At 55.2% G+C, this 81,307-nt stretch carries 76 protein-coding genes and 1 riboswitch; of the genes, 34 read left to right on the forward strand and 42 right to left on the reverse strand.

Annotation, left to right across the window (positions count from 1 at the left end; all coding sequences use genetic code 11):
• Positions 1-243: 243 nt before the first annotated feature.
• Both nadA and pnuC read left to right on the forward strand, forming a co-directional pair.
• Positions 244-1,287 carry a quinolinate synthase NadA gene (nadA, locus tag GKAS_RS04175; protein ID WP_035892194.1) on the forward strand — a complete coding sequence of 348 codons (1,044 nt, stop codon included), beginning with the start codon at positions 244-246 and terminating at the stop codon, positions 1,285-1,287.
• Between the two features lie 23 nt (positions 1,288-1,310).
• Positions 1,311-2,030 (forward strand): nicotinamide riboside transporter PnuC, encoded by a 720-nt coding sequence (gene pnuC / locus GKAS_RS04180; RefSeq protein WP_035892195.1) that lies wholly within the window; start codon positions 1,311-1,313, stop codon positions 2,028-2,030.
• On the opposite strand, the gene zitB is transcribed toward pnuC, so the two are convergent.
• Complete coding sequence (gene zitB, locus GKAS_RS04185) at positions 2,027-2,971, reverse strand: CDF family zinc transporter ZitB (RefSeq protein ID WP_035892197.1); 945 nt, start codon at positions 2,969-2,971, stop codon at positions 2,027-2,029. The genes pnuC and zitB overlap by 4 nt on opposite strands.
• A 333-nt stretch (positions 2,972-3,304) precedes the next feature.
• Here zitB and aroG point away from each other — a divergent pair, with 333 nt between their 5' ends.
• The 3 genes from aroG (at position 3,305) to GKAS_RS04200 (ending at position 7,698) form a co-directional block, all read left to right on the forward strand.
• A complete protein-coding gene (aroG, locus tag GKAS_RS04190; RefSeq protein WP_035892198.1) occupies positions 3,305-4,357 on the forward strand; it encodes a 3-deoxy-7-phosphoheptulonate synthase AroG in 1,053 nt (350 codons plus the stop codon).
• A gap of 174 nt (positions 4,358-4,531) precedes the next feature.
• Complete coding sequence (locus GKAS_RS04195) at positions 4,532-6,700, forward strand: TonB-dependent receptor (protein WP_035892199.1); 2,169 nt, start codon at positions 4,532-4,534, stop codon at positions 6,698-6,700.
• A gap of 11 nt (positions 6,701-6,711) precedes the next feature.
• On the forward strand, positions 6,712-7,698 hold the full coding sequence (locus tag GKAS_RS04200) for an ABC transporter substrate-binding protein (RefSeq protein WP_035892200.1): 987 nt from the start codon (positions 6,712-6,714) through the stop codon (positions 7,696-7,698).
• Between the two features lie 40 nt (positions 7,699-7,738).
• Here GKAS_RS04200 and gpmA read toward each other — a convergent pair whose 3' ends face one another.
• The 7 genes from gpmA to modE form a co-directional block, all read right to left on the reverse strand.
• Positions 7,739-8,491 carry a 2,3-diphosphoglycerate-dependent phosphoglycerate mutase gene (gene gpmA / locus GKAS_RS04205; protein ID WP_035892201.1) on the reverse strand — a complete coding sequence of 251 codons (753 nt, stop codon included), beginning with the start codon at positions 8,489-8,491 and terminating at the stop codon, positions 7,739-7,741.
• Between the two features lie 274 nt (positions 8,492-8,765).
• On the reverse strand, positions 8,766-9,806 hold the full coding sequence (gene galM / locus GKAS_RS04210; RefSeq protein ID WP_035892202.1) for a galactose-1-epimerase: 1,041 nt from the start codon (positions 9,804-9,806) through the stop codon (positions 8,766-8,768).
• Complete coding sequence (gene galK / locus GKAS_RS04215; protein ID WP_035892203.1) at positions 9,800-10,948, reverse strand: galactokinase; 1,149 nt, start codon at positions 10,946-10,948, stop codon at positions 9,800-9,802. Before galK ends, galM begins: the two co-directional genes overlap by 7 nt.
• A gap of 2 nt (positions 10,949-10,950) precedes the next feature.
• Entirely contained in the window at positions 10,951-11,997 is a 1,047-nt protein-coding gene (gene galT / locus GKAS_RS04220; RefSeq protein ID WP_035892205.1) for a galactose-1-phosphate uridylyltransferase, read from the reverse strand.
• 10 nt (positions 11,998-12,007) lie between these two features.
• Positions 12,008-13,024 carry a UDP-glucose 4-epimerase GalE gene (gene galE, locus GKAS_RS04225; RefSeq protein WP_035892206.1) on the reverse strand — a complete coding sequence of 339 codons (1,017 nt, stop codon included), beginning with the start codon at positions 13,022-13,024 and terminating at the stop codon, positions 12,008-12,010.
• Between the two features lie 270 nt (positions 13,025-13,294).
• Positions 13,295-14,764 (reverse strand): molybdate ABC transporter ATP-binding protein ModF, encoded by a 1,470-nt coding sequence (gene modF, locus GKAS_RS04230; RefSeq protein WP_035892207.1) that lies wholly within the window; start codon positions 14,762-14,764, stop codon positions 13,295-13,297.
• Between the two features lie 67 nt (positions 14,765-14,831).
• Positions 14,832-15,620 carry a molybdenum-dependent transcriptional regulator gene (gene modE, locus GKAS_RS04235; RefSeq protein ID WP_035892209.1) on the reverse strand — a complete coding sequence of 263 codons (789 nt, stop codon included), beginning with the start codon at positions 15,618-15,620 and terminating at the stop codon, positions 14,832-14,834.
• 130 nt (positions 15,621-15,750) lie between these two features.
• Between modE and GKAS_RS23635 the strand changes: the two genes are divergently transcribed.
• From GKAS_RS23635 to modC, 4 genes are all read left to right on the forward strand, one after another.
• Positions 15,751-15,900: an AcrZ family multidrug efflux pump-associated protein gene (locus tag GKAS_RS23635; RefSeq protein ID WP_035892210.1), complete on the forward strand. Its 150-nt coding sequence runs from the start codon at positions 15,751-15,753 to the stop codon at positions 15,898-15,900.
• 176 nt (positions 15,901-16,076) lie between these two features.
• Positions 16,077-16,850, forward strand: a complete 774-nt coding sequence (modA, locus tag GKAS_RS04245; protein ID WP_035892211.1) for a molybdate ABC transporter substrate-binding protein — start codon at positions 16,077-16,079, stop codon at positions 16,848-16,850.
• Positions 16,850-17,539 (forward strand): molybdate ABC transporter permease subunit, encoded by a 690-nt coding sequence (modB, locus tag GKAS_RS04250; protein WP_035892212.1) that lies wholly within the window; start codon positions 16,850-16,852, stop codon positions 17,537-17,539. The genes modA and modB overlap by 1 nt, the downstream gene beginning before the upstream one ends.
• Positions 17,540-17,541: 2 nt before the next feature.
• Positions 17,542-18,600, forward strand: coding sequence for a molybdenum ABC transporter ATP-binding protein ModC (modC, locus tag GKAS_RS04255; protein ID WP_035892213.1), 1,059 nt, complete (start codon positions 17,542-17,544; stop codon positions 18,598-18,600).
• Here modC and GKAS_RS04260 read toward each other — a convergent pair whose 3' ends face one another.
• Positions 18,601-19,419: a pyridoxal phosphatase gene (locus GKAS_RS04260; protein WP_035892215.1), complete on the reverse strand. Its 819-nt coding sequence runs from the start codon at positions 19,417-19,419 to the stop codon at positions 18,601-18,603.
• Between the two features lie 129 nt (positions 19,420-19,548).
• Between GKAS_RS04260 and pgl the strand changes: the two genes are divergently transcribed.
• Positions 19,549-20,544 carry a 6-phosphogluconolactonase gene (gene pgl / locus GKAS_RS04265; RefSeq protein WP_035892216.1) on the forward strand — a complete coding sequence of 332 codons (996 nt, stop codon included), beginning with the start codon at positions 19,549-19,551 and terminating at the stop codon, positions 20,542-20,544.
• Positions 20,545-20,640: 96 nt separating this feature from the next.
• Here pgl and GKAS_RS04270 read toward each other — a convergent pair whose 3' ends face one another.
• The 6 genes from GKAS_RS04270 to bioA all read right to left on the reverse strand — a co-directional run bounded on the left by GKAS_RS04270 (position 20,641) and on the right by bioA (position 28,348).
• Positions 20,641-21,924, reverse strand: a complete 1,284-nt coding sequence (locus GKAS_RS04270; protein ID WP_035892217.1) for a putative acyl-CoA thioester hydrolase — start codon at positions 21,922-21,924, stop codon at positions 20,641-20,643.
• Positions 21,925-22,133: 209 nt separating this feature from the next.
• Entirely contained in the window at positions 22,134-22,691 is a 558-nt protein-coding gene (locus GKAS_RS04275; protein ID WP_227675190.1) for an MltR family transcriptional regulator, read from the reverse strand.
• Positions 22,692-22,858: 167 nt separating this feature from the next.
• Entirely contained in the window at positions 22,859-24,013 is a 1,155-nt protein-coding gene (locus tag GKAS_RS04280) for a mannitol-1-phosphate 5-dehydrogenase (RefSeq protein WP_035892220.1), read from the reverse strand.
• A 53-nt stretch (positions 24,014-24,066) separates the two neighbouring features.
• Positions 24,067-26,052, reverse strand: a complete 1,986-nt coding sequence (locus GKAS_RS04285; protein ID WP_035892221.1) for a PTS mannitol transporter subunit IICBA — start codon at positions 26,050-26,052, stop codon at positions 24,067-24,069.
• Positions 26,053-26,511: 459 nt separating this feature from the next.
• Entirely contained in the window at positions 26,512-26,988 is a 477-nt protein-coding gene (locus tag GKAS_RS04290; protein WP_035892224.1) for a kinase inhibitor, read from the reverse strand.
• Positions 26,989-27,058: 70 nt separating this feature from the next.
• Positions 27,059-28,348, reverse strand: a complete 1,290-nt coding sequence (gene bioA / locus GKAS_RS04295) for an adenosylmethionine--8-amino-7-oxononanoate transaminase (protein ID WP_035892225.1) — start codon at positions 28,346-28,348, stop codon at positions 27,059-27,061.
• A gap of 83 nt (positions 28,349-28,431) precedes the next feature.
• Here bioA and bioB point away from each other — a divergent pair, with 83 nt between their 5' ends.
• From bioB to bioD, 4 genes are read left to right on the forward strand one after another with little or no spacing between them, the layout of a single operon-like run.
• Entirely contained in the window at positions 28,432-29,472 is a 1,041-nt protein-coding gene (bioB, locus tag GKAS_RS04300; protein WP_035892226.1) for a biotin synthase BioB, read from the forward strand.
• Positions 29,469-30,626 carry an 8-amino-7-oxononanoate synthase gene (bioF, locus tag GKAS_RS04305; protein ID WP_035892227.1) on the forward strand — a complete coding sequence of 386 codons (1,158 nt, stop codon included), beginning with the start codon at positions 29,469-29,471 and terminating at the stop codon, positions 30,624-30,626. The genes bioB and bioF overlap by 4 nt, the downstream gene beginning before the upstream one ends.
• Entirely contained in the window at positions 30,610-31,365 is a 756-nt protein-coding gene (gene bioC, locus GKAS_RS04310) for a malonyl-ACP O-methyltransferase BioC (RefSeq protein ID WP_035892228.1), read from the forward strand. The genes bioF and bioC overlap by 17 nt, the downstream gene beginning before the upstream one ends.
• A complete protein-coding gene (bioD, locus tag GKAS_RS04315; protein WP_035892230.1) occupies positions 31,358-32,035 on the forward strand; it encodes a dethiobiotin synthase in 678 nt (225 codons plus the stop codon). The genes bioC and bioD overlap by 8 nt, the downstream gene beginning before the upstream one ends.
• Before the next feature lie 252 nt (positions 32,036-32,287).
• Here the strand turns inward: bioD and GKAS_RS24770 are convergent, their stop codons facing one another.
• Entirely contained in the window at positions 32,288-32,425 is a 138-nt protein-coding gene (locus GKAS_RS24770) for a hypothetical protein (RefSeq protein WP_156105143.1), read from the reverse strand.
• A gap of 246 nt (positions 32,426-32,671) precedes the next feature.
• On the opposite strand from GKAS_RS24770, the gene uvrB reads away from it, so the two are divergent.
• Positions 32,672-34,696, forward strand: a complete 2,025-nt coding sequence (uvrB, locus tag GKAS_RS04320) for an excinuclease ABC subunit UvrB (protein WP_035892233.1) — start codon at positions 32,672-32,674, stop codon at positions 34,694-34,696.
• A 286-nt stretch (positions 34,697-34,982) separates the two neighbouring features.
• On the opposite strand, the gene pmrB is transcribed toward uvrB, so the two are convergent.
• Genes pmrB through yvcK form a run of 4 tightly spaced genes read right to left on the reverse strand, consistent with a single transcriptional unit; the run spans position 34,983 to position 39,374 of the window.
• The gene (pmrB, locus tag GKAS_RS04325; protein ID WP_035892236.1) at positions 34,983-36,071 is read right to left on the reverse strand and encodes a two-component system sensor histidine kinase PmrB; all 1,089 of its coding nucleotides are present in this window, start codon (positions 36,069-36,071) and stop codon (positions 34,983-34,985) included.
• A gap of 3 nt (positions 36,072-36,074) precedes the next feature.
• Complete coding sequence (gene pmrA, locus GKAS_RS04330; RefSeq protein ID WP_035892237.1) at positions 36,075-36,749, reverse strand: two-component system response regulator PmrA; 675 nt, start codon at positions 36,747-36,749, stop codon at positions 36,075-36,077.
• 10 nt (positions 36,750-36,759) lie between these two features.
• The gene (eptA, locus tag GKAS_RS04335; protein ID WP_035892238.1) at positions 36,760-38,391 is read right to left on the reverse strand and encodes a phosphoethanolamine transferase EptA; all 1,632 of its coding nucleotides are present in this window, start codon (positions 38,389-38,391) and stop codon (positions 36,760-36,762) included.
• A gap of 59 nt (positions 38,392-38,450) precedes the next feature.
• Positions 38,451-39,374, reverse strand: a complete 924-nt coding sequence (gene yvcK / locus GKAS_RS04340; protein WP_035892239.1) for a uridine diphosphate-N-acetylglucosamine-binding protein YvcK — start codon at positions 39,372-39,374, stop codon at positions 38,451-38,453.
• 240 nt (positions 39,375-39,614) lie between these two features.
• Positions 39,615-39,751, forward strand: a riboswitch (molybdenum cofactor riboswitch).
• On the opposite strand from yvcK, the gene moaA reads away from it, so the two are divergent.
• From moaA to GKAS_RS04375, 7 genes are all read left to right on the forward strand, one after another.
• Positions 39,739-40,728, forward strand: coding sequence for a GTP 3',8-cyclase MoaA (gene moaA / locus GKAS_RS04345; RefSeq protein ID WP_035892240.1), 990 nt, complete (start codon positions 39,739-39,741; stop codon positions 40,726-40,728). It overlaps the preceding riboswitch by 13 nt.
• A gap of 22 nt (positions 40,729-40,750) precedes the next feature.
• Positions 40,751-41,263: a molybdenum cofactor biosynthesis protein B gene (gene moaB / locus GKAS_RS04350; RefSeq protein ID WP_035892242.1), complete on the forward strand. Its 513-nt coding sequence runs from the start codon at positions 40,751-40,753 to the stop codon at positions 41,261-41,263.
• Positions 41,264-41,266: 3 nt separating this feature from the next.
• A complete protein-coding gene (moaC, locus tag GKAS_RS04355; RefSeq protein ID WP_035892244.1) occupies positions 41,267-41,752 on the forward strand; it encodes a cyclic pyranopterin monophosphate synthase MoaC in 486 nt (161 codons plus the stop codon).
• Positions 41,745-41,990 carry a molybdopterin synthase sulfur carrier subunit gene (gene moaD / locus GKAS_RS04360; protein WP_035892245.1) on the forward strand — a complete coding sequence of 82 codons (246 nt, stop codon included), beginning with the start codon at positions 41,745-41,747 and terminating at the stop codon, positions 41,988-41,990. The genes moaC and moaD overlap by 8 nt, the downstream gene beginning before the upstream one ends.
• Position 41,991: 1 nt before the next feature.
• Positions 41,992-42,444, forward strand: a complete 453-nt coding sequence (moaE, locus tag GKAS_RS04365) for a molybdopterin synthase catalytic subunit MoaE (protein WP_035892247.1) — start codon at positions 41,992-41,994, stop codon at positions 42,442-42,444.
• A 53-nt stretch (positions 42,445-42,497) separates the two neighbouring features.
• Positions 42,498-43,202 carry a Bax inhibitor-1/YccA family protein gene (locus GKAS_RS04370; protein WP_035892249.1) on the forward strand — a complete coding sequence of 235 codons (705 nt, stop codon included), beginning with the start codon at positions 42,498-42,500 and terminating at the stop codon, positions 43,200-43,202.
• Positions 43,203-43,408: 206 nt separating this feature from the next.
• Positions 43,409-43,819: a YbhQ family protein gene (locus GKAS_RS04375; RefSeq protein ID WP_035892252.1), complete on the forward strand. Its 411-nt coding sequence runs from the start codon at positions 43,409-43,411 to the stop codon at positions 43,817-43,819.
• Here the strand turns inward: GKAS_RS04375 and GKAS_RS04380 are convergent.
• The 5 genes from GKAS_RS04380 to cecR are packed head-to-tail and all read right to left on the reverse strand — an operon-like array spanning position 43,781 to position 49,461.
• Positions 43,781-44,887 (reverse strand): ABC transporter permease, encoded by a 1,107-nt coding sequence (locus tag GKAS_RS04380; RefSeq protein WP_035892254.1) that lies wholly within the window; start codon positions 44,885-44,887, stop codon positions 43,781-43,783. The genes GKAS_RS04375 and GKAS_RS04380 overlap by 39 nt on opposite strands.
• Positions 44,888-44,936: 49 nt before the next feature.
• Positions 44,937-46,070 (reverse strand): ABC transporter permease, encoded by a 1,134-nt coding sequence (locus GKAS_RS04385; protein WP_035892255.1) that lies wholly within the window; start codon positions 46,068-46,070, stop codon positions 44,937-44,939.
• Positions 46,060-47,799, reverse strand: coding sequence for an ATP-binding cassette domain-containing protein (locus GKAS_RS04390; protein ID WP_035892257.1), 1,740 nt, complete (start codon positions 47,797-47,799; stop codon positions 46,060-46,062). Before GKAS_RS04390 ends, GKAS_RS04385 begins: the two co-directional genes overlap by 11 nt.
• Entirely contained in the window at positions 47,792-48,787 is a 996-nt protein-coding gene (hlyD, locus tag GKAS_RS04395) for a secretion protein HlyD (protein WP_035892258.1), read from the reverse strand. Before hlyD ends, GKAS_RS04390 begins: the two co-directional genes overlap by 8 nt.
• Positions 48,784-49,461, reverse strand: coding sequence for a transcriptional regulator CecR (gene cecR, locus GKAS_RS04400; protein ID WP_035892260.1), 678 nt, complete (start codon positions 49,459-49,461; stop codon positions 48,784-48,786). The genes hlyD and cecR overlap by 4 nt, the downstream gene beginning before the upstream one ends.
• Before the next feature lie 229 nt (positions 49,462-49,690).
• Between cecR and rhlE the strand changes: the two genes are divergently transcribed.
• From rhlE to ybiB, 3 genes are all read left to right on the forward strand, one after another.
• The gene (rhlE, locus tag GKAS_RS04405) at positions 49,691-51,067 is read left to right on the forward strand and encodes an ATP-dependent RNA helicase RhlE (RefSeq protein ID WP_035892261.1); all 1,377 of its coding nucleotides are present in this window, start codon (positions 49,691-49,693) and stop codon (positions 51,065-51,067) included.
• Positions 51,068-51,163: 96 nt separating this feature from the next.
• The gene (dinG, locus tag GKAS_RS04410; RefSeq protein ID WP_035892262.1) at positions 51,164-53,317 is read left to right on the forward strand and encodes an ATP-dependent DNA helicase DinG; all 2,154 of its coding nucleotides are present in this window, start codon (positions 51,164-51,166) and stop codon (positions 53,315-53,317) included.
• 75 nt (positions 53,318-53,392) lie between these two features.
• On the forward strand, positions 53,393-54,361 hold the full coding sequence (gene ybiB, locus GKAS_RS04415) for a DNA-binding protein YbiB (RefSeq protein WP_035892264.1): 969 nt from the start codon (positions 53,393-53,395) through the stop codon (positions 54,359-54,361).
• A gap of 170 nt (positions 54,362-54,531) precedes the next feature.
• Here the strand turns inward: ybiB and ybiJ are convergent, their stop codons facing one another.
• The 4 genes from ybiJ to GKAS_RS04435 all read right to left on the reverse strand — a co-directional run bounded on the left by ybiJ (position 54,532) and on the right by GKAS_RS04435 (position 59,488).
• Positions 54,532-54,792 (reverse strand): DUF1471 family protein YbiJ, encoded by a 261-nt coding sequence (gene ybiJ / locus GKAS_RS04420; RefSeq protein ID WP_035892289.1) that lies wholly within the window; start codon positions 54,790-54,792, stop codon positions 54,532-54,534.
• Between the two features lie 455 nt (positions 54,793-55,247).
• Positions 55,248-55,925, reverse strand: a complete 678-nt coding sequence (gene ybiX, locus GKAS_RS04425; RefSeq protein WP_035892265.1) for a PKHD-type hydroxylase YbiX — start codon at positions 55,923-55,925, stop codon at positions 55,248-55,250.
• 47 nt (positions 55,926-55,972) lie between these two features.
• Positions 55,973-58,255 (reverse strand): catecholate siderophore receptor Fiu, encoded by a 2,283-nt coding sequence (locus tag GKAS_RS04430; RefSeq protein WP_035892266.1) that lies wholly within the window; start codon positions 58,253-58,255, stop codon positions 55,973-55,975.
• Positions 58,256-58,867: 612 nt separating this feature from the next.
• Positions 58,868-59,488, reverse strand: coding sequence for a flavin reductase family protein (locus tag GKAS_RS04435; protein WP_035892267.1), 621 nt, complete (start codon positions 59,486-59,488; stop codon positions 58,868-58,870).
• Between the two features lie 96 nt (positions 59,489-59,584).
• On the opposite strand from GKAS_RS04435, the gene rlmF reads away from it, so the two are divergent.
• Positions 59,585-60,511, forward strand: coding sequence for a 23S rRNA (adenine(1618)-N(6))-methyltransferase RlmF (gene rlmF / locus GKAS_RS04440; RefSeq protein ID WP_035892268.1), 927 nt, complete (start codon positions 59,585-59,587; stop codon positions 60,509-60,511).
• 42 nt (positions 60,512-60,553) lie between these two features.
• Here the strand turns inward: rlmF and glnQ are convergent, their stop codons facing one another.
• The 5 genes from glnQ to rhtA form a co-directional block, all read right to left on the reverse strand.
• Positions 60,554-61,276 (reverse strand): glutamine ABC transporter ATP-binding protein GlnQ, encoded by a 723-nt coding sequence (glnQ, locus tag GKAS_RS04445; protein ID WP_035892269.1) that lies wholly within the window; start codon positions 61,274-61,276, stop codon positions 60,554-60,556.
• Positions 61,273-61,932, reverse strand: coding sequence for a glutamine ABC transporter permease GlnP (glnP, locus tag GKAS_RS04450; protein ID WP_035892271.1), 660 nt, complete (start codon positions 61,930-61,932; stop codon positions 61,273-61,275). The genes glnQ and glnP overlap by 4 nt, the downstream gene beginning before the upstream one ends.
• A gap of 122 nt (positions 61,933-62,054) precedes the next feature.
• A complete protein-coding gene (glnH, locus tag GKAS_RS04455) occupies positions 62,055-62,801 on the reverse strand; it encodes a glutamine ABC transporter substrate-binding protein GlnH (RefSeq protein WP_035892272.1) in 747 nt (248 codons plus the stop codon).
• Positions 62,802-63,163: 362 nt separating this feature from the next.
• Positions 63,164-63,667: a DNA starvation/stationary phase protection protein Dps gene (gene dps, locus GKAS_RS04460; protein WP_035892273.1), complete on the reverse strand. Its 504-nt coding sequence runs from the start codon at positions 63,665-63,667 to the stop codon at positions 63,164-63,166.
• 290 nt (positions 63,668-63,957) lie between these two features.
• Positions 63,958-64,845, reverse strand: a complete 888-nt coding sequence (rhtA, locus tag GKAS_RS04465; protein WP_035892274.1) for a threonine/homoserine exporter RhtA — start codon at positions 64,843-64,845, stop codon at positions 63,958-63,960.
• Positions 64,846-65,201: 356 nt separating this feature from the next.
• Between rhtA and ompX the strand changes: the two genes are divergently transcribed.
• On the forward strand, positions 65,202-65,711 hold the full coding sequence (gene ompX, locus GKAS_RS04470; RefSeq protein ID WP_035892275.1) for an outer membrane protein OmpX: 510 nt from the start codon (positions 65,202-65,204) through the stop codon (positions 65,709-65,711).
• A 90-nt stretch (positions 65,712-65,801) separates the two neighbouring features.
• Here the strand turns inward: ompX and GKAS_RS25430 are convergent, their stop codons facing one another.
• From GKAS_RS25430 to mntS, 4 genes are all read right to left on the reverse strand, one after another.
• Entirely contained in the window at positions 65,802-66,275 is a 474-nt protein-coding gene (locus tag GKAS_RS25430; protein WP_281630964.1) for a nickel/cobalt transporter, read from the reverse strand.
• Complete coding sequence (locus tag GKAS_RS25435) at positions 66,275-66,730, reverse strand: HoxN/HupN/NixA family nickel/cobalt transporter (RefSeq protein WP_281630965.1); 456 nt, start codon at positions 66,728-66,730, stop codon at positions 66,275-66,277. Before GKAS_RS25435 ends, GKAS_RS25430 begins: the two co-directional genes overlap by 1 nt.
• A 114-nt stretch (positions 66,731-66,844) precedes the next feature.
• Positions 66,845-68,425, reverse strand: coding sequence for a phosphoethanolamine transferase (locus GKAS_RS04480; protein WP_035892277.1), 1,581 nt, complete (start codon positions 68,423-68,425; stop codon positions 66,845-66,847).
• 256 nt (positions 68,426-68,681) lie between these two features.
• On the reverse strand, positions 68,682-68,807 hold the full coding sequence (gene mntS / locus GKAS_RS04485) for a manganase accumulation protein MntS (protein WP_035892278.1): 126 nt from the start codon (positions 68,805-68,807) through the stop codon (positions 68,682-68,684).
• A 181-nt stretch (positions 68,808-68,988) separates the two neighbouring features.
• Between mntS and mntR the strand changes: the two genes are divergently transcribed.
• The 4 genes from mntR to GKAS_RS04505 all read left to right on the forward strand — a co-directional run bounded on the left by mntR (position 68,989) and on the right by GKAS_RS04505 (position 72,824).
• A complete protein-coding gene (mntR, locus tag GKAS_RS04490) occupies positions 68,989-69,462 on the forward strand; it encodes a manganese-binding transcriptional regulator MntR (RefSeq protein ID WP_035892280.1) in 474 nt (157 codons plus the stop codon).
• On the forward strand, positions 69,459-70,571 hold the full coding sequence (locus tag GKAS_RS04495) for an anion transporter (RefSeq protein ID WP_035892281.1): 1,113 nt from the start codon (positions 69,459-69,461) through the stop codon (positions 70,569-70,571). Before mntR ends, GKAS_RS04495 begins: the two co-directional genes overlap by 4 nt.
• A 144-nt stretch (positions 70,572-70,715) precedes the next feature.
• Positions 70,716-72,092: a glycoside hydrolase family 1 protein gene (locus tag GKAS_RS04500; protein WP_035892282.1), complete on the forward strand. Its 1,377-nt coding sequence runs from the start codon at positions 70,716-70,718 to the stop codon at positions 72,090-72,092.
• Positions 72,093-72,107: 15 nt separating this feature from the next.
• Positions 72,108-72,824: a GntR family transcriptional regulator gene (locus tag GKAS_RS04505; RefSeq protein ID WP_035892283.1), complete on the forward strand. Its 717-nt coding sequence runs from the start codon at positions 72,108-72,110 to the stop codon at positions 72,822-72,824.
• Positions 72,825-72,922: 98 nt separating this feature from the next.
• Here the strand turns inward: GKAS_RS04505 and ldtB are convergent, their stop codons facing one another.
• Entirely contained in the window at positions 72,923-73,843 is a 921-nt protein-coding gene (gene ldtB, locus GKAS_RS04510) for a L,D-transpeptidase (RefSeq protein ID WP_035892291.1), read from the reverse strand.
• A 218-nt stretch (positions 73,844-74,061) separates the two neighbouring features.
• Here ldtB and GKAS_RS04515 point away from each other — a divergent pair, with 218 nt between their 5' ends.
• Both GKAS_RS04515 and GKAS_RS04520 read left to right on the forward strand, forming a co-directional pair.
• Positions 74,062-75,657 carry an ABC-F family ATPase gene (locus GKAS_RS04515; RefSeq protein WP_035892284.1) on the forward strand — a complete coding sequence of 532 codons (1,596 nt, stop codon included), beginning with the start codon at positions 74,062-74,064 and terminating at the stop codon, positions 75,655-75,657.
• A gap of 165 nt (positions 75,658-75,822) precedes the next feature.
• A complete protein-coding gene (locus GKAS_RS04520; RefSeq protein WP_035892285.1) occupies positions 75,823-76,137 on the forward strand; it encodes a hypothetical protein in 315 nt (104 codons plus the stop codon).
• A gap of 180 nt (positions 76,138-76,317) precedes the next feature.
• Here the strand turns inward: GKAS_RS04520 and GKAS_RS04525 are convergent, their stop codons facing one another.
• The 3 genes from GKAS_RS04525 to GKAS_RS04535 all read right to left on the reverse strand — a co-directional run bounded on the left by GKAS_RS04525 (position 76,318) and on the right by GKAS_RS04535 (position 80,353).
• Complete coding sequence (locus tag GKAS_RS04525) at positions 76,318-76,563, reverse strand: hypothetical protein (RefSeq protein WP_035892292.1); 246 nt, start codon at positions 76,561-76,563, stop codon at positions 76,318-76,320.
• 107 nt (positions 76,564-76,670) lie between these two features.
• Positions 76,671-79,037: a glycoside hydrolase family 31 protein gene (locus GKAS_RS04530; protein ID WP_035892286.1), complete on the reverse strand. Its 2,367-nt coding sequence runs from the start codon at positions 79,035-79,037 to the stop codon at positions 76,671-76,673.
• Between the two features lie 14 nt (positions 79,038-79,051).
• A complete protein-coding gene (locus GKAS_RS04535) occupies positions 79,052-80,353 on the reverse strand; it encodes an MFS transporter (protein ID WP_035892287.1) in 1,302 nt (433 codons plus the stop codon).
• Positions 80,354-80,653: 300 nt separating this feature from the next.
• Between GKAS_RS04535 and GKAS_RS04540 the strand changes: the two genes are divergently transcribed.
• The coding region (locus GKAS_RS04540; RefSeq protein WP_035892288.1) for a LacI family DNA-binding transcriptional regulator at positions 80,654-81,307 on the forward strand (654 nt) is incomplete at its 3' end.

Genomic DNA, 81,307 nt, shown 5'->3' on the forward strand with positions numbered 1-81,307 from the left:
ACGATTTGATCCCCATCTTTAGCGTATTCCCGGCGTCGCTGGCGCTTGGCCGGGCTACGTTTGTACTTGCCTGTAGCCCGGACGAGGTGCTACGCACCGACTCCGGGAAGGGCGCAAAATTCACCACGACTTTTTTCATAGAATCGGCTATCTTGTTTAGCATATAAAACATATTGCCGTGGTAACGGCGAATCTTCGCCGAATAACCGTTTATTTCGTTAAGCCAGTAAAACGAGAAGCATGATGAGCGTGATGTTTGATCCAGAAGCCGCAATTTACCCGTTCCCGCCGAAACCTGTCCCGTTGAGTTTCGATGAGAAGCAATTTTACCGCGAGAAAATCAAGCGGTTGCTCAAGGAACGTGATGCCGTCATGGTGGCGCATTATTACACCGATCCTGAAATCCAGCAGCTTGCGGAGGAGACCGGGGGCTGTATTTCTGATTCCCTGGAGATGGCACGTTTCGGAGCGAAGCATTCTGCCTCAACCCTTCTGGTCGCTGGCGTTCGTTTTATGGGTGAAACGGCAAAAATCCTCAGCCCTGAAAAAACGGTTCTGATGCCAACGCTGAATGCCGAATGCTCTTTGGATCTCGGTTGTCCGATTGAGGAGTTTAATGCCTTTTGCGATGCCCATCCAGACCGTACCGTGGTGGTCTATGCCAACACCTCGGCAGCGGTAAAAGCACGCGCCGACTGGGTGGTCACCTCCAGCATCGCTGTCGAGCTGATTGAACACCTCGATAGCCTGGGAGAGAAAATCATCTGGGCACCGGACCGCCACCTTGGTCGCTATGTGCAAAAACAGACCGGTGCCGATGTACTTTGCTGGCAGGGAGCATGTATCGTCCACGACGAATTTAAAACCCAGGCCTTAAGCCGAATGAAATCACTGTACCCGCAGGCAGCGGTGCTGGTGCACCCGGAATCTCCACAGGCGATTGTAGATATGGCCGATGCCGTCGGTTCAACCAGTCAGCTGATTAATGCCGCCAAAACGCTACCGCATCAGCAACTTATCGTGGCAACCGATCGCGGTATTTTCTACAAAATGCAGCAGGCCGTGCCGGATAAAGAGCTGTTCGAAGCGCCGACCGCCGGTGAAGGGGCTACCTGTCGTACCTGCGCGCACTGCCCGTGGATGGCAATGAACGGCCTGAAGGCGATTGCTGAAAGTCTGGAGAACGGCGGGGCTGCCCATGAAATTCACGTTGATGAACAGCTGCGCCAGGGCGCACTCGTTCCGCTGAACCGAATGCTGGATTTTGCGGCTACACTACGAGGATAAACCTCTAACGCGCTGGAGTTAAAATGGATTTCTTTAGTACGCAAAATATTCTGGTTCATATACCGCTGGGTGCGGGAGGGTACGACCTCTCGTGGATAGAAGCAGTTGGGACGGTCGCCGGTCTGCTCTGCATCTGGCTGGCAAGCCTTGAAAAGATCGTGAACTACCTGTTTGGTCTGATAAACGTAACGCTGTTTGCGATTATCTTTTTCCAGATTCAGCTTTACGCTAGCTTGCTGCTTCAGCTGTTTTTCTTTGCCGCCAATCTGTACGGCTGGTACGCGTGGTCGCGGCAAACCAGTCAGAATGAGGCTGAGCTTCAGATTCGCTGGCTGCCGTTGCCAAAGGCGCTGAGCTGGCTGGCGGCATGTGTAGTGGCGATTGCGTTGATGACGCTCTACATCGACCCCGTTTTCGCCGTGCTTACGCGTGTTGCGGTCAACGTGATGCAGGCAATGGGCGTGAACGTGGTGATGCCGACGCTACAGCCGGATGCGTTCCCGTTCTGGGACTCCTGCATGATGGTACTGTCGATTGCGGCGATGGTGTTGATGACACGCAAATATGTCGAGAACTGGCTGCTTTGGGTCATCATCAACGTCATCAGCGTGGCGATTTTTGCCCTGCAGGGCGTTTATGCGATGGCGCTGGAATATCTGATCCTGACCTTCATTGCCCTGAACGGTAGCCGGATGTGGATGAATAGCGCACGTGAACGGGGTTCTCGCGCGCTGTCCCATTAGTGGTGGTGATGATGCCCGTGTTCGGAATGCGCCTCGTTAAGGTGGCATTCCGGGCCGTTACAGGGCTGGTATTCCATCTGCACCGTCGCATGGTCTATCTGATAGTGTTCTTCAAGGAAATGATGAATACGGTCCAGCAGCGCATCGTGATCGTGCGGTGGCACGACCTGAACGTGCAGCGTCATCAAGGGTTTTTCGCCGACTAGCCAGACGTGCACGTGGTGAACATCGCGTACTTCCGGAAGCGAACGGCGCATATTGCGCTTTAACGCGGCAACGTCAACCGACTGCGGTGCACCTTCCAGCAGTTCATTCATACTCTCTTTCAGCAATGACCAGGCGCTGCGCAGCACCAGGCAGGAGACCAGTACCGACAGGATCGGGTCGATAGGCGTCCAGCCGGTAGTCATAATCACTACTGCCGCGATAATCGCGCCGACAGAACCGAGCAAGTCGCCCATGACGTGCAGCGCCGCAGCGCGCACGTTCAGGTTTTTCTCTTCACTGCCGCGATGCAAAATCCAGAAGGCCAGAATATTTGCCAGCAGGCCAGCGACAGCAATGGTCATCATGGTGACGCCAGCGACCGGCTGCGGATGATAGAAGCGCTGCACGGCCTCCCAGACAATCAGGATGATGATAAACAGCAGGGCGATGGCGTTGACGAAGGCGGCGAGAGTGGTCAGGCGCAGCCAGCCAAAGGTATGACGCCCGCTCGGTGGCCGGTTGGCAAAGCGAACAGCCAGCAGCGCAAACAATAACGCGGCTGAATCAGTCAGCATATGCCCGGCATCGGCGAGCAGCGCCAGCGATCCGGAGACAACCCCGCCAATCGCCTCGACGACCATAAAACCAGCGGTGACCCCAAAAGCCAGCAATAATCGACGGGCGTTGCCATCATTCTGCGTGGTGTGCGAGTGTGAATCATGCCTATGCGCCATGACGCTCATCCTTCCCTATTTGAGTGTGACTATCTGACATCATTGCAGATCTTTGCTTTTTCCGCACAGAAATAAGCAACGTAATCCCACGGGTAAAAATAGCGTCTAATGCGATAAGTGATATTGAAATATATTGTTTTTAAATTAATTTGCAGATAATTATGTTTGTCATTACTGCTTAAACTCTAATTAATTGCTATTAAATTCTAGTTTGTAGGGTTTTTTTAGTCATTATCCGGCTAAAGTGTAAAAGCCAGTTTACACTTTTTGGCTGACGATATAGATTGAAGGGATTGCACCCAATTGTATAAGTATGGCAACACTGGAACAGTCATGAATTATCAGAACGACGATTTACGCATTAAAGAGATCAACGAGTTATTACCTCCTGTAGCGCTCCTTGAAAAATTCCCAGCCACCGAGAATGCCGCCAATACGGTGTCTCATGCCCGCAAAGCGATCCATCAGATCCTGAAAGGTGAAGACGATCGTCTGCTGGTAGTGATTGGTCCTTGCTCTATTCACGATCCGGTTGCTGCCAAAGAGTACGCGCAGCGCCTGCTGAAAATTCGCGAAGAGCTGCAGGGTGAGCTGGAAATCGTTATGCGCGTCTACTTTGAAAAGCCGCGTACCACCGTTGGCTGGAAAGGGCTGATTAACGATCCGCATATGGATAACAGCTTCCAGATTAACGATGGCCTGCGTATCGCGCGTAAGCTGCTGCTTGATATTAACGACACTGGTCTGCCAGCAGCGGGCGAGTTCCTGGATATGATCACCCCGCAGTACCTGGCTGACCTGATGAGCTGGGGCGCGATTGGCGCGCGTACCACGGAATCTCAGGTTCACCGTGAGCTGGCTTCCGGCCTCTCTTGCCCGGTCGGTTTCAAAAACGGTACTGATGGCACGATTAAAGTAGCCATTGATGCCATCAATGCTGCCGGTGCGCCGCACTGTTTCCTGTCGGTTACCAAATGGGGTCACTCTGCGATTGTAAACACCAGCGGTAACGGCGATTGCCATATCATCCTGCGCGGTGGTAAAGAGCCAAACTATAGCGCTTCCCATGTGGCGGCGGTGAAAGAGGGTCTGGCGAAAGCAGGCCTCCCGGCACAAATCATGATTGATTTCAGCCACGCTAACTCCAGCAAGCAGTTCAAAAAGCAGATGGAAGTGGGCGCTGACGTTTGCAAACAGATTGCCAACGGCGAGAAAGCGATTATGGGCGTGATGATTGAAAGCCATCTGGTAGAAGGCAATCAGAACCCAGATAGCGGCGAGCCGCTGGTGTATGGCAAAAGCATCACCGATGCGTGCATTAACTGGGAAGATACCGACGTTGTACTGCGCCAACTGGCGAATGCAGTCAAGGCTCGACGCAGCTAATTCCTTACCTCATTTCGTCTTAAAACCGGCTAACCATGCCGGTTTTTTTATATAAAAACCTCGTAATCATAAAGGGTTATCTCAAGCCCTTAAAAGTTTTGAAATGATTGAGATCAAATTTACACATACATATCGATCGTAATATAAATATTTACATAACGATTGATAATACAAATGAATAAACCTACCCAATTGGCAACGCTGTTGCCGCTACTTATCACTCTGGCGCCGCAAAGCGCGCATGCTAAATCTTCTACCGAAGACACCATGGTGGTGACCAGCCAGCCCGAAGCCGATACTACGCACGCGGCTTCCGGCGCGGGATTTAAAACTAACGATATCGATGTGGGCCCGCTCGGCACCAAATCCTGGGTTGATACGCCTTATTCCAGCACCACCGTCACCAAAGAGATGATCGAAAACCAGCAGGCGCAAAGCGTCAGCGAACTTCTCAAATACTCACCCAGTACGCAAATGCAGGCGCGCGGCGGCATGGACGTTGGACGTCCGCAGAGCCGCGGCATGCAAGGCAGCGTGGTGGCGAACAGTCGCCTGGATGGGCTGAACATTGTCTCTACGACGGCATTCCCGGTGGAAATGCTGGAGCGATTGGATGTGCTTAACAGCCTGACAGGTGCGCTTTATGGTCCGGCGAGCCCTGCGGGTCAGTTTAATTTTGTGGCGAAACGCCCAACGGAAGAAACGCTGCGAAAAGTGACCTTAGGTTATCAAAGCCGCAGCGCGTTCACCGGCCACGTTGACCTGGGTGGACACATTGATGATGAGCATCGTTTCGGCTATCGCGTCAACGTGCTGAATCAGGAAGGTGAGGGGAACCTGGATGACAGTACGCTGCGCCGTAAGCTGCTTTCCGTTGCCTTCGACTGGAATATTCAGCCTGGCACGCAGCTACAGCTCGATGCCAGCCACTATGAATTTATCCAGAAAGGTTATCCAGGAAGCTTCAGCTATGGTCCCGGCATTAAACTGCCTTCCGCGCCGAATCCAAAAGATAAGAACCTGGCGTTGCATACCGCCGGTAACGATCTGACGACCGATACCATCAGTACTCGACTCATTCACTATTTCAATGATGACTGGTCTGTGAACGCCGGAGTGGGCTGGCAGCAGGCGGATCGCGCCATGCGCAGCGTGTCGAACAAAATCATCAACAACAACGGCGATATTAGCCGCTCGATGAAAGACTCTACGGCCGCCGGACGTTTTCGCGTGCTGAGTAATACGGTAGCGCTGAACGGGCATGTGGATACCGGTTCTATCGGGCATGATGTTGCGCTCTCGACGACGGGCTACGTATGGTCACTGTACAGCGCAAAAGGCACCGGGTCGTCATACAGTTGGGGAACCACCAACATGTATAACCCTTCCTCAATGGAAGAGCTGGGTGATGGGAAAATTCGTACCAGCGGCGATCGCTATAAATCCAGCGTAAACACGCAGCAGAGCATCACTCTGGGCGATACGGTCACCTTTACGCCGAAGTGGTCTGCGATGTTCTACCTTAGCCAGAGCTGGATTCAGGCGCAGAACTACAATAAAAGCGGTAGCAAAACCAGTCAGGTTGATGAGAATGGCCTGAGCCCTAACGCCGCGATTATGTACAAAATCACGCCGAACGTGATGAGCTACATCAGCTATGCTGAATCGCTGGAACAGGGCGGCACTGCGCCGACGGATAGCGGGGTGAAAAACGCTGGTCAGACGCTCGATCCTTACCGTAGCAAGCAGTACGAAATGGGTCTGAAGGCCGATGTCTCCGGGATGAACCTGGGTGCGGCGCTGTTCCGTCTTGAACGCCCGTTTGCTTATGTTGACCCGACGGAAAATGTCTATAAAGAGCAAGGTAATCAGGTCAATAACGGGCTTGAGCTGACGGCTTCCGGCAACGTTTGGCAGGGGCTGAATATCTACAGCGGTGTGACCTTCCTTAATCCAAAACTGAAAGATACCGTTAGCAGCGCGACCAGTGATAAACAGGTTGTTGGGGTGCCTAAAGTGCAGGCTAACCTGCTGGCAGAGTACAGCCTGCCATCGATGCCTGAATGGGTGTACAGCGCGAACGTGCACTATACCGGTAAGCGCGCCGCCAACGATACCAATACCGCCTGGGCCAGCAGCTATACAACCTGGGATTTAGGCACTCGATATACCACTAAAATCAGCAACGTACCGACCACCTTCCGCGTAGTGGTCAATAACGTGTTTGATAAGCATTATTGGGCGTCTATTTTCCCATCAGGTACCGATGGCGATAACGGTTCCCCAAGCGCCTTTATCGGTAGCGGCCGTGAAGTTCGCGCATCCGTAACGCTGGACTTCTAAAGGAAAATGGCATGACGATAAGTCATCTTATCCCCGCGCTAGCCTGGCTGGTGGCGGGGAGCCTGTTTGCTGCCACGCCGCAAAGTGATGTTCGCATTGTCTCGCCGTGGCCAGCGCAAAACACCATCATCGCCATGTTGGGCTACGGCGATAATATTGTCGGGACCTCCCAGGTTGCCAAACGGATCCCGCTCTTTCGCCAAAGCCTACCGCGGATTGACGATGTACCGGTGGTGAGCGTCAACAATGGGCATGAACTGAATCCTGAACGCATTCTTTCGCTTCGCACTCAGCTCCTGTTCGTGCCGAAATCAATGAGTATTCCTCGCCAATCCCTACTGGAAGGCGCGGGGGTTCGCATATTGGCCTTTGAGGCGAATTCGATGGCGGCGCTCACCGAGAGGGTACAGAAAACGGCAGATGTGCTGGGGCCAGATGCCCAGGAAAAAGCCGCGCGCTATCAGCACTATTTTGACCATAACGTTGCGCTGGTGGCCTCACGACTGAAAGACCTGCCGGATAATGAGCGACGCGCGGTGTATCACAGTATGGGCAACGCGCTGACCACCACCGGTAAACCGTCGTTAAATCAGGACTGGATGGACCTTGCCGGTGCCCGTAACGTGGCTGAAAACTGGTTTGCGGCTAAACCTAATCGTGCCGGTGAAGTCTCACTGGAACAGATTCTGGCGGCTAATCCGGCGGTTATCGTTGCCATGAATAAACGCGATGCCGATGAAATGATGACGTCGCCACAGTGGGCTCAGGTTGATGCGGTGATTCACCATCGGGTGTACGTGAACCCTAAAGGGATGTTCTGGTGGTGTCGGGAGACGAGCGAAGAGGCGTTACAGTTCCTGTGGTTGGCAAAAACGCTTTATCCTCAGCGATTTACCGACGTGGATATGCGCCAGGAAACGCGACGCTTTTATCAGACGTTTTTTGCACTCTCGCTTAGCGACGCGCAGATTGACGAGATACTCAATCCGTCAAAATAGAGGAAATGCCGGATAGCGAAAACTATCCGGCATTGGTGTATTACTTCGCTTTACCCTGGTTCGCTACGGCAGCTGCTTTCGCAGCGATTTCGTCAGCGTTACCCAGATAGTAATGTTTGATTGGCTTGAAGTTCTCGTCGAACTCATACACCAGCGGTACGCCGGTTGGGATGTTCAGTTCGAGGATTTCGTCTTCGCCCATGTTGTCCAGGTATTTCACCAGTGCACGCAGGGAGTTACCGTGAGCGGCGATGATCACGCGCTCACCGCTTTTCAGGCGTGGCAGAATGGTTTCGTTCCAGTAAGGGACGACGCGTTCGATGGTCAGCGCCAGGCTTTCGGTGGTTGGCAGCTCTTTATCGGTCAGCTTCGCGTAACGCGGGTCGTGGCCCGGGTAGCGCTCGTCATCTTTGGTCAGCTCTGGTGGGGTTACCGCGAAGCCACGGCGCCACTGTTTAACCTGCTCGTCACCGTATTTTTCAGCGGTTTCAGCTTTGTTCAGACCCTGCAGCGCACCGTAGTGACGCTCGTTCAGCTTCCAGGATTTCTCAACCGGCAGCCAGGCCTGATCCAGTTCATCCAGCACGTTCCACAGAGTGTGGATGGCACGTTTCAGCACGGAGGTATAAGCAAAATCAAAGCTGAAGCCTTCAGCCTTCAGCAGTTTACCTGCCGCTTTTGCTTCGCTAACGCCTTTCTCAGACAGATCAACGTCGTACCAACCGGTAAAGCGGTTTTCGTTGTTCCACTGACTTTCACCGTGACGAACCAGTACCAGCTTAGTTACAGCCATACTCTCACTCCTCAAGCTTTATTGAATGATAACAATTCTCATTATATTGCCGCGATAGGCTCGACGGCAACGCTTATGCATAACCATAGCGAAAATAGTGCTCCAGTGTAAGGTGCATGTGAATCAGGCGTTATGATTTTGTCTTTGCGTGGCGCAATTTTCAGCGATGTGCCTAAAACTTCGTCGAGAGAGTGGGGAAATACCCAGCGTCGCTTCGCTCGGCCGGGCTACGCGTAGGCCGGATAAGCGAAGCGCCACCCGGCAAAACGTAATATTACAACGCGGTAAACTGATATTCCGTCAGGCTGACATACTCATCGCCTGGGCGCAGCACGCAGTCCGGCTGCGGCCACTCTGGATGGTTCGGGCTATCCGGCAGGAACTCGCTTTCTAGCGCCAGACCTTGCCAGGCGGCGTAAGGCTGCGGGCTACGGGATAACGTGCCGTCCAGATAGTTACCGGAATAGAACTGAATTGCCGGTGCGGAGGTATAAACCGCCATCTGTAGCTTTTCATCTTCAGACCAAACGTTGGCGACCACTTTACTGGCATCGCCTTTTGCCTGAAGCAGGAAAGCATGATCGTAGCCTTTCACTTTCTTCTGGTCATCGTCGCTTAGGAAATCCTGCGCCACGGTTTTCGGTTCACGGAAATCGAAGCTGGTGTTCGCAACATCTTTCAGCCCATCGTGCGGGATCCCACTCTCATCAACCGGCAGATAAGCATCCGCCAGCAGCTGCAGCTTGTGATTACGCACATCGGTCTGATTGCCGTCGAGGTTGAAATAGACGTGGTTTGTCAGGTTCACCGGACAGGCTTTATCGACGCTTGCGCGGTATTCAATCGAAATACGATTATCCTCGGTGAGGCGATAGGTCGCCTTTGCCTGAAGCTCGCCCGGATAGCCCTGGTCGCCGTCAGGTGAGGTGAGGATGAAAACGGCCTCCGTTGGGTTCTGAGAGGCAATCGCCCAGCGGCGCTTGTCAAAGCCTTCAGGACCGCCGTGCAGCTGATGCTGACCCTGGCTTGGCGCAAGCTCGACCGTCTTCCCGTCCAGCGTATAGCGGCTGTTGGCGATACGGTTAGCATAGCGGCCAATAGACGCGCCGAGGAACGCCGCCTGCTCGGTATACTGTTCCGGCGACGCACAGCCCAGCAGCGCTTCGCGCACGCTGCCGTCTTTCATCGGAATGCGCGCAGACAAAAGCGTGGCGCCCCAATCCATTAACGTCACCACCACGCCATTGGCGTTGCGTAACGTAATCACTCGGTACGGCTGGCCATCTGCGGCCAGCGCTGGCGTTTCTCTTAGCACTGTCCTGCTCCTTGTGACGGTTTGCAGACGTAGAACGTCTCTTTAATTCCTGTTTTGGCTTCGTACTGTTCGGCCACGGCCTGTTTCACCGCAGGCACCAGCGTTTCAGGGATCAGCGCCACGATGCAGCCGCCGAATCCGCCGCCGGTCATGCGTACGCCGCCCTGGTCGCCGATGGTTGCTTTCACGATCTCAACCAGCGTATCAATCTGCGGCACGGTGATTTCGAAATCATCACGCATGGAAGCGTGGGACTCAGCCATCAATTGGCCCATACGCAGCAGGTCGCCTTTTTCCAGCGCAGCGGCCGCTTCAACGGTACGCGCGTTTTCAGTCAGCACGTGACGCACGCGCTTAGCCACAATCGGGTCAAGCTCATGGGCAACGGCGTTGAATTCGTTGATGGTCACGTCGCGCAGCGCTGGGCGCTGGAAGAAGCGTGCGCCGGTTTCACACTGCTCGCGACGCGTGTTGTACTCGCTGCCGACCAGAGTGCGTTTGAAGTTACTGTTGATGATGACGACCGCGACGCCTTTCGGCATGGATACCGCTTTGGTGCCAAGCGAACGGCAGTCGATCAACAGCGCGTGGTCTTTTTTGCCGAGTGCCGAGATAAGCTGGTCCATAATGCCGCAGTTACAGCCGACAAACTGGTTTTCTGCTTCCTGGCCGTTCAGCGCAATCTGCGCGCCGTCGAGCGGCAGATGATACAGCTGCTGGAAAACGGTGCCGACCGCTACTTCCAGAGACGCCGATGAGCTCAGGCCCGCGCCCTGCGGCACGTTGCCGCTGATAACGAGGTCTGCGCCGCCAAATGCGTTATTGCGTTTTTGCAGATGCTTCACCACGCCGCGTACGTAGTTTGACCACTGCTGGGTATCGTGGCTAACGATCGGGGCATCGAGAGAGAACTCGTCGCTCTGGTTGTCGTAGTCGGCGGCAATCACGCGTACCAGGCGGTCATCACGCGGCGAGCAGCTGATTACCGTCTGGTAATCAATGGCGCACGGCAGAACAAAGCCGTCGTTGTAGTCGGTGTGTTCACCAATCAGGTTAACGCGGCCCGGAGCCTGAATAATGTGGGTAGCAGGGTAGCCGAATTTCTCAGCGAACAGGGTTTGGGTTTTATCTTTCAGACTCATTGTTATTCTCCGGACTCGCGAAAGTGGATGTCGCTGACCGCACGCAGGCGTTCAGCCGCTTGTTCTGCCGTCAGGTCACGCTGGGTTTCTGCCAGCATTTCATAGCCAACCATAAATTTGCGCACGGTAGCGGAGCGCAGCAGCGGCGGATAGAAATGGGCATGCAGCTGCCAGTGTGCGTTCTCTTCTCCGTTAAACGGTGCGCCGTGCCAGCCCATAGAGTAGGGGAAGGAGCACTGGAACAGGTTGTCATAACGGCTGGTCAGTTTTTTCAGCGCCAGCGCTAAATCGTCACGCTGTGCTTCGGTTAAATCGGTAATACGCAGCACGTGCGCTTTTGGCAGCAGCAACGTTTCGAACGGCCACGCCGCCCAGTACGGCACCACCGCCAGCCAGTGCTCGGTTTCTACGACCGTGCGGCTACCATCGGCCAGCTCGCGGTTAACGTAGTCAACCAGCATTGGCGATTTTTGCTCGGCGTAGTACTCGCGCATCAGGCGGTCTTCACGCTCAATCTCGTTTGGCAGGAAGCTGTTAGCCCAGACCTGTCCGTGCGGGTGCGGGTTGGAGCAGCCCATCGCCGCGCCTTTGTTTTCGAATACCTGTACCCACGGGTACTGCTGGCCAAGCTCTGCGGTCTGCTCCTGCCAGGTTTTCACCACGGCTTTCAGCGCATCGACGCTCAGCTCCGGCAGCGTTTTGCTGTGGTCTGGCGAGAAGCAAATCACCCTGCTGGTGCCGCGTGCGCTCTGGCAGCGCATCAGCGGATCGTTGCTTTCCGGCGCGTCCGGCGTGTCGGTCATCAGCGCAGCAAAGTCATTGGTAAAAACGTATGTGCTGGTGTAGTCGGGGTTTTTATCACCCGTCACCCGGGTATTACCTGGGCATAAAAAACAATCCGGATCGTGCGCGGGCAGCGTTTGTTTTGCTGGTGTCTCTTGCGCTCCTTGCCAGGGGCGCTTTGCACGATGCGGTGATACAAGGATCCACTGGCCGGTTAACGGATTAAAACGGCGGTGTGGATGGTCGACGGGGTTAAATTGCGTCATGACAAAATCCTTAGTCTGGATATCCCTGAGGATGACGGGACTGCCAGTTCCAGGTGTCCTGCGCCATTTCGTCAAGGTTACGGGTTACGCGCCAGTTCAACTCCTGGTCAGCTTTGGTTGCATCGGCCCAGTAAGCGGGGAGATCGCCATCGCGACGTGGAGCAAAATGGTAATTAATCGGTTTGCCACAGGCCTTGCTGAACGCGTTAACCACATCCAGCACGCTGCTGCCAACGCCTGCGCCCAGGTTGTAAATATGTACGCCAGCTTTGTTCGCCAGTTTTTCCATCGCGGCGACGTGGCCGTCGGCGAGATCCATGACGTGAATGTAGTCACGCACGCCGGTACCGTCGGGCGTTGGGTAGTCGTTACCGAAAATGGCCAGCGATTCGCGACGGCCCACGGCGACCTGTGCGATGTACGGCATCAGGTTGTTCGGGATGCCCTGCGGGTCTTCGCCCATATCGCCAGACTGATGAGCGCCCACCGGGTTGAAATAGCGCAGCAGCGCAATGCTCCAGTCCGGCTGCGCTTTTTGCAGGTCGGTCAGGATCTGTTCAACCATCAGTTTGCTCTTACCGTACGGGCTTTGCGGCGTGCCGGTCGGGAAGCTTTCAACGTAAGGAATTTTTGGCTGATCGCCATAGACGGTTGCGGAGGAGCTGAAGATGAAGTTTTTGACGTTGGCGGTACGCATGGCGGCAACCAGACGCAGGGTACCGTTGACGTTGTTGTCATAGTACTCCAGCGGCTTTTGCACGGATTCACCGACGGCTTTCAGGCCCGCGAAGTGAATCACCGCCTCAATGGCGTGATCCTTGAGGATCTCAACCATCAGCGCTTCGTTACGAATATCACCTTCGACGAAGCTCGGCTGCTTGCCGCCCAGGCGGGCGATAACCGGAACGACGCTGTGCTTGCTGTTGCACAGGTTATCGAGGATGACAACATCGTGGCCTTGTTGCAGCAGTTGCACACATGTGTGGCTTCCTATGTAACCGCTACCACCTGTAACCAATACTTTCATTTTTAGCTCCGTTAAGCTTATGGCATGGAATAACCTTAGCATAACAGAGAAGCCAAAAGTGTGACATGGGCTAAATTAGTGGAATCGCTTACACTACTTGAATCAGTGCAACAATCTCAGCAGATTGCATTATAAATCAAAGGGGTTAGCTGGGTGGGGTGAAAAAAGTCTGAAAAAGGTGAGGTGATAATCGGTACGTGTTGTGTAAACCCGGCGGCGCTTCGCTTAGCCGGGCTACAGGCGTAGCGCCATCAGGCAATCGTGGCGGTCTTAAATTGGGCCGACTTCGTAGCGATAGCCGTCGCCGTCGGTGACAAACTCCAGCCGGTGGGTGATGCACTCCGGCGCATCTTCCGCATGGTGCGATACAAACAGCAACTGCGTTTTGCCTTCGCTAATCAGTACGTCCACAAAGCGGCGAACCACCTGACGCTTGAGCGGGTCCAGCCCCTGAAGTGGTTCATCGAGGATCAGCAGCGTAGGGTGTTTCACCAGCGCGCGGACGATGAGCGCCAGCCGCTGTTGCCCCCAGGAAAGGCTGTGGAAAGGTGCGTCGGCGGTGCGCGGGTCCATGCCGAGGATTTGTAGCCACTCATCAACCAGCTTGCGCTGTTTATCCGAAACCGCCTGGTAAATGCCGATAGAGTCGAAATAGCCAGAGAGGATGACATTGCGCAGCGTGGTGCTCACCCGGTAGTCCAGATGCAGGCTGCTGCTGACATAGCCGATATGTTTTTTAATGTCCCAGATGGTTTCACCGCTGCCGCGTCGACGGCCAAACAGCGTCAGATCGTTACTGTAGCCTTGGGGATGATCGCCAGTCACCAGGCTCAGCAGGGTGGATTTACCCGCGCCATTGGGGCCCACAATTTGCCAGTGTTCATCCGGGGCTACCGTCCAGCTTAAATGGTCGATGATCGCGCGATCGTTATAGGAGACTACGCCGTCGTTCAGCACGATGCGCGGCATGTCATCAGCGATAGAGAGCCGGGCTGATGGGGCATCTGGCTCGGGCAAGGTCATGCCGGAAAGTTTCTCACTGTGCGCCAGCTGCGCAATCAGCGTTTGTTCGAGCAGCCCTTTCTTCTCGCCGGTTTCCGTTAGCGTACAGTCGGCCAGTACCCCGGCAAACGGCACGAAATCAGGGATATCGTCAAAGCGGTTAAGCACCAGCACCAGCGTATAACCTTCCTGATGCAGCACCGCCAGATGTTCTGCTAACTGGCGACGAGAGGCCACGTCCAGCCCGTCAAAAGGCTCATCGAGGATTAATAGATCCGGCTGCGCCATCAGCGCCTGACAGAGCAGCGTTTTGCGGGTTTCACCGGTGGAAAGGTATTTAAAGCGGCGTTCCAGCAGATGGCTGATGCCAAACTGTGCGGCAAGCCGGGCGCACAGCGCCTCGTCTTTGACTTCATCCTGGATAATTTGCGCCGTCGTGCGCCCGGTGTCGTCTTCGTCAGGGCTCAGCATGTCGGTGTTGTTGCGCTGCCACTCGTCGCTGACCAGCTTTTGCAACTGTTCGAAGGAGAGACGGGTGATCCGGGTAAACGTGCTGTCGCGGCTGCCGGAGAGTATCGGAAGCTCACCGGCCAGCGCGCGGGCCAGCGCTGATTTGCCGCTACCGTTGCTACCTACAAAGGCCCAGCTCTCACCAGCACGCAGCTTCAGATGCTCAATTTTTAACGTTTTTGTGTCGCTAAGACGAAACGTGCCTTGCGAAATATGCAATGATGACATGATGTATCCCGTTTTTTGCAGCAATATGTATCAGGGATACGTCTTCCTCAGCGCAAAGTCAATGCCATCAGCACAACGTGGCAAGAATGATGCGATCGGCGTTAAAGTATGCTGTCACGTCAGCACCTTCTTCCAGCCCCGCGGCTTCTGCCAGCGGCAGGGTAGCGCATAGCGTCTGTCCATCCGGCAGTGCCATCAACACTTCACACTGTTCTTCGCCGCGCTGAATATGGCTTATCTGGCAAGGTAGTTGGTTGTCTGCCGATGCGGCGACCTGTGGGTCACGGGTGACGCTAACCCACGGTGCTTTCAGCAATACCAGCACTTCTTTGCCTTCATCTAGCCCTAAACGTTCGCCGCTCTGGGCGGTAATGGCGACCTTGAGGCGCGTACTGCCGTCGGCCAGCAGAATATCCACGTGCTGTTGAACCTGCTGGTGGTCACGCTGGGTCACGGTACCAAACCACTGGTTGCGGGCGCTGGTTTGCAATGAGAAGCGCGAAATGGCAGCGAGCAGGCTGTCTAACGGCAGGGCGTCATCATCGCTCAGCACATCAAAGGCTTTCTGCTGGATCTGCGCCAGCAGGTCGTAGAGCTGGATCAGGCGTTGACCGTAGCGGGTAAGCACCGCGCCGCCGCCGCCTTTGCCGCCGGTCGCCCGGTCAACCAGCGATTGCTCGCTTAGCTGGTTCATTTCATTAATTGCATCCCATGCGCTCTTATAACTGATACCCGCATTTTTCGCTCCCTGGCTGATAGAGCCGGTCTGTGCTATCTGTTTGAGGAGTGAAATGCGGCGCGGATCGGCGAACAGGCGCTGCTGAAGCTTGAGGGTAAGAAGGATTTCGGCCTGCATAAGAGTATCCTGGCAATAAAAAGGGTATTCTGACCCAAATGTTAGCAAGCGCAAAGCACACCGCACAAAAGGGAGTGTAATTCTGCGATATCCGGTTACAATAACCGCATCACAATGTCTGGAGTAAACCATGTTAGAGCTGTTGAAAAGTCTGGTTTTTGCCGTAATCATGGTACCCGTAGTGATGGCTATCATCCTGGGGTTAATTTACGGTCTGGGTGAAGTGTTTAACATCTTCTCCGGTGTCGGTCATAAAGACGGCAACCAGCAAAACCACTGATTTCCTCAAAACGCCCGGTCTAACCGGGCGTTTTGCTATGAAGTTCTTCACACTCCTGCCGATAACACCCCGTAAACACAGCAATAATTCATGTATCTGTAATGCATTAATCCAGGAAAGCCCCTATACTCTGCGCTGTATTTTTCGATATACAACGCCACACACAGGAGTTTCAAATGACAGGTTCATGGTTACGTTTGTTTGCAGGGGCGACTTTAACCCTTTCCGTTGCGGGTCACGCGCTGGCTGATGAAAGCAAGATCACCGTATTTGCGGCAGCATCGCTGACTAACGCAATGCAGGATATTGCGAAAGAATATAAAAAAGAGAAGAACGTTGAAGTTGTCTCTTCTTTTGCCTCTTCTTCTACGCTGGCACGCCAGATTGAAGCCGGCGCACCGGCTGACCTGTTTATCTCCGCTGACCAGAAATGGATGGACTATGCGGTTGATAAGAAAGCTATCGACACTGCAACCCGCGAAACCCTGCTGGGTAACAGCCTCGTCGTTGTGGCGCCAAAAGCCAGCGCCCAGGGCGATATCACCATTGATGCGAAAACCAACTGGACCAGCCTGCTGAAAGGCGGCCGTCTGGCGGTAGGCGACCCGGATCACGTACCGGCAGGCATCTACGCGAAAGAAGCGCTGCAGAAGCTGGGCGCATGGGAAACGCTGTCACCAAAACTGGCTCCGGCTGAAGACGTTCGCGGCGCACTGGCATTGGTTGAACGTAACGAAGCCCCTCTGGGTATCGTGTACGGTTCCGATGCAGTCGCCAGTAAAGGCGTCAAAGTGGTCGGCACCTTCCCGGAAGATTCTCACCAGAAAGTGGAATACCCGATTGCCATCATCGATGGCCATAAAAACGCAACCGTCTCGGCGTTCTATGACTACCTGAAAGGGCCGCAGGCATCCGAAATCTTTAAACGTTACGGATTTACGACTCGCTAATGATATTGACCGATCCCGAATGGCAGGCGGTTCTGCTGAGCCTGAAAGTTTCGTCCCTGGCCGTGGTGTTTAGCCTGCCGTTTGGGATCTTTTTCGCCTGGTTGCTGGTTCGTCGCAGCTTCCCGGGTAAAGCGCTGCTCGATGGTCTTATCCATCTGCCGCTGGTGCTGCCACCGGTGGTGGTCGGGTACCTGCTGCTGATTGCGCTAGGACGGCGTGGTTTTATCGGTTCCTGGCTGTATGACTGGTTCGGGCTGACCTTCGCCTTTAGCTGGCGCGGCGCGGTGATTGCCGCGGCGGTGATGTCGTTCCCGCTGATGGTTCGCGCCATTCGTCTGGCGCTGGAAGGGGTAGACGTCAAGCTGGAGCAAGCGGCGCGCACGCTGGGCGCTGGACGCTGGCGGGTGTTCTGCACCATTACGCTGCCGCTGATGCTACCGGGAATTATCGTCGGCACCGTGCTGGCCTTCGCCCGTTCGCTTGGCGAGTTTGGCGCGACCATTACCTTCGTTTCTAACATCCCAGGCGAGACGCGCACCATTCCTTCCGCGATGTATACCTTGATTCAGACCCCCGGCGGCGAAAGCGCGGCGGCGCGTCTGTGTCTGATTTCTATCGTGCTGGCGCTGATTTCCCTGATGATTTCTGAATGGCTGGCAAGCATTAGCCGCCGTCGGATGGGAGCGTAACCATGCTGGAGCTAAACTTTAGCCAGACGCTGGGTACGCACTGTCTGCAAATCGATGAATCCCTACCGGCTTCCGGTATTACCGCCGTGTTTGGCGTTTCCGGAGCGGGTAAAACGTCGCTGATTAACGCCATTAGCGGCCTGACTAAACCGCAGCAGGGGCGAATTGTCCTCAACGGTCGCGTATTAAATGATGTGGAGCAGGGCGTGTGTCTGGCGCCGGAAAAACGCCGTGTCGGCTACGTGTTCCAGGATGCGCGTCTGTTTCCGCACTATAAGGTACGCGGGAATCTGCGCTACGGCATGGCAAAAAGTATGGTCGACCAGTTCGATAAGCTGGTGGCGCTGCTCGGGATCGAACCTCTGCTCGACAGACTGCCTGGCAGCCTCTCCGGCGGCGAAAAACAGCGCGTGGCGATTGGCCGCGCGCTGCTAACCGCACCGGAATTGCTGCTGCTTGATGAACCGCTAGCCTCGCTTGATATTCCGCGTAAACGTGAGCTGCTGCCGTATCTGCAGCGTCTGGCGCGGGAAATCCATATTCCCATGCTCTACGTCAGCCACTCGCTGGATGAGATCCTGCATCTGGCTGATAAAGTGCTGGTGCTGGAAGGCGGAAAGGTGAAAGCCTTTGGCAATCTGGAAGAGGTGTGGGGCAGCAGCGTGATGCATCCGTGGTTGCCGCAGGAGCAGCAGAGCAGCATTTTGCGCGTCACGGTGCTGGAACATCATCCGCATTATTCAATGACCGCACTGGCGCTGGGTGACCAGCATATCTGGGTGAACAAACTTGATAAGCCGCTACAGAGCGCGGTGCGCGTGCGCATTCAGGCCACCGATGTGTCGCTGGTGCTACAACCTTCGTTACACACCAGTATTCGTAACGTCCTGCACGCGAAGGTGGTGCAGTGTTATGACGATAACGGGCAGGTGGAAGTGCAGCTGGACGTCAGCGGGCGCACGCTGTGGGCGCGCATCAGCCCGTGGGCGAGGGATGACCTGGCGGTTAAACCAGGCCAATGGCTCTACGCTCAGGTGAAAAGCGTTTCCATCACTGCCTGATTACAGCAGGTGGTGGTTAATGTAATCGGCGATGGCATCGGTAGTGTTGTCGCCAATTACCACGTTGGCGCGGGCTTTTACCGCGTCATCGGCATTCCCCATCGCCACGCCGGTTCCGGCCGCTTCCAGCATGCTGATGTCATTAAAGTTATCGCCAAATGCGACCACGTCCTGCATCGACCAGCCCTGGGCGGTGATAAACTGCGTCAGGCGTTTGCCCTTGCTGTTTCCCTGGCGGGCAATATCGACCTGATCGTGCCATGACCATTCGCACTCCAGCTGCAGCGTTTTTTCGACGTGGTCGGCGAATTCACGCAGTTTTTGGCCGTTTTCATCGGTCAGCGCGAATTTCCAGACGTTCTCGACTTCGTGAGCGGCCTGCGCCAGTGAATCGACCTGGGTGAACGACGGACGCTGCGCTTCCGGCAGGCTTTGTGCCCAGTTGCTGGTGCGGATAACGTGTCCGGTTGGGTACTGATACATCATGGTATCGTCGACGAACATCAGGCCATGTACCTGATGTTCATCCAGCAGGGTAATCAGTTGCTGGGCTTTTTCGACCGGCATTGGATCGGCATCAAGTACTTTTTTATTTTGATAATCATAAAGATAAGTGCCATTACAACAAATTGCAGGTGTATCTAACGCCAGTGCCTGATAAAAAGGATGAATGGCAACGTGATGTCGACCGGTGACAATCATTAATTGATAGCCCGCCGCACGGGCACGATTCAGTGCTTCCAGTGAAGAAGGGAGAAGGGTTTTCTTAGGCGTCAGGAGCGTTCCGTCCAGATCCAGGGCAATCACACGTGCAGTCATAGTGTTGTCTCGAGTTAAAGAGAAAATTCGCTGTGCAGGATGGTACACCGAGATACCTGTACGGCAAAATTGTGTGGACCAGGCAGCGTGTCGTCGCTGCCAATTCAATGATTTCAGAAAGGAGTAGTCATGAAACAGACCGTTTATACCGCCAGCCCGGAGAGTCAGCAGATCCACGTCTGGACGCTGAACCATGACGGCAGCCTGACGTTGGTTCAGGTGGTGGATGTTCCAGGTCAGGTACAGCCAATGGTCATCAGCCCTGATAAACGTTTTCTGTACGTCGGCGTACGCCCTGAATTCCGCGTGCTGGCCTACCGCATTGCGCCGGACGATGGCGCACTGACCTATGAAGCTGAGGCACCGTTGCCGGGTAGCCCTACCCATATCTCTACCGACCGCAAAGGCAACTTCATCTTTAGCGCCTCCTATAACCAGGCCAACGTCAGCGTTATTCGTCTGGAAGATGGCCTGCCGCGCGATACCGTGACGGTTGTGGAAGGGCTGGATGGCTGTCACTCCGCGAATATTTCCCCGGACAACCGCACCCTGTGGGTTCCGGCGTTGAAGCAGGATCGCATCTGCCTGTTCACCCTGAGTGACGACGGCTTCTTGTCCGCTCAGACCCCGGCGGAAGTGACCACCGTAGAAGGCGCCGGTCCGCGGCACATGGTGTTCCATCCGAACGAACAGTACGCTTACTGCGTCAACGAACTGAACGGCTCTGTAGACGTCTGGGAGCTTAAAGATCCGTACGGCAAAATCGAATGCGTGCAGACGCTGGATATGATGCCTGCTGATTTCACCGATACCCGCTGGGCGGCTGATATTCATATCACTCCAGATGGTCGTCACCTGTACACCTGTGACCGTACTTCCAGCCTGATTACCATCTTCAGCGTATCCGAAGATGGCAGCGTGCTGTCACTGGAAGGCTTCCAGCCGACCGAAACGCAGCCGCGTGGCTTCAACGTCGATCACAGCGGGAAATACCTGATTGCTACCGGACAGAAATCACACCACGTCGCGGTGTATGAGATTGCTGGTGAGCAGGGGTTGCTGCAAGAGAAAGGGCGTTACGCGGTAGGCCAGGGCCCAATGTGGGTAGTCGTTAACGCACATTAAACGGTAACCCGGCCAAGCGAAGCGCCGCCGGGAATCGGCTCTGTGCCACATCCAGGCAACAAAAAAGGGCTCATTCAATGAGCCCTTTTTGCTGGATTACTTCTTAGGTTCAGCCACCACGTGACTTCCCACGCCGCGGTTGTTGTACTCCCACATGCGGTTGAAGTTACGATCGTTCAGATCGCGTTTCAGTTGACCTTTCTCGTCCTGCGCGCCGGTATTGCCGCTGAACGGACGTTTAGAAACGGCAGCGTCAGCCCACGGTTTCGCCGAGTTAAAGCCTTCGTTAATCACGCTATCGCGAATTACAACCTGACCGTTGGTGTTGCCATCCACGTCCAGAGAACGGCCCAACTGCGCCACGCCGTCACCGGCTGCGGTGAAGGTGCTGTTGGTGGCCAGGAAACCGTAATAGACGTTGGACAGCGTTGCTGGTGCGAACACGTAACCTTCCTGCTGGGTACGAGAGTTCACCACGCGGAAGTCGGTTTTATCGAACACCACGGCGCCACGACCGGAAACGATATCCACATCGCCTTCCAGATAGCTGTCGGTGACCAGCGTGCGGGTCTGGCGGTTGTTCTGCAGGCGGTTATCGACGCCGCTGTTGGTCACGAAGAAGGTGTTCTGACGGCCCAGAATGTTCACTTTGTTAATCTGGGTTTTATCGCCATCGGTACGCAGGGCCACCGCCTGATGCGTTCCGGCATCCACGCTGTCGCCGAGGTTGTTTTCGATGGTCAGGTTCTGCAATTGCAGACCGTTGTTTTGCGACCAGACTACCGCGGAGCACATCACGCCCACGGTTGCGGTGCGCTTACTCTGGCAGCTGTCAAACATATACCATGCTGGTTTACCCGGCATGTACTTGCCGCCCGGGTTCACCTGACGACGCCAGGTCGTTGGGTCCATCTCGGAGTCGATCGCCAGACCGATTTTTACGTCGATCGCTTTCTCGCCGGTACCATAAATGGTCACGCTACCCGGTGCTGCTGGAATGTAGACGGTGCCCTGGTATTCACCTGGCAGAACCGCGATGTACAGACGAGAGCTGCTGTGGCGAGCAATCGCGGCATCAACTGCAGCCTGAATGGTGGTGTGAGTCACACCCTGAGTGCCAGCAGGACCTACGACGAAGTCTGCTTTGGCCGGAACGGCGATGGAAGACGGAGACCAGGCGGCAGCGTTAGGGTCAAGAGAAGAGAAATAACGCGCGGCGACAAAGTTCTGCGCTTCATCCGCTGACAGCACCGGGCGAGACGCCGTACCAGGGGCGGCCTGGTCAGAAGGCTGCTGATCCGCAGGGGTTGAGCTGCAAGCCGTCAGTGTCACGCCAAAAGCCAATGCCAGCGCCAGACGAGAAACCGAGAAAGTGTTCATGTTGCTCCAGGCTAGTTTAAGTGAATGTGAATCCCGTAAAAGCAGCCTTTTTATACTAAGTTGAGCGAAACGGGAAGATGTGCTGGCAAAAAAATCACCTGTTTTTTTGCCGACTTACCGTGAAGTACGCAGGAGGGGAAAGCATCTGGCGGAAAAGACCGCCGTGCGAATAGCCTATGCAGAGGGTTGATGTGCAAAAGGCGGGGCGGTCAGAACGCTTTTTTGTGCGACAAACGGGTAATCAAGTCAGTGACGCTCAGTACCAATGCGGAGCGCACCATCTGCTGATAGCGCTGTTCCTGCATGGTCCGCAGCGCGTCATCCACGACATCTTCCGGCATATGCAGCGTCGGCTGAGGCGGCAGCGCCGTCATGCAGTGCAGCATACTAATCGGGCCAAGGATTTCATCGTCGGTGAAGCTGTAAACAATATTCTCTTGTTCCAGCTCGTTGTTCAGGGCAACCAGCAGCTCAACGTCTTCGTATTCGTCGCGGCTAATCACACCGAGGGCGTAAATCAGCTTGAGGCGCACCGACAGGTTAGCCAGCGGGCCGCTGCCTTCGAGCAGTGGCTCAACCGCGTATTTCACCGCGTAGTCATCTTTGCGAAAGGCCTGCAGGATCAACAAGTCTACCGCCTCGGCGAGCAAAATGACCGTTGTCTGAATAAACCCGCTGAGCGTCTGGCGCGCGTTGAGTTTTTCGAGAACCCGATTTTCGGCGGCCTGGTTTTTATAAAGGTCAGATTCGTCCATTGTTGCCATCATGGTGGTTTCATTGACCGAAGCGCGTGACTTTACGGGAGCCTGCTCCTTCGGATGAGGTCCTTTTATCTCTGGTTGCGCGATCACGCGCAGGCGATTTTGTTTCATCTTACCTTCTTATTCCGGAGCTGCTGCCAGCGCAGCAGCTCCAACCCAATGGGCAACAACATTTATTTCCGTTGCATGGCGTTATACACATTCACAATCTGAGCGACAAGGGCTGGCTCGTCCTGCAGGCCGCAGACCTGGGTCACAGTGTGGGTGACGCCATTATCACGCAGCCGGTCCACCATTTCTTGCGCCTGCGGGTCATTGCTGCTGCGATAGCTTAACGCTGCCGCGATGCCCATCACCAGGTTGCTGTAGGGCAGGCCGTACTCCAGCGTGCCGCGCAATGGCTTAATCAGGCGGTCACCTTCACTCAGTTTACGCAGCGGCTGACGGCCAACGCGCTCAACATCGTCATGCAGATACGGGTTTTCAAAACGCGTCAGGATTTTTTCGATGTAAGCGGCATGCTGTACAGGATCAAAGCCATAACGTTTGATCAGCACGTCACCGCTTTCGGTCATTGCGCCTTTTACGACATCGCGAATCGCCGGATCCAGAATGGCATCGCGAATGGTTTTATGTCCGGCCAGCTGTCCAAGATAAGCGGTAATCGCATGACCCGTATTGAGGGTAAACAGCTTACGCTCGATATAGGCCATCAGGTTGCTGGTGGATTCCATCCCCGCAATATCGGGAAGCTGACCTTTAAACTGCGTGCTGTCGACAATCCATTCGCTGAAGGTTTCAACGGTGACATCCAACGGATCGTCGTTCGCCGCGGAGCCCGGCGGCACAATGCGGTCGACGGCAGAATCGACAAAACCGACGTGTTCTTCCACCCAGCCGTGAAGCTCGGTAGGCATCGCCAGCAGTACGTGCTGCTTGAGTTGGCTGGTGCCGCGCACCATATTTTCACAGGCGATAATGTTCATCGGTTGCTGGTTGCCGTTTTGGTGGCGGGCAATCAGCCCTTGCGCCAGCGTGCTGGCGATTTTGCTCAAAACCTGCGGGCCAACGGCAGTGGTGATGATGTCCGCCTCGGCGATTTGTCGGATGGCATCCTGGCTGTTGCTGTGGATGGCGCTCACGCGGTTGACCTGCTCGACGCGGGCGTTTTCGCCCACCACGTTGACCTGATAGTGCTGCTGGTGCGCCAGCTGATCGACCAGCGGCTGATTAACATCGGCAAAGGTTAACTCCGCCTGTGCGTCGGCCAGCAGTTTGCCAATGAAGCCCCGGCCAATATTCCCTGCACCAAAATGAATCGCTTTCATAAATCTGACCTCGAGAAAATCTTTCCATGTCAGGGGCGTCTGCCCCTGAAGCCTTATGCTGCTTGCTCGCCTGACAGAATCTGCAGGATTTCCTGAACGCTGGTGGTCTGCGTCAGACGCTCAATCACGTCTTTATCATCCAGCGCGTTCGCTAAGCGGGCGATAACCTGAACGTGCTCGTTGTTGCGGGCGGCAATGCCAATAACCAGCCGGGCAATATCGTCCGGCTCATCGCCGAATCGAACGCCTTCTGGGTACTGACAAATGACAATCCCGGTGCGCAGCACGCGGTCTTTGGCTTCGACGGTACCGTGCGGCACCGCGATGGATTCTCCAAGATAGGTGGTGGTCAGCGCTTCACGCGCCAGCATGGCGTCAACGTAGTCCGGCTCAACGTAGCCACCGGAAACCAGCATCTCACCGGCAAAGCGGATGGCCTGAGCCTTATTCTCGGCGGTCAGGTTGAGGAAAATGTTGTCTGCGCTGAGCTTAAACAGATTCTCGTCGCGCTCGGTACCGTCGAACGCGTCATCGTTCGCCGCGATAATCGTCTGGTTAATAAGACGGCTGTCGTTGGCGGCGGCAGGCAGTTTAGCTGCCAGCAGACGAGTGGTCAGGTCGGTATACAGGCCGCTATCCAGGAAGTTGGAGAGCGACATATGCATCGCCTGTGGCGCAAAGCGCATGGCACGTTCGGTTAAATCCTGATGGGTAATCACCAGGTCAACATCGTCAGGCAGACTGTTGATGGCGCAGTTGGTGACTGAAATATGGGTCAGACCCGCATCTTTAACCTTCTTGCGCAGCACGCCTGCGCCCAATGCGCTGGAACCCATGCCCGCATCGCACGCCACGATGATTTTACGCACGTGGTGCAAATCTTTAGAGAGGTCGAGCGTTTCGCTACGCATCGCAGGTTGTGGCAGCTCACCGGACGATTTCCCGCCGGATTTAGACTGCTGCTTCAGGCTCTGCATGCGGCGGGTGGCTTCGGCCAGACCGTTACTCTCTTCATCGCCAACGCGAACGCGCTTCAGCAGCATAGAGGCGGTCAGGAAGGAGACCAGCGTTGAGGCCAGAATCGACAGCACCACGCCAATAATGGAGGCCTTCGGCGTCATCAGCAGTACGGCAAAGATAGAACCTGGAGAAGCCGGGGAGACCAGACCTGCGTTGAACAGGGTCAGGGTAAATACGCCGGTCATGCCGCCCAGAATCACCGCCAGAAGCAGGCGTGGGTTCATCAGCACGTACGGGAAGTAAATTTCGTGGATGCCACCGAAGAAGTGAATGATTGCCGCACCGCCTGCAGACTGTTTGGCGCTACCTTTGCCAAAGAACATGTACGCCAGCAGCACGCCGAGGCCTGGGCCTGGGTTTGCTTCAATCAGGAAGAAGATAGATTTACCGGTTTCGGTGGCCTGCTGAATACCCAGCGGTGAGAAGATACCGTGGTTAATGGCATTGTTGAGGAACAGGATTTTCGCCGGTTCAACAAAGATAGAGGTTAACGGCAGCAGGTTGTTCTGCACCATGACGTTAACGCCCGTTGCCAGTGCTTTAGAGAGCAGCTCAACCATCGGGCCAATGGCCAGGAAGGCGAGCATCGCCAGCAGCATGCCGATAATACCGGCTGAGAAGTTGTTCACCAGCATCTCAAAGCCGCTTTTGATTTTACCGTCAACCCAGCGGTCGAAGCGTTTAATTGCCCAGCCGCCCAGCGGGCCGGCAATCATCGCGCCCATAAACATTGGCATATCGGCGCCAACGATAACGCCCATGGTGGTGATGGCACCGACCACGCCACCGCGTTCGCCGCCGATAAGGCGACCACCGGTGTAGCCGATTAACAGCGGCAGCAGGTAGGTGATCATCGGGCCAACCAGTTTGGCTAACGTCTCGTTAGGGAGCCATCCGGTGGGAATAAATAATGCAGTAATCAAACCCCAGGCAATGAATGCGCCAATATTGGGCATCACCATATTGCTGAGGAAGCGGCCAAAATTCTGTACCTTGACCTTGATATCTGGTGATAACATAAAAACACCCCTCGTGGTGCGCGTCTTAGATGCTGCGCGTCGTCATAGTCGTGATGGTTTCGCCAAAAACCATCCAGTCGTTCTGTATGCAAAATCGACTCTATCACGGCGTTTTCGTCTCGCGTACCCCGAGGGGTGTTTGTGATCTGGATCACCATCTAAACCCTATCAAATGGCTGTTTATAGTGATATTCATCACATAAACAGGCTGTAAGTCGGCAACAAAGCGAAAATCTCACCTTTACCGGACGGTTTTTTGTGATTTAAATCACTTTTTGCATTGGTCTGTTTGTTTTTGAATTGTGATCAAATTCACAAGATATATTTACATTCCTCTGACGCTTCCTTGCTTTCCCTTCACGCTTCGACCTTTACGTTAGAAAATTACAGCGCGGCGCCTCAGGCGCAAAAAAGCCCTGCCAGGTTTCCCGAGCAGGGCTTTAACAGAACATTTTGCGATTAGCTGAACAGGGCGGTGATGGATGCGCTGCCGAGGCTATGGAAGTGCACGTTGAAGCCAACCATCGCGCCGCTGGCGCCTTCATCAACCTCAATGCCCTCAACGTCCATCGCGTGGACGGTGAAGATATAACGGTGGGTTTCACCCTTTGGCGGAGCCGCGCCGCCGTAGCCCGCTTTACCGAAGTCGGTACGCGTTTGCAAAGCGCCTGCCGGTAAGCCGACCAGGCCAGAACCTGCGCCGGCTGGCAGTTCGCGGGTGTCTGCTGGAATATTGGCAACAATCCAGTGCCACCAGCCGGAGCCGGTTGGTGCATCCGGGTCGTAACAGGTTACGACAAAGCTTTTGGTGCCAGCGGGGACATCGTCCCAGGCCAGATGGGGAGAAAGGTTTTCGCCATCGTAGCCCATGCCGTTGAACACCTGGCGATGGGGAAGCTTTTCACCGTCACGCAGGTCGTGGCTGACTAATTTCATCAACTGCCTCCTTTGTTAATCAACTGATTAACAAAGGAGTGTAGCGGCAACGCGGGCGGATTACCGCAGCTTATTGGATAAAAAATGTTTCCTGTTCGACCGCGAGACACACCGCTCGGGTCAAGCGCGTCAGCTGCTGCGGGGAGATCGGATATGGCGGCATCAGATAAATCAGGCGGCCAAACGGACGGATCCACACGCCCTGTTCAACGAAAAAGCGCTGGAGCAGCGCCGGATTCACCGGGTAGCGCGTCTCGACGACGCCAATGGCGCCCAGCACGCGGACATCGGCGACCAGCGGCGCGTCGGCGGCTGGGGCGAGTTCGCGCTTGAGCTGGCGTTCAATTGCCGCCACCTGCATTTGCCACTCTCCACTCTCCAGCAGCGCCAGGCTTTCTGTCGCGACGGCGCAGGCCAGCGGGTTACCCATAAAGGTCGGGCCGTGCATAAAGCAGCCTGCTTCGCCGTTGCTGATGGTCTCGGCAACGTTGCGGGTGGTAATGGTGGCGGAGAGCGTCATGGTGCCGCCGGTCAGCGCTTTGCCGAGACACAGAATGTCGGCGCTAATCCCCGCATGGTCGCAGGCAAACAGCTTGCCGGTACGACCAAAGCCGGTGGCAATCTCATCGGCAATCAGCAGGATCCCTTCGCGATCGCACATCTTGCGGATACGCTTTAGCCACTCAGGATGATACATCCGCATACCGCCCGCGCCCTGAACGACAGGCTCGAGGATAACGGCGGCAATCTCGTGGCGATGCGCGGCCATCAGGCGGGCAAAGGCCACCATATCGTACTCGTCAAACTCTCCGCCAAAACGGCTATGCGGCGCAGGCGCAAACAGGTTTTCCGGCAGGTAGCCTTTCCACAGGCTGTGCATGGAGTTATCTGGGTCGCATACCGACATCGCGCCAAAGGTGTCGCCGTGGTAGCCGTTGCGGAAGGTCAGGAAACGTTGGCGCGACTCGCCTTTGGCCTGCCAATACTGCAACGCCATTTTCATCGCCACTTCCACCGCCACCGAACCCGAGTCGGCAAGGAACACGCACTCCAGCGGCTCCGGTGTCATCGCCACCAGCTTACGGCACAGCGCCACGGCGGAAGGGTGGGTGATTCCACCAAACATCACGTGCGACACCTGGTCGATTTGCGTCTTCATAGCCGCGTTCAGCCGCGGGTGATTGTAGCCGTGAATGGCCGCCCACCACGAAGACATGCCGTCCACCAGATGCTCGCCGTTGGCGAGGTGCAGCTCGCAGCCTTCGGCAGAAACCACCGGATAGACCGGCAGCGGTTTGGTCATTGAGGTGTAGGGATGCCAGATATGGCGGCTATCGAAGGCAAGATCGTCCGTTGTCATAATCGACTTGTAAACCATTTTGAAAAGTTTTAGGTTTACGAGTATAAACCGAACCGAAAATTAACAAAACCCCGGAGAAGCCAATGGCTAACCCTTTACGCTGGACAATGTCGCAGGTCACCGCTCTTTTCGATAAACCGCTGCTGGATTTACTGTTTGAAGCTCAGCAGGTTCACCGTCAGCATTTCGACCCGCGGCAGGTGCAGGTGAGCACGCTGCTGTCGATCAAAACCGGCGCTTGCCCGGAAGACTGCAAATACTGCCCGCAGAGCTCGCGTTACAAAACCGGGCTGGAAACCGAACGCCTGATGGAAGTTGAGCAGGTGCTGGACTCGGCGCGTAAAGCCAAGCTGGCGGGCTCGACCCGTTTCTGCATGGGCGCAGCGTGGAAAAACCCGAACGACCGCGATATGCCGTACCTGGAACAGATGGTTCAGGGCGTGAAAGAGATGGGGCTGGAAGCCTGTATGACGCTGGGCACGCTGTCCGATAGCCAGGCGCACCGTCTGGCGACGGCGGGTCTGGATTACTACAACCACAACCTCGATACCTCACCGGAGTTCTACGGCAACATCATCACCACCCGTAGCTATCAGGAGCGTCTGGATACGCTGGACAAAGTGCGCGATGCCGGAATCAAAGTCTGCTCCGGCGGCATTGTGGGCCTCGGTGAAACCGTTACCGACCGTGCCGGGCTGTTGCTGCAGCTCGCCAACCTGCCAACGCCGCCGGAGAGCGTGCCGATCAACATGCTGGTGAAGGTCAAAGGTACGCCGCTGGCAGATAACGACGATGTCGATGCCTTTGATTTTATTCGTACTATCGCGGTGGCGCGCATCATGATGCCAACCTCCCACGTGCGCCTTTCCGCGGGCCGTGAGCAGATGAACGAGCAGACGCAGGCAATGTGCTTTATGGCCGGTGCCAACTCGATTTTCTATGGCTGCAAGCTGCTGACCACTCCAAACCCGGAAGAGGACAAAGACCTGCAGCTGTTCCGTAAACTGGGGCTCAACCCGCAGCAGACTACGGTGACGGCGGGGGATAACGAACAGCAGCAGCGTCTGGAACAGGTGCTGATGACGCCGGATACCGAGGATTATTACAACGCGGCGGCGGTATGAGCTGGCAGCAGCGCATTGAACAGGCATTAAGCGAACGTCGGGAGGCTCAGGCCTTCCGTTCTCGCCAGCCGCTGGAACAAGGTGCGTGCCGCTGGCTGGTGCGCGGTGAGCGTCGTTACTGCAATTTTTCCAGCAACGACTATCTTGGCCTCAGCCAGCATCCGCAGGTGATCCAAGCCTGGCAGCAGGGCGCAGAGCAGTATGGCGTGGGCAGCGGTGGGTCCGGGCATGTGACCGGCTACCACCACGCGCATCAACGCCTTGAAGAACAGCTGGCCGACTGGCTGGGCTATGACCGCGCGCTGCTGTTTATTTCCGGTTTTGCCGCCAATCAGGCGACGATCGCCGCACTTGCCGGGCGAGAAGACCGGATCGTCGCCGATCGTCTCAGCCACGCTTCGCTGCTCGAAGCCGCCACGCTGAGCCCGGCGCAGCTTCGCCGCTTTCAGCATAACGACAGCCAGCACCTCTCGAGGCTGCTGGCAGCGCCAACCGATGGTCAGCAACTGGTGGTCACGGAAGGGGTGTTTAGCATGGATGGTGACGGTGCGCCGCTGGCGGATATTGCTGCGGCCGCACGCGACGCGAAGGCCTGGCTGATGGTCGATGACGCCCATGGCATTGGCATCAACGGTGCTAGCGGGCGCGGCAGTTGCCATCAGCAGGGCGTTCATCCAGAACTATTGGTGGTGACCTTTGGCAAAGCGTTTGGCCTGAGTGGTGCAGCGGTACTGTGCAGCCAGGACGTGGCGGACTACTTTTTACAGTTTGCCCGACACTTGATTTACAGCACGGCGATGCCGCCCGCCCAGGCTGCGGCGCTACAGGCGGCGCTAGCGGTGATTCGTAGCGATGACGGCCAGCAGCGACGTGAAAAGCTGGCACAGCACGTTGCCGCGTTTCGCCACGGTGCGCAGGGGCTGGATTTTGCGTTGACGGATTCACAAAGTGCGATTCAGCCGCTGATTGTTGGCGATAACCAGCAGACGCTCGTTCTGGCAGAGCAACTGCGCGAGCAGGGCTGCTGGGTGACGGCGATTCGTCCTCCGACGGTGCCGGCGGGAACGGCGCGTTTACGCTTAACGTTGACCGCCGCGCATGAATCGCAGGATATCGACTTATTGCTGGAGATGCTGCATGGCAACCGTCAATAAACAGGCGGTGGCGGCGGCATTTGGCCGCGCGGCAGCGCACTACCATCAGCACGACGAGTTACAGCGCCTGAGCGCCCGGCAACTGCTGTCCCAGTTGCCGGGGCGGGCGTTTGAACGAGTGCTGGATGCAGGTTGTGGCCCGGGGAGCTACAGCCGCTATTGGCGCGATAAAGGCAGCCACGTCACGGCACTGGACCTTTCGGCAGAAATGCTTGAGCAGGCGCAGCGCCAGCAGGCGGCGGACCACTATCTACAGGCCGATATTGAAGCAATTCCGCTGCCAGCGGGCGGTTTTGACCTGGTGTGGAGCAACCTGGCGATTCAATGGTGTAGCGACCTCCGCGTAGCGCTGGACGGGCTCTATCGCCAGCTCAGTCCCGGCGGGACGCTGGCCTTTACCACGCTGACGGCAGGCTCACTGCCGGAGTTGAATCAGGCCTGGTGCGCCATTGACCAACGACTCCACGCGAACCGCTTTCTTCCCGAGGCGACGCTCCAGCAGGCGCTGGCGGGCTATAACAGCCGCAGCGTTTCCACTTCTGTCACGCTGACGTTTCCTGATGCGCTGAGCGCCATGCGCTCGCTGAAGGGCATTGGCGCGACGCATCTTCACGAAGGGCGCAGTCAGCAGCCGCTGACGCGGGGCAGGCTACAACAGCTTCAACTGGCGTGGCCGTCTCAGGCGGGCGCATACCCGCTGACTTACCATCTTTTTACAGGAGTTATCTCGCGTGACTGAACGCTTTTATGTAACCGGCACCGATACCGAAGTTGGTAAAACCGTTGCCAGCACCGCGCTGTTACAGGCGGCACGTCTTCTGGGGCGTCGTACGGCAGGTTATAAGCCCGTGGCCTCCGGCAGTGAAATGACCGACGACGGTTTGCGCAACAGCGACGCGCTGGCGCTGCAACGTAACAGCGTGCTGCCGTTACGCTACGAGCAGGTGAACCCGTATACCTTTGCAGAACCTACGTCTCCGCATATCGTCAGCGCCGACGAACAGCGGCCTATTGAGGCTGACGTCCTGTCTGCCGGTTTACGTGCGCTGGAAGCGGAAGCGGATTGGGTGCTGGTTGAGGGCGCGGGAGGCTGGTTTACGCCGCTCTCCACGACGTTGACGCTGGCAGACTGGGTCAAGATGGAGCAACTGCCGGTGATTCTGGTGGTGGGCGTGAAGCTTGGCTGTATCAACCACGCGGTGCTGACCGCGCAGGCGGTACAGCAAGCGGGGCTGCGGCTGGCAGGCTGGATTGCCAATGATGTGACCCCGCCGGGTTGTCGTCATAGCGAATACCTCAGTACGCTTCAGCGGATGATTCCGGCCCCCATGCTTGGTGAAATTCCGTGGCTCGGTGAGGCCGTGGATTCACCGTTGTTGGGGCAATACCTCGACCTGAGCGCACTTTAAGCCCTTTTCTGGCACGCCCACTGTTTCGTTATCCCTCTTCATTCGTAAGCACTAACCCGCAGATAACGTAAGGAAATCGCCTGTTTTGATGGACAAAATGGGCGTGCTTTTTCGCTGATAAATATCAAAATCGGGGATAAAATATTTTTTTTCATTCACGTTGACACGCCGTTGCGCAAATCGCCGGGTGCCGGGGGATAGGGGCTAGAGGTAGTTATCCACTATTCCTGTGGATAACCCTGTGTATTAGAGTTAGAAAACCTGCGGTAAACGAGAGAACATGCGGCCTGCGCCCGAATTGGTGCGAAACACGGCTTTTAGTACTTTTCTTTTATTATCAATAAGATGAATAAAAGCAATGGCGTAATAAAAAGTGCTGCGGATTGCCATAAAACTTTCATGACGTATATTGACAAATGTTAAAAGAGAAAAAATTCTGGGGATAACCTTATCTGGTTGGTGTTTTATCTTGTCAGAGAATAAATTTCAGCCGCTGGCGCTGGTTATTGCCCCGGATAGACGAAATACGATAAGTGATTACTGTTTTTATATCCAGTATTTTTTATTGGCAATTCGGCAGGTGACGAGTAGAATTAATCTCCAGCCCGGCCCATCCGTCATCAGGTAGCGTTATTCATGAGCAAACCCTTCAAATTGCATTCTGCGTTTAGTCCTTCAGGCGACCAGCCTGCTGCCATTTCACGCCTGAAAGAGGGGCTGGAAGACGGCCTGGCGCACCAGACGCTTCTGGGCGTGACCGGGTCGGGGAAAACCTTTACCGTCGCCAACGTCATTGCTGACCTTCAGCGCCCAACGATGGTGCTGGCACCGAACAAAACGCTGGCCGCACAGCTTTATGGCGAGATGAAGGCGTTCTTTCCGGAGAATGCGGTGGAGTACTTCGTCTCCTACTACGACTATTATCAGCCGGAAGCGTATGTCCCGAGCTCGGATACCTTCATCGAAAAAGATGCCTCGGTGAACGAACATATCGAACAGATGCGCCTGTCCGCCACCAAAGCGCTGCTGGAACGCCGCGATGTCGTGGTCGTGGCCTCGGTATCCGCTATCTACGGTCTGGGTGACCCGGATCTGTACCTCAAAATGATGCTGCACCTGACGGTGGGCATGATTATCGACCAGCGCGCCATTCTGCGTCGTCTGGCCGAGCTGCAATATACTCGTAACGATCAGGCGTTCCAGCGTGCGACGTTCCGCGTGCGCGGCGAAGTTATCGATATCTTCCCGGCGGAATCGGATGACCTGGCGCTGCGCGTCGAGCTGTTTGACGAAGAGGTGGAACGCCTCTCGCTGTTTGACCCGCTGACTGGCCACGTTGATTCAACCATCCAGCGCTTTACCATCTACCCGAAATCGCACTACGTGACGCCGCGTGAGCGCATCGTGCAGGCGATGGAAGAGATCAAAGAAGAGCTGGTAGACCGCCGCAAGGTGCTGCTGGCGAATAATAAACTGCTGGAAGAGCAGCGCCTGAGCCAGCGTACCCAGTTTGACCTCGAAATGATGAACGAGCTGGGCTACTGCTCCGGCATCGAAAACTACTCGCGCTTCCTCTCCGGGCGCGGGCCGGGCGAGCCGCCACCAACGCTGTTTGACTACCTGCCGGCTGATGGCCTGCTGGTGATTGATGAATCCCACGTCACCATTCCGCAGATTGGCGGCATGTACCGTGGCGACCGCGCGCGTAAAGAGACGCTGGTGGAGTATGGCTTCCGCCTGCCGTCGGCGCTCGACAACCGTCCGCTGAAGTTTGAAGAGTTTGAAGCGCTGGCGCCGCAGACGATTTACGTCTCTGCGACGCCGGGCAACTACGAGCTGGAAAAATCCGGCGGTGATGTAATTGACCAGGTGGTGCGCCCAACCGGGCTGCTCGACCCGCTGATTGAGGTTCGTCCTGTCGGGACACAGGTGGACGACCTGCTGTCTGAAATTCGCAAACGTTCGGTGATCAACGAACGCGTGCTGGTAACGACGCTCACCAAGCGTATGGCAGAAGATTTAACGGAATACCTGGAAGAGCACGGTGAACGGGTGCGCTACCTGCACTCCGACATCGATACCGTAGAGCGTATGGAAATCATCCGCGACCTGCGCCTGGGCGAGTTTGACGTGCTGGTGGGGATCAACCTGCTGCGAGAAGGTCTCGATATGCCTGAAGTCTCGCTGGTGGCGATTCTGGATGCCGACAAAGAGGGCTTCCTGCGTTCCGAACGTTCGTTGATTCAGACCATCGGTCGTGCGGCGCGTAACATCAACGGTAAAGCAATTCTCTACGGTGACAAAATTACCCCGTCGATGGCGAAAGCGATAGGCGAAACGGAACGCCGTCGTGAGAAGCAGCAGCGCTATAACGAAGAGCACGGTATTGTGCCGCAGGGGCTGGTGAAAGACGTTGTCGATATTCTGGCGATGGGGGAGGGGCTGGCGAAAACCAGAGCGAAAGGCCGCGGTAAGTCGAAAGGAGCGGCATCAATTGTTGAGCCGGATGTTCAGGCGCTGACGCCAAAAGCGCTGCAGCAGCAGATCACCACGCTGGAAGCGCAGATGCTCAAGCATGCTCAAAATCTGGAATTCGAAGAAGCGGCGGAAATTCGCGACCGGCTGCATCAGCTGCGCGAGCTGTTTATCGCGGCGTCGTGAATGGGGGCCGTCCCGGCGGCGCTTCGCTTGGCCGGGCTACAAACTGCGTAGCCCGGGCGAGGCGTTTATGCCGACCGAATGCCTCGCCCGACACTATTTCTCCGAATTGCGGCAGCCATCACGCGTCAGGAACCCGCCTTAAGGTTCACTTAATATAATCCGCTGATACTATCCGTAAAATCATTGAGGGTAGTGTTATGTCTAATCTGAATGTCCAGCAGCTGTTCACCGTACTTATCTCTGTCGCCATCGTTGCTGGCTTTATTTGCCAATGGATGCTGACCTTCTAAAGCGCTTTCGCGCCAGGTTGTTTAAACTCTACCCAAGCCCGCGTCCCGGTTTCGGTGTCGCGGTTTTGTAAAAAGAACGCCGCCTCATGTAGCTGAGCGATGCGCGTTACAATACTCAAACCAAGACCAATACCGCCGTAACGGCTGTCCATGCGGACAAATGCCTGGCTGAGCTCCCCAACCTTCGACTCATCAATCCCTGGACCCTGGTCTTCCACTATCAGCATAGGCCGTGAACCCTGCGCCAGAGACAGCGTAATGGTTGAGGTTTTTGGACTATAACGATGCGCGTTCTCGACCAGATTACGCAGCAGTAGCCGCAGCAGCGTGGCGTCTCCGGCGACGGTCAGCGTTGGGGTTGGCGCCGTAATCACCAGTTTTTGCGCGCGAGCCTCAAGCATGGTCTCAAGCTCACCCTTCAAGGGCTCTATTACGTCGCTCAACAAATTCACCTGCTGATAGCCGCCTGCCGCGAATGACTGGCCCACGCGCGCCAACTGTAGCAGTTGCGCCACACTTTCGGTCATCTGGTCAAGACGCTGTAATAGCGGGGCCAGATTCAGATGCTGGGCTTTTTCCAGTAGCTCGAGGTGTAGCTTTAACCCGGCCAGCGGCGTTCGCAGTTCGTGAGCAACGTCGGCGGTAAAGAGGCGTTCACGGTTAAGCGTCTGCGTAAGGTTATCGACAAGCTGGTTGATGGCATTCGTCACCGCTTCCACCTCAACGGTGGTTTGCTGCAGATAGATGGGCTGTAAATTCCCCGGCGTACGTGAGTCCAGCTCCCGTTGCAGGTCGGCCAAAGGACGTGTGATCCGCTTCACCGCCTGCAGGCAGAGATAGAGAGCGACGCCGATAATCAGCATACTGGGCACCAGCAGACTGGCAATCGCTTCGCGTACCTCGTGACGGATATGCTTGGCATTGTTGTGGTTGTGGAGCAACATCGCCACTTCCAGGTCAATCTGTTCTTTGCTTTCATGCCAGAGCCAGAACACGCTAATAAGCTGGCACACCACCAGAATGATACCGATGGTGAGTAGCAGCTGGTGGCGCATCGGCCATTTGCGGATAGAAAAGAGCGCCATGCCTTACTCCGCTTTGCTTATCGTGTTAACCAACTGATAGCCAAACCCGCGTACGGTACGAATCCGCGCTTTGCCGACTTTGTCACGCAGGTTGTGGATATGCACTTCCAGCGTATTGGTCGCCGGTTCATTATCCCAGTTGTAGATATCGTTGTAGAGAATTTCACGGTGTACCGGGCTACCGGCTTTCAACATCAGGCGCGAAAGTAGGGCATACTCTTTCGGCGTGAGATCCAGCAGTTCTTCGTCTAGCCAGACCTGGCGGCGGGTGACGTTCAGGCGCAGGTTCTCGACGGTAATCTCGTTATCGCCTTGATTCAGATTGCGGCGCAGCAGCGCGCGAATACGGGCGTTGAGCTCTTCCAGCGCAAACGGCTTCACCAGATAGTCATCGGCACCGGTATCCAGGCCGCTCACGCGGTCCTCGAGCGTATCGCGTGCGGTCAGTATCAGTACCGGCACGCTCATTTTTTCCTGGCGCATACGGTTGAGAAAGTGCAAACCGTCTTCGTCCGGCAGACCCAAGTCCAGCACCACCAGGCTGTAGTGCCCGTTGGCCAGACTCAGTGCTGCCTGTTGCGCCGTTTCCACACCGTCGCAGGCGTATCCTTCACTCTGCATTGCCAGAATCAGCCCCTGTAATAACAGGGTGTCATCTTCCACGACTAATATTTTCATCTGCTGGCCTCTATTTACAGGTGGCTAATATATCATCTGCTGCGTGATATTCCTGGGTCTCTACGCCCGTTAACCCCAGCATTGTAGAGAACAGATTATCCTGCGAGTAGTCATTTTCTTTGGCCTTTTGCTGCAAGCAAGCGTAATTAACGCCATAGCGTTTCTGATAATCATCAGATAACCATAACAGCATCGGCACATGTTTTTGCGTTTCTGGGGCAATGGAATAAGGCAGCCCGTGTAAATACACACCGTTTTCGCCCAGCGATTCACCGTGGTCGGAAAGGTAAACCAGGCTGGTGGTGAATTTATCCTGTTTAGATTGCAGCAGTTTTATCGCTTTATCGACAATATGGTCGACGTACAAAATGGTGTTGTCATAGCTATTTTTCAGCTGTTCCTGGCTACAGGACTGAATTTCACTCGTATCACAGGTTGGCGTGAAACGACGAAATTCCGGCGGATAACGGTTGTAATAGGTTGGGCCATGGCTGCCAATGGTGTGCAGCACAATCACGCCGTCACCCTGCATAGCATCAATCGTCTTTTCAAGGTCATGGAACAGCACATCATCGTAGCATTCGCCGTTGATGCACTGTCCTGGCAGATTCAGTGCGGTGACGTCCTGATGCGGTACGCGGTCGCAGGCGCCTTTACAACCGCCATCGTTGTCATTCCACTGCACCTGAATGCCTGCGCGCTGAATAATATCCAGCAGCCCTTCCTGGTGGTGTGCTAACGATTCGTCATAACCGGTACGCGGCATATTAGAGAACATGCAAGGGACCGATACCGCCGTCGCGGTTCCGCAGGAGGCCGTTTTGGGGAAATAGACGACGTTATCTTTTGCTAATAGTGGGTTGGTTTCGCGGTCGTACCCGCCCAGCGAGAAATTAGCGGCGCGCGACGTTTCGCCGACGATTAATATTGTCAGATTTTTGCGCGGCCCATTTTTCATCACCGCTTTCTGTTTGGCATCTTCGCCAATTTTTACCAGCGGCAAATTATCCATCTCATGGTGAAAATACCAGGAGTTCATCGCCACGATACTGTTGGACGGGTTCAGTGATTTCACCAGTTCTTTATTATTGCGGAACAGTGAGGCGTAATCTTTATAGAACAGTCCGGCGACCAGCAGGATTAACAGCACCGACACAGTCACGGTACCTGCACGCATTATTGTGCCGCGCCATACGCTTGCTGCTGGCTTAATTTTGATCCACCAGGCCAGCGCAATAGCGAACAGGGCGGTAAAACTAAATACCAAAACCATCTGCCCGGAGAGCAGCGCGTAGCTTTCCGCTGGCGTCGTATCGAGAATATTGGTGATCATCGAACGGTCAACAATAATACCGAAGTTCATCATGAAATACTGCGCGCTGGCGCTGAGCAAAATAAACAGCGTTGTGGCGACTTTCTCTAAACGAACCACCGACGCCAGGGCCAGCAAAATGGCCATGACCGCAAAGGCCACTACCGGCATGGACAGGAACACCAGCGCGTTGTGCAGACCATTGACCGGCAGCAGGGTATAGGCCTGGCGATAGAACGCGATGTTAAGCGCCAGAGCGATATAAAGTGAAAACAGGATGATATAGGTCAGTCGGTTGACGACAGGCCGTTGACGAAACAGGCGAAGCATAACGTTGAACCCAATGAAATTGATGTTCGCTATGCTGCCCGACGTTTTTTAAGACAACCTTAAGATTTTAAGGAAACTCGACCAAAAGCCTGAAGCGCTTCTTCCAGCGCGGCACGTAAAAGGTGGCGATCGTGGCGATAAGGAATGTCGCTTGCTTCGAGCGGTTGCTGAATCACCAGTTTGCCCTCGGTGCCGCAGACTTCTGTCTTCGGACCGACAATCACGGCATCGATAACCGGCTTACCAATGTAGTGTTCCAACAGCGCAAGACGATCGCCAAGCGTTAAATGCCCAGCCGGGCTGTGCTCGCGGCCCAGATTTTCGATGTAGACCATCTGCGCAGGAGTACGCCGCAGCGCTTGAGCAATTTCAGGTAACAGCAAAATAGGCAGCAGGCTGGTATAAAAGCTGCCCGGCCCGATAAGAATCAAATCTGCTTCGGCGATGGCCTGCACGGCCTCCCGGGTGGCCGATACCGATGGCGTGAGCATAAGCTCCTGCGGTGGCAGGGCGAGTTGATCAATATTCACTTCGCCATAAATTTCATGTCCCTCGCTGTCGATAGCCATTAAATCGACCGGCTGCTCGGACATGGGAATCAATGAGGCCTCAACTTTAAGCAGATTTCTTATTAAATTGATCGCCTCTAAAGGCCGGACGCTCAGGTGATCCAATGCCTTTAACATCAGATTTCCGAGGTTATGTCCTGAAAGTTCGCCGTTACCGCCAAAACGATACTCAAACATTGTTGAAGCAACGCTTGGTTCGGTAATTAACTGGTTGAGGCAGTTGCGCATATCGCCCCACGCAATGCCGCCCTCAGAACGGCGAATACGCCCGGTAGAGCCGCCGTTATCGGTGGTGGTGACAATGCCGGTCAGGCGAGAACCGAGCGATGACAGGGAGGACATCACGCGTCCAAGGCCGTGCCCGCCGCCCAGCGCCACAACGCGGTCGAGATCGGCAAAAGTGCGATTGCGCATACAACTTCCTTATGTCTGAAAAACCTGCTTACATTAGCCTAACTACCTCTAAAAGACGATGCTCCACCCGCATCAAAATGACGTATATCAATGCAAAAACGTGATTTTTACGTATTCTGTAGGGAAAGTGCACGATAGGCTCGCTATATACAACTTTATACAGCGAAAGCGAAAATGGCGAAACTGTTATTCTCGCGCTACTATTCGGCATAACATGGTTCAGTCATCCTGCCATGCAGGTTGAACAACACACTCTAGCCTCTGCGCCTAAGTTGAAAAATAGGGCGCTTTGGCCGCAACAGGCTTCACTGTTGCCAGGGCGAAGGAAGAAATGATCTCGCCTCCCGTATTTGGAAAGGTGTCTATGGCTTCACAACTCACTGATGCGTATGCACGCAGCTTCTACTATCTGCGTCTTTCGATTACCGATGTGTGCAACTTTCGCTGCACCTACTGCCTGCCAAACGGCTACCAGCCAAATGGAGTCACCAACAACGGCTTTCTGTCTCTGGACGAAATTCGCCGGGTGACGCGCGCCTTTTCGGCGTTGGGTACGGAGAAAGTACGTCTGACGGGCGGCGAGCCATCGCTGCGCCGCGACTTCTCCGACGTTATTGCCGCAGTGAGAGAAAATACCGCTATCCGCCAGATTGCCGTGACTACCAACGGTTATCGCATGGCGCGTGACGTGGCGGGCTGGCGTGATGCTGGCTTAACCGCGATAAACGTCAGCGTCGACAGTCTGGACGCGCGTCAGTTTCATGCCATCACTGGCCAGGATAAATTCCGCCAGGTAATGGACGGCATCGATGCCGCTTTTACCGCGGGCTTTGAAAAAGTGAAGGTTAACACCGTGCTGATGCGCGATGTGAACCACCACCAGCTCGACACCTTTCTGGCGTGGATCAAACCGCGCCGCATTCAACTCCGCTTTATTGAACTGATGGAAACCGGCGAAAGCAGCGAGCTGTTCCGCAAGCACCATATCTCTGGCATGGTGCTGCGCGATCAACTCCTCAAGCGTGGCTGGATCCATCAAATCCGTCAACGCAGCGACGGCCCGGCTCAGGTCTTCTGTCACCCCGACTACGAAGGGGAAATCGGCTTAATTATGCCGTATGAAAAAGACTTTTGCGCCAGCTGTAATCGTCTGCGCGTATCGTCCATTGGGAAGCTGCATCTGTGCCTGTTTGGCGATGGTGGCGTTGACCTGCGTGAACTGCTGGCGGATGACGCCCAGCAGCAGGCGCTGGAAGACCGCATTGCCGAAGCCTTAACTCACAAAAAACAGACCCACTTCCTGCATCAGGGCAATACCGGAATCACGCAGAATTTGTCCTATATCGGTGGATAATTCCAAATCAAGGAGCATGTAAATGAGTCAGGTGAGCGCTGAATTTATCCCAACACGCATTGCCATTCTTACCATTTCCAACCGTCGCGGCGAAGAAGATGACACCTCCGGTCACTTCCTGCGCGACTCCGCCCAGGAAGCCGGGCACCAGATAGTTGATAAGGCTATTGTCAAAGAGAACCGCTATCAGATTCGCGCCCAGGTTTCTGCCTGGATTGCCCGCGATGATGTACAGGTCGTGCTGATCACCGGCGGTACTGGTCTGACCGATGGCGACCAGGCCCCGGAAGCGCTGCTGCCGCTGTTTGACCGCGAAATCGAAGGCTTTGGCGAAGTGTTCCGCATGCTCTCCTTTGAAGAGATTGGTACCGCGACGCTACAGTCTCGCGCCGTCGCCGGCATGGCCAACCGCACGCTGATTTTCGCGATGCCAGGTTCCACCAAAGCTTGTCGAACCGCGTGGGATAACATTATTGCCCCGCAGCTGGATGCCCGTACGCGTCCGTGTAACTTCCATCCTCATCTGAAGAAATAAACGATGTCGCAACTGACCCATATCAATGCGGCGGGTGAAGCCCACATGGTGGATGTCTCCGCCAAGGCGGAAACCGTTCGCGAAGCGCGCGCTGAAGCGTTTGTTACCATGCAGCCGGAAACCCTGGCGATGATTATCGAAGGCAGCCACCACAAAGGTGACGTCTTCGCCACGGCGCGCATCGCCGGTATTCAGGCGGCTAAGCGCACCTGGGATCTTATCCCGCTGTGCCACCCGCTGATGCTGAGCAAGGTTGAAGTTAACCTGCAGGCCGAGCCGGAACATCACCGCGTGCGCATTGAATCACTGTGCCGTCTGACCGGGAAAACCGGCGTTGAGATGGAAGCGCTGACGGCCGCCTCGGTCGCCGCGCTGACGATTTACGACATGTGCAAAGCCGTGCAAAAAGATATGGTCATTGGCCCGGTTCGTCTGCTGGCGAAAAGCGGCGGCAAATCGGGCGATTTTAAGGCGGATTCCTATGATTAATGTGCTGTTTTTTGCTCAGGTCCGCGAGCTGGTAGGCATTGACTCGCTGGCACTAGCCCCTGAGTTTTCAACGGTTGAAGCTGTACGCCAGCATCTTGCGGCGCAGGAAGGGCGCTGGTCTCTGGCGCTGGAAGAGGGCAAGCTGCTGGCGGCGGTTAATCAGACGCTGGTGAGTTTCGATCATCCGGTTGCAGACGGCGACGAAGTGGCATTTTTCCCACCGGTAACAGGAGGCTAAGATGAGCGAGACCCGAATTATCGTCCGCCACGAACGCTTCAGCGTTGGCGACGAATACCCGTGGCTTGCCGAGCGCGATGAAGACGGCGCGGTCGTCACCTTTACCGGCAAGGTACGTAACCATAACCTGGGCGATAGCGTCAAAGCGCTGACCCTGGAACACTATCCGGGCATGACCGAAAAAGCGCTGGCCGAAATCGTTGATGCCGCACGCGAACGCTGGCCGCTTGGCCGCGTAACGGTCATTCACCGTATAGGTGAAATGTGGCCTGGTGAAGAGATTGTGTTCGTTGGTGTCACCAGCGCGCACCGAAGCAGCGCGTTTGACGCTGGCGAATTTATCATGGACTACCTGAAAACCCGCGCGCCGTTCTGGAAGCGTGAAGCTACGCCGGAAGGCGAGCGTTGGGTGGAAGCCCGCGATAGCGATAAACACGCTGCCGAGCGCTGGTAAGCCGTGAATGTGATACGCTTAGAATAAGTCCTACTCACACTCAGGAGAAAGTCATGGAACGATTCCCTCGATCCGATTCGATTGTGCAGGCGCGTAGCGGTCTGCAAACTTATATGGCGCAGGTATACGGCTGGATGACCTGCGGGTTGCTGCTGACGGCGTTTATCGCCTGGTATGCGGCTAACACCCCCGCGGTGATGATGTTTGTCTTTTCCAGTAAAATTACCTTCTTTGGTCTGATCATCGCGCAACTGGCGCTGGTGTTCGTGCTTTCGGGCATGGTGCAGCGTTTGAGTGCGGGCATGGCGACGACGCTGTTTATGCTCTACTCGGCGCTTACCGGGCTGACGCTATCGAGTATTTTCATCGTTTATACCTATTCGTCCATCGCCAGCACCTTCGTGGTGACCGGCGGGATGTTCGGTATTATGAGCCTGTACGGCTACACCACGAAACGCGACCTGAGCGGCTTTGGCAACATGCTGTTTATGGCGCTGATTGGTATCGTACTGGCGTCGCTGGTGAACTTCTGGCTGAAAAGCGATGCGCTGATGTGGGCTATTACCTACATCGGGGTGATTGTGTTTGTAGGCCTGACCGCCTACGACACCCAGAAGCTAAAAAATATCGGTGAGCAGATTGATGTTCGTGATTCATCGAACCTGCGCAAATATGCCATCCTTGGCGCGTTGACGCTGTATCTCGACTTCATCAACCTGTTCCTGATGCTGCTGCGTATTTTCGGCAACCGCCGCTAAATACCTCTCCGGCGTCGCTGCGCGACGCCGGGAATTTCACCTAATCCCCTGCATTTTCCTCTTCGTTAAATGAATGTTTAGGCACAATTCATCACTCTGTTGGTGAAAATAGTGACAACAGCGTCACAAAAAGCACCACTATTACGGAATTTTCCGTAGACTTGAGTACTCTGAATAAGCGAATAAAATTCTTCAGGAGAGAAGCCATGAAGTGGCAACAACGAATTCGTGTCGCAACAGGACTCAGTTGCTGGCAGATTATGTTGCATTTGCTGGTCGTCGCCGCACTGGTGATGGGCTGGATGGGCGGCGCGTTGGTACGCGTAGGCCTGGGGCTCTGCGTGCTGTATGCCGTGACCGTCGTATTGATGCTGGCGCTGCAGCGCCACCCTGAGCAGCGCTGGCGTGCCTTCGCCGACGTGCTCGAAGAGTTAACCACCACCTGGTATTTTGGCGCGGCGATGATTGCCGTCTGGCTGCTGTCACGCGTGCTGCACAATAACTACCTGCTGGCGCTGGCCGGGCTTGCTATCCTTGCAGGCCCAGCCGTGTTCTCACTGCTGGTGAAAGAGAAAGCCTCAGGCGATCTTGCGGCGAAACATCGCGTACGCCACTGATCCCGTCGTGGCCGCTATAAACAGTAGCGGCCACAAACTCCCCCAGATAATCGACAAACTCGCATCCTTCAAATAGATCTGCTTAGTGATATCAGTAAAGTGACGAATCGGGTTAATCCACGTCAGATGCTGTAACCATACCGGCATGTTCTCTACCGGCGACACGTAACCCGACAGTAGAATGGCGGGCATCATAAAGACGAATACCCCAATAAACGCCTGCTGCTGTGTCGAGCATAGCGACGAGATAAGCAACCCAAATCCCACCAGCGACAGCCCGTAAATCACCATCGTAAAGTAGAACAGCGCCAGCGACCCAGCGAAGGGGATCTGATAGGCCCATATCCCGACCGCTAGCACAATGCTTGCCTGGAAGGTGGCAACAATCAGCGCGGGCACCGCCTTACCGACGAATATTTGCCAGGTGGCAAGCGGGGAGACCAGCAGCTGATCGAGCGTGCCCTGTTCGCGTTCACGCGCCACCGACAGCGAGGTGACGATCATCACGCCGATGGTGGTGATCATGGCGATAAGCGACGGCACCACGAACCATTTGTAATCGAGGTTAGGGTTATACCAGTTGCGCACCACCAGTTCGCTGTTATTGGGCTTCGCTTTCCCTTCCAGCAGCTCCTGCTGATAGTTTTTGACGATCTGCTGTAAGTAGTTGGCGGCAATCTGGGCGCTGTTCGAGTTACGCCCGTCGAGCAATAGCTGCATCGGCGCGGTCTGGAACGTGTCGATATCGCGGGAGAAATCAGCCGGGAAGCGTACCAGCAGCAGCGCCTTCTGGGTATCGATAGTCGGCTGGATCTCCTGCGGGCTTTGCAGCAGCAGGACGTGGGTAAAGGCTTTGGCGCGGGCGAAGCGCTGGGTTAGCTCCACCGAATGCTTGCCGTTATCTTCGTTATAGACAGCGATGGTGGCGTTAGTCACCTCAAGCGTAGCGGCAAAGGGGAACAGCAGCACCTGAATCAGCACCGGCATGATCAGAATGGCGCGCGTCTGCGGCTCGCGCAACAGCGACTGTAGCTCTTTGCGGATAAGCGTCCATAAGCGGTACAGCATGTGAGTTCTCCGTTGTTCCCGGGATTTCTTCGTTCACCCCGGGAAAGCATCAATCCAACCGACGTTTGGTCTTCATCCACGTCAGGCCAATAAACATCACTGCCGAGGCAATCAAAAACAGCGTATTGACCATCAGCACCACCGGAATATTCCCCGCCAGAAACAGGCTTTGCAGCGTACTGACGAAATAGCGCGCCGGAATGATATAGGTCACCACGCGAATAGCCGCTGGCATACTGTCTATCTGGAAAATAAACCCGGACAGCATAATCGACGGCAGGAACGCGGCGTTCAGCGCCACCTGGGCGGCGTTAAACTGGTTGCGGGTGATGGTCGAAATCAAAAGCCCCATTCCCAGCGTGCTGAGCAAAAACAGGCTAGTGATGAAAAACAGAATCACCAGTGAACCGCGATACGGCACGCCGAGCACAAACACCGACACCAGCATACAGAGCAGCATCGCCAGCATGCCGAGGAAGTAGTAGGGGATAAGTTTGCACAGCAGCAGTTCGACGCGGGTCACCTCGGTGGAGAGCAGTGCCTCCATGGTGCCGCGCTCCCACTCGCGGGCGATTACCAGCGACGTCAGGATCGCGCCGATGACCGTCATAATGATGGTTATCGCCCCCGGAATAATAAAGTGCTGGCTGATGGCCGCCGGGTTAAACCAGTAGCGGGTCTGCACGTCGATGAGCGGCTCGAAGGTTTGGCCGCTATCTTCGGCGCGCTGTTTCTGCCACAGCTGCCAGATCCCCTCGACGTAGCCCTGCACAAAGTTTGCGGTGTTAGGCTCGCTGCCGTCGGTGATGACCTGAATGGGCGCATCGTTGCCCGGACGAGCCATATTTTTGTCGAAGTCGACCGGCACCACCACCAGGCCGCGAATGCGTCCGGCCTGCATCATCTCAATCAGCTGCTGGCGGTTGTCGCTGATGGTGGCGTCGATATAGGGCGAGCCGGTGAGGGTATGGGTGAAGTCCAGCGCCTCTTTGCTCTGCTGTTCAAGCAGCACGCCGACCCGCAGCTTGCTGGAGTCGAGGTTGATACCGTAGCCGAAAATAAACAGCAGCAACAGCGGGATCACCACCGCAATCAGCCAGCTGCTGGGATCGCGGACGATCTGCCGTGTTTCCTTCACGCACAGCGCGCGTACGCGCCGCCACGAAAGCCCTTTAGCGCTCATCGGCATGCTCCTTATCCCAGTCGTGGATGAGGGTGATAAACGCCTGTTCCATGGTGGGGTCAGGCTGTTGTTCATCCGCGGCTTTGGCTTTTAAATCGTCCGGCGTGCCGCTGGCAATCAGCTTGCCGCGATACACCAGACCGATACGGTCGCAGTACTCCGCTTCATCCATAAAGTGGGTGGTCACCATCACGGTCACCCCTTTTTCCACCATGCTGTTGATGTGCAGCCAGAATTCACGGCGAGTGATAGGGTCAACGCCCGAGGTTGGCTCGTCGAGGAACAGAATATCCGGCTCGTGCATCAGCGAGCAGGCCAATGCCAGGCGCTGCTTAAAGCCTAGCGGCAATGCATCTGTGGTATGGCGAGCGATAGCCTTCAGGCCAAACGCTTCGCTCATCCGTTCAATTTTTCCGTTCTGTACTCGCCCGCGCAGGCCGTATACGCCGGAGAAGAAGCGCAGGTTTTGCTCGACGGTCAGGTTGCCGTAGAGCGAGAATTTTTGCGCCATATAGCCTAAGTGCTGACGCGCTTTGCCCGAACCGGTTTTCAGATCCATATCCAGCACCAGCGCGTTGCCGGAGGTGGGTACCAGCAGGCCGCACATCATCTTGAAGGTGGTGGATTTCCCCGCGCCGTTTGGCCCGAGCAGGCCGAAAATCTCCCCACGCTTGACCGCGAAGTTAACGTGGTCGGTGGCGGCGAAATCTCCGAATTTCTTGGTGAGCTGTCTGGCTTCGATAACCGTCTCATCCGCCGTGCCTTCAACGGTATGCAGAATGGCTCCCAGCGGAGACTCAGAGGTGCCTGCACCGCCGAGCAGGTCGATAAACGCATCTTCAAAACGCGGCGTGGTCTCTGCAATTTCAAGCTCCGGCATCCCCGGCGCGCGTTTGAGATCTTCCGCCGTGGCCGATTTCTTCAGGATAACCCGCACCGAGCGCCCCTGAATCATGCCGTCGCTGACCATCTCCTGCTTCAGCGCGTGCTGTAACAGTCGGCGGTTATTCTCTACCGGGCTATGCATTAAAAAGCTGCGCCCGGCCATGGTGCGGGTGAGGGCGGTGGGTTCGCCCTGATAGAGCAGCTCGCCTTCGTTCATCAACAGCACGTCCTGGCACTGCTCGGCCTCATCAAGATAGGAGGTGCTCCAGAGGATCAGCATCCCGTCGCCCGCCAGTTCATGCACCATCTGCCACAGCTCTCGGCGGGAGATAGGGTCAACGCCGACGCCGGGCTCATCCAGCAGCAGCACCTTCGGCTCACCAACCAGCGTACAGGCGAGCCCCAGTTTCTGCTTCATGCCGCCGGAGAGCTTACCTGCCAGACGTGAGGTAAAGGGGCCGAGCGCGGTAAACTCCAGCAGGCGAGCGAAGGTTTTCTCGCGCGCCTCGCCGGTGACGCTGCGCAGGTCGGCGTAGAGGTTGAGGTTCTCCATCACCGTGAGGTCTTCGTAAAGACCGAACTTCTGCGGCATATAGCCCATCACCGAGTGCAGGGCGCTATCGTCACGAATCGGGTCGAGCCCCAGCACTTCGGCGCTGCCGTCGTCGGGCTTCAATAAACCCGCCAGCATGCGCATCAGGGTGGTTTTCCCTGCGCCGTCCGGCCCGACCAGCCCGGTGACGTAGCCCGCGTTAATCGTGCAGTCCAGCTTCGCCACCGCCGGTTTATTCATGCCGGTGAACTGTTTAACCAGCCCGTGCAGCTGAATCTGCTGTTTACTCATGGCGCGACTCATCGCCAAAGCGCAGGGTGACCGGCATGCCCTGACGCAGGCTATCGTCGGCATCAGTCACGATAATGCGCAGACGGTAAACCAGATCGGTACGCAGGTCTGGCGTTTCAACCGTTTTCGGGGTGAATTCTGCGGTAGGTGAAACAAAGCCAATTTTACCGTGGTATGGCTTATCCGGGCGGCCATCGGTATAGAGCAGAATTTCACGTCCCGGCTGCGCCTGGCTGAGATTTTTTTCATCTACATAGGCGCGAACCCAGACCGGGCGGGTCAGGGAGAGCGTCAGCACCGTGCTGCCCGCGCTGAGCATACTGCCTGGCTCCACGGCGCGGGTAAGCAGCGTACCGTCAGAAGGGGCGGTGAGCACGGTGTCCTGCAAATCCAGCGTCGATTGCGCCAGCTGCGCCTGCGCCTGTTCCAGATTGGCTTTGGCCTGGGCAATTTCCTGCGGACGATTACCGGCGCGGTACTGGCTTAATTTATCCTGCGCGGATTTCAGCGTCGCCAGCGCCTGGTCACGGGAGGATGTCGCGTTTGCCAGGTCGTTTGCTGACAGCAGCCGTTTGTTCCACAGCCCCTGCTGACGCTGCAAGAAGCTTTGCGCGTAGTCATAGGCGGCCTGCGCCTGTTTGACGGCCGCCGCCGCTTGGGCAATCTCTTCGGCCCGGTAGCCCGCCATCATCAGGTCGTACTGCGCCTCGGCGGTAGCAACGTTGGCCTTCGCCTGCATCAGCGCATTTTCAAATGGCGCTTTATCCAGCTCGCCCAGCGTCTGTCCCTGTTTGATGGCGTCCCCTTCATCAACCGTCAGGGATTGCAAACGCCCGCCGACGCGGAAGCTCATATTGACGGTGCGAATATCCACGTTACCGTACAGGGTGAGCCCGTTGTTTTGCAGGCTCTGATACCACCACGTCCCGCCGCCAATCACGGCGACGAGCGCCACGACAACCAGGATAAGGACAACCGGTTTTTTCATGAGGTCAGACTCCTTTGCGTTAATCCTTGCAGAATCAAATCGATGTGGCAGGTCACCACCTGGAAAATCTGTTCGGCCTTATCGGCGTCAAACTGTGACCAGCCGGTGCGCATCAGGATGGTTTCCCGTCCGAGGCGAAAGGCCAGCACTTCACCCAGCAGCGCGTGGGTATGGAGAATCATCTGCGTACTGTTGGCATCGCAGCCAGTATAGGCGGCAATCAGCCGGGTGAGGTGTGCGTGCAGCGGAGCGATGACCTGATCGTGGATCCGCTGGTAGGCGGCGGTCGGTGAAAGCTGCTCGCGGGAGATAAATTTGCTGAGGTTCAGGGTATCGTCCTGGGTCAGCAATAGGATCATGTTCTGGCAGGCGCGAAGAATCAGCGCGCGCATGGCGTCTCTGTCCGGTTCTGGTTGGGCAAAGAGCTGTTCTGCCGCTTCGGCGTGCGGGCGGAAGTTCTCGCCGATAAAGTCGGCAATCCATTGGGCGCAGGCCTGGTATAAATCTTCTTTTGAGCCAAAATAGTAGGTAATCGCCGCGATGTTTTGCCCGGCCTGGGCGGCAATATCTCGAGTGGTGGCATGCAGCCCATACTCGCCAAACTGAGCGAGCCCCGCGGCAATCAGCTGGCTTTTAGCCTGTTCACCTTTGCTGGTTATTGGCGTTGTATTCATGGTGCCACCAAAAGTTAATCAAACGATTGATTAAGATTATGCCGCGTTTTTAAACTTGTCCAGTCTGGTGAATAATCTTGTTTTCTTCCCCGGAGGGGATAATTTATGCGGTGCATCACAAAAACTGCTACACTCCGCCCCTTCATGACATTGTGGTTTTTGTCATTCCCCCGTTTTTTATCCCCTCGAAAACTACACCGCGTGCGGTCGGGGTGGGTGTGGAGTATTTATGTCTTTTGATTCCCTCGGACTGAACCCCGATATTCTGCGTGCCGTTGCCGAGCAGGGCTACCAGGAACCCACTCCTATTCAGCAGCAGGCGATTCCTGCTGTACTGCAGGGCCGTGACCTGATGGCCAGCGCGCAGACCGGTACCGGTAAAACCGCAGGCTTTACGCTGCCGCTGCTGCAACTGCTGGTGTCTCGCGAGCCGCACGTTAAAGGTCGTCGCCCCGTACGCGCGCTGATCCTCACGCCAACCCGTGAGCTGGCCGCCCAGATTGGCGAAAACGTCCGTGAATACAGCCGCTACCTGAATATCCGTTCGCTGGTGGTTTTCGGCGGCGTGAGCATTAACCCGCAGATGATGAAACTGCGCGGCGGCGTTGACGTACTGGTGGCAACGCCGGGCCGTCTGCTGGACCTCGAACATCAGAACGCCGTGAAGCTCGATCAGATTGAAATCCTGGTGCTGGATGAAGCGGACCGCATGCTGGATATGGGCTTTATCCACGACATCCGCCGCGTGCTGACCAAACTGCCGGCCAAGCGCCAGAACCTGCTGTTCTCGGCGACTTTCTCTGATGACATCAAATCGCTGGCAGAAAAACTGCTGACCAACCCGCTGGAAATCGAAGTGGCGCGTCGCAACACCGCTTCCGAGCAGGTGACGCAGCACGTGCATATGGTGGATAAAAAGCGTAAGCGTGAGCTGTTGTCGCAGATGATTGGTCAGGGTAACTGGCAGCAGGTGCTGGTCTTCACCCGTACTAAGCACGGCGCAAACCATCTGGCAGAACAGTTGAATAAAGACGGTATCCGCAGCGCTGCGATTCACGGCAACAAATCGCAGGGTGCGCGTACGCGTGCGCTGGCTGATTTTAAATCTGGTGATATTCGCGTGCTGGTGGCAACCGACATCGCCGCGCGTGGCCTGGATATCGAAGAGCTGCCGCACGTGGTGAACTACGAGCTGCCTAACGTCCCGGAAGATTACGTTCACCGTATCGGTCGTACCGGCCGTGCAGCGGCCACCGGTGAAGCGCTGTCTTTGGTGTGTGTTGATGAACTCAAACTGCTTCGCGACATCGAACGTCTGCTGAAGAAAGAGATCCCACGTATCGCCCTCGACGGCTATGACGTCGATCCGTCAATCAAAGCCGAGCCGATTCAGAACGGTCGCCAGCAGCGTGGCGGCGGCAACGGCGGTGGCCGTGGTCGCGGTCAGAGCCAGGGTCAAGGGCAGGGCCCGGGTCGTAGCCAGCAGCAGCCGCGTCGTAACGACGGCGGGGCACCGAAGGCCAAACCGCGCAGCGCGGAAGGTAAACCGGCTGGCGATAAGCCACGACCGCCGCGCCGCCCGCGTAAACCCGCAGCAGCACAGTAAATTGCGAGCCCGGCCGAAAGCCGGGCTTTCTTTTTTGCGGCAACGTACAGAAAATGCCACAATAGTGGCTGTTTATACAGTATCTCAGGTTTTCTCATGGCTTTGACCGCTGCGCTAAAAGCGCAAATCGCCGCCTGGTACAAGGCGCTCCAGGAACAGATCCCCGACTTTATCCCCCGCGCGCCGCAGCGGCAGATGATTGCGGACGTCGCCAAAACGCTTGCCGGGGAAGAGGGGCGGCACCTGGCGATTGAAGCGCCGACCGGCGTCGGGAAAACCTTGTCGTATCTGATTCCCGGCATTGCCATTGCACGCGAAGAGCAAAAAACGCTGGTGGTCAGTACCGCTAACGTCGCCTTGCAGGATCAGATCTACAGTAAAGACCTGCCGCTGCTACGTAAAATCATTCCCGACCTGCGCTTTACCGCAGCCTTTGGCCGTGGGCGCTACGTGTGCCCGCGTAATCTGGCGGCGCTCGCCAGCACCGAACCAAACCAGCAGGACCTGCTGGCATTTCTTGACGACGAGCTCACGCCAAACAATCAGGAAGAGCAGAAGCGCTGCGCGAAGCTCAAGGGCGACCTTGACGGCTATAAATGGGACGGTCTGCGCGATCACACCGATATCGCCATTGACGACGATCTGTGGCGTCGCCTGAGCACCGACAAAGCCAGCTGCCTGAACCGCAACTGTCACTATTATCGCGAATGCCCGTTCTTCGTCGCACGCCGCGAGATTCAGGAAGCGGAAGTGGTTGTCGCCAACCACGCGCTGGTGATGGCCGCGATGGAAAGCGAAGCGGTGTTGCCGGAGCCGAAAAACCTGCTGCTGGTGCTCGATGAAGGTCATCATCTACCGGATGTTGCCCGTGATGCGCTGGAGATGAGCGCAGAGATTACCGCGCCGTGGTATAGGTTACAGCTCGATCTCTTCAGCAAGCTGGTGGCGACCTGTATGGAGCAGTTCCGTCCGAAAACCACGCCGCCGCTGGCGCTGCCGGAGCGGCTGACCGCCCACTGTGAAGAGCTGTACGAGCTGATTGCCTCACTCAATAATATTTTGAATCTCTATCTTCCCGTCACTCAGGAGGCCGAGCACCGCTTCCCGATGGGCGAACTGCCCGACGAGGTGATGGAGATTTGTCAGCGTCTGGCCAAGCTCACCGAGATGCTGCGCGGGCTTGCAGAGCTGTTTTTAAACGATCTCAGTGAAAAAACCGGCAGCCACGATATCGTGCGGCTACACCGCGTGATTTTGCAGATGAACCGCGCGCTGGGCATGTTTGAGTCCCAGAGCAAACTGTGGCGGCTGGCTTCGCTTGCTCAGGCGTCGGGCGCACCGGTCACTAAGTGGGCGACGCGCGATATGCGAGACGGGCAGATGCACGTCTGGTTCCACTGCGTCGGTATTCGCGTGAGCGATCAGCTTGAACGCCTGCTGTGGCGCAGCGTGCCGCATATTGTGGTGACCTCTGCAACCCTACGTTCGCTGAACAGTTTCTCCCGTCTGCAGGAGATGAGCGGCCTGAAAGAGAAAGCGGGCGATCGCTTCGTGGCGCTGGATTCGCCGTTCAACCACGTCGAGCAGGGCAAAATCGTTATTCCGCAGATGCAGTATGAGCCGCTTATCGACAACGAAGAGCAGCATATTGCCGAGATGGCGGCCTATTTCCGCGAGCAGGTTGAGAGCAAAAAGCACCACGGTATGCTGGTGCTGTTTGCCAGCGGACGCGCGATGCAGCGTTTTCTTGAGTACGTCACCGACCTGCGGCTGATGCTGCTGGTGCAGGGCGATCAGCCGCGCTATCGGCTGGTGGAATTGCATCGTAAGCGGGTGGAGAACGGCGAGCGGAGCGTGCTGGTGGGCCTGCAATCTTTTGCCGAGGGTCTGGATCTGAAAGGTGACCTGCTCACACAGGTGCATATCCACAAAATTGCCTTCCCACCGATTGATAGCCCGGTGGTGATTACCGAAGGGGAGTGGCTGAAAAGCCTCAACCGCTATCCTTTTGAGGTGCAGAGCTTACCCAGCGCGTCATTTAACCTGATTCAGCAGGTGGGGCGACTGATTCGTAGCCAAGGCTGCTGGGGCGAAGTAGTTATCTACGATAAGCGGCTGTTGACCAAAAACTACGGTAAGCGTTTACTGAATGCGTTACCGGTTTTCCCGATTGAACGACCGGAAGTGCCGGAAGTGAAGCTGAAAGCCCCGACGGCGAAACCTAAATCGCCGCGCCGTAAAAAACGTTAACTCGGCATGTAGGCCTGATAAGCGTAGCGCCATCAGGCGGCCGCTGTGCACCACGACGAGCAAAAGGAGCAGCACATGGATTACCGCAAAATCATCAAAGAAATCGGGCGAGGTAAAAATCACGCCCGTGACCTGGACCAGGACACCGCGCGAAGCCTGTATAGTCAGATGCTGGAGGGTGACGTGCCGGAACTGGAAATGGGTGCGATTTTGCTCTCTATGCGCATTAAGGGAGAAGGCGAAGCGGAGATGATTGGCTTCTACGAGGCGATGCAGCAAAAGACGCTGCGTTTAACGCCGCCGGCAGGCAAGCCAATGCCGATTGTTATCCCGAGCTATAACGGCGCGCGCAAACAGGCCAACCTGACGCCGCTGCTGGCGATGCTGCTGCACAAACTGGGCTTCCCGGTGGTGGTGCACGGCGTCAGCGAAGACCCAACCCGGGTGATTACCGAAACGATTTTTGAACTGATGGGCATTGAGCCTACTCTCCATGCCGGTCAGGCACAGGCGAAGCTTGAAGGCCATCAACCGGTTTATATTCCCGTTGGCGCGCTGTGCCCGCCGCTGGAGCGCCAGCTTAACTTTCGCTGGCAGCTTGGCGTGCGCAACAGTGCTCACACGCTGGCGAAACTAGCCACACCTTTTGAAGAGAACGCGGCGCTGCGCCTATCCAGCGTGTCACACCCTGAATACGTGGGCAAGGTGGCGAAGTTCTTTGCGGATATCGGTGGGCGTGGGCTGTTAATGCACGGCACGGAAGGTGAAGTGTATGCCAACCCGCAGCGTTGCCCGCAGATAACGCTGATTGATAGCGAGGGGGCGCGGGTGGTCAATGCGCGCCAGAGCGAGCAGCCTGAAGCAGAAGTGGTGCTACCATCGAGTAAAGATCCGGAAGTGACCGCGCGATGGATTGAGCGCTGCGTGGCGGGCGTTGAGCCGGTGCCGCATTCGCTGAAAATCCAGCTCGCCTGCTGCCTGCTGGCGACGGGGGAAGTGCCTAGTATTGAAGAAGGGCTGGCGCGCGTCGCGCAGTCGTATTAAGCGGTCGTGCTTTCCCGGGCGAACGCAGTGACCCCGGGATCAACCCCATTCCCAAATTCCACGCAAAAAAAAGCCCGGCGTGGCGGCCGGGCAAGCAAGGGTATCAACAAGTTCAATGAGGGTTGGAGCACCCGTGAGAGGTCAAACTCACGGGGTAGTACTTAGGTCGGTTATTTGTAGATAACCGCGGTGCCGCTAACTTTGTTGTTGGTGTTAGCAGAGGTGATGCTGTAGCCGGTAGCGCCTGCATCAGCAGCTTTCTGCGCCAGTTTTGCTTCCAGACCATCCAGCGTGGTTGCACCGTTGGCAGATACCACACCAATTTCATTCATTTTTTGCGCTTGTTCCTGAGTTACCGGTTGTGCAGCAAAAGCACCGAAAGACAGGGTAGAAAGGGCAATAGCAGCAACAGCATATTTAATCGTTTTCATCATTAATCTCTCGCAGGTGATGTTGTTCGGATGACGTTGTTTCCGTCGATGTGAGAAGTATCACGCTTTTATTCGATGGAATAAATCGAAGAGAATTGATGTCGACAATCAAAAAAATTGAACAATTATTAATATATTGATTATTAATAAAATATTCATGATGTGAATGTGTTTGCGGGTGAAGTGCGGTCAGTAAAGAGATCTAGCGCACAATTTGCCACTTTTTTTGCTAAAAAGCGTGCTCGTAAAGATAATCGATTGCTCTGTATGTTCAGGTATAGATTTGTCATCAAAACTGGTTATGAGGTCTATTTGTAGCATTATATTCTTATTGATACGAGGTGAGTAAACTTTTCTCGATGTTTTGTATTCTGATGGAGAGGGCGACGTCGGTGACCGCTTTGTTATCCCGGCTTCGTTTAACTCCATCATAAAATTTGAGAGATATTCTCAGCTTAAATTTCTGACCATTCCCGCAGAAGATTGTGATACAGGTTGAGCAGCGAGAGCGCTTCTTCCGATTCGCCGTGACGGCGTTTTAAAGCCTGAATGTTGCCGTCGAGTTCAAACAGCATGGCGCGGCGTTTATCGTCTCGAATCATGGATTGGATCCACATAAACGATGCAACTCGTACGCCTGATGTGACGGGCGTGACGCAGTGCAGGCTGCTGGAAGGGTAGAGGACCAAATCACCTGCCGGGAGCTTCACCGCATGCTGTCCATAGGTATCGTTAACGGTCAGCTCACCGCCTTCGTAGCTATCCGGTTCCGATAAGAACAAGGTGGCGGAAAGGTCGGTGCGCATCCAGCCGGCGTGTGGGTGCTGACGTACCGCGCCGTCGACGTGAAAACCGTAGGTTTCTTGCTGCTGATAGCGGTTGAACAGCGGGCTGGAAATGGTTTTTGGCAGTGCGGCGGCGAAGAACAGCGAGTGGCGGTTCACCGCTTCCAGCACGCGTGCCTGTAGCCCGGCATAGCGTTCACTGCGGGTATCGACCTGTTGGTTTTGCTTAACCTGCGCACCCTGCGCGCCGACGGTTGCCCGGCCGTCTACCCACTCCGCTTGCTCCAGTTCACCGACAAGCTGGCGAACCTCTTCGGCGCTCAACACGCCAGGAATGCGGTACATCATGGGAATCTCTCCTTAAAGAAAGTGGGGCTTGCGCCCCACGGTGATACTTAGAAATGTACGTTAGCCGTCAACACGAAGGTTCTTGGCTCGCCCGGATGGTAGCGATAGCCGCTCTTGTTGATCGAGGCAACATAGTTGGTATCAAACAGGTTGTAGGCATTCAGCTGCAGGTCGAGCGTGCTGTTCACGCGGTAACCAATCTTGGCATCGGCAACCCAGTAGCTGTCGGTGGAGTCCGGCGTGCCGACGGCGCCGTCTTTGCCGCGATGCATGCTGCCAATGTAGCGCGCGCCTGCGCCGACGGAAATCGCATCGGTGGCCTGGTACTGGCTCCACAGAGTGAAGGCATGCTCAGGAGTATACGGCAGTGATGATGAGCCGTCTTGTGTCACCTCTGCACCCTGCTGGATGGTGGCGCGCTGCTGCGTGAAGCCGCCAATCACCTGCCATTCCGGGGTGATGTTCCCGGCAACGGAGAGCTCATAGCCTTCCACGCGTTTGGTGCCGTACTGCGAATAGGTGCCGTCGTCGTTGGCTTCAACGTCGTTTTCGATATCGGTACGGAATACCGCCGCCGACAGCAGCAGGCGTTTATCCAGCAGCTCCCATTTGGTGCCGGCTTCGCTGGTTTTCGCTTTTTGCGGTTTGAAATCGGTACGGTTGGCGCTGCTACCGGTTCCACCAGCCGCCAGCGCGAAGTTGCTGCCGCCCGGAGGCTGCTGGGAGATGGCGTAGTTGACGTAGACGTTGCCGTTCTGCGTCAGGTGATACAGCGCCCCCGTTTTCCAGTTGACCAGGTTACCTGATTTCGTGGCATCGACGGTGGTGACAGGCGTGTTTTTGGCAACGCCCGCCGGACAGGCAATGGCGCCACGACCCGTGCCGCCACACAGTGAGGCGCTGTCATATTCGGTGTGATAGCTATCCAGGCGAATGCCGCCGTTCAGCTCAAAATCACGGGTAATTTGCAGCGTATCGAACGCGTAAATACCAAAGGTATCGGTCTGACCGTTAGCGTTAGCGCCGCTACGGTTCAGGCTGCCGATGTTGACGTTACTGTTCGGGTTATACAGATTGACCACCGGAGCCGTCATCGGGTAGACGCCGTAGTTGGTCTGCTGCTCGTGGGTAAACTCGACGCCGGTGCTGATATCGTGGCCGATAGCGCCGGTGTAGAACTTAGAAGTCAGGTTAGTCTGGTTGGTCAGGATCTTGTTGCTGACGTCTTTGGTGTTGACGTTGCGCGTCCAGGTCCAGGTGTTGACGTTGTTAGGGTCCGGTCGACCAATGTTGCTTGCGCCGCCCATTATCGCCGTCATCATATAATCCTGCTTGATCTGCGACCAGCGGGTGGTATTACGGATGGTGGTGGTGTCGTTAAAGTCATGTTCGAAACGCATCGTCACCGTATCGGTGGTGGAGTCGTCGTAGTCTGAGTTGGTGCCGTAGAAATTATGCGTATCGACTTTGCCAGAGCTATTGAGCGCTGATGTGGCGGCGTTTGGCGCGGAGTAGCCCGGTAGGCCCACGGTAGGCACACCGCCGTCCGGCGTGTTGTGCTGGGTAACGTGCAGATAGTTCAGATACAGGCGGTTTTGCGTGCCGAGGCCAAAGGCGATGGACGGCGCAATTCCGTAGCGCTCGTTTTTCACGTTATCGCGCCCTGCATCGTGAGTCTTTTCCCCCATCAGGTTTAAGCGTACGGCAGTGGTGTCGCCGATGGCTTCGTTCAGATCCAGCGTGCCGCGGCGATACCACGCGCTGCCTACGCTTGCTGAAGCATCGATACCAGAGTCCAGGCGCGGCTGCTTGCTGATCATATTGATCGAGCCCGTCGGCGCGCTGCGGCCATAGTCTGAACCAGACGGGCCCTTAATCACTTCTACTTGTTCAGTATTGAAAGTGTCACGCGTCACGCTGCCGATATCGCGAATACCGTCGATGTAGATACTGTTAGACGTATCTGCGCCGCGCATATAAATGGTATCGCCGGTTGACGAGCTGCCGTTTTCACCCGCGAAGAAGGCCCCGACGCCTGGGACGTTTTTTAATGCGTCTGTCAGGTTAGTGGCACCCTGATCCTTCAGCACCTGCTCGGAAATCACCGTCACCGTACGCGTGGTGTCGGCAATCGGGCGGCTGAATTTAGGGTCGGCGGATTTCGTTGGGGCATACAGCGATGGCGCTTGCGCTTCGACGACTAACGTATCTCCCGGGCTTTTTTCTTTACTGTCAGCGGCCTGAGCCGTAGGCGTCAGTCCAATGCATAATCCGGTAAAAAACGTGAGTGAGCTAAAGCTACTGAACGGGGTAGTGCGATTTTTATCCATATCAATGAGTGTCTTATAATTTTTAAACGCGAAATTAAAGATGACAACAGGGAACGCCTTGTCCCCTTCGCCACTGCAGGTTGCTTTATCTTTTTTAAATGATGTTGATAATGATTGTGATAATCATTATCAAATCCCGTCACTTTTTATCACTCATTGAGCTAAAAATAAATACATTGCTTTACAGTTTCTTCATTTTTTATACATAAAGATTACATATTTGTCGGAGTGACTCCCGGAGTCGCTGCGCTCGTCCGGGCTACCAACCCGCCGCCCCGTAGCCCGGACGAGGCGTTTACGCCGACTCCGGGGGGAAGCTCAGTGTTAAAGTTTGCGTGCCGCTTTCCACAAGCAAAACTGATGAATTGCGTCATATCGCTTTGGGGATTACGTTGCTGCGAACGTCTTACGCAAGGAGCAATGACAATGGTTCGCTACCGTCGATGCCAGGCGGGCGTTCAAACGGCATTTCACCCAAGCGCTGAGGATGCGGGACGTGTGGCGCGGGCTATACCCTGCTGATTGGGGCGGAAATGCTGGGGAGAAGGATGCAGGAAAGAGGCGGTGATATTTGTCCCGGAGTCGCTGCGCTCGTCCGGGCTACGGCCTCAATCAACCCTGACGCGCATCCGGGCGGATTAAATCAAACCGATGGTTTTCATCAATGGTGTAATAGGCAGACGGACCGCCGGCGCGGAGAACCGGCTGCGCTTTGGCGGTTTGGTAGATGCCGTTTTCCAGCAGCGATTCGTCAATGTGAATGCCGACCACTTCGCCCAGCACCAGCCAGGTATCAACGGCGGTACCGTCTGCGCCGGTGAGCTGAATGCACTGCGACAGGCGGCATTCAAAGTTGACCGGGCTTTCGGCAACGCGGGGTGCGTCCACCAGGCGGCTCGGTGCGGCCGTCAGCCCCGCGCGGGCAAACTCATCTTCACCGTGCGGCAGCGTGGCGGAGGTTTCGTTCATCGCGATGGCTAAATCACGGGTGGTCAGATTCCAGACGAACGCTTTAGTATCGACAATATTCTGCACGCTATCTTTCCAGCCGCTGCTGGCAAAACCGATGATCGGTGGGCGATAGTTAAAGCAGTTAAAAAAGCTGTAGGGCGCGAGATTACGCCGCCCCTGCGGGTCGACAGAGGAAATCCAGCCGATAGGACGCGGCCCGACGATGGCGTTGAGCGGGTCGTGAGGTAGCCCATGTCCGTGGGAAGGCTCATAAAAATACATAGCGCACCTGATATTTAAAAGCAGGAATCCAGACTCCCTTATTTACCGCACCGTCGTCAACGGGTATCTTACGCCGCATTACGACAGGAGAAAGTCATGAGTACCCAGAAACCGGGTTTACACCCGCGTAACCGTCATCATAGTCGCTACGATCTCGAAGCGCTGTGCCAGGCCGTGCCCGCACTGCGCGATTTTATTACTCTCAGCCCGGCAGGCGAGCAGACCATCAACTTCGCCGATCCGCTGGCGGTGAAGACGCTGAACAAGGCGCTGCTGGCGCATTTCTATGCGGTTAAAGAGTGGGATATTCCGGAAGGTTTTCTCTGCCCGCCGGTACCGGGGCGCGCGGATTATATCCATCACCTTGGCGACCTGCTCAGCGATGAAAGCGGCAGCGTGGTGAAAGGGGCTAACATTCTGGATATCGGCGTGGGTGCGAACTGCATCTATCCGCTGATTGGTGCGCACGAATACGGCTGGCGCTTTACCGGCAGCGAAACACACCCTGAAGCGTTTGCCAGCGCGCAGGCTATCCTGAGCGCGAATCCATCGCTGAACCGCATGATTCGCCTGCGTCGCCAGAAGGATACGACGGCGATGTTCAACGGCGTTATTCACAAAAACGAGCAGTATGATGCCACGCTGTGCAACCCGCCGTTCCATGATTCTGCGGCCGCAGCGCGCGCGGGCAGCGAGCGTAAGCGTCGTAACCTGGGCCAGGATCGTGATGATGCGCTGAACTTTGGCGGCCAACAGCAGGAGCTGTGGTGTGATGGCGGGGAAGTGGCCTTTATCAAACAGATGATTGCAGAGAGCAAAGGTTTTGCCCGTCAGGTGATGTGGTTTACATCGCTGGTGTCCAAAGGCGAAAATCTGCCGCCGTTGTACCGCGCGTTAACCGACGTGGGTGCGGTAAAAGTAGTGAAAAAAGAGATGTCACAGGGGCAGAAGCAAAGCCGCTTTATCGCCTGGTCATTTATGGATGACGAACAGCGTCGTCGTTTCCTGGCGCGCAAACGCTAAGAAAAACGCCGTTTACCCCATGGGGGATAAACGGCGTTAGCATCAGGAGACGTGCTGCAGGAACTCTTGCAGACGTTGGCTTGGTGGGTTCTTCACCAATTCTTGCGGGTTGCCATCTTCGGCAATCCGGCCTTTATCGATAAAGATCAGACGAGACGCCACTTTCTCAGCAAAGCCGATTTCGTGGGTCACGATAACCATCGTCATGCCTTCTTCCGCCAGATCCTGCATTACTTTCAACACTTCGTGGCGCAGTTCAGGGTCGAGCGCTGATGTAGGCTCATCAAACAGCATCATTTTCGGTTTCACCGCCAGCGCACGGGCAATCGCCACGCGCTGCTGCTGGCCGCCGGAAAGCTCAGAAGGGTAGTGATGGGCGCGCTCGGCAAGGCCGACTTTCGCCAGCAGATCTTTGGCCAGCTTTTCTGCCGCATCTTTCTTCAGGCCGCGCACGCGGGTTGGGCCGAACATCACGTTTTCCAGCGCCGTCAGGTGCGGGAACAGATAGAACTGCTGGAACACCATACCCGCTTCCTGGCGGATCAGGCGTTCATCCACTTTCGGGTCGTTGACCTTCAGACCATCGACGATCAGCTCACCGCTGGTAATCTCTTCCAGCTTGTTAATGCAGCGCAGCAGAGTCGATTTACCGGAGCCGGACGGCCCGATAATCACCACAACCTCACCCTGCTTGACGTTGAGATCGATGTTATGCAGCACCTGGGTTTGCCCAAAGTGCTTGGAGACGTTTTTAAATTCAATCACAGGATTTTCATCCTTCTTTCAAGAACGCGGAGCACGATGTTGAGTACCTGCGTGATAATGAGGTAGATAACGCCAACCGCGGTCCAGATTTCCAGCGCACGGAAGTTCCCGGCGATAATTTCCTGACCGCTGCGGGTCAACTCTGCGGCACCGATAACGATAAACAGCGAGGTATCTTTGATACTGATAATGAGCTGGTTGCCGAGCGCGGGCAGCATGCGGCGCAGGGCCAGCGGCATAATCACGTGACGAATGGTTTCGCGACGGGAAAGACCAAGCGCAAGACCGGCCTCGCTGAAACCTTTATGGATCGACAGCACCGAGCCACGGGTGATTTCGGCAATGTAGGCACCGGAGTTGATCATGATAGTGATCACCGCTGCGGTGAAGGTGTCGATGCGAATATCCGGGAAGGCCATCGGCAGGGCGAAGTAGATATACATCACCTGCACTACGATCGGCGTACCGCGGATCACTTCAATGAATACGAGGGCAATGTGGTTAGCAATCCAGCCGCCGTAGGTGCGGGCCAGACCCGCCAGCAGACCGATAACAATACCGCCCGCCAGGCCGAGGATCGAAATCCACAGAGTCATTTTGGCGCCGTCCAACAAAATTGGAATGGCTGGCCAGATGACGCTCCAGTCAAACTGCATGATGTATTCCTGTATACCGTGGTGGAAAATAAAAAAACTAGCCAACGTGTGCTGACTAAAATTGTAGGCCCGGTAAGCGCAAGCGCCACCGGGCGTTACAGAACCTGATGGATCAGGTTGGTTTATTTAGGTTCAGTACCGAACCATTTTTTGTAGATTTCGTTGTAGGTGCCGTTCTCTTTCAGCGTTTTCAGCGCGCCGTTAACTTTGGTGCGCAGCTCGTCGTTGCCTTTAGAGAACGCAATACCGTACTGCTGCGCTTCCAGAGATTCGCCTACCGCTTTGAACTGACCGTTACCGGCAGTTTTGATGAAGTAGAGAATGTTTGGCGTATCGTGCAGCACCGCGTCAGCGCGATTGGTGCCTAATTCCATGTAGGCGTTATCGATATTCGGGAACTGACGCAGGTCTTTGGTTTTGATGTTGGCTTTCGCGTAATCAACAGAACCGGTACCGCTCTTCACGGCTACCACTTTGCCGTCGAGATCTTTCACGCTTTTAATGTCGTTGTTGTTGGCTTTAACCATCACCAGCAGGCCGCTTTTGTAGTAGCCATCGGAGAAGTCGACCGCTTTTTTACGTTCGTCGGTAATGGTGATACCCGCCAGCGCCAGGTCGATATTTTTGGTCTGCAGCGCAGGGATAATGCCGCTGAAGTCCATTGGCTTCAGGGTGTAATCCAGCTTCAGTTCTTTCGCAATCGCGGCCCACAGATCGATATCAAAGCCGACGTACTTGTCGCCTTGTTTGAATTCAAACGGAACGAACGCCGTGTCAGTTGCCACAACCAGTTGCTTATCTGCGGCATGAGAAGAAACCGCGAAAGCCAGGGTGAGTGCAGCCAGTGAAACTTTAAACATAGACTTCATAGCATTTCCTTTTATATCCACGGGGCGATCCCCTGCGAGAACATTCGGCTTATGAAAGAATCGTGCCAACTTCACAATGCATTGTTTATTAACAAATAATGTGTTTTACCCTGCACGATATTGGCAGGATAAATGTCCATATGCACCATGAGAGGGCACCAAAGTGGTGCGTGATGTTGATGTTGTTAAGTATGGTGTTTTTTAGCGCAAACGTAGGGGATAAAACAATCTTTTATTAACGATTGTGTGAGGTGATTATTACAAATGATTTACTTTGGCGGGGTTTATGACCGTAGTTGCGCACTTTTCTGGTGCAATGCCCTTTCTGCGGGGGGCAGAAAGGGCATAGGATTGACTTATGGTTATTCAATATTCGCTTCAATGAACCACAGGAATTTATCCAGATCGCGGGAGGCGGCGGTGAAGATATCTGCGGTATCTTCATCTTTCGCTTCGCTAATCGCTTTACGAACGTCGTTTGCCACAATGGCATAGCGCTCAGCCAGTTCTTTCAGGTGATCCTGTACGCTGGTGATATCCAGCGGATAGCTTTTCAGTGGAGTCTGGGCGTTGATGACCTGGGTGGTACCCAGTGCGATACCGCCGAGCTGCACGGCACGTTCTGCCATGGTATCGAGGTGATCGGTTAACGCGGTACGGAAGCCGTCGAGCATCTCATGCACGGCAATAAAGTTGGCACCGCGCATGTTCCAGTGCGCCTGTTTGGTAATCAATGACAGATCGATAAACTGCAGAACCTGACGATTGAGTAACGCAACGGTGGCCTGTTTTTCACTGTCCGGAACGTCGTTACGCGTATAAAGAAGGTGGGCGTTTTTCGTTTTAACCAGTTTTGCAGTACTCATAGTCATATATCCTCTTGATTTATACACCGCTATAGGTTGGTGTATTTCGTCCTCATGAATTAACGAAAACAAGTATAGCACCGTCACCGGAACGGTATTTTCTGATTCTGCCTATAGGTATGATAGTGACGGCGATAATCGGTTAAAAATTATTATAAAACAATGAATTAAAAAATTATGGCAGTGAGGTTATATTTTTGTGGCGGATTTTATTGATATTAAATAAGAAATTATGCAATTCGAAAGGGTTATTATGCATAGTGGTGCGCACTATGCATAATATAAGAAAATTAGCCGACGTCGATCTCTTTAATTTTACTTTCCTGGCGCATGGTCAGCGTTGATCCCATTGAAGCAGCAATAATAGCGCCTAGCGCCAGCGTCTGGCTCAGGGTCAGCATTTCACCGAGAAAAACCATCCCGGAGAGCGCCGCCAGCGCCGGCTCCATGCTCATTAATGTACCGAAGGTTCGGGTCGGCAAACGCGTGAGTGCGATCATCTCCAGCGAGTAAGGCAGCGCCGTCGACAGGACGGCAATAGCCAATCCCAGCGGTAATATTGACCAGTGCCACAGGGCGTCCGCGGCCTGGAAAGCGCCCAGCGGCACAAAGACGATTGCCGCAATCAGTGAGCCCATTGCCACCGTCGCCGGGCCGTGCTCTTCCCCGGCGCGTCGCCCGCTCAGAATATAAACCGCCCAGCCAGCCCCGGCTCCTAACGCCAGCAGCGCGCCGGTCAAGTCGACGTGCGCGACGTCCTGACCGAGTGGTAGCAGGAACCACAGGCCAACGACCGCCAGAATCACCCAGATAAAATCGACCGCGCGGCGAGATGAAAAGAGGGCGACGGCCAGCGGGCCGGTAAATTCCAGCGCCACCGCAATGCCCAACGGAATACGCTGCAAGGACAAATAGAAGAGATAGTTCATGGCGCCCAGCGACAGTCCATAGAACAGCAGCGGTAGCCGTTGCGCTTTGGCAAAGCGAAGCCGCCAGGGTTTGAACACCACAACGAGAATTAGCGTACCGAGCGCCAGACGCAGCGCAGTCACACCAGGGGCGCCAACGAGTGGAAACAATGATTTAGCCAGCGATGCTCCGCTCTGGATAGAGACCATTGAGATAAGAATAACGAGTATGGGTAACCACGAAGGTACCTTGCGGAGCGAACCGGACATCTTTTTCCTGTCAGTTTTTGTCAAAAGAGGTAAAACCGGCAGTGTAATTGAAATAGTGCACTACGGTTGAGGGAATGTTGAAAAAAAAGTGTCATGGAACGAGTAGAATTTCTTTAGTCGAGAAGAATTTAGTCTGTCAAATTAGGAATTGTCTGGAAAAATCATCCCCGTTTTAACCTGCGTAGAAGTCATGCGTAAGTTAAAAAATCATTATTAATCAGATGGATGAATCATGATGGAAACAGAATGTTACATCATTGATGCCTTTAGACACCGTTAGGTCGAAAGAGTTTCTTAACAATTTTTGATATATTTAAAACTTAGGACTTATTAGAAGCACATTTGAGGTGGTTATTATGAAAAAAATCGCATGTCTTTCAGCACTGGCCGCTGTACTGGCTATCTCCGCAGGTACTGCTGTAGCTGCAACTTCTACCGTTACTGGTGGTTACGCTCAGAGCGATATGCAGGGCGTTGCTAACAAAGCGGGCGGTTTCAACTTGAAATACCGCTACGAAGCAGACAACAGCCCACTGGGTGTGATCAGCTCCTTCACCTACACTGAAAAAAGTGACACCCAGAACGGCGTGTACACCAAAGGTCAGTACTACGGCATCACTGCTGGTCCTGCTTACCGCATCAACGACTGGGCTAGCATCTATGGCGTAGTTGGTCTGGGCTATGGTAAAGCACAGGGTAACCAATTCCCTGAAACCAACAGCACCAGCGACTACGGTTTCTCCTACGGTGCAGGTCTGCAGTTCAACCCAATCGAGAACGTAGCTCTGGACGTATCCTACGAGCAGTCTCGTATTCGTAGCGTTGACGTTGGTACCTGGATCATCGGTGCAGGTTACCGCTTCTAATCACTTCGGTGATGTAAAAAGGGGTCTTGATGACCCCTTTTTTAATGCCTATTTTTCGTGAATTAACAGCCTGCTGCGATGTAGTCGCCGTTAGCGCTGATCGGAATCACCGTCAAAAAACAGGACGGTAGCAAAAAGCACCAGCATCACTCCTCCGGTAATTTTGACCGCCGGCATCACCCATCCGTGTTTTCCCGCGCCGCCAAAAAAGGCGACCGTCCGTTCACGCGCGTAGCGTACGGCGAGCGATAGCCCAAGAATCGACAGGGCGGTACCAAGCGCCATTGTCATTACCGCTACAATCCCCCAACTGACGATACCGAGCGCGTTGGCAAACATCAGAATCATAATCGCGCCGCTGCACGGCCGGGCACCAATTGCCAGAATTACGCCCAGCCGCGTTTTCCAATCACTTTCAGCAAGCGTAGCACCTACGCCATGATTTCCGCAGCCGCACTGTTCGTCGTGTTGGTGCAGCGGTTTGAGCGATGAGATAGCGAGTTTGCGTGGACGCAGGCTTTTCAGCGTCTGATAGATAACAAACAGCCCGAATGCACCAATCATCACCGCGCTGATTTTCTCGACGTACCAGCGGCTGGTACTGAGATCGCCTGAGGCCAGATTGAAGCCGACGGCCAGAATAAAAACAAAAGAATGGCGCTAATGCCCTGCATCAGACTGCCGATAAACGGCACCACGCGCGCGGCCAGAAGGCTCTCTTTGTTGGTGCTGAGATAGGTGGTGACGATAAATTTGCCATGCCCGGGCCCAATGGCATGCAGTACGCCGTAGAAAAATGCGCCGGTGAGTAACCAAAGACCGCCGCTGTATTCGTGGTTGTTTAACTGCAGCAGGTACATCACCAGATAACGGTGTAGGGTGATTTGCGTCGCCAGACACCACTGGATAAAGGCGTTCCAGTGGGTATGTAAGCTGAACGCGGTGGCGAGCAGAAGCAGCAGTAATAGCCCTGCGGTGGGAATACGCCAGTCACGGGTAAGACGTTGTGCAATCATCATCATGCTCGTGGTGAGAGGTCTTGAGATGAGTATAGTAATGCAACGTTGGGCGGGTTTGCTATCCGTCTACCTGATTAAGAGGTAAACGGATAGCCGGCGTGCGACAGGGGGAAGTTAGCTTTTGGGATCAAACAGATCCGTTTTCAGCGAATCGTAATCCACTTTTTGTAACTGAAAGTTGGTGATAAAGACCTTCCCGGCTTTTTGCGACGAGATAAAGCGGTATTTGGGTACGATCTCCTGCGTCTGAATCCCGGTCCACTGGGAGAAGAAGCTCAGGAAATCGTTGGCAGAACGGCGCGCCTTGATGACGTTGTGCTTTTTATCATCGCTGGATAGCACCATAAACGGCACCTGGAAGTTCTGCTGGTATTTATCATCGTGCGCCAGATACTGCACCGCTTTTCCACGCTCTTTAAAAGCCAGACCGTGGTCGGAGAAATAGACCATCGAGAAGCTATCGGTATTCCGGCGCAGCTGGTCGTAAAGCTGGCTGAGCAGGCTGTCGGTTTGCGTCATGCTGTAGAGATAGCATGATGTCTCTTTGGACTGCACGAACTGGGCATATTTGCCCTGGGTACGGTCGCAGGCCTGCGGGTGTGAACCCATCAGGTGCAGCACAATCAGCTGTGGCTGGCTGCGGGCGGTAGAAAGTACCTGGGCGGTCATTTTCAGCAGCGCCTCGTCGCGGGTGTTTTTATCCGCTTCGAAATCACCGCTTTTCAGGAAGTGCACTTCATCGGCGCGTTTGGCGATACTGGCAATGGCGGTATCGTACTCGCCAATTTGCCCCTGGTTTGAGAACCACCAGGTCTGGAACCCCGCGCGGTTGGCGAGAGTGACGAAGTTATCCTGATACAGTGGTTTACCGTCGACCACGCGGTTCAGAGTCAGCCCCAGCGATTTTTGCGTGGAACCGCTGGCGGCAACGTAGTTGGTGAACAAATTGCCATTGACCGAGCTGGCGAATGGGGTATTGTCCCAGTGGCCGCCAAATGCACCCAGCGCGTCACGGCGTGCGCTTTCACCAATCACCACCACATAGGTGTGATATTTCGGCTTCACGGCGAGCACGTTCCAGGTGTCTTTCATATTGGAAAGCTCAGCCATACGCTGCTGCTCGTCAATGACCTCGTTGTTGTTAACGATAATGTCTTTGACGAAGCGGAAAGCCGGGTAGCCGCTATCTCTAAGTTTAAATCCCCAACCATCAATCTTGTTTTGAATCGGCTGAACGAAGAAGACGCCGATGCAGAACAGCAGACACAGCGTTTCCATCACGCCCCAGCGCCCGATTTCTGTTTCTTTACGACGTACGGCAATCACGCCGAGCACGAAAATAAATAGGCCAACCAGGTAGCTATACCACGGGAAGATGGTGAAGATTTCCGTCGACTCTTCGACGTTGGTCGAGTGAAGCGCCAGCAGGGTGTTGAAGTTCGGTGCGCCGTAGGCCTGGCTGAACGGGAAATAGAGTGCGCCTACCAGAGAATAAACCCCCAGAATGACCTTCTGCGCTTTTGGCAAGGTGCGCCATAGCAGGTGCAGCACGCCGGTAAACGCCACCGCATACAGCAGGCTAAACGGATAACCTAACGCCAGGTTAATCAGGATCGATTGTAAAAAATAAAATCCCGTCCATGGGCTCAGGGCAAGCCCACGCGCAGCGAGGGTTTCTTTCAGGGTCAGGTTCATAGATAGCAACTATAAAAACGCCATGCGCATCCCCTGGCGTCAAGGGGTATTTATTGGCCAGACAGTGCGAGAAAAGGTGTTGCAGAGGTCGGGGCTGCAAGAAGATAAAGCGTGTGTATAGTTGGGTCAACTACTCATAACGAATTGTTTTGGGAGGGAGATTGCAAAACCAGAAAATAGTCGGGGTTTTTGGAGGCAAAAAGCCAGTTTGCCACCGAATTGTGACGGAAAAATGAAGCGGCGATGCGCTCGCCGCTTAGCGGGACGGAGTGTCCTGTTGCGGTTTGTTGTTGAACAGGTCGCAAATCATACCAATCAACATTAACCGGACTTTAAAAGGAGAGTGACTAAACACGCTGATACACCTCTTGAATTCGTTCATGGTTCCTCCTGCGATTTGACTCGTCTTTCCGTGATGAGCGTTTGCATTACGTACAGATATAGCACAGGCTATATTTTATAGCTATGGCTAAAACGTTAATTTTTTGTACTCGGGTCACAATCCATTACAATGGGCTCACTTGATATGACGCGTTCAGGCGTCACACAGATGAGGAAGTGCTATGAGCCGCCGCGCAGGTACGCCAACAACAAAAAAAGCGACGCAGCTGGTGAACGTTGAGGAACACGTCGAAGGGTTCCGTCAGGTGCGGGAAGCGCATCGTCGGGAGCTGATTGACGACTATGTTGAGCTGATTTCTGATTTGATCCGTGAAGTAGGGGAAGCGCGACAGGTGGACATGGCCGCTCGCCTTGGCGTATCGCAGCCAACGGTCGCCAAAATGCTCAAGCGTCTGGCGGGCGTAGGGCTGATTGAACAGATTCCATGGCGCGGGGTGTTTCTGACGCCGGAAGGGGAAAAGCTGGCGCAGGAGAGCCGCGAGCGTCATCAGGTGGTGGAAAACTTTCTGCTGGTGCTGGGCGTCAGCGCCGATACTGCCCGTCGTGACGCGGAGGGCATTGAGCATCACGTCAGCGAAGAGACGCTCGATATGTTCCGTCAGTTTACTCAGAAGCACGGGCAACACGCTGAATGAACCTCCCTTTTATACGGTCGCTGGCCCGCGACCGTTTTTTGCACCTGCTGATTATCGTCGGCGTTCTGCTGAGCTTTTTCGTTCCCTTCATGCCGTCAAGCTGGCCTGCGGCGATTGACTGGCACACCATCATTACCCTGAGCGGCCTGATGCTGCTTACCAAAGGGGTAGAGCAGAGCGGCTATTTTGATGTCCTTGGGCGCAAAATGGCGCGCCGCTTTGCCACCGAGCGGCAGCTAGCGCTGTTTATGGTGCTGGCGGCAGCGCTGCTCTCAACGTTTCTGACCAACGACGTGGCGCTGTTTATCGTGGTGCCGCTGACCTTAACGCTAAAAAAATGGTGCGCGTTGCCGATTAACCGGCTGATTATTTTCGAGGCGCTGGCGGTCAACGCCGGGTCGCTGTTAACGCCTATCGGCAACCCGCAGAACATCTTGCTATGGGGGCGCTCGGGCCTCTCATTTCCGGCGTTTACCCTGCAAATGTTGCCGTTGGCGCTGGCGATGATGGTCACGCTGCTGGTGCTGTGTTGGTTTTGCTTTCCGGCGAAAAAGTTACAGTTTCAAAGCAGTGATATCACGCCGTCCTGGCAGCCGCGTCTGGTGTGGAGCTGTCTGGGGTTCTACCTCGTCTTTCTCACCGCGCTCGAGATGAAGCAGGAGCTTTGGGGCCTGGTGATTGTGGCCGTTGGTTTTTTGCTGCTGGCAAGGCGCGTGGTTTTCGGCGTGGACTGGACGCTGCTGCTGGTGTTTATGGCGATGTTTATCGATGTCCATTTGCTTACCCAGCTTCCGGCGCTGCATCAGGTATTAAGTGGGGTGAGTGGGCTCTCTGACGCGCCATTGTGGCTGACGGCGATTGGGCTTTCGCAGGTCATCAGTAACGTTCCATCGACCATTCTCCTGCTCAACTACGTGCCGCCGTCGCTGCTGCTGGCATGGGCGGTAAACGTGGGGGGCTTCGGGTTGCTGCCCGGCTCGCTGGCAAACCTGATTGCCCTGCGCATGGCGGCGGACCGACGTATCTGGTGGCGCTTTCATCTGTACTCTATTCCGATGCTGCTGTGGGCAGCGGCGGTGGGGTACGGGCTGCTGTTGATCCTCCGCTGATCTTTCTCCCGGCGGCGCTACGCTTGGCCGGGAAAAACCCTCTCCGACTCACAAAAAACGATCTTCAGGCTTGCGTACTTTTTCGTCTTTGCGTTATATGACTAGTCATGAAATTTAAATGACTAGTCATATAGGAGCCGAACCATGAAACCATCACTGCCCGCCAACTTCCTCTGGGGCAACTCTGTTTCCAGCATGCAGACCGAAGGCGCCTGGAATGAAGGCGGCAAGGGGATGTCGGTCTACGATATTCGCGAACCGAAAGAGTTCGCCTCTGACTGGAAGGTGGCGACAGATTCTTATCATCGCTATGAAGAAGATTTTGATTTAATGAAAGACCTGGGCATGAACTGTTACCGCTTCCAGATTGCCTGGAGCCGCGTATGCCCAACCGGCGACGGTGAGTTCAACGAAGAGGGCATTGCTTTTTACGACCGTTTTATCGATGCGCTGATCGAACGCGGCATTGAGCCCATGATCTGCCTGTACCATTTCGATATGCCGCTGGCGATGGCGGAAAAATATAACGGCTTTACCGACCGTCGCGTGATGGAAGCGTTTATCCGCTACGGTAAGAAAGTGATCGACTGCTTTGGCGACAAGGTGACCTGGTGGCTGACATTTAACGAGCAGAATCTCTACCACATGCCGGAAACGTTCCTGATCTCCGGCTATATGCGCGGCGACAAAACCCTGCGCGAGCTTTATGAAATTCAGCACCACGTGATGATGGCCCACGCTCACCTCACGAACTACCTGCACGACACCAAACCGGGCAAGTTGATGGGCGGGATGCTGGCGCACGCCCAGGTTTACCCGGCCACCTGCAAGCCACGCGATGTCTTCTGCGCTCAGCAGCTTGATGAGTTCTTCAACCAGAACCTGCTGCGCGCCTTTGCGGGCGAGGGCTACAGCCCGGAAGTCATGCACTTCGTTAAACAGTCCGGCTTTGACGACATCTATCGTGAGGAAGATTTGGCGGTGCTGGCGACCATGAAAAACGACTACATGGCCTTTAGCTACTATGCCAGCCGCACGCTCAACAGCGACGCTATCCCGGAAGGCACGGCGGTGAACAACTATATGCTGTTTGGCGACACGCCGAACCCGTATCTGAAAGCCACTGAGTGGAACTGGCAGATAGACCCGCTCGGTTTTCGCAGTATCATTACGCGCTATTACAATGACTGGCGTCTGCCGGTGTTCCCGATTGAGAACGGCATTGGGGTGATCGAATCCTGGGATGGTGAAAACATCATCGAGGATGACTATCGCATTGCCTATCATCGCGACCATATCAACGCCATGAAAGCGTCGATGTTTGAAGATGGCGCAGAGGTCATTGGCTATCTCGGCTGGGGGCTGATTGATATTCTTAGCTCGCAGGGTGATATGCGTAAACGTTACGGTGTGGTCTACGTCAACCGTGAAAACCATGATTTGAAAGACCTGAAGCGTGTACCGAAGAAAAGCTATGAATGGCTGAAAAAAGCGATTCATAGCAACGGCGAAGAGATGTAACAACGGGAGTGGGTAATGGCGGCGAAATACATCGCGATAGCGCGGGAAATTAAAAAACGGATTATCAGTCGGCAGTATTCTGCCTCTGAACCATTACCCGATCAGTTTGCGCTGGCGGCGGAGTTTGGTACCAGCCGGATGACGATACAGCAGGCCATGCGCCAGCTGATCGTCGAAGGGCTGGTGTATACCCGCCAGGGGCAGGGCACGTTTGTGCGTAAGAATTTCCTGCAACTCTCCCAGTGGGACGTTCCCGGAACCGACTACTCCGGAGCGACGGAAACCTGGGAACATCTTGGCACCGTGGAAAGCCAGGTGATTCGCTTTGAACTGCGCTTCCCTACGGAAAAAGAGCAGGCTTCACTGCTGATTAACGCCGATGCGCCGGTCTATGATTTTGTGCGCCTGCGTCTGCTCAACGGCGAACCGCTGTCGCTTGATATCACCGTGATGCCGGTGTCGCTGGTGCCGGGGTTAAGCAAAACGCACCTTGAAAGTTCGGTGTTTCGCTATGTGCAGGAAAATCTGGGCCTGAAGATGATGGGATCGTATCGGGTGGTGCGGGCGATTAAACCCGACGCGCTCGATCAGCAGCATTTAAGCTGTGAACCCGGCGACCCGGTGCTGGAAGTGGAGCAGGTTATCTATCTGGATGACGGCACGCCGCTGGAGTACGCGCACTGCCACTATCGCTACGACCATGGCGGCATCGTGATAGTCAATAATGGATAAAAAAATGGCGGGTGATTAACCCGCCATTTTTGTTTTGTCGCCCGAACGATGTTCGTGTAGGCCCGGTAAGCGAAGCGCCACCGGGCAATGTCAGGCAATTAGTTCAGACGAACCGGCATACCGGAACGGTTTTTAACCGCCTGGTCAACGATGCTCTGGTCAACGTCAGGCTGGCTGGTCACGCTCTGCACGGCTTTAGTCAGCACAACCGGTACGGTTTCGCCACCTTCAAACTGCGCTTCGGTGGTGGACAGCGGGTTGTGAACTTCCATGAAGCGGCTGCCATCTGGTTCGGTCGTCACTTTCACAGGCTCATCAATGAACTGTACGCGCGTACCGACTGGCACGTTCTGGAACAGGAATTTGATGTCTTCGTTACGCAGACGCACGCAGCCGTGGCTCACTCGCAGGCCGATACCGAAGTTAGCGTTGGTGCCGTGGATGGCGTACAGACGGCCGATATACAGCGCGTACAGACCCATCGGGTTATCCGGGCCAGCAGGAACGACGGCTGGCAGCGGGTTACCGGCTGCGGCATATTCGGCGTGCATTTTCGCCGTTGGGGTCCAGGTTGGGCCCGCTTTCTTACGTTCTACTTTGGTGGTCCAGCTGATAGGCGTATCTTTGCCCAACTGGCCGATACCGATTGGCAGCACGATCACGGTGTTGGTGCCTTTCGGATAGTAGTACAGACGCATTTCTGCGCTGTTAATGACGATACCTTCATGCACGGTGTCCGGCAGGATCAGCTGCTGAGGGATGTTCAGCACGCTACCGCCTTTCGGCAGGTAGGTATCCACGCCAGGGTTAGCTTCCAGCATGTTAGACAGACCCATCTGGTACTGGGCCGCGAAGTATTCCAGCGGTTGCTTATTGTCTTCAGGGATCGTGATGACCTGATTCTGACCGACAATGCGGCTCCCATCGGTTGGCAGCGGATACGTAACCGCCGATGCCGTATTACAGAAGCCTACGACAGCAAGCGCCGCAGCGAAAAGCGTAGTTAATTTCATGTTCATGTTGTGCGAGGTATCAGTGCCATTACAGCGGTTGTTTGAGAATTCAGACTGTTGGTAGGAGCGCATTATATGTGCATTCCTTGTCGCAGGGAATTCGGATGTGTACGAAATCACATTTTTTTCACTTGAGTTACAGTTTAGTCACTGGCGAAGGCGGGCGCTTTTTATTCTCAATTGTGGCAGAATAGGCGGTTTGTCACATTCTTCAGGATACTCCCGTGTTAGTTACTAGCAACGTTACCATGCAGTTTGGCAGTAAGCCGCTGTTCGAAAACATCTCCGTCAAATTTGGCGGCGGCAACCGTTACGGCCTGATTGGCGCAAACGGGAGCGGCAAATCTACCTTTATGAAAATCCTCGGCGGCGATTTAGAGCCGACGCTGGGCAACGTTTCCCTCGATCCGAACGAACGCATCGGTAAGCTGCGTCAGGATCAGTTCGCCTTCGAAGAGTATTCCGTACTCGACACCGTTATTATGGGTCACGGCGAACTGTGGGAAGTGAAACAAGAGCGCGACCGCATCTACGGTCTGGCGGAAATGAGCGAAGAAGACGGCTACAAAGTGGCCGACCTCGAAGTGCTTTACGGAGAAATGGACGGTTACTCCGCGGAATCACGCGCCGGTGAACTGCTGCTGGGCGTGGGTATTCCGCTGGAGCAGCACTACGGTCTGATGAGCGAAGTCGCGCCAGGCTGGAAACTGCGTGTGCTGTTGGCGCAGGCGCTGTTCTCTAACCCAGACATCCTGCTGCTCGACGAACCAACGAACAACCTGGACATCGATACCATCCGCTGGCTGGAGCAGACGCTGAACGAACGCGACAGCACCATGATCATCATTTCGCACGACCGTCACTTCCTGAACATGGTCTGCACCCACATGGCTGACCTCGACTACGGTGAACTGCGCGTGTACGCCGGTAACTACGACGAGTACATGACTGCGGCGACCCAGGCACGTGAGCGTCTGCTGGCCGACAACGCCAAGAAAAAAGCGCAGATTGCTGACCTGCAATCCTTCGTTAGCCGCTTTAGCGCCAACGCTTCTAAATCTCGTCAGGCGACCTCTCGTGCCCGTCAGATTGACAAAATCAAGCTCGACGAAGTGAAAGCCTCCAGCCGTCAGAACCCGTTCATCCGTTTCGAACAGGAGAAAAAACTGTTCCGTAACGCGCTGGAAGTCGAAGCGCTGAGCAAAGGCTTTGATAACGGCCCGCTGTTTAAAAACTTCAACCTGATGATGGAAGTCGGCGAGAAGATTGCCATTATCGGTGCCAACGGCGTGGGTAAATCCACCATGCTGAAAACTCTGGTGGGCGAACTGACACCGGATAGCGGTACCGTGAAATGGTCCGAGAACGCTAGCATTGGTTACTACGCGCAGGATCATGCCGAAGATTTCGATAACGATCTGTCGGTGTTTGACTGGATGAGCCAGTGGAAACAGGAAGGCGACGACGAGCAGGTGGTACGTGGCTTCCTTGGCCGTCTGCTGTTCAGCCAGGACGATATCAAAAAGCCTGCGAAGGTGCTCTCCGGTGGTGAGAAAGGCCGTATGCTGTTCGGTAAGCTGATGATGCAGAAACCAAACATTCTGGTGATGGATGAACCAACCAACCACCTGGATATGGAATCTATCGAATCACTGAACATGGCGCTGGAAATGTATCAGGGCACCCTGATCTTCGTTTCCCACGACCGTGAGTTTGTCAGCTCACTGGCGACCCGCGTGATTGAAATTACCCCAGAGCGCGTGGTGGACTTCAGCGGCAACTACGAAGATTACCTGCGCAGCAAAGGTATCGACGGTTAATCCCGTATCGCATCCCGATGGCGCGAGTGCCATCGGGAGTTTTTGGCGACATAACTGCTAACAAACAATTCATCAACAATCTCTCGAAACCCCCGCCACACCATAATTCCTGCACAATTTTATGAAGAAATGACTCCCGCAGATTCATTGATGGCGGAAGAGGCGATGCAAGAATTCATGCTCTACACCAGCACGGACGACAGAACACTTTATCGTTACCAGATACGGCAGTGCGGCCCCGTTTTCTATATAACGATGAGTCGGATAGAAAACGACGTTGAAGTAGAACATTTTGGTACCCGGGTAGTTAGCAACATCACCCGCCAGGACGTGATTGAAGAGTGTCTGGCGCACTGTCGACGACGAAGTCATACCGAGGTCTGGCGGCGGCGAAAAGCGTTGCTGACCGGGGTGCGAAACTGGCTGGTGTGCAGCGTAGCGATGCTGACTTTTATTCGCCTGGCCATTGTCAAAAGTTAACCCTACCGCTCAACCCTTGAACGGAGCAGATGCTGATGATCATTATGCTGCTGGTGGTCAATGTCGTTTTGTACGGTGTGCTGATTGGTTTTTTGATTGCGGCGGCGTGAGAGACACACCGTTTGGGCTGGTAGGTTTAAACAAGCCGGACAGGGTAAACGGCTGCCCGGCGTTGAGCGATTATCGGTGGTGATGTATTACCGGAAGAGGAAAACCGTTGCTGGCGTCAGAGGGGCCGCTGAACGTCGCCGGGCCGTATGCCTGTGCGATAGAACCATCGTTGTCGTCGTCAGAGAAACGACTCAGTGCCGTGGTTTTCGTTTGAGGATTTTGCGCAGCGGTTTCCTGCAAAGGGCGCTCCTGGAAGGCCAATGCGCTGGTAGAGCTGAGCAGTAATGCCATTGCCATCGTGGTCACTATTTTCATACTTTTGGGTCCGCAAATTGAGAGGGCATTCTGAAGGTATAGCGAGCACAAAAAAAACGCCATGAGCGGTTACACTCATGGCGTGCTTTGTTACCAATGGAAAACAATCAGCGGTTTATCCACTCTTCAGCGGCGACGCCGTTAATCAGTAGCTGACGTTTTTCCCCGTCAGGCAGCGTCACCTTCAGCGCCTTCCACGCTGGACGATAATCGCCGCGCGCGTTGACCTTCAGGTCAATGGTACTGCCGGTGCAGACCATCTCCCATTCCAGCCACAGCGCGTTGCCCTGCTGGTATCCCCACGACTCACCGTCATCTTCAAACAGCAGGCCAGACGTGCTGCCCATGCCTTTCAGCGGGTACAGCTTGAGCTCGCGCTGCGTATCCTCGGCGGCGTTCACAAAGGTAATGCGCTCGCTCATTGGAATACCGGCCCCAGCGCGAACCAGCAGGGGTAGCTTCTCTAGCGGTGCATCGATAGTTATCCATTGGCCGCCGCTGAACCACTCACTGGTGTAAAAATCGTACCAGCCAGCCTCGTTATCCGGCAGCCAGACGCGGCGCTCGCGCTCGCCTTCTTCCACTACGCTTGCGACCAGAATATCGCGGCCGAGCAGGAAATCGTCGCACTCCGCAAAGGTCTGTTCATCGTGCTCGTGGTCGAGAAACGTTGGGCGCAGCATCGGTTCATCGTCGGCATGCGCCTGCCACAGCAGCGTGTAGAAATACGGCAGCAGGCGGTAACGCAGTTCAATCGCGCTGCGAATGGCTGGCGTAATAGCCGGGTACATCCACGGTTCGTTGACGGTATGGTCATCGTTCCAGGAGTGGATAGTAAAGCGCGGGTGCATTACGCCGTTTTGTACCCAGCGCACGAACAGTTCCGGGTCCGGTTTATCGCCGGAGAAGCCGCCAACGTCATGCCCGAGGTTGTAGAGGCCAGACAGGCTCATGCCCAGCCCCATGCGGGTGTTGTAGCGCAGGGTATCCCAGTTGGTGCGGTTATCGCCGCTCCAGGTCTGCACGTAGCGCTGCATCCCGGCGCAGCCGGAACGGGAAATCAGGTACGGACGCTTGTTCGGCGCAAAGCGTTGTTGGGCTTCCATTGAGGCGCGAATCATCAGCAGCGGCATCACCGGGCGAATATGCTTGATGGCAATCTCTTTGCCAAAGCCGTGGCAGCGCGCTTCGCCGTCCCAGACTTCAAACTCGTTGTTATCGTTCCAGGTCGAATCTATGCCCATCTCCAGCAGCTGGCTGGTAACGCCGTTCTGCCACCAGGCCACGGTCTGCGGGTTGGTGAAGTCGAGATGTGAACCTTCATCATCCCAGAAGCTGGAGCGCTCCGGGCCGTCGCTTTCGGAATCGCGAATAAACAGCGCCTGTTCCGCCACCTCGCCGTAGCGCGGGTGATCCTGCAACAGGCACGGCTTAATGTTCGCCGCCAGATGCAGACCGGCATCGTGGAACGCCTGGCTCATCACCTTCGGCTGCGGCACTTTGTCGTAGTTCCAGTTGAACACATAGCGCTTGCCGTTAATCGAGGTGTAGCCGGAAGAGAGCTGGAACGAGTCGCACGGAATGGCATGTTCGTCGCACAGGCGAATAAAGTTCATCAGCTGGTTTTGCGCATCCGGCGCGTCGGTGTAATGCATGGTGGAACCGCTGTAGCCGAGGCTCCATTTCGGTCCGAACAGCGTTTTACCGGTCAAGCGAACGAAGGCTTTGGTCACGTCGAGCACGCGCTCGCCGGTAAACAGGTAGTAATCGATATCCCCGGCTTCGGCCTGCCAGCGGCGGTAGGCGGTGTGATAGTTATCAATTTCGTTACCGAGATCCAGCCAGCAGCTACTGAGGTTGTCGTAAAACAGCCCGAAGCTCACGTCGTCGCGGCGGGTGATGGTAAACGGAATATGTTTGTACAGCGGGTCGGTGCTGACCGCGTTGTAGCCCATCGCGTCGAGGTTGCGCATTTCATAACGCTTGCCGCCACGCTGTAAATCCCCGGCTTTATCGCCAAGGCCATAAAAACGTTCATCTTTACGGCGGCTCTGATAGTGCGCCACGCCGTCGCCGTGGGCGTTGACCAGATAGGCGCTGGTCGGGCGGTCGTTCACCAGTGGCTGCCACTCTCCCTCGGGGTTACGGTAGTGCCATTCGATCCACAGCGGCTGGTGGACGGTGGCGCGTAGGGAGTCGGTTGTCACCGTTATGGTGTCGTCCTGCTGGCCCAGCGTCCAGGCCGGCAGGGTAAAGCCGCTGAGATCCTCACGGTCACGCCCTTCCCACGGCACATCCTGCGATGGGGCGATACTCCAGGTGCGATCCAGCGCCAGCTCGCCTTTGCGTTTTAACAGTACGCGGAACAGATTTTCTTCCAGCACGTACAGGCACAGGGTGTGCTGGCCGTCGACCAGCAGCTCGACGTGATGGGTTGACTGTTTTTGCAGGGTCCAGTTTTTCAGCGTTTTCATGTCTACATCCACTCTCAGGCGCGTTTTGCGCGACGTTCAGCAATAAAAGAAACCAGGAAGATGGCGCCAATCAGGTCGAAGAAACCCATGGCGATAAACAGCGGGTTGAAGCCGATTTTGTCGGCGGTCACCCCGATAATCAGGGAAAAGATGAAGCTCGCGATCCACGCGGCGGAGCCACGCATACCGTTCACGGTCGCCATCTGGCCTTTATCGAAAGACTCCACCACCAGCGCGCTCAGCATGCAGGAGATAATCTGGTGGCCGAAACCGCCAATCGACATCAGCACCACGGCGACGATAGGATCTTTAGTGAGCGCGACCACGGCGAGTGAGACCATCAGGAACGCGCCGGTCACGGAGCTTGCCACGGTGGAGTTAACGCGTGAGCAGCCAAACAGACGCACATACAGGCGGGTTAAGTAACCGCTGGCGACGCTACCGAGATCGGCGGCGAGGAAAGGCAGCCAGGCGAACAGGGCGATCTGCTTGAGATCCATGTTGTACTGCTTGGCGAAGTAGAGCGGCATCCAGAAGCTGAATACGGCCCAGGCCGGTTCCGCCATAAATGCCGGGATCGCGATGCCATAGAAGCGTTTGTTTTTGCCGACGGTTTTCAGCGCAGTGAGGAACGGCAGCTTGACCGGCGGCGCTTCGTTATCCTGGCGGATATAGTCCAGCTCGGCCTTGCCCAGGTTCGGGTGTTTGTCTGGGTTATAGTAGAACGCCCACCACAGCACGACCCAGGCAAGCGCCAGCAGACCGGTAAACATAAATGCGCCCTGCCAGCCGAAAGAGGCGTGAGCAAAGTAGATGATCGGCGGCGCCAGCATTGCGCCAATAGAAAAGCCTACGCCCGCCCATCCTGCCGCTACCGGGCGCTCGGATTTCGGGAACCATTCGCCAATCGTTTTGGCGTTTGCCGGGGTTGCCGCTGCTTCCGCGCCGCCCATGAAGAAACGCAGCAGCGCCAGATGTATCCAGTTTCCGGCCCCCGCATGCAGCAGACAGGCCAGCGCCCACAGGCTGGCGCAAATCATAAAGCCCAGCTTGAGGCCAATCACATCAATCAACCATCCGCACAGCGGCTGGAACAGGGTGTAGGCAATCTGGAATGCCCCGACTATCCACGAATACTGTTCGGTGGTGATCCCAAGGCTGGTTTTCAGCTCTGGGGCTAGAATGCCCAGCGAGTTACGGGTGATGTAGTTCACGGTCACGCCGAGTAAAAAGAGGACCAGCATCCACCAGCGCAGGTTTTTCACTACGCGGCGCGTTTTGCTGACGGCCATATCATTATTGATACCCTGGCTCATAGGGTTCTCCACAGGATGATGTAGGGGACGATGCGCCAACTGCGTGGGAGAGTTGTCACACCACTTTTATTAACGTTTTGATTGTTATCATTTTTGTTTTTGTTCACTTCCACCGTTCTTGTATGGAAGTTGTTCTACCAATTCACAGTAGGAGACAATAAAAGCGAGGGAAAGCGGGTTTTGTGCACGTTTTTTCATAACTGGTTGATATAGATTACGTACAAGCATTCAAAGCCCAGCAACATGCGGTTTTTATGTCATGAAAATTCTTTCATTTCTGAATTAGAGGCGGATCACATAATGGAAAAGAAACTAAAAATCGCGGAAATTGCCGCGCGAACCGGGCTCTCCGCCAGCACCGTTTCGCGGGTATTGGCAGGGAAGGCCAACACCAGCGAACGCGCCCGGGAAAAGGTGCTGGCTTGCGCCCGTGAGCTGGGGGTAATGGACGGCATGGCAGCAGGCCGCATGCTGTTGAACAACCTGATAATCTTCGCGCCGCCGCGGGCGTTTGATGAACGCTCGGATATCTTCTACTACCGCGTGATTCAGAGCATCAGCAAGGCGCTGGCGCCGCACGAAGTCCGTCTGCGCTATTGTCCGCTGGAAGAAAACGACAGCGATCCCGCGTTATTTCTCTCGCGCATGAATGAAGTGGAGACGCAGGCCGCCGTTTTGCTGGGCATTGACGATCCCCATATTCACGATCTGGCGGTCGATCTCGGCAAGCCCTGCGTGCTGATCAACTGCCGTGACGATCGCATGCGACTGCCTGCCATCGCGCCGGATCACCGTACGATCGGCGCATTTGCAGCCCGTTATCTGTTTGAAATGGGCCACCGCGAGGTGATGAACGTGATGTGTTTGCGCCGCTACACCATGGAGCAGCGGCTGGCGGGCATTAAAGAGTCGTGGCGGCAGCACAATCTCGTTTTTCAACACGAGCGTGATTTG

The organism is Kluyvera ascorbata ATCC 33433 (assembly GCF_000735365.1).
Lineage (GTDB): Bacteria > Pseudomonadota > Gammaproteobacteria > Enterobacterales > Enterobacteriaceae > Kluyvera > Kluyvera ascorbata.

Coding starts and splice junctions, on each gene's coding strand:
- ybiJ (WP_035892289.1), bottom strand. CDS start 54,792: ATGAAAACGATTAAATATGCTGTTGCTGCTATTGCCCTTTCTACCCTG.
- mntR (WP_035892280.1), top strand. CDS start 68,989: ATGAGCCGCCGCGCAGGTACGCCAACAACAAAAAAAGCGACGCAGCTG.
- pmrA (WP_035892237.1), bottom strand. CDS start 36,749: ATGAAAATATTAGTCGTGGAAGATGACACCCTGTTATTACAGGGGCTG.
- GKAS_RS04380 (WP_035892254.1), bottom strand. CDS start 44,887: ATGCTGTACCGCTTATGGACGCTTATCCGCAAAGAGCTACAGTCGCTG.
- GKAS_RS04270 (WP_035892217.1), bottom strand. CDS start 21,924: ATGAACACTTTCTCGGTTTCTCGTCTGGCGCTGGCATTGGCTTTTGGC.
- GKAS_RS04200 (WP_035892200.1), top strand. CDS start 6,712: ATGACGATAAGTCATCTTATCCCCGCGCTAGCCTGGCTGGTGGCGGGG.
- eptA (WP_035892238.1), bottom strand. CDS start 38,391: ATGCTTCGCCTGTTTCGTCAACGGCCTGTCGTCAACCGACTGACCTAT.
- nadA (WP_035892194.1), top strand. CDS start 244: ATGAGCGTGATGTTTGATCCAGAAGCCGCAATTTACCCGTTCCCGCCG.
- GKAS_RS04375 (WP_035892252.1), top strand. CDS start 43,409: ATGAAGTGGCAACAACGAATTCGTGTCGCAACAGGACTCAGTTGCTGG.
- GKAS_RS04275 (WP_227675190.1), bottom strand. CDS start 22,691: ATGATGGCAACAATGGACGAATCTGACCTTTATAAAAACCAGGCCGCC.
- GKAS_RS04530 (WP_035892286.1), bottom strand. CDS start 79,037: ATGAAAACGCTGAAAAACTGGACCCTGCAAAAACAGTCAACCCATCAC.
- GKAS_RS04520 (WP_035892285.1), top strand. CDS start 75,823: ATGCAAGAATTCATGCTCTACACCAGCACGGACGACAGAACACTTTAT.
- hlyD (WP_035892258.1), bottom strand. CDS start 48,787: ATGAAAAAACCGGTTGTCCTTATCCTGGTTGTCGTGGCGCTCGTCGCC.
- bioF (WP_035892227.1), top strand. CDS start 29,469: ATGAGCTGGCAGCAGCGCATTGAACAGGCATTAAGCGAACGTCGGGAG.
- GKAS_RS04435 (WP_035892267.1), bottom strand. CDS start 59,488: ATGTATTTTTATGAGCCTTCCCACGGACATGGGCTACCTCACGACCCG.
- ybiB (WP_035892264.1), top strand. CDS start 53,393: ATGGATTACCGCAAAATCATCAAAGAAATCGGGCGAGGTAAAAATCAC.
- zitB (WP_035892197.1), bottom strand. CDS start 2,971: ATGGCGCATAGGCATGATTCACACTCGCACACCACGCAGAATGATGGC.
- GKAS_RS04290 (WP_035892224.1), bottom strand. CDS start 26,988: ATGAAATTAGTCAGCCACGACCTGCGTGACGGTGAAAAGCTTCCCCAT.
- GKAS_RS04495 (WP_035892281.1), top strand. CDS start 69,459: ATGAACCTCCCTTTTATACGGTCGCTGGCCCGCGACCGTTTTTTGCAC.
- bioA (WP_035892225.1), bottom strand. CDS start 28,348: ATGACAACGGACGATCTTGCCTTCGATAGCCGCCATATCTGGCATCCC.
- dinG (WP_035892262.1), top strand. CDS start 51,164: ATGGCTTTGACCGCTGCGCTAAAAGCGCAAATCGCCGCCTGGTACAAG.
- GKAS_RS04260 (WP_035892215.1), bottom strand. CDS start 19,419: ATGACTGCACGTGTGATTGCCCTGGATCTGGACGGAACGCTCCTGACG.
- modA (WP_035892211.1), top strand. CDS start 16,077: ATGACAGGTTCATGGTTACGTTTGTTTGCAGGGGCGACTTTAACCCTT.
- GKAS_RS04195 (WP_035892199.1), top strand. CDS start 4,532: ATGAATAAACCTACCCAATTGGCAACGCTGTTGCCGCTACTTATCACT.
- yvcK (WP_035892239.1), bottom strand. CDS start 39,374: ATGCGCAATCGCACTTTTGCCGATCTCGACCGCGTTGTGGCGCTGGGC.
- GKAS_RS25430 (WP_281630964.1), bottom strand. CDS start 66,275: ATGATTGGTGCATTCGGGCTGTTTGTTATCTATCAGACGCTGAAAAGC.
- ompX (WP_035892275.1), top strand. CDS start 65,202: ATGAAAAAAATCGCATGTCTTTCAGCACTGGCCGCTGTACTGGCTATC.
- gpmA (WP_035892201.1), bottom strand. CDS start 8,491: ATGGCTGTAACTAAGCTGGTACTGGTTCGTCACGGTGAAAGTCAGTGG.
- GKAS_RS04385 (WP_035892255.1), bottom strand. CDS start 46,070: ATGAGCGCTAAAGGGCTTTCGTGGCGGCGCGTACGCGCGCTGTGCGTG.
- GKAS_RS04535 (WP_035892287.1), bottom strand. CDS start 80,353: ATGAGCCAGGGTATCAATAATGATATGGCCGTCAGCAAAACGCGCCGC.
- GKAS_RS04525 (WP_035892292.1), bottom strand. CDS start 76,563: ATGAAAATAGTGACCACGATGGCAATGGCATTACTGCTCAGCTCTACC.
- pgl (WP_035892216.1), top strand. CDS start 19,549: ATGAAACAGACCGTTTATACCGCCAGCCCGGAGAGTCAGCAGATCCAC.
- glnH (WP_035892272.1), bottom strand. CDS start 62,801: ATGAAGTCTATGTTTAAAGTTTCACTGGCTGCACTCACCCTGGCTTTC.
- galT (WP_035892205.1), bottom strand. CDS start 11,997: ATGACGCAATTTAACCCCGTCGACCATCCACACCGCCGTTTTAATCCG.
- GKAS_RS04505 (WP_035892283.1), top strand. CDS start 72,108: ATGGCGGCGAAATACATCGCGATAGCGCGGGAAATTAAAAAACGGATT.
- ybiX (WP_035892265.1), bottom strand. CDS start 55,925: ATGATGTACCGCATTCCTGGCGTGTTGAGCGCCGAAGAGGTTCGCCAG.
- GKAS_RS24770 (WP_156105143.1), bottom strand. CDS start 32,425: ATGGCAATCCGCAGCACTTTTTATTACGCCATTGCTTTTATTCATCTT.
- GKAS_RS23635 (WP_035892210.1), top strand. CDS start 15,751: ATGTTAGAGCTGTTGAAAAGTCTGGTTTTTGCCGTAATCATGGTACCC.
- GKAS_RS04280 (WP_035892220.1), bottom strand. CDS start 24,013: ATGAAAGCGATTCATTTTGGTGCAGGGAATATTGGCCGGGGCTTCATT.
- bioB (WP_035892226.1), top strand. CDS start 28,432: ATGGCTAACCCTTTACGCTGGACAATGTCGCAGGTCACCGCTCTTTTC.
- GKAS_RS04370 (WP_035892249.1), top strand. CDS start 42,498: ATGGAACGATTCCCTCGATCCGATTCGATTGTGCAGGCGCGTAGCGGT.
- galE (WP_035892206.1), bottom strand. CDS start 13,024: ATGAAAGTATTGGTTACAGGTGGTAGCGGTTACATAGGAAGCCACACA.
- GKAS_RS04285 (WP_035892221.1), bottom strand. CDS start 26,052: ATGTTATCACCAGATATCAAGGTCAAGGTACAGAATTTTGGCCGCTTC.
- moaD (WP_035892245.1), top strand. CDS start 41,745: ATGATTAATGTGCTGTTTTTTGCTCAGGTCCGCGAGCTGGTAGGCATT.
- moaA (WP_035892240.1), top strand. CDS start 39,739: ATGGCTTCACAACTCACTGATGCGTATGCACGCAGCTTCTACTATCTG.
- modB (WP_035892212.1), top strand. CDS start 16,850: ATGATATTGACCGATCCCGAATGGCAGGCGGTTCTGCTGAGCCTGAAA.
- glnP (WP_035892271.1), bottom strand. CDS start 61,932: ATGCAGTTTGACTGGAGCGTCATCTGGCCAGCCATTCCAATTTTGTTG.
- galK (WP_035892203.1), bottom strand. CDS start 10,948: ATGAGTCTGAAAGATAAAACCCAAACCCTGTTCGCTGAGAAATTCGGC.
- ldtB (WP_035892291.1), bottom strand. CDS start 73,843: ATGAACATGAAATTAACTACGCTTTTCGCTGCGGCGCTTGCTGTCGTA.
- moaC (WP_035892244.1), top strand. CDS start 41,267: ATGTCGCAACTGACCCATATCAATGCGGCGGGTGAAGCCCACATGGTG.
- modE (WP_035892209.1), bottom strand. CDS start 15,620: ATGCAGGCCGAAATCCTTCTTACCCTCAAGCTTCAGCAGCGCCTGTTC.
- pmrB (WP_035892236.1), bottom strand. CDS start 36,071: ATGGCGCTCTTTTCTATCCGCAAATGGCCGATGCGCCACCAGCTGCTA.
- modC (WP_035892213.1), top strand. CDS start 17,542: ATGCTGGAGCTAAACTTTAGCCAGACGCTGGGTACGCACTGTCTGCAA.
- bioC (WP_035892228.1), top strand. CDS start 30,610: ATGGCAACCGTCAATAAACAGGCGGTGGCGGCGGCATTTGGCCGCGCG.
- GKAS_RS04430 (WP_035892266.1), bottom strand. CDS start 58,255: ATGGATAAAAATCGCACTACCCCGTTCAGTAGCTTTAGCTCACTCACG.
- moaB (WP_035892242.1), top strand. CDS start 40,751: ATGAGTCAGGTGAGCGCTGAATTTATCCCAACACGCATTGCCATTCTT.
- rhtA (WP_035892274.1), bottom strand. CDS start 64,845: ATGTCCGGTTCGCTCCGCAAGGTACCTTCGTGGTTACCCATACTCGTT.
- mntS (WP_035892278.1), bottom strand. CDS start 68,807: ATGAACGAATTCAAGAGGTGTATCAGCGTGTTTAGTCACTCTCCTTTT.
- cecR (WP_035892260.1), bottom strand. CDS start 49,461: ATGAATACAACGCCAATAACCAGCAAAGGTGAACAGGCTAAAAGCCAG.
- GKAS_RS04500 (WP_035892282.1), top strand. CDS start 70,716: ATGAAACCATCACTGCCCGCCAACTTCCTCTGGGGCAACTCTGTTTCC.
- GKAS_RS25435 (WP_281630965.1), bottom strand. CDS start 66,730: ATGATGATTGCACAACGTCTTACCCGTGACTGGCGTATTCCCACCGCA.
- rhlE (WP_035892261.1), top strand. CDS start 49,691: ATGTCTTTTGATTCCCTCGGACTGAACCCCGATATTCTGCGTGCCGTT.
- moaE (WP_035892247.1), top strand. CDS start 41,992: ATGAGCGAGACCCGAATTATCGTCCGCCACGAACGCTTCAGCGTTGGC.
- rlmF (WP_035892268.1), top strand. CDS start 59,585: ATGAGTACCCAGAAACCGGGTTTACACCCGCGTAACCGTCATCATAGT.
- pnuC (WP_035892195.1), top strand. CDS start 1,311: ATGGATTTCTTTAGTACGCAAAATATTCTGGTTCATATACCGCTGGGT.
- GKAS_RS04390 (WP_035892257.1), bottom strand. CDS start 47,799: ATGAGTAAACAGCAGATTCAGCTGCACGGGCTGGTTAAACAGTTCACC.
- uvrB (WP_035892233.1), top strand. CDS start 32,672: ATGAGCAAACCCTTCAAATTGCATTCTGCGTTTAGTCCTTCAGGCGAC.
- aroG (WP_035892198.1), top strand. CDS start 3,305: ATGAATTATCAGAACGACGATTTACGCATTAAAGAGATCAACGAGTTA.
- dps (WP_035892273.1), bottom strand. CDS start 63,667: ATGAGTACTGCAAAACTGGTTAAAACGAAAAACGCCCACCTTCTTTAT.
- GKAS_RS04480 (WP_035892277.1), bottom strand. CDS start 68,425: ATGAACCTGACCCTGAAAGAAACCCTCGCTGCGCGTGGGCTTGCCCTG.
- modF (WP_035892207.1), bottom strand. CDS start 14,764: ATGTCATCATTGCATATTTCGCAAGGCACGTTTCGTCTTAGCGACACA.